The organism is Segatella copri (genome assembly GCF_019127135.1).
Lineage (GTDB): Bacteria > Bacteroidota > Bacteroidia > Bacteroidales > Bacteroidaceae > Prevotella.
Genome location: NZ_JAHOEA010000001.1, coordinates 57672 through 173014, shown reverse-complemented (window position 1 = coordinate 173014; position 115343 = coordinate 57672). Strand labels below are relative to the sequence as shown.

The window sequence follows — 115343 nt, the reverse complement described above, 5'->3', positions numbered from 1 at the left end:
GTTATCAGAACCAACACTACCCAAAGCCTGACGGGTACTTACCTTCTGACCCTTATGAACGCTGACCGATTTCAGATTACAGTAAACAGAGATGTAGGCTCCATGACGGACCAGCACATTCCACATGCCACCATAACCGAAGACGGCACTCACCTCACCATCGTAGATGCTGCGAGCCACACAACCCGGCTTGCCCTGGATGTTGATACCCTTATTGTCGAGCGTTACACCCTTCAAGCCTTCCACATGATACTGACCGAAATGACTCACCACACGGTAACTGCCGCTGATAGGCATCGGCAATCGGCCACGGTTAGCCTCGAATCCACCGCTCAGCATGCGGTCTACCGAACTCAAGGTAGAAGCCTCCTGTGCCACCTTCTTGGCAGCGGCAATCTCACGGGTACTACGTTCCGCATCCATCTTCGCCTTCAACTCGGCAGCCTGTCTTTCAGCCTCTGCCTTTCTAGCAGCCTGTTCGGCAGCAGCCTGACGTGCAGCCTGTTCTGCAGCGGCACGCTGGGCAGCTTCGGCAGCAGCACGCGCCCTAGCCTGCGCTTTTGCCTTCGCCTGAGCAGCAGCCTGGGCAGCAGCCTCCTCCTGAGCCTTTCTTGCAGCCTCGGCAGCCAGTCTTGCTTCTTCAGCCGCCTTTCTGCGGGCAGCTTCGGCAGCAGCCTCACGCGCCTTGGCTTCGGCTATACGACGGGCATTCTCCCTGGCAGCAGCCTCGGCAGCAGCTTTCTTGCGAGCCAGTTCCTCGGCACGTTTCTTGGCGGCAGCAGCGGCAGCAGCCTTTCGCTTAGCCTCGGCAGCAGCACGGGCTCTCGCCTTGGCAACTTCCTGAGCAATCAGACGGTCAATCTGTGCGTTGATTGCCGCATCTTTCTGACGCTGGTCGGCGATGACAGCCTGAATGGTCTTCTGCTGTTTCTGCAGTCCCTGCACCATCTCCTGCTGCTGGGTCTGCTTGCCTTCCAAAACCGTCTTCTCCTGCTTACCCTTATATAATAAGGTGTTCTTATGTCCCTTTACATGCTGCAACTGCTGGTGCTTCTCGTTCACCTGCTTCTGCTTAGCCTTTACAGCCTCGCCCTGCACCTTCTGATAGGAAGAATACTGGCGGATGAAGGAAAGGCGGCGATACATCTGTGTCAGATTCTTGGCGCTGAAGATGAACATCAGCTTGTCCTGAACCGTATGATGACGGCTCATATAGCGCATGGAACGGATATACTTGTTCTTGCGGTCCTGCAACTGTTGCTGAAGCGTTTTCAACTGTGCCTGCAGAATGCCGATATTGCCGTCAATATGATGGATATCCTTCTGGATGCCGTCAATTTTCTTCTGACGCTGGTCTATTTCTCCGTTCAGCGCCATCAGGTCTTCAAGACGTTTCTTCACATCCGCCTTATTCTGGCGCAAAGCCTGCTCCTGTTCCCTAATCTTCTTCTGGATAGAAGCGCGCTGTCCCTGCAAACCTCGGATAGAGGCATTGCTATAGGTTGCAGCCCTGCGTTCTGCTCTGGTTGGCGCAGCTGATTTGGATGTTTTTCTGGCCGCATGACTTCTGCTGTTCGTCTTTCTGGCAGGAGTAGCAGCCTTCTTTTTCGCAGTCACGGCAGTCTTCCTCACCGGCTTCTTCTGGGCAGAATGTTTCTGCGCAAAAGGGGCGAGCGAGAAGGTGATTGCCATGATGAATAATAAGATTCGCTTCATTTCTTATATTAAAAATTCAAGTTTCGCAAGTGAGCTCCACACGCCCTGAAAGGGCAGAAGCTCCTAGCCCAGGGCAGCGCCCTGGGTAATCATGGACGCAAGTTTGTCGCCCTGAAAGGGCAAAAGCTTTCAAGTACCAGGCAATTTACAAAGCTTTTGCCCTTACAGGGCGCCTTGCTGATTGCTATTATACCCAGGGCGATGCCCTGGGCTAGGAGCTTCTGCCCTTTCAGGGCGTGCTGCTTCTGGAGCTTTTGGGCCTTCAGCCCGTACTTGAACCACATGCGAAACTTCAGTTAAAAACTCATATTCTATACTTACAAACTCTTGATGAGCATTTACATACTCAATATCTTGCTGAGCACATCTGTTGGAGAAATCTGCTTGTATTTGCTGGAAATCTCGGTCTGGGTACTCCACTTGCTGTCGGTCTTCACCTGATTCAATTCGAGACTGATCTTCGCCATCTGCTTCTTCCTGGTAGCGGTTGTGATCATCGTCAGATTCAGAGTAGCAGGGAACATCTTGACGCCTACACTCTTGAAGTTGCCGTAGTCGACGTGGAGATTGGATGTGCCATTCTGCGTACTCTTATAGACTACATCAGCTGCTGTGATACGGCCGGTTGTGCGGTTGGCAGACCAGGAATAGGTCATGTTTCCATTCTTGAAACTTACCGGCACATTATCTCCTGCCACATCCAGTCTGGCATCAAACTTCTTGAGGTCTGATTCCTTCACGGTCCGTTCGCCCGGCAGAAGCAGCTGGTTCCAGAAGAGAGCCTGCAGAGAATAGAAAGAGATGCCCTGCTTCTTGAGGAAGTCTACCTGGGTATAATCTGCCTTGATGTATTCCTTGTGCAGACGGTCGATGATAAGTACATGGTCGGGAGTAAACTCCAGACGGCCCACCTCTGTACCCAAGATAGGAATAAAGAGCTGGATGCGGATGATTTCATCCTTGCGCATGCTCAGTTTGCCCGGCACGGTAACATCCTTATCACCAGCCTGGAGACTGAACGACATGTTGCCCACAATATTCTTGGTATAAACCTGATTGTCTGAAACCTTCTGTACGAAAGCCAACTTCTTAAGAGTCCCACTCTGATGAGAGTCAGAAACCTTGGTGGCATTCTCTTTCTGATGACTGGCTGATGAGGAGCCAGAGCCCTGTACATTCTTGCTGGTTCCGCAAGAACCGAGGAGCAGGATGCTGCAGGCTGCGGCAAGCAGCATCATTTTATTCTTCTTCACTGTATATTTCATCTTTCTTGTTTTTTCAACTTTCCTTTTATTTCTTCTTACTGAAGTTTCGCAAGTAAGCCCCACACGCCCTGAAAGGGCAGAAGCTCCTAGCCCAGGGCATCGCCCTGGGTGTTTATGGGCGCAAACCTGTCGCCCTGTAAGGGCAAAAGCTTTCAAATACCTGGCAATATACAAAGCTTTTGCCCTTACAGGGCGCCTTGCTGATTGCTATTATACCCAGGGCGATGCCCTGGGCTAGGAGCTTCTGCCCTTTCAGGGCGTGCTGCTTCTGGAGCTTTTGGGCCTTCAGCCCGTACTTGAACCACATGCGAAAGTTCAGTTCTTACCTCTTCTAACTGACTTCTGCTTAGCGGCAGGTTTCTGCTTTGGCGCATTACGCTTTTTCAGTTCTTCTTCGGTAATATATTGTCTGTTCTTAATCTTCCATGCCAGCACCTCAGTCTGGTTCTCTCCGGTATAGGCTTTCTTCCAGAAATCCACGGATTCATCGGCAATACCATTCATATAATAGATATCTCCGGCATGTTCCAGAACCGTACTGTTATCTGCGGTGGAATCGCGGTTTTTGAGTGCCTGGTCTATATAAGTCTTGGCATCAGCATATCGTTCTTCCATAAAGAGAATCCAAGCATAGGTATCCAGATAAGTACCGTTGTTCGGCTCCGCCTTGATGGTTTTGTAGCTCATCGCCTCAGCCTTATGCAGGTCAACACCCTTCTCGCTCAGATAGTAGGCATAGTTGTTCAGCGCCATCACGTTGTCGTCCTTCCATTGCAGGCAGGAATCGTAAGCCGCAAAGGCTTCCTGCTCTTCACCTTTCTTATGAAGAATATCTCCGGTTACGGCATAGAGGTCGGATACCAGGTCGGCAGGCGACTGTGCATTCACCTGCGCCAATCCGAGACGGAACTCACGGAGCGCCTCGTCTTCCTTATCTTTCTGATAATACGCCATTCCACCGAAGTAATAGAACACCATTTCTTCGGGATTATACTCCTGAGCCGCCTTACATTGCAGGGAAACCTGGTCATATTTCTTCTCGTTCCAGAGCATCTGTACGAGTTGCATTCTGGCATTCACGTTATCCGGCGCTATGGTAAGCACCTTTTCGAAGGCACGGCATACCGAGTCGGCTGGCATTTTCTTCAAACTCATGTAAGCAGCTCTCATCTCTGCCACTTCAGCAGACGGATGAGCCACGTTGAGCGCCTTGTCAAACAGCGCAATCACCTTGGTAGAATCGCCACCTTCGCTCTCGTTTTTCTGAATGAAAGAGCGGTACATCATCACCTTGGTCTCCAGATCTGATTTCGGACTCATCAATATCTTATCGAGCATCTGCTCGGCAAGCTGCTCCTGACGGGTGGCATTATAATAGTCGTAAAGCGACATCTGGGCATAGGAATTGTCAGGCTCTTCCTTCAGCACATCGGTAAAGCACTTGTAGGCTTCCTTCTGGCGGTTGTGCTGTACGAGCCAGTTGCCCAGCATCGTCTTGTACTGCATATCCAGCGGATGCTGGTCTACCAGCGACTTCAGTTCCTGATAGGCAGCCTTCTTGTCGTCCATCAGTTCATAAACTCTCATTTTAGAGAGGGTGAACTGTTCGCTTTCACCTTCTTCCACCTCAAGACGCGAAATGGTTTTGAGTACCGATTTATAATCCTTGTTCTGGGAATAAAGCTGAACCAGAATGCGGAGGGCATCGGTATTATCGTGGTTTTTGGCATACAGATTCTCATAGGCATCGATGGCAAGATCGTATTTCTGGCTACCTATATAATATCTGCCCAACTGCTCTGCATAGGTCTGGTTTTCCGGATTCAGTTCTATTGCCTTCTGCATATAGGCAAGTGCCAGGGAATCCTGTTTGAGCTGAGAATAGAAAAGCGACTCATAGAAATAGGTTTCAGCCGCCTTCGGGTCAATCTTCCTGGCATGTTCAAAGAGGTCGAAAGCCGCCGAATAATTGCCGGCAGCCTGCTGGCGCGCTCCCTCCAGGAAGAAATAGTTGTAGCGCTGGCGGTCGTTCGGAGAGAGAGGGTCCTCCTGAACCGCCGGCTTCTGAACCGGCTGCACCTTCTTTTTACGGGCAAGCGACGGCATGGCTACCGAACCCAGCAAGACCAACCCCATTGCCCAACTGATATTTCTAAGATTCATCTTCACGATTCTAATCCTTTCTATTCTATCTTTCTTTAACAATCTGTTATTTTACACCCGTATGACCGTATCCACCGGCTCCACGTTCGGTCTCATCGAGTTCATTAACCTCGATGAAATCGCATTGTTCGTGCTTAGCCAGCACCATCTGGGCTATACGCTCGCCATCATTGATAACGAAATCCTCTGTAGAGAAATTGATGAGCAGAACCATGATTTCACCGCGATAATCGGCATCGATGGTTCCCGGCGTATTCAATACGGTAATGCCATGCTTCAAAGCCAGACCGCTGCGAGGACGGATCTGCGCTTCATACCCTGCAGGCAAAGCCATATAAAGACCGGTTGGCACCAGTCGGCGCTCCATAGGATGAAGCACGATTGCCTCATCGATGTTTGCACGCAAATCCATGCCGGCACTCTGAGGTGTGGCAAACGCAGGTAGAGGCTGATGCCCCTTGTTGATAATCTGTACTTTTATCATGACTTTTTCTTTTTTATCTGTGTCTGAGTTTAATAATCTGCAAAAATAAGCAATTTTGATGGAATAAATGAATTTTTGAGGATAAAAACATGTAATTTATCATATTTTATTTTGATTTGTGCTTACTTTAGTGTATTTTTGCGCTACAGAATCAAGTAATACAATAATATGGAATGGAAACAACTGATATCCAACAAGCGTTTCGGACAGGAGCATAAGCATGCCGAGCGCCATGATGATCGCTCTGAATTCAAGCGCGATTACGACCGTCTTATCTTTTCATCGGCATTCCGACGTTTGCAGAACAAGACGCAGGTTTTCCCTTTGCCGGGCAGCATCTTCGTTCACAACCGCCTCACCCACAGTCTGGAGGTGGCAAGTGTGGGCATGTCGATTGGCAACGACATTTCCCGACACGTCATCCGGAAGCGGCCTGAGCTGAAGGATACGCTCGTCGAGGAGATAGGTACCATCGTAAGTGCAGCCTGCCTGGCACATGATTTGGGCAATCCGCCTTTCGGTCATTCCGGCGAGAAAGCCATCCAGACTTTCTTCTCTGAAGGACCGGGTCAGAAGATAAAATCAATGGTTTCATCGGAGTTTTGGGATGATATTACGCATTTCGAAGGTAACGCAAATGCCTTCAGAATCCTGACCCACCGGTTCAAGGGGCGCCGTCAGGGAGGCTTCGTTATGACCTATTCCATGCTTGCTTCCATCGTGAAATACCCGTTTGCAAGCAGTCTTGCCGGGAACCACGGCAAGTTCGGTTTCTTTGCTTCCGAAGCGGAATCTTACAGGAAAATTGCCGATGAATTGGGCATTTTTTGCAAATCTGCACCGGGTGAGCCTCTCAAATACGCCCGCCATCCACTTGTATATATGGTAGAAGCAGCCGACGATATCTGCTACGAAATCATGGACATCGAAGACTCCCATAAACTCAAGATTCTTTCCTTTGCCGAGACCGAACACTTGCTGCTGAGTTTCTTTGATGAAGAAATCCAGCAGAAGATACGCCAGCGTATCATCGACGAAGAACTGACAGACGAAAACGAGAAAGTGGTTTACATGAGAGCCAGCGTCATCGGAAAACTGGAGAACGAATGTGTGGCAGCCTTCCTGGCTCACGAAGAGGAAATCCTTGCCGGAACTTTCGAGGGAAGTCTTATCGACCACATTTCCGAGCGCCAGAAAAAGGCATACAAGGAATGTGAGAAGATCTCCTACTCTAAGATTTACCAAAGCAAGCCGGTACTCGACATAGAACTGTCGGGTTATCAAATCATGGCAACCCTGATGGAGGTTTTCATCGAAGCTGCCGTAAACCCATCGCGCTTCTACTCCAAGCAGCTCCTGCGCCGGGTAAGCAGCCAGTATGATATAGAGAACGAGAATCTGGAGGAGCGCATCATGGCGGTAATTGATTATATCAGCGGCATGACCGACATCTATGCGCTCGACATCTATCAGAAGATCAACGGAATCAGTCTGCCTATTGTATAAGGTAGCGCCCTCTTTTTAGCTTACTGAACTTTCGCAAGTGGTTCAGGTACGGGCTGAAGGCCCAAAAGTTCCAGAAGCAGCACGCCCTGAAAGGGCAGAAACTCCTAGCCCAGGGCAACGCCCTGGGTATGATGGCAATCAGCAAGACGCCCTGTAAGGGCAAAAGCTTTATGTTTTGCCTGGAGTTTTAAAGCTTTTGCCCTTACAGGGCGACAGGTTTGTGTCCGTAATTACCCAGGGCGTTGCCCTGGGCTAGGAGCTTCTGCCCTTTCAGGGCGTGTGGGGACATGATGGTGTTCTGATGCCTGGGGCGTGTGAAGCCTACATGCGAAACTTGAATTAAATTTCTTTTTCCTTATAAATCACATTATTGGCTCCGCTCGTAATCTTCAGAGCCTCAGGATGTTCCTTAATAAAACTGTTGATGTGGCGAACTCGCTTCTCTTCGAGAATCTCATCGATGGCGATGAGGATACCGGTCTCCTCTACATCACCAAAGCCATAGTTGATGGCAGTACCGAAAAGCTTCATCGTAGGACTCAGACTCATGTAGGCATTAACAAGAGGAGGGATATTATAACCCAACTTGCGAACCTCACGGTTCAGGATGCGATAGTCTGCCTTGAAGTCATCTTCTGTAAAGATGGCTGCCAAATCACTCTCCGGAGTATCCAATTTCAGCGGTTTCATAGGGATTACGAGATTCTCCTTGTCATCAAAATGCTTCTTGAGGAAATAGAGAATCATGTCGCGGCCACGACGGATGTAAGACGGATACATCGTCATCTTGCCGAAGAAATATTTTATTTCCGGATAGAGAACCGTCAAGGCGCCCAAACCATCCCAGAGATTGTCGAGAGCAAAGATGCTCTTGGTGTTGGTACGCACATTCTGATATTCGAGCGAAACGAAGGAACGGCCCAACTCTACGGTATAAGGCATATACTCCTTGAGAAACTTGTCGGAGAAATGGAACATGTGGCTGGTTGCCAGCTTAGGCTGTCCCTTCTCATCGAGCTGCCAGTCCTTACCCAGGAGATAACGGTAACCGCCGATAATCTCATCGGCTTCAGGATTCCAGACAATCAGCTGCTTGTAACAGTTGTCACCAAAGTCGAACTCATCAAGATCCATAGATTTGCCCGTTCCGCCTCCCGCCTCACGGAAAGCGATTTCACGAAGTCGACCAATCTCTTTCAGCACATTAGGCGAATCTTTTGCCGTAACGATGTAAATCTCGTTATGGCTCTTATTGGTCATTCTCAGTTGTTTGTCGGGTGTAAGCTCGCTCTTCAGGAGCTCACGGTCAATCGGTTGGATGATTTCTTCTTCCATATTACTCTTCTTCTATGCTATGATTCTACGATTTCGTTAATATAAAACAATTCTTCCGGGTTTTGCAAACCATTAAAGTTCATAAACCCTGTCTTCAACATACTGCGCCCATTCGGTAGCCGACTTGCTCTTATCAAACGTCTGCCAAGGAATCGGTTTGCCGATGGAGATGCGGAAATGCTTGCCCACATTCCTGTACATCTCATCAACCAGGAACAGCATGGCGAGATTGAACGGCAGATACTTGTCGCTAAATCGGGCGATGCGGTAGAAACGCTCAGAGTTGCGCCCCCCGAAATGGATAGGCACCACATCGCGCTGATATTCTACACTCTTAGAGATAAACGTTTTCTTCCAAGGCAGGTCGTGGATGGTTCCATCCTTGCGCTTGCGGCTGTTCAAGCCTGCCGGAAACATCAGCATGTGGTTGTCACTCTTGAAGCCCGCCTCCACCATACGTGGGAAATCGCGGCTCTGGCGACCCGTCTTGTTGATGCCGATACTTACAGGTTTCAAACCCGGCAAGTTGAGCAGAAGATCATTCACCAGATAGCGGAACTTGCCATCATAGTGCTTGCCGATGATGGAACCGAGACATACGCCGTCCTGTCCGCCCAGAGGATGATTGGAAACAAAGGTATAGAGTTTGCCGTCGTTCTTGTCAGGCAGGTTTTCCAAGCCTACGATTTCAACATCCATCTTCAGATAGCGCACACATTCGGTGAGCCATTCAGTACCCGAAAGACCACGGCTCTCCCACAAGAACCTGTTCACCTCGTCCTCGTGAATAATCTTCTTGAGCCAGGAAACCAGAAAGCGCGGTACGAATTTCACCTTGCTTCCCATCTTGCTCTTCAGTATCTTGTCTATGTCTATCGTTTTCTCTATTGATTCACTCATGTTTGCTAAAACTTATATAAGTAAGTGCAAAAGTAACTCAACTTTTTCAAATACGTGCCATTTTTTCCAAAAAAATAGCAAAAAACCGAAAATTTATTAGTTTTTTTAAACTATCACGACAAATCGAGCCCATTTTGCACATATTTTTGCAAAAACATCACACTTGATGAGAACAAAAAGGCGATGTCCGAAACCGGAAGGTGAAGTTGACCAAAAACAACTTTTTCATTAAGTTTTATAAATTTTGTGGGAAAATGTAAGGCTATATGGAGATTTTTATGTACCTTTGAACCCAAATTTATACATTAATAAGTACGCACGCAATATTATAATGCGATAAGACAGCAAAAAGATATATGATAAAGACAGCAGAAACATATCACGTACCGGTGCTCCTCAAGGAGAGCGTTGACGGGTTGAACATACAGCCAGGAGGCATCTATGTAGACGTAACCTTCGGTGGCGGCGGACACTCTAAAGAGATTCTGTCGCGCCTGACGGAGGGAGCGCACCTGTACAGCTTCGACCAGGATGCCGATGCAGAACGCAACGTGGTGGCAAACGAGAAGTTCACCTTCGTATGCTCCAACTTCAGATTCCTGAAAAACTGGATGCGCTACTACGGGGTAGACGGACTCGACGGACTGTTAGCCGACCTGGGTGTATCGAGCCATCACTTCGATGACGAGACCCGCGGTTTCTCCTTCCGTTTCGACTCCCCACTCGACATGCGCATGAACAAGCGTGCGGGCAAGACTGCTGCCGACATCGTAAACGAATATGACGAAGGTGCCCTTGCCGACATCTTCTACCTATACGGTGAGCTGAAGAACTCGCGCCGCATCGCCTCGGCACTCGTCAAGGCAAGAGCCGAGAAGCCCATCCTCACCACCAAAGACTTCATGGCAGCCGTAGAGCCCCTCTTCAAGCGGGAACGCGAGAAGAAAGACATGGCAAAACTCTTCCAGGCGCTGCGCATAGAAGTGAACCACGAGATGGACGCCCTGAAAGAGATGCTCCGCTCAGCCACGGAACTCCTGAAACCGGGAGGCAGACTCAGCGTCATCACCTATCACTCGCTGGAAGACAGAATCGTAAAGAACATGATGAAAGCGGGCAATGCAGAAGGCAAGATAGAGCAGGACTTCTTCGGAAGAATAGAAACCCCTTTCAAACTCGTGAACAACAAGGTAATCGTTCCCGATGCCGACGAGCAGGAGAGAAACCCTAGGAGCAGAAGCGCCAAACTAAGAATAGCAGAAAAGAAATGATAAACGATAAAGACATAAAAACAACTGAGAAGCCTATCACAGATGAAAAGGCACAGGCATCACAGGAGCCGCCGAAACAGGAAACTCCGAAGCAGGAAACTCCGAAGCAGGAAACTCCGAAGGAGGAGCCACAGCAGCAGGAAGCCCCACAGGCTTCGCTCAAGGAAGTGATAGCCAAGCAAGCCATCGAGGAAGAGGCTTCAGGATCATCGAGCTTTACGCTGCGGAAGATTCTGGGTGGAGACATTCTTACCGCCCAGATAATACGCCGGCAGATATGGCTCGTTATCCTCATCGTGTTTTTTGTCATCATCTACATATCCAACCGATACAATATCCAGAACGATATCATCGAGTTGGACAAGCTACAGAAAGAACTGCAAGACACCAAATACAAAGCGCTGTCTACAAGCAGTCAGATAACAGAGAAGAGTCGTGAAAGTAATGTGCTCGACATGCTGAAGAACAACAAAGACAGCGTGCTGCACATCGCCACCCAACCTCCATACATCATAAACATACCCGAAGAATGAGCAGCAAATTTGATCACAAGAAAGTAATGCCCCGCTACAGCGCCATCGCCATCATCATGACGATTTTCTCCATAGCCGTAGTGGGTAAAGCGCTCTACATCATGACCGCCAAGCATGATTACTGGATGAAGGTGGCAGAACGGCAGAAGAAAGACTCCGTGACCGTGAAGCCAAACCGAGGAAACATCCTGAGCTGTACAGGACAGCTGATGGCAAGTTCGCTGCCGGAGTTTAAGGTCTTCATGGACTTCAAGGCGCTGAAAGATGCAGAGAACGACTCGCTGTGGGATGCCAAGCAAGACTCCATCTGTCTTTGCCTGCACCAGATATTCCCGAACCTGAGCGCGGCTGATTTCAAGAAACACCTCACCGAAGGTCGCGCCAAAATGAGCCGCCACTGGCCGGTTTATCCGAAGCGTGTAGACTATAACACCTTCACCGAGATAAAGGACATTCCGGTATTCCGCCTGAAACCCTACCAGAGCGGTTTCCACTGGGAAGAATATAATGCCCGAACCAGAACCTACGGTTCGCTGGCAGGCCGTACCATCGGAGCCATGTATGGCGCCAAGGATACTGCCCGGTTCGGTCTGGAGCTGAGTTACGACTCTATCCTGCGAGGTACCAATGGCATCGTGCATCGCCGCAAGGTGCGCAACAAGTTCCTCGACATTACCGATACCCCTCCTATTGACGGAGCTGATATCGTGACCACTATCGATGTGAGCATACAAGACCTTGCCGAACGCTCACTCATCGACGAGCTGAAGGAAATCAACGCCAATGTGGGTGTAGCCATCGTGATGGATGTACCTACGGGCGACATCAAGGCCATCGTGAATATGGAGAAATGTTTCGATGGAGAATACAGAGAAATCCACAACCATGCCGTGAGCGACCTTCTGGAGCCAGGTTCGGTGTTCAAGCCAGCCTCTATCCTCGTAGCACTGGACGACGGAGTGGTAGACACCACCTATCATGTGGAAACCGCAGGTGGTGTATGGCCGATGTACGGCAGAGAAATGAAAGACCATAACTGGCGAAAAGGCGGATACGGAATGCTGACCCTCGCCCAGACCCTGTGGTACAGTTCAAACATCGGTGTGAGCCGCATCATAGACGACCATTACCGCAACAACCCGGAGAAATTCGTAAAGGGTATCTACCGTACCGGTCTGCACGACGACCTGAAGATTCCACTGGTGGGAGCAACGCCAGCCAGAATCCGCATGCCGCACAGAAACAAGAACGGACAGTATGACAACTGGGCAAAGACCAGTTTGCCATGGATGAGTATCGGATATGAGACCCAGATACCGCCTATCTCTACCCTCACCTTCTACAACACCATCGCCAACAACGGCAAGATGATGCGACCAAGATTCGTGAGCAAGGTAGTGAAGAACGGAGAAACCGTCATGGAATTCCCTCCAGAGGTAATGCGCCAGCAGATAGCCAAGGAGAAGAGCATCAAGGAGCTGCAAACCATCCTGGAACAGGTGGTAAGCGTGGGACTGGGAAAGAAAGCCGGTTCGCCTAACTTCAAAGTGGCAGGAAAGACGGGTACAGCCCAGATTTCAAAAGGTGCCGGCGGATATAAGAGTGGCGGTACGAGCTATCTCATCAGTTTCGCAGGCTACTTCCCTGCCGACGCACCACGCTACAGCTGTATCGTCTGCATACAGAAATCCGGTTTGCCAGCTTCGGGTGGTACAATGTGCGGAAAGGTCTTCCATCAGATTTCAGAAGGCATCATGGCGCAGAGTCTGAAGGTTGACGTAAAAGACGCCCGCGACTCAGCATCTGTCTTCGTTCCTGACGTAAAGACAGGCAATATCCTTGCTGCCAACTATGTGCTCAGCCATCTCGGCATCAAGACCAATGCCAACTGGAGCGGCAGCTATGCCGACGGCAACCCTATCTGGGGTAAGGCGGAGCGCGTAGGTAACCACAGCATCAAGCTCATCAGAGAGAAGCCATACGGCAAGAGCATCGTACCTGACATTACCGGAATGGGAGCCCGAGACGCCATCTACAACATGGAGAGCAGGGGCATCAAGACCCAGATTATAGGTAGAGGAAAGGTAGTGAAGCAGAGTCTGGTGCCGGGAACGGTCATCAAGAAAGGTGCCGTATGCAGCATTGTACTCGAATAAAACTCAGAAAAGTTATCTGAAGCCCTATATATAATAAGGTGTAGATAAAGAAATATATAGAATATAAAACAGAAACAGAATATGAAGTTACAAGAATTACTCAAAAACATCGAGCCGGTTCAGATAATCGGCGATGCTGATGTAGAGGTGTCGGGAGTAAACATCGACTCTCGCAAGATTAAGGAAGGTCATCTCTTCGTTGCCATGAAGGGAACGCAGGTTGACGGCCACAAGTTTATTCCAAAGGCATTGGAGCTGGGCGCAAAGTCGGTTTTGTGCGAAGACATGCCTGAAGAGAAAGTGGAGGGCGTAACTTACATTCAGGTCGCATCGACCGAGGATGCTGTCGGCAAGGTAGCAACCCTCTTCTACGGTGACCCTTCAAGAAAGCTCAAACTGGTAGGCGTAACAGGTACCAATGGTAAGACTACCATCGCCACCTTATTATATAATATGTTCCGCAAGTTCGGTCATAAGTGTGGCTTGCTCTCTACCGTCTGCAACTACATTGAAGACGAGGCTATCCCTGCCGACCATACCACCCCAGACCCTATCGAGCTGAACATGCTCCTGGGCAAGATGGTAGAGGCTGGCTGCGAGTATGCCTTCATGGAGTGCTCTTCTCACGCCATCGCACAGAAGCGTATCGGAGGCCTGCTGTTTGCCGGAGGCTTGTTCACCAACCTCACCCGCGACCACCTCGATTACCACAAGACATTCGAGAACTACCGCAACGCCAAGAAGGCATTCTTCGACGGACTGCCTAAGACAGCCTTTGCCATTACCAATGCCGACGACAAGAACGGCATGATCATGGTACAGAACACCAAGGCTACCGTGAAGACCTACTCTACCCGCAGCATGGCAGACTTCAGAGCCAGAATCCTGGAGTGCCACTTCGGCGGCATGTATCTGGAGATTGACGGCAGAGAAGTGGGCGTACAGTTTATCGGCAAGTTCAACGTGAGCAACCTGCTCGCCGTATATGGTGCAGCCATCATGCTCGGCAAGAAGCCAGAAGATGTGCTCGTAGTGATGAGTACCCTTCACAGCGTAAGCGGAAGACTGGAACCAATCCAGTCGCCAGAGGGCTATACCGCCATCGTTGACTATGCCCACACACCAGATGCGCTGGAGAACGTATTGAACGCCATCCACGAAGTGCTCGAAGGCAAGGACGGAGAAGTGATTACCGTTTGCGGAGCCGGCGGCAACCGCGACAAGGGCAAGCGCCCACTGATGGCACAAGAGGCTGTAAAACAAAGCGATAAGGTAATCATCACCAGCGACAACCCTCGTTTCGAGGAGCCACAGGATATCATCAACGATATGCTTGTAGGCCTGAATGCCCAGCAGATGAAGAAGGTAATCAGCATCGTAGACCGCAAGGAAGCCATCCGCACAGCCTGCATGCTGGCTAAGAAGGGCGACGTGATTCTCGTAGCCGGTAAGGGACACGAAGATTACCAGGAGATTAAGGGCGTAAAGCACCACTTCGACGACAAGGAGGTGATTCGCGACATCTTCGGAATTTCACAGAAGTAAAATCAATCAAGAAAAGAAAGAAAAATGTTATACTATCTCTTTAGATTTCTGGAGCAGTGGGGCATCTCAGGTTCTCACATGTGGGGCTACATCTCATTCCGTGCCCTGCTTGCACTGATTTTATCATTGGTAATCTCTGCCTGGTTCGGCGAGAAATTCATCAAGTATCTCAAGAGCAAGCAAATCACAGAGACACAGCGTGATGCCAGCATCGACCCGTTCGGTGTCAAGAAGATTGGCGTTCCTTCTATGGGTGGCGTCATCATCATCCTGGCTATCCTCGTACCGGTACTGTTACTCGGACGTTTGCGCAACATCTATCTTATCCTGATGATCATCACCACCGTATGGCTCGGTTTCCTCGGTGGAATGGACGACTTCATCAAGATCTTCAAGCGCGACAAGGAAGGCTTGAAGGGTAAATACAAGATTGTAGGACAGATTGGCATCGGACTCATCGTGGGACTGGTACTCTGGTCATCACCTGATGTAAAGATGAACGAAAACCTCGCCGTCCAGCGTCAGGGACAGGAAACGGTGATAAAGCATCGTACGGAAGCTAGAAAATCGCTGAAGACCACCATCCCATTCGTCAAGGGACACAACCTCGACTACTCCAGCATTACCAGTTTCTGCGGTAAGTACAAGGTAGCAGCAGGTTGGATTCTCTTCGTCATCATGACCATCTTCGTGGTAACAGCCGTATCAAACGGTGCCAACCTCAACGATGGTATGGACGGAATGTGTGCCGGCAACTCCGCCATCATAGGTGTGGCGCTAGGCATACTTGCGTATGTGTCGTCGCACATCGAGTTTGCCGCCTATCTCAATATCATGTATATTCCTGGTTCTGAGGAACTGGTAGTATTCTTCTGTGCCTTCATCGGAGCCCTCATCGGTTTCCTCTGGTACAACGCCTACCCTGCCCAGGTATTCATGGGCGATACGGGTTCGCTGACCATCGGCGGTATCATCGCGGTAGGTGCCATCATCATCCACAAGGAGCTGATGTTGCCTATCCTCTGCGGTATCTTCTTCGTAGAAAGCCTCAGCGTAATGATGCAGGTTTACTATTACAAGATTGGTAAGCGGAGAGGTGTGAAGCAGCGTATCTTCAAACGCACACCTATCCACGACAACTTCCGCACACAGGACAGTCAGCTGGATCCTGACTGCAAGTACCTGTGGAAGAAGCCTCGCAACTGCTTCCATGAATCTAAGATTACCATCCGTTTCTGGATTGTAACCATCATTCTGGCAGCGTTGACCATCATCACATTGAAGATAAGATAAAATACAGGCTCTTATCAGCCCGACAAGTATAGAAAATAAGACAATGAGCAAAATTGTAATTTTAGGAGCTGGCGAAAGTGGCGCAGGTGCAGCCGTGCTGGCAAAGAAAGAGGGATTCGAGGTCTTTGTTTCAGACATGTCAAAGATCAAGGATAACTACAAGAAATTGATGGATGACCACAACATTGAATGGGAAGAAGGTCACCATACTGAAGAAAAGATTTTAGATGCTGACGAAGTCATCAAGAGCCCTGGTATTCCGAAGGAAGCACCTATGATTCAGAAACTGATGGCTAAGGGTACACCTATCATCAGCGAAATAGAATTTGCGGGCAGATATACTGATGCCAAGATGATCTGTATTACGGGAAGTAACGGTAAGACCACCACTACATCGCTGATTTACCACATCATCAAGTCGGCTGGCTATGATGTAGGTCTGGCTGGAAATATCGGAAAGAGCCTTGCCCTCCAGGTAGCAGAAACTCCTCACAAGTATTATGTCATCGAGTTGAGCAGTTTCCAGCTCGACAATATGTATGAGTTCCGTGCCAATGTGGCCATCCTACTCAATATCACTCCAGACCATCTGGACCGCTATGAGTTTAAGATGCAGAACTATACCGATGCCAAAATGCGCATCACACAGAACCAGACAGAGGAAGACAGCTTCATCTTCTGGAACGATGACCCTATCGTTACAAAGGAGTTGGCTAAGTACAACCTCAAGTCACACCTCTGCCCATTCTCTGAGTTCAAGGAGGAGGGTTGCGTTGGCTTTATCGAGGACGGCAAATACAAGCTCAACTTCCCTTCAGCCTTCGAAATGCCACAGGCAGACATGAGTCTTCGCGGCAAGCACAACATCTATAACAGTCTGGCTGCAGGCCTGGCATGCAACATCGTAGGCATCGACCACGAGACCCTGCACAAAGGCTTGAGCGACTTCCCAGGCGTAGAGCACCGTCTGGAGAAAGTTGGCAAGTTCCAGGGCGTTTACTATGTGAACGATTCAAAGGCAACCAACGTAGATGCCTGCTGGTATGCGCTGGAGAGCATGACTACCCCCACCATCCTCATCATCGGCGGTAAGGACAAGGGAAATGACTATAACCAGATCAAGGACCTGGTAAAGGAGAAATGTGCAGGTATCGTATATCTCGGAGCCGACAACCAGAAGTTGCACGACAACTTTGACGCACTCGGCATCCCAGTACGCGACACCCACAGCATGAAGGATTGCGTGGCAGCCTGCCAGGAATTGGCAAAGCCGGGCGATACCGTACTCCTCAGCCCATGCTGCGCAAGTTTCGACCTCTTCAAGAACATGGAAGATAGAGGCGAACAGTTTAAGGAGCTGGCAAGAGCTATCGGAGAATAACAGTTTTCAACAAATAGAACAGATAGAACTATAAAGAAATGAATAACAAGAGCATAGGTAATATTTTCAAGGGAGACAAGGTGATTTGGATGGTCTTCTTCTTTCTCTGTATGATAAGCATCGTGGAGGTATATTCTGCCTCCAGTTCCTTGTCGTACAAGACAGGAAACTACATGGCACCTGTTATCCGCCACATCATGCTCTTGGGAGGCGGTCTGTTCACCATGATTTGCATGCTCAAGGTGAAATGCAAGTACTTCAAGATTGTTACCCCCATCGTGATGGGAATATCATTACTGTTGCTCGTCCTGGTCCTGGCTACCGGCCAATCTACCAACGGAGCATCCCGATGGTTCTCCCTGATGGGCATACAGTTCCAGCCTTCTGAGATAGCGAAGGGAGCGGTAGTACTGGCTGTAGCTCAGATCCTTAGCGCCATGCAAACACATCAGGGTGCCAACAGGAAGGCTTTCAAGTTCATACTTGTAGCAACCACTCCATTTGTAGGTCTCATCGGACTGGAAAACTTATCCACAGCCATGCTCCTCAGTATTACGATTCTTGCCATGATGCTCATCGGAAGAGTGCCGATGAACCAGATTGGCAAGTTGGTGGGACTGGGCATGATTGTCATCGTCACAGCCTTTGCGGGTATCATGATAGTAGGACAGGACAAGGGCGAAGAAGGCAATAAACCGGAAAATACGCTGACCGAGAAGGTTGAACAGGAACAGGACAAGCCAAACATGGCAGAAAAGATGTTCCACAGAGCCGACACCTGGAAAGCCCGTATTGACAAGTTTATGAACTCCAAGCCTGTAGCACCACAGGATGTCGATCTCGACAAGGATGCCCAAGTGGCACATGCCAACATCGCCATCGCCTCTTCCAACATTGTAGGCAAAGGCCCGGGAAACTCGGTAGAAAGAGACTTCCTCTCACAGGCATTCTCAGACTTCATCTATGCCATCATCATCGAAGAAATGGGTATCTGGGGAGCCGGACTGGTTGCATTCCTCTATATCATCCTCCTGTTCAGAGCTGGCAGAATAGCCAACCGGTGTGAGAACAATTTTCCTGCCTTCCTCTGCATGGGACTCGCTATCATGCTGGTTACCCAGGCACTCTTCAACATGGCTGTGGCAGTAGGTTTGGCTCCTGTTACAGGACAGCCACTACCACTCATCAGTAGAGGTGGTACATCTACCATCATCAACTGTCTGTACCTGGGCATCATCCTGAGCATCAGCAGGACAGCCAAGAAAAAAGAGATACCTCAAAATGAGCTTGATGACAGCAAAATGGTGGCTGCCTGAAAAGAGTTTTATAAATTAAGGTAAAAAATGGCTGTAAAATGCCGTTAAATCGATATTTTTTTATACCTTTGCGTTATAAACATGAACGGATATGAATAATGAATTAAGAATTATCATAAGCGGAGGCGGCACAGGTGGTCACATCTTCCCTGCCGTATCCATTGCAAACGCCATCAAGGCAAAGCGCCCTGATGCTAAGATTTTGTTTGTAGGTGCACTCGGCAGAATGGAAATGCAGCGTGTACCTGCTGCGGGTTATGAGATTAAGGGCTTGCCTATCTGCGGCTTCGACAGAAAGCATCTGCTCAAGAACATCGCCGTACTCTTCAAAATATGGAAGAGCCAGCACATGGCAAAAAGCATCATCAAAAACTTCAAGCCTATGGCGGCTGTGGGCGTAGGTGGCTATGCTAGCGGTCCGACTCTCAATGTTTGTGCCAGCAAAGGAATACCTTGCCTCATCCAGGAGCAGAATTCATACGCTGGTGTAACCAATAAGCTTTTGGCCAAGAAGGCTGAAAAAATCTGTGTGGCTTACGAAGGAATGGAGCGTTTCTTCCCTGCAGACAAGATTATCATGACCGGTAATCCTGTTCGCCAAAACGTATTGGAAACTACCATCACCAAGGAAGAAGCACGCAAGCAGTTCGGTCTCGACCCTGAAAAGAAGACCATCCTGCTCGTAGGTGGCAGCCTCGGCGCAAGAACCATCAACGAGAGTGTGCTCCAGCACCTCGACCTGGTAAAGGAAAGCGGCGTACAATTTATCTGGCAGACAGGTAAATACTATAATGCTGCCATCATGGAGCAGCTGAAAGGTCAGGAGTTGCCAATGCTCAAGGTTACCGATTTCATCAGCGACATGGGGGCAGCTTACAAGGCAGCCGACCTGGTTATCAGCCGCGCAGGTGCCAGCAGTATCAGCGAGTTCTGCCTCATCGGCAAACCGGTTATTCTGGTTCCAAGTCCTAACGTGGCAGAAGACCACCAGACCAAGAACGCCATGGCGTTGGTCAACAAAGATGCTGCCATCTACGTAAAGGATGCCGACGCACCAGAGGTGTTGCTCAAGAAAGCAGTTGACACGGTAAAGGACGAAGCAAAGCTTGATTCGCTCTGTGAGAATATTAAGAAATTAGGATTAAAGAACTCTGCCGACGTCATCGCCGACGAAGTAATCAAATTAGCAACAAAGTAATGGAAATTAAAGATATTAAAGCAGTTTATTTTGTAGGAGCGGGAGGCATCGGAATGAGCGCCATCGCCAGATACTTCCTCAGCAAGAAGTTGGTAGTAGCCGGATATGACAAAACTCCATCTAACCTTACGCACGAACTGGAGAAAGAAGGTATGCTTATCCACTATGAGGAGAATGTAGACCTCATACCAGAAGCCTGCAAGGACGCCAAGACAACATTGGTAGTCTACACACCGGCAATTCCTGCCGAACACAAGGAACTGGTTTTCTTCCATGAGAATGGCTTCACCATCGAGAAGCGTGCTCAGGTTCTGGGTACATTAACCCGTACTCATAAAGGACTATGCGTAGCGGGTACCCACGGAAAGACTTCAACCTCTACCATGTGCGCTCACATCATGCACCAGAGCCATATAGACTGTAATGCCTTCCTGGGAGGTATCTCAAAGAACTATGGCACCAACTATATCCTCTCCGACAAGAGCGACTATGTTGTCATTGAGGCAGATGAGTTTGACCGCAGTTTCCACTGGTTGCGCCCATGGATGAGCGTCATCACGGCTACAGACCCAGACCATCTCGACATCTACGGAACAAAAGAGGCTTATCTGGAGAGTTTCCGTCACTATACAGAACTGATCCAGCCGGGCGGTGCACTCATCATCCACAAAGGTCTGGAGATGAAACAACACGTACAGGACGGCGTCAAGATATACGAATACAGCCAGGACGAGGGCGACTTCCATGCTGAGAACATCAAGATAGAGAATGGAGGAATCACCTTCGATTTCATCTCTCCTATCGAGAACGTAACGGGCGTAGAACTCGGACAGCCTGTGCCTATCAACATCACAAACGGTGTGGCAGCAATGGCAATGGCACAGTTGAATGGCTGTACAGCCGATGAACTCCGTAACGGCATGAAGACCTACGGAGGAGTTGACCGCCGTTTCGACTTTAAGATCAAGAACGACAAACTGGTATTCCTATCTGATTATGCTCATCATCCAAAGGAGATTTATCAGAGTGCAAAGAGTATCAGAGAGTTGTATAAGGACCGTAAGATAACAGCCATCTTCCAGCCTCACTTGTATACTAGAACCCGCGACTTCTATAAAGATTTCGCCAATAGTTTGAGTCTTTTGGACGAGGTAATTCTCTGCGACATCTATCCAGCTCGCGAGCAGCCTATTCCAGGAGTAACCTCCAAGCTTATCTACGACAATCTGAAACCAGGTGTAGAAAAGAGCATGATTCACAAAGAAGACGTTCTTGACCTGGTAAAGAATCGAGACTTCGATGTTCTAGTTATCTTAGGAGCTGGCGATTTGGACAACTATGTTCCACAAATTACCAAAATACTTGAAGAAAAATAAATGCATATCAATTGGAAGAAAACCATCATCATCGCACTGGATTTAGTACTTGGTACTTATCTGGTATTCGCTTTCACCAGGTTTAACAAACCTGATGAAACGAAGTTGGTATGCACCAAAGTGAACATCAACATACAAGATGAGATGACCAATGGCTTTCTGAATGCGAAGGAAATCAAGAAACGACTGGAAACAAGGAAACTCTATCCGCTGGGGGAACCGCTCAAAGAGGTGAACGCCCGCAAGATAGAAGAAACCTTGAAGACCAGTCCTTTCGTCAAGACGGCAGAATGCTCAAAGACTCAGGATGGTCTTGTAGACATCTACCTCACCCAACGCATGCCAATCGTCAGGATCAAAAGCATCAGCAACGAGGACTATTACATTGATGACCACAATCAGATTATGCCCAACACGAACTATACATGCGACATCATCATCGCAACGGGCTACATCAACAAGTGGTATGCTAAAAAATACATCTCATTGCTAAGCAAAGCGCTGATGACAAACGAGCTCTGGCGAAACCAGATAGAACAGATCAATGTTCTGCCTGACAGAGGAATAGAACTGGTACCGCGAGTAGGCAACCACATTATATATATAGGTAACCTGCCAGAGACCAACCTCATCGACAAACGGGAGCAAGCCATCAACGATTTCGTCAACAAGAAGATGAATCGATTAGAGAAATTCTATAAGTATGGACTCTCACAAGCTGGTTGGAACAAGTATTCGTATATCAATATCGAATTCGACAACCAGATTATATGTAAAAAGCATAAAAATAGCTAATTAGAAAATAGAAACAGATTAAGATAACACATAAGAACTATGCCAAAGGAATTTATTGTAGCTATCGAACTTGGCTCATCTAAGATGACAGGTATAGCAGGTCAGAAGAATTTGGACGGCAGCATCACCGTACTTGCCACCGTAGAGGAAGATTCATCTTCTTGCATCAGAAAGGGTGTGATCTATAACATTGACAAAACCTGCCAATGTTTGACCAACATCATCAAGAAGTTGAAAAATATACTGAAACAAGATATCGTCCAGGTCTATGTAGGCGTGGGCGGTCGCTCTATACGCAGTATCAAGAACGTCATTGTCAAAGATCTCCCAGGTAACACCATCATCTCACAAGAGATGATCAATGAACTGATGGATATCAACCGCAACATGACCTATCCGGACCAGGAAATCCTGGATGCTGCAACTCAGGAATACAAGATAGACAACCAATACCAGATAGACCCTGTAGGAATACAGTGTAACCATCTGGAAGGCATCTTCCTGAATATACTTTGGCGCAAGAACTTCTATAACAATATCAATACCTGTTTTGAGAATGCCAACATTCCAATTGCAGAAATGTATCTCGCTCCTTTGGCTATGGCTGACAGCGTATTGACAGACTCTGAAAAGCGTGCCGGATGTATGCTTGTTGACTTGGGTGCCGACACGACAACCGTTTCTGTATATTATAAAGGTATACTCCGTCATCTCTCTGTCATCCCATTGGGCAGCGGCAACGTGACCAAAGACTTAACTTGTCTTCAGATTGAAGAGCCTGATGCAGAAAAGATGAAGCTCAAGTATGCCAAGGCTTATACCGATATCAACAATATCGACCCAACCCTGAACTACCCTATCGACAAGGATAGAGTGGTTGAAAGCAAGAAGTTCATCGAAATCGTAGAAGCACGCGTAGAGGAAATCGTAGAAAACGCATGGTTCCAGATTCCGGTGGAATTCTCAGATAAGCTGTTGGGTGGTATCATCCTTACAGGTGGCGGCAGCAACATGCCTGAAATCGATAAGGTTTTCAAGACACATACCCACATCGACAAGGTACGCATCGCCAAGTTTGTTTCTCAAACTGTCAACTCCAAGGATCCTAAGATTACCAACCACGATGGTACAATGAACACCGTATTGGGACTCTTGGCTAAGGGTGACATGAACTGTGCTGGTGACGAAATCGGCACAGATCTCTTCAGCAATTCAGCAGAGAAACCACTTGCAGCCGAGCAGCACAAGGCTCCAAGAAATCCTAACGAGACAGCCGGCAAGGGCGTGGTTCTGACGGCTGCCGAAAAAGCGGCTGCTGATGAGGCAGCCCGCAAGCAGAAAGAACTGGAAGAAGCTGAGGCAAGACTTCTGGCTGAAAAAGAAGCAGAAGAGGAAGAAAAGAAACGTAAGGAAAACAGTCTCATCCATAAAATGATGAGAGGTTTCAAGAAGTTTGTGAAAGATACCATTTCTGAGGAAGAATAAGATGCCAAAACGGCTATCAGAAAACAGATTTCACAACGAGGCAGATAATAGAATCAGATTGATAAACCCTATAAAGATTATACAACTATGCTAGATAATGGAAACACTCCTCATATCCTTGACTTTGGGGAGCCAGAAAAAGAAAATAGCATCATCAAGGTGATTGGTGTTGGTGGTGGCGGTGGAAATGCCGTCAACCACATGTATCGCGAAGGTATCCACGACGTAAGCTTCGTGCTCTGCAACACCGACAACCAGGCGCTTAACGACTCACCAGTACCAGTACACCTGCAGTTAGGTAAGGAAGGTCTGGGTGCAGGTAACAAACCTGCCAAGGCACGCCAGGCTGCCGAAGAGACCCTTGAGGATATCAAGAATATGCTCAACGATGGAACCAAGATGGCATTCATCACAGCAGGTATGGGTGGTGGTACCGGTACAGGTGCTGCACCTGTCATCGCCAGAGTAAGTAAGGAGTTAGGCATTCTTACCGTTGGTATCGTAACCATTCCTTTCCGTTTCGAAGGTCCTAAGAAGATTGACCAGGCGCTGGATGGTGTAGAGGAAATGTCAAAGCATGTAGATGCCTTGCTGGTAATCAACAACGAACGTCTCCGCCAGATTTATCCAGACCTTGCCGTTCTCGATGCCTTCGGCAAAGCAGACGACACCTTGAGTGTGGCTGCCAAGAGTATCGCTGAAATCATTACAGTACATGGTCTCATCAACCTCGACTTCAATGACGTGAAGACCGTATTGAAGGATGGTGGTGTGGCTATCATGAGTACAGGTTACGGCGAGGGAGAAGGAAGAGTAAAGAAGGCAATAGAAGATGCCTTGAACTCACCACTCCTTAACGATAATGACGTATTCAACTCAAAGAAGATTCTGCTCAGCATCGCATTTGCAAGCGAGAAGAAGGATAATCCAGGCTTGACCATGGACGAGATGAATGATGTCAACGACTTTATGGAGAAATTCGGTGATGACTTCGAATTGAAATGGGGTCTTGCCATTGACCCTGAATTGGGAAGCCGCGTAAAGGTAACCGTTCTTGCAACCGGTTTCGGACTCGAGGATGTAGAGGGCATGAACCGCCATCTCAAGAAGCATACGGAGGAAGAATCTCGCCGTCTCGCTGAAGAAGAGGAGAAACGTGCTGAAAGAGAAGACCGCCGCAAGCGCTATTATGGCAGCGATGGCAATACAACCCAGTACAAGCGTCACCCACACATTTTCCTGTTCCGTCAGGAAGATCTTGACAACGAGGATGTCATCCTACAGGTTGAAAACACGCCTACCTATAAGCGTACCCGACAGACTCTGGAAGAGATCCGCAATATTGCTTCTGGCAACACAGAGCCAAAAGAAGACAATAACGATGATGCTTCTTCTGTACAGGGCGTCATCAGTTTTGCCTAAACAGAGAATACAGGCTAGGTTTATTTCAGGTTTACGCCAAGTAAGCGAGGAAACCAGAAATGACTAAGCAAAAAGTTCCTGAAGGACAGAAAAGCTCTTCATTTCAGGAAAATCCGGTAAATGAAGTTTATAATACTCCAATATCACCTCTACACACCTGTTCCGTTCGATACGGGACATTGTGTAGAGGTGCATTGTTTTATACTCTAAACGAAGCAAAGACACAAGCCGCATAGAATCTTCCTTATTTAAATAATGTACGTGGGAAGGAACATGTGCAACAAAACATCCATCTACCAAATCAAAATAATCGCCAGACATACCGCTTTCTATATTGGGCATAAAGCCTAAATGAAAAGACAGCTGTATCATAAAGACAATATGGAAATTACCAATAGAACCTTTAGCCCGGTCTAACCATTCGATACTGTTCTGTACGAAAAGATAGAGCACGCCATTAGCCTGCTCATGACGGGTGGCATACGAAAGCAGTTCTGCCAAGAACATGGAAATGCCCAGTTTGTATGGAGAAAAAGGGATATCAACAAATGGAATCAGAATCGAGACATCTCTAAGACGCTGCAGATTTGACTTAGGGCGATAATCAAATTCGAGATTCAAGACCATGAGCGGTTGGAAAAGTTGCCGTTTTATCTTTCCCTTCGATGACTTAGGTACACGCACCATAAAAGAGAGTCTTCCCAACTTTTCGGTGAAGAAATCCACGATAAGTTGAGAGTCTCCATACTTGATGGTTTGCAACACGATAGCACTAGTTTTTATCTCCATTTTGCCTAATATTAGTAAAAAACAGGGCAAAAATACAAAAAAATGCGCATTTAGCGAAAATTTTCCGCAAAAAATTTGCTAGATTCAAATAAAAGTAGTAACTTTGCACCCGCAAATAAGCAATGGTCCCTTCGTCTATCGGTTAGGACGAGAGATTTTCATTCTCTAAAGAGCAGTTCGACTCTGCTAGGGACTACAAACATTTAAGAAATAAAAAAAATAACATAAAGAAGATGGCAAATCACAAATCATCAATCAAGAGAATCCGTCAGGACAAGAAGAAGGCTTTGCACAATAAGTATTATGCAAAGACTATGCGCAATGCTGTCCGCAAGTTGCGCAACATGTCTGACAAGGAAGAGGCTGCAAAGCTCTATCCTACAGTTCAGAAGCTTTTAGACAAGTTGGCTAAGATCAACGTTATCCACGACAACAAGGCTGCAAACTTGAAGTCTGGTCTTACAAAGCACATCGCTAAGTTGGCCTAACTTATAAGTCAAAGCAAAGAAATAAATAAGGCTGCAATCCTTTATAGGGGTCGCAGCCTTATTCTTTTTCTATGAACCCGACTACCCATTTCCTGCATCATAAAATCTTCCCATCACAACCAGTTTATACTGCAACATACCCTATAAAAACGCGCAAAACGATTATTAAACAGCTTTTTCAAGACACTTTTGCCGCTAAAGTTCACATTCTACGTTTTTTCTTCACTTTTTGGTGATTTTTCACAAACAAAAGTTCCTGTTTCTCAGCTTTTTTTAGTATCTTTGCACGGAAATAAGACAATACTAAAATGGCAGAAAATCAAAACAACGCAAATAATTACTCTGCGAGTAACATTCAGGTTCTGGAAGGCCTGGAAGCTGTTCGCAAACGTCCGGCGATGTATATTGGTGACATCTCCGAGAAGGGTCTTCATCACTTGGTAAACGAGACAGTAGACAACTCTATTGACGAAGCAATGGCGGGCTACTGTACCGACATCGAAGTTACCATCAACGAAGACAACTCTATCACCGTAGAAGACAATGGTCGTGGTATCCCTGTGGATATGCACGAGAAACTACATAAATCAGCCCTCGAAGTCGTTATGACCGTGCTTCACGCAGGTGGTAAGTTCGACAAGGGTTCTTACAAGGTATCTGGCGGTTTACATGGTGTGGGTGTAAGTTGTGTGAATGCACTTTCTACCCACATGTTGTCACAAGTGTTCCGTGGCGGCAAGATCTACCAGCAGGAATATGAGAAGGGTAAGCCTCTCTATCCGGTTAAGGTGGTAGGTGAAACCAACAAGCGCGGTACACGCCAGCAGTTCTGGCCAGATCCAACCATCTTTACTCACACCGTCTACAAATGGGATATCATCGCCAACCGTATGCGCGAGTTAGCTTTCCTTAATGCAGGCATCAAGATTACCTTGAAAGATTTGCGCCCTGACGAGGAAGGTAAGACCAAGGAGCAGGTTTTCCACGCTAAGGATGGTTTGAAGGAATTCGTCCGTTACGTAGACCGTCACCGCACTCATCTCTTCGATGATGTCATCTATCTGAAGACAGAAAAGCAGGGTATTCCTATCGAGATTGCTGTGATGTACAATACTGATTACTCAGAGAACATTCACTCATACGTTAACAACATCAACACCATTGAGGGTGGTACTCACCTGACAGGTTTCCGTATGGCGTTGACCCGCACATTGAAAGCTTACGCTGAAGCAGACCCAACTATCTCCAAGCAGATAGAGAAGGCAAAAGTAGAGATTGCACCAGAAGACTTCCGCGAGGGTCTTACTGCCGTTATCTCTATTAAGGTAGCTGAACCTCAGTTTGAGGGTCAGACCAAGACCAAGCTCGGCAACAGCGAGGTACAGGGCGCCGTTCAGCAGGCTGTAAACGAGGCTTTGTCTGATTACCTGGAGGAGCATCCAGACGAAGCTAAGCGAATCTGCGAAAAGGTTGTCCTGGCTGCTACTGCCCGCATCGCTGCCCGCAAGGCACGTGAGAGTGTACAGCGCAAGAACTTCATGACAGGTGGTGGTCTTCCTGGTAAACTTGCCGATTGCTCAATGAAGGATCCTAAAGAATGCGAGATCTTCCTCGTCGAGGGTGATTCCGCCGGTGGTTCTGCCAAGCAGGGTCGCGACCGTTTCCGTCAGGCTATTCTCCCATTGCGTGGTAAGATTCTGAACGTAGAAAAGGTACAGTGGCACAAGGTATTCGAAGCAGAGTCTGTCATGAACATCATCCAGAGTATCGGTGTCCGTTTTGGTGTAGACGGCGAAGACAGCAAAGAGGCTAATACAGACAAGTTGCGTTACGATAAGATTATTATCATGACCGATGCCGACGTCGATGGTTCTCACATCGACACATTGATTATGACACTCTTCTATCGTTTCATGCCAAAGGTTATCGAAGAAGGCCATCTGTATATCGCTACCCCACCACTCTACAAGTGTACTTATCGCAGCAAGGTAAGCGAATATTGCTATACAGAACAGCAGCGCCAAGCATTCATCGACAAGTATGGAGATGGATTAGAAGACAAGAACATCCACACCCAGCGATACAAAGGTTTGGGTGAGATGAACCCAGAGCAGCTTTGGGAAACCACTATGGACCCATCTACACGCTTGCTCAAACAGGTTACTATCGAGAACGCAGCCCAGGCTGATGAGATCTTCTCTATGTTGATGGGTGATGATGTGGAACCACGCCGCGAATTTATCGAGCAGAATGCCACATACGCAAACATCGACGCTTAAGACAATTCAACTAATTTACATAAGGGGCTGTGCCATTTACCTACAAATGACACAGCCTCTGCTTGTATAAAACCCAACAAACCAACTTATGAAACATTTACTTATCTCTTGCCTATTACTCTCTGCAGCAGGCACACTTCAGGCTGCCCCGAAGAGTAATATTCCACCGCTGAAGCTTTGGTACAATAAGCCGGCTACAGCCTTTGAAGAATCGCTACCTATCGGTAACGGCAAGTTAGGTGCCTTGATTTATGGTGGAGCCAACAATGACTCTATCTATCTCAACGACATCACCTTGTGGACAGGAAAGCCTGTCAATCGCGAGGAAGGAGGGGATGCCTACAAATGGATACCTAAGATTCGCGAGGCTCTGTTCAAAGAAGATTACAAGGCAGCCGATTCTCTACAACTGCATGTACAAGGACACAATTCAGAATATTATCAGCCACTTGCCATCATCAATATCAAAGATGCAAATAAAGGACAATTCAGCAACTACAAGCGCGAATTGAGCCTTGACAACGCTATGGCGGCATTGAGTTATACAAGAGGGGGAATAAAATACCAGCGAGAGTATTTCGCATCACATCCGGACAAGATGATTGCTATTCGCCTAACAGCTTCCCAGAAGAAAGCCATCAACTGCGATATATCTCTCACCTCTCTGATTCCTCATCAGGTAAAAGCTTCCAATAAGCAGCTCACCATCACGGGGCATGCTATGGGAAAGCCTGAGAACAGTACCCACTTCTGTTCCATCCTCAGCATCAAGAACCAGGACGGAACCATTACAGCCTCAGATTCTACTCTCCATCTGCAGGACGTAAGCGAAGCGGTTATCTATTTAGTGAATGAAACCAGCTACAACGGATTCGACAAGCATCCTGTAAAAGAAGGGGCTCCATATATTGAAAAGGTTAACGACAATGCCTGGCACTTGGTCAACTATACCTACCCAGAGTTAAAACAGCGTCATATAACCGACTATCAGAACATCTTCAACCGTGCCAAGTTTGCACTCAAGGGAGCTAAGTTCGACAACAGACGAACCACCGACCAGCAACTCTTTGATTACACAGAGAAAGAAGAGCAAAACCCTTACCTGGAAATGCTATACTTCCAATATGGAAGATATCTTCTGATCAGCTGTTCGAGAACTCCCGGCATTCCGGCCAATCTTCAGGGTCTTTGGGCTCCGGCACGAAAATCTCCTTGGCGTGGAAACTACACCATCAACATCAACCTGGAAGAAAACTATTGGCCAGCAGAAGTTACCAATATGTCTGAACTAGTAATGCCTGTAGACGGACTGGTGAAAGCCATGTCTGTAACAGGAAAATATACAGCAAAGCACTATTATGGAATTGAGAATGGCTGGTGCGGTGGACACAACACTGATGCATGGGCGATGACAAACCCTGTTGGAACCAAGAAAGAAAGTCCTAAGTGGAGTAACTGGAACATGGGAGGTGCCTGGCTTGTACAAACCTTATGGGATCACTACGATTACACCCGCGATAAGGAATATCTGCGCAAGACAGCCTATCCATTGATGAAAGGTGCAGCAGACTTCATGCTTGACTGGATGATAGAGAACCCAAAGAAGCCGGGCGAACTGATTACTGCCCCTTGCACTTCACCAGAGGCAGAATATATCACCGACAAGGGCTATCAAGGCTGCAGTTTCTATGGAGGTACCGCCGATCTTGCCATCTTGAGAGAATTGTTTAAAAACACACTCAAAGGTGCTCAGATCCTCGGTATTGATCAAGATTATCAGGCAAAGTTACAGGATGCAAGCAATCGTCTCCACCCTTATCAGATAGGAAAGCGAGGCAACCTGCAGGAATGGTATTACGATTGGGAAGACCAGGATTGGCATCATCGCCACCAGTCACACCTTCTCGGTTTACACCCATTCTATCAGATTTCATTAGATAAGACTCCTGATTTAGCTGCAGCTGCTGCCAAGACTCTTGAGATAAAAGGAGACTTCTCTACCGGTTGGAGCACAGGATGGCGCATCAGTTTATGGGCTCGCCTGCACAGAGCAGACAAGTCATATTCTATGATCAGGAAATTGCTTAACTATGTACATCCGGGCAATTACAACAATCCGAAGAATCGCCCTTCAGGAGGAACCTATCCAAATCTCTTCGATGCTCACCCACCATTCCAGATTGATGGCAACTTCGGAGGCACAGCAGGTGTATGTGAGATGCTGATGCAATGCGATGGCGAGACTATGCATCTTCTTCCTGCTCTACCTAAAGAATGGCCAGCAGGCGAAATTAAGGGTATCAAAGCGCGAGGAAACTACGAGATTGATCTCGTATGGAACAATGGAAAAGTCAGCAAAGTTTCCATCACCAGCAAGAATGCCGGTAAGCTGACCGTCAAGTATAATGGTAAGCTGAAAGCATTAAGTTTCAAGGCTGGCGAAACAAAACTCATAAAATAGACAAATCATCATCTATGAGATATTTTACAATTCTCATCTTTACAACTCTCTGGGTACTGAATTCCTATGCACAGGAATTCGGTACCCATTGGGTATCATACCCATTCCCCAACGATTCTTCTGAGATATTATACAGGAAAATCTATCATCTTGACCAAAAGCCTTTAAAGGCTGAGATAAGCATGGCAAGTGGAGGAAATACCCGTCTATACATCAACGAAAGAAATGTTACGCCAAGCATTTTCAACGAAGGAGCCAGAGACAGCATCCTTCTGATGCAATCTACAGATATCTCCAGATATCTGAAAAAGGGAGAGAATATCATCGCAGTCTGGTATGCACCAGGAAGAACAAGAAGCAAAAGCAAACAACTGTCATTGGAATTTTATGGCTGGTATACTGACTCTGTTCCTTTTTATCATAAAGCAGACGAAACATGGTGGTGCAAACCGTTGAAGGGGTGCAGTTACAACGAAAAAGAACACTTTGATAATAGAATATACACTACAGAGTGGAAATCGGCAGAATACCAATCTTCAGGATGGGTTCATCCGACAGGTGCCTTCAATGATACGGTAAACTATATCTTTGTAGACCAGCTGCCATACCTCACCCAGAACAAACTTCAAATGGTATTAGAACCATACGAGGAGGAATTCGATCATCAGGGATGCCGTATAGACTTCGGACGTCCGTTCCGTGGAACCATCCGGCTCACGATACGCAATGCCAGCAAAGGAACAACACTTCATATTAACGGAAACCAATATGTATGCAGTGGCGAAATGGACGAGCAAGCCTATTACCGTTTCCATGCTGAACAACAAAAAGATTTCATGATAACTTGGGATAAAGGCTTCAGAAGAAGTAATATCACAAATATAGAAGGATTAGAGATTTCGGAATAAGCTCAACAGCGTTTCGAAATCTCTTTTTTTATAAAACAAAAAAGACTTCGGAACTATTATCTTCCAAAGTCTCTAACAGAATTTAGTCTTCCAATTCCGCAAGCACTTGCTCTGCCACTTCGCAAAGCTCATCATACCATTCCTTGCCGAATTTCTCTACCAACGGACCCTCCAAGAACTTATAAACCGGAAGATTCAACTCCTCTCCTTTCTTGATGGCATCCTTGCAGATACGCCATTTGTTATAGTTGATGCCATACACCTCGTTGCCGAAATCCTTGGCACGGATAGGATACAAGGCACAGGAGATAGGCTTCTTGAACTTCGACTTACCTTCGCGATAAGCACGTTCTAAGGCACAGAGACAACAGTTAGGAATCGTATGCCCATCGCCTAAATCTTTCAAGTCCTGATAGCAGGTAAACACACAATCCTTACCATTCACAATGCTCGTCACCAAATCGCCTTCAATATCGGTATAAGCCACACCCTGCTTATCAATGATAGCCTGGGCAGATGCCGAGAGATCATCCCAAACTACATCCAGCGCATTCTCAATCTCCATAATCTCATCCAAGGTAACAGGAGCTCCCGCATCCCCTTCGATGCAGCACTCGCCCGTGCAGGCATCAAGGTCGCAACAGAATTTTTCGGTGATAATATCAGGTGAAACCAATACGTTGCCCACCTGCAGAATACGCAGTTCGTCTTTCTTCATAATGTTTTTGAGATGAATAAATTTCTTTGAGTGTATAATAAAAATAAGGATAGCTACCCATGAGTGGATAGCTATATATAAAAATAGGTGTACCTACCATTGGATAGGCGTAATTCCGTTCTGCTGCAGATATGCATTGCAGCGGGAGAAATGATGATTGCCAAACCAGCCGCCTCTGTTGGCTGATAATGGCGAAGGATGCACGCTCTCTAATATCAGGTGCTTGCTCGTATCGATGAGCTTCGCCTTGCTTCGGGCATAACCGCCCCAAAGGATAAACACCAGGTGTTCCTTATCCTTGCTGAGCGCCTTGATGGCAGCATCGGTAAACTCCTCCCAGCCTTTGCGCTGATGACTCGCAGCCTGATGGGCACGAACGGTAAGGGTGGCGTTGAGCAACAATACTCCCTGCTTTGCCCAGCGGGTCAAATCGCCCGTGGCTGGCATCGGAGTGCCGAGATCCATCTGAATCTCCTTGAATATATTAATCAATGATGGTGGGAAAGTGATTCCGTCCGGCACAGAGAAACTCAGTCCCATCGCCTGACCCGGCTCATGGTATGGATCCTGTCCGATAATCACTACCTTTACATCATCAAAAGGACAGAGATTGAAGGCATTGAAAATCAAGCGACCCGGAGGATAACAGGGCGTACGCAGGTATTCCTCTTTCACGAAGTTTGTGAGGTCAACAAAATACTGCTTGTCGAACTCTTCTCCTATATGCTGTCTCCAACTTTCTTCTATCTTTACGTTCATGCTTAATATAAATTCAAAAGTATCTTAAGATACTTATGCAAGTATCCTAAGATACTTGGCCAAGTATCTTAGGATACTTTTTTGAGGTATATAAAATCGTTTTTACTTGTTGTCAGAAATCAAGTTCTCACCTGTCATATCTGCAGGCTTCTCCAAGCCCATGATATGGAGGATAGAAGGAGCAACATCTGCCAAACGACCATCCTTAACGGTAGCTGAGTTGTTGTCAGTTACGTAGATGAATGGAACTGGGTTCAAAGAGTGAGCGGTGTTTGGTGTTCCGTCCTCGTTGATAGCGTGGTCTGCATTACCGTGGTCAGCGATGATGATAGCCTCATAATCGTTAGCCTTGGCAGCCTCGATAACGTCCTTTACACAGTTGTCAACAGCGTGAACAGCCTTAGCGATAGCGTTGTAGATACCAGTGTGACCTACCATATCACCATTAGCGAAGTTTACAACGATGAAGTCGTACTCCTGAGTGTTGATAGCACCAACCAACTTATCCTTTACCTCGTAAGCGCTCATCTCTGGCTTCAAGTCGTATGTAGCTACCTTTGGAGAAGGAACCAGGATACGGTCTTCGCCCTCGTATGGAGTCTCACGACCACCATTGAAGAAGAATGTTACGTGAGCATACTTCTCAGTCTCTGCAGTGTGGAGCTGCTTCTTGCCCTGTGCGCTCAAGTACTCACCGAGGGTATTCATTACGTTCTCCTTAGGGAAGAGGATGTGAACGCCCTGGAAGCTTGCATCGTATGGAGTCATGCAGTAGTACTGCAAGTCCTTGATGGTGTGCATGCCTTCCTCTGGCATATCCTGCTGAGTCAATACCTGTGTCAACTCCTTGGCACGGTCGTTACGGTAGTTGATGAAGATAACAACATCACCCTCCTGGATAGTACCGTCAACCTTTGAGTTATTGATTGGCTTGATGAACTCGTCTGTTACGTCCTCATCGTAGCTCTCCTGCATTGCCTTCACCATATCGTCAGCCTGCTTACCCTTACCCTCAACGAGCAAGTCGTATGCTTCCTTTACACGGTTCCAGCGCTTGTCACGGTCCATAGCATAGAAACGACCCACGATGCTTGCGATGTGTGCACCATTCTTGTCGCAGCAAGCCTGAACCTCCTCGATGAAGCCCTTACCGCTCTTAGGGTCTGTATCACGACCATCCATGAAGCAGTGAACGTATGTTTCCTTCAAACCATATTCCTTACCAATCTCAATCAACTTGAAGAGGTGATCCAAAGAAGAGTGAACACCACCGGTAGAAGTCAAGCCCATCAAATGGAGCTTCTTACCTGTCTTCTGAGCATAGCTGTAAGCGTTGATGATCTCCTGATTCTTCAAGATGTCACCGCTCTCACAAGCCTTGTTGATCTTAACGAGGTCCTGATATACCACACGACCAGCACCAATATTGAGGTGACCTACCTCAGAGTTACCCATCTGACCGTTAGGAAGACCAACGTCCTCTCCACAAGTCTGGAGAGTAGAATGTGCTGAAACTGCTGTCAAATAATCGAGATAAGGAGTTGGAGTCTTGAAGATAACATCACCCTTATCATGCTTACCGATTCCCCATCCGTCGAGAATCATTAAAAGAGCTTTTTTTGCCATAATTACATAAAATAATTTAAATTCGAATTTCAGTGTGCAAAGTTACAACAAAATAGGTGAAGGACAAAATAAATTAAGATAAAAAAACTTCCACCTTTCTAAAAAGATGAGAGTTGATTACAAGATCAACAGGTTCGCAGGATATATCCCTTCTTGATGACAGCTTCGATGCTTACCTTTTCATCCAGGTTCAATGCACGTCGAAGATAGGTAATCTGCACGTTCAGGGCAAGGGAATTGGAGTATGAGTCATCCCCCCAGACTTCATTCAGTATGAAATCCCGCTCTACAAGCTGGTTCTGGTTCTCGGCAAGAAGCTTCAGAATTTCAGCTTGACGAGATGTGATGACTACTCTGGAATTACCACATAGCAGTTCATTCTGCGCATAGTAGAAAGCAATGGAACCGATAAAAACAGCAGATTCTTCACCTTTGTCGTCTTCTTTCGGTTGCTTCAACTCATAAATCATATTCTTCAGGAACTCATGGCGAATGCCATCAATGCGTTTCTGGAAGACTATGGTCTTAACCAGATAATACAGACATCCTATCAATATGAAAAAGAGAAAGATGCTTCCTATCAATTGCCACATCATGGCTTTGAGCGTTCGAGTAACAGGAATGAGCACCTGAAAAGAAATACCTTGGCGAAACATTGGGTTCGTCTGATACTTCACAGTCACCACACGTGACCATCTGCCTTCGACATCATATTTTGTATTCAGGAAGACGGTCTTGTAATCCAGATGTCGAAAAGAGGATATCTTCCCATATCCCTTATCATCCAGTAATCTTTGATAAGAAGCCAACGAGGGATGCTTACCTATATAAGCCAGATATCTGCTAATGATGAGATAAGCATCATCACCCGTAAGATCAGGATCATTCAAACGGACAAGAAAGCGATGATTGTTCCAAAAAGAAAGCGTTGTACGGCTACATCCCTTCTTCATATCATATTCAGATTCTATCTTAAGCATAACCGTATCTCTTCTACCTTTCGTAGATGAATTTTCCTGTAACTTTTTTCTATTCTTCAAATCTTGCGCTAACACCTCATCACAATCCTTTTTGAATTGCTCTACCTGCTGGTCTAAGCTATATTGACATTGAAGATGGAGCCAATATGCCTGCGTGCAGAACAACAATACGATTGCTACCCCACATACCATCCACACTATTTTCAGCTTACTGTTACTTTTCATACATTCCTGATCTTTTGAATTTGACGGCAAAGTTACTGAAAAATCCGTAAACAAAGGCAAGAGTAATAAAATAATAATAGGCGAAAAGAAGCAAAAGTAATAACTCAGTAACAGAAATCATCGATTTCATCGGATAATCTCAGTACTTTTGCATCACAAAAACGAATGAAACAGATAAAATAATGAATAAAAAAGACGAAGATTATGAAAAAGGTATTATTGATGGCATGGCTTGCATTATATGCTTGCATGCTCCAAGCGCAAACAGTAAACCTGTTCGATGAATCAAGCATTGGCATGGGAGATTCCATTGATCAGGTAAAGTATCAGGTAGTATATGATGCCGAGTATATTTACGAAAAGAAATATACCAAGACCGACACCATCATTGGCCGCATCGAAGAGAAAATGCTCTTGCAGATTGGCAATAAGTACTCCGCATTCTACAGTTATCCGATATTCCAAAGAGACTCTACCATCTCTGCGAATATGGCAAAAGGAATACCTGTCAATTTCTCCGGTAATGGCGGACAGATTAATTGGAAAGTATATAAGAACTATCCAGAACCGGGCAAGACTGCCTATCTCGATTTCTTTGCTGCCGACAGATATGTGTGCATAGAGCCGATGGAACCGATAGACTGGCAACTCACAGACAGCATCGACACCATCTGCGGATACGAGTGCCACCAGGCAATTGCCAAGTTTAAGGGTAGAACATGGATAGCTTGGTATACGGAAGACATCCCTATTGACAATGGTCCCTGGAAACTGAGCGGACTGCCGGGATTGATACTCAAGGCTCACGACTCCGAGAACGATTATGGATTTACGGCTGTAGGACTCACTACAGACAAAGGCTCCACACCTATCTATTATAAAGGTAAGACATTCGAGCCTATCGACCGCAAATCATTGACCTCCATTTACAAGAAATACTATGCCGACCCTATCGGCTATCTGCTTCAAGATGCCAAGTATGCTGCAATTGTAAAGATCAAGGATGAAAAAGGAAATATCCTGAAGCATTCCAAGCGTGCTGAGCCATACAATCCGATTGAAAGATAATTAGCAGTTTACTTTTTTGCCAGACAAGCGTCTTAAAGACATCAGCAAGATAAGTGTCTAAGGTAAAATAGAAAAGAGAGAAAAAAGATGAAGAAAATAATAGTTCTTTTCACTATTCTGTTCGTGGCGTACCATGCGTTTGCCCAAGAGAAGATTAGCGGTTATGTGGAAGATTCACTTACACACAACCGCCTGGCCAACGTATCAGTTATTCTGCTGCGCAATGGAAAGCCCTTGAAGTTTACACGCAGCAAGGAAGACGGAACTTTCCTGATTCCCATAGCACAAAAGCAAGCCAGCGATATGCTACAAGCTACCTATATGGGCTATAAAAAGCAAAAAACGGCGGTTTCATCGGGAAAAGAAACCATCATCAGTATGACTTCAACAGCTTTTGTCTTGAAGGAAGTACAAGTAAAAGGCTCTCGCATCACAGGTCGAGACACCATATCTTTCGACCTCACCCGCTTTGCCAACGAACGAGATAACTCACTGAAAGATGTACTGAAAAAACTGCCAGGCGTGGATATAGAGAAGAATGGTCGTATCAACTACAATGGTAAACCCATCAACCGATTCACTGTGGAAGGTCTCGACCTGACCGGTGGCAAATATAACCAACTAGAGGAGAACATCAAGGCAAAAGATGTGAAAAAGGCCGAAGTCATCGAGCATGACCAGCCTATCAAGGCGCTCCAGAACAAGACCTTTACGGATAATGTAGCGATGAACATCGCCCTGAAAGACAGTGCTCGCAACAAACTGATGCCCACCCTCAAGCCTTACATGCTCGTAGGGCATCCGTCCCACGTAGGCGGAAGCATCAATATCATGCAAATTGGCAAGAAGAAACAGATAATGTATGATGCAGAATACGACAGAACAGGCAAAAATCTCGGCTATGCACTTAACCAACTCGCATCTTACAGCAATCGTCTGGCTCCTGCCTCCCTTCCATCATGGATATCAGCACCATCGCTTGACGCTCCTATCGACGAAGAACGCCTGCGCTTTAACACCTCGCAAAAATACTCCATCAACCATATCAAGAAGAACAAGGACGATGCAGAGACTCGCATAGAAGCCAACTATCTTCGTACGGTAACCAGACAAGAGCGAGAGAACATGAGTATCTACGACCTCGGCGGCGAAGCTCCCACAGTTACCACGGAGCACAACCAAAAGACGATGATCAGCGATGCCTTCAATATGCAATGGGAGAACAAGGTAAACAAGGCTGAGCATTATGGCAACGAGAGCATCAGCCTCAGCACAGCACAAAGCGACGGTTTGTCAAACATCAACGACACGCTTACTCAACGTGTCCGCATCCCAAAGCTCGACCTCTCGGCAAGTATCTACCGTCTCTTCGTCTTCAAGAAAAGTCAACTCTCTTGGCGTAGCACTGCCGACTATCACCATGGTGTGGCGGACCTCTACGTTAACGAAGAGCGGAATCGCATCCGCACCAACCTTTGGCATACAGCCCACGCCTTACAGTGGATGAGGAATCGCTTCCACTGGACACAGGAATATAGAATGAGTATCGACCTCAACAACATCTATGCAAAATATCAGAAAAGAAGCGATGAAATCGGAAAAAACAGTCTTAACATCACAGGGAAGTTCACCCCTTACTGGCAATACAAGACCGAGACGTTCCGTATGTCGTTCTCTCCCGATTTCATCTGGGAACGCTTCACCTATCCACAGAAAACTCTACTTACCATATCACCCTACCTTTACTTATATAAGAAATTGGATTTCCGTAGAGAGTTGACTATCTACACAGGATACATTACAGGAACAGGCAATGCCACCAACTACGCCATGAAGCAATATCGTCAAAGTTATCGCTCTTGGTACGCTTCGAGCGACATCATTCCGATAACTCGTTCTCTTTATGGCAAGTTGAGTTACGACTACAAGCGCCCTATCAAGGAAATCTTCTTCAGCGCATCGGTCAATGCCAGCAAAAACTGGATGAACACGGCATCCGATCTACGCATCGAGGATGGCAAATACTATACCTCATTATATAAGCAGGACAGCAAGAGCAACAACCTAGGGGCATCACTCTACATATCGAAGGGCTTCTACGACCTTCATCTTAAGACCCGACTGGAGGGCAGTTACAACTACAGCAAGGGTGAGCAATACAGCAGCGGCAAAGCCATCAGCTACACCGCAGACAACTATACTGTGAAGCCTAGCATCGACTTCTCGCCGTCCTGGTGTGCCTTTAGCTATGAGGGAGAATTCTCTTTTTACAACTCGAAACGTCAAAAAATGGCGAAGTCATCGTTATTTAATTGGCGCCAAAGCGTATCTGCCACCGCTACCATCAGCCATGTGGACCTCTCCTTCTCGCTCGTACATTATCGCAATGAACTGCAAGAGGGCAGCCATCTTAACACCCTCCTTGGCGATGCCTCGGCAGTATGGAGAATGAAAAAGCTCCGCCTTTCAGCAGAGCTTCGAAACCTTTTCAACAAGAAGAACTATATGGAAACCATCTATAGCGGCATCAGTACATTGACCGACAGCTATCATCTTCGCCCTCGCGAACTGATGATTTCCGCCCAGTATTCCTTTTAAACAAGAACTCCCATCTCAAAAAAGAGACGGGAGTTCTTTGCTTTTAAGGATAAAAGACAAGGTTATAAGGGATTTTGACTTTTTAGTTGATTTTTATTTGGAACATAATATTATTTTTTGTATCTTTGCAACTGATAATATCTTGTTATTATCCCCATAATTATGCAAGAAACGAATAATATATTAGCAATATTAGATAACTACCTCCACGACAATCCTGATGAGATTGCAAAGGAGATGGCAAACGACTTCAGAAAACGAAGAATAGAGAAGAATCTGACACGTGAGCAAGTGGCAGACAAGTCAGGCGTTGCCGTCAGCAACATCACCAGATTCGAACAAAAGGGCCTCATCTCCCTCAAAAATCTGATAGGTATCGCCATAGCTTTGGAATACACATCAGAAATCAAGAACGTCTTCTCGCAACCCAAGTACTCCACCATGGAGGAGTTGCAACAGATAAAAAGAAACGCTAACAAGAAAAAGGCTTACAGACAATGAAACATATAGAATCTTTAGCCGTGAAATATCACCAGGAGAAAGTCGGCACACTGTCATTGAGTGCCGATGGAAAGGTATGCACCTTCGAATATGACAATCAGTGGTTGGCATCTGGCTTTAGTATATCTCCGCTGGAATTGCCACTGAAGCCTGGTCTTTTCATTGCCAAAGCCACCCCTTTCAACGGGAACTTTGGCATCTTCGAAGACAGCCTACCCGATGGATATGGTAGATACCTATTGCATAAAGCCTTGCTAAAAGAGGGTATCAACGACTTTGAGCTATCTGCTCTTGACCGACTGAGCATCGTGGGCAATGGAGGTATGGGGGCATTGACCTACGAACCTATAACTTCTATCCAGACTGGACACGAGATTGATGACTTTGACCTTTTACAAGCCAAAGCCTTGGAAGTATTGAAGGAGCAACAGGATAATGACGCAGGATTATTATTATATAATAGTGGTAATAGTGGCGGTTGTCGCCCGAAAGCCATTTTCACAAATGAGGATGGTCATTGGTTGGTCAAGTTTCGCCATACCTATGACCCACAAGATATGGGAAAGCAAGAGTATCATTATAATGAGATAGCCAAGCAATGTGGTATCCAAGTACCCGACTTCAAACTGGTAAACAACAAGTATTTTGCCTGCCGTCGCTTCGACATTTCTCCAACAGGCGAACGCATTCACGTAGCCACAGCTGGAGCCTTGCTCAACGTTTCCCTTACCAACCCCATTCTCGATTACCTTAACCTTTTGGCACTTACAGGTTATCTTACTCAGAGCCAAGAGGATGTAGAAGAGATGTTCCGCCGTATGGTTTTTAATTATATAATGGACAACAAGGACGACCACTGCAAGAACTTCTCTTTCTTGGTTCAGAAAGAGAGCGATGGCAAATGGCACTGGCATTTAGCTCCTGCCTACGACCTCACCCATTGCACCGAGGGATATAATGGTGAACACGCAACATCTGTAAATGGAACTGGGCATCCGACCGTAGAGGATATGATAGCCGTTGGCGTAAAGAATAAAATGAAGGAAAAGAAATGCCGCGAAATCTACGAAGAGGTAAGCGAACTATGCTAGAATAAAAGCGAACTATCTGCGTGCGCTGTGTGGTCTATTCCTTACAACGGAATTACAATAAAAACGCCTCTATCTCTTTTTCTGAGATAGAGGCGTTTCTGTTTAATCTATTTCATTTTGCACAAACCACGAATTATTTATTCTGCTTCAGATAGTTCAACTGAACCTTAGGAGCGCAGGCATTGCTTGTCTTCTCGGTGTATTCAGATACCTTCAATGTAGCAGTACCCTTGATGTTCTCTACGTCACTACCTACCTTAAAGAGATAGTTACCTGCATCTACCTTCCACTGGCTGTTGGCCTCATCGAAGCTGGCAAGATCGCGCTTTTCGAGGGTCATCTTCAATGTCTGGCTCTCACCTGGATTCAGCAACTTGGTCTTGCCGAAGGTCTTGAGCTCCTTGGCTGGCTTCTCGTAAGCGCCCTTTGGAGCGGTGACATAAACCTCAGCAACTTCCTTGCCGGCAACCTTACCGGTATTCTTGATAGTTACGCTAACCTCGATATTGTTGCCTTTAGCCTTGACTGATGGCTTGCCAAACTCGAAGGTAGTGTAGCTCAAACCATAACCGAAAGGATAAGCCACATTTTTCTTGAAGGTATCAAAGTAGCGATAACCTACGTAGATATCCTCCTCGTGGTTGCTATAATCGTAACCCTTGATGTTACCCTTGCTCCAATCCAGCAGATTCTTGTAGGTGTACATATCGTAATCCTTGGCGAAGTTGGCAGTAGATGGATGATCGGTAGCAGCGATAGGCCAAGTCATGGTCAACTTACCCGATGGATTTACCTTACCGGTCAGAATATCAGCTACAGAGTTACCACCCTCGATACCTGGCTGCCAAGCTACGAGAATAGCATCCACACGGTCTCTCCAGCTGGCTGTCTCCATCACAGAACCAGAGTTGATGATGACAATTACCTTCTTGCCCTTGGCATGGAAAGCATCAGATACACGGAAAATCATATCCTGCTCTATCTGACTGAGGTTGAACTCACCATTGATCTGGCGATCCATTCCCTCACCTGCCTGACGGCCGATGGTGATGATGGCAGCGTCTGCCTTTGGCTCCTCGTTAGCAACACAGCGCTCAGTAATCTCGATTTCATCGAGCTTAGGCTGACCCTGATCCAGGAACCACATCATCGGATTCTTGTCTGCCTTTAACTTAGCCTTGGCATACTTCACATAATTCTGATAGATTTCCGTAAGTTGAGGAGTAGTTGCCACACCGATATTCTTCAAACCGGTAACCATATCTACAGAATAGCCTACATTAACGGCTCCACTGCCAAGACCACCCGACATGAAGTCGTAAGAGTTGACACCGAAGAGTGCCACGGTCTTCAAGCCCTGGATAGGAAGAGCAGCATCATTCTTCAGGAGCACCATACCCTCGGTAGAACTCTGACGGGTGATAGCTGCATGAGCCTTCAAGTCTGGCTCACCACTATATTTATATCCCTTGAATCGAGGAGTCTTCACGATATATTCGAGCATACGGCGAACATTGCGGTCCACATCCTTGATATCCAGCTTGCCATTCTTTACTGCATCAACAATATCCTGCACCTGAGCCGGATAACCCGGCATCATCAGGTCGTTGCCAGCCTCAACTTCCTGTTCCAGCGGAAGGTCGGCACGCTTACCAATCCAGTCGGTCTCCACGATTCCCTTATATCCCCAGTCGTTGCGGAGAATATCGGTCAAGAGTCCCTTGTTGCCCTGGGCATAAACACCGTTAATCTTATTATAGGCAGACATGATAGTCCAAGGATTGCTCTTGCGAACCATCATCTCGAAACCCTTCAGATACAGCTCACGGAGAGCACGCTGGCTCAATCGCTCATCCACCTTGGTACGGTCAGTTTCCTGAGAGTTCACGGCAAAGTGCTTGGCACTTACACCCACGCCCTGACTCTGTACACCCTGTACAAAGGCGGTTCCGATAAGACCCGTTACGATTGGGTCTTCAGAATAATACTCAAAGTTACGGCCACAGAGCGGATTGCGATGCAGGTTCATACCCGGTCCGAGCACAACATCACAGCCATACTCCAGGGTTTCGTTACCGATAGCCTCACCCACCTTGCGCACCAGGTCAGTGTTCCAGGTAGAAGCCAGACAGGTTCCGATAGGGAAACCGGTAGCAAAGTAGCTACGGCTGTCACCTTCGCGATGAGCATCGATATGAACACCGGCAGGACCATCACACTGAACGGTAGTAGGAATGCCGAGACGAGGGATGGCTACAGTAGTACCCGCAGCACCCGGCACGAACTTCTTCTGATGTCCGAGCATAGCACCGCTGCCCACGAATCCATCGTTACCACCGCCCACCAGCATCTGGGCTTTTTCTTCCAAGGTCATCGCTTTGATTACTTCGTCGATGTTGTTGGCATTCAGTTTTGGTGCAGATTGCGCCATCATTGTAGTTGCCATCGCTCCTGCCGCAACGGTAAGAGCCAATTTCTTGTAGTTCATCATTTTGTCGTTTATCTAGTTAGTTATTACTTTTCTGTTCTTTTAGTCGTTTCGTCAGTTCCATACAGTCCCTGAGAATACTGCATTTCTTCAAAAACTTGCTGCAAATATAATAAAATAAGGTGGAAACACCAAGCATTTCCACCTTTTTTTCTTGAATTCAACAAGATTATTCCCGGATTTAACAAAAGGTATAGGAAGAACATAACATACTATACATATCCTTAACCTAAGACTAGTCCTGATATTTAATCTGGAAGTAATCAAAAACAAAACATTCCTTCCATTTCAATCTTTCGCAAATTTCATCAAAAAGAAGAACTGAGGAAAAAGATGTAATGGTAAAAGTAGTCGTCAACTTGATTAATAAAGACAATCAATAAGAATTGCCATTAAAAAGCCGCACAACAGCTGTTCTACGCATGCACAACAGCTGAAAGACAAGCGCACAACAGCTGATGTGCGACCGCATATCAACTGTTGTGCGCTTCGAGATACTTACTGTTCCAACAACTTCTATTGTATCTCCGAACAACTTCAGTTACTTCTTTCAGATACTTATGACGCATTCTTCAAACGCCAATAACGCTTGAGGAAAGGCATTCAAAGCATTGCGGAAGCTTATTCAAAGCATTGCGGAAGCTTATTCAAAGCATTGTAGAAATCTACTTCGCTGTATCCTTTGAGCTTCGCTTATCACGGCGATAACTGCGATAATCATCCAGCGGAATCTCAATATCAGGTTCCACCAGCTCACCCTCACGTGGCAAGGCGAACTTCTGATACTTGATGTTCAAGCCACGCTCTATCCACATACTCTCATAATAGGTCTGGATAGAGAGAATCTTACGGGTTTCCTCATCGATACCCTCCTGATGATAGAGGTCCTCGGTGCGGAAGAGCACAGGCAGATGGTTGCCATCCACCATATAAGTAGTATAGGTGAAGAGGAAGTTGGAGTCCGTCTTCAGATGGATGATGCCACCATCCACGAGGAAGTGGCGATAACGGTTCATGAAGTAAGTAGATGTAAGACGCTTGCGAGGGTTCTTCATCTGCGGGTCAGAGAAGGTGAGCCAGATTTCCTGCACCTCATCATCGGCAAAGAAGCGGTCGATAATCTCGATGTTGGTACGGAGGAAAGCCACGTTCTTCTGTCCTTCCTCTATTGCCTTCTTGGCACCGGTCCACATTCGTGCACCCTTAATATCCACACCGATGAAGTTCATCTCAGGATAGAGCTTGGCAAGTTCCACGGTATATTCACCCTTGCCGCATCCCAACTCCAGCACGATAGGATTATCATTGTGGAAATACATCTCACGCCACTTGCCCTTCATATCGAAAGGCACGTCATCTACAACACTATATGGATACTGGAACACGTTCTCGAAACGCTCCATATCCGCAAACTTAGCTAATTTTCCTTTGCTCATTGATTCTTTTTTTCTTCGTTTGGGTACAAAGGTAATCATTTACCTATAATTATACAAATCATATCATCGGATTTGTATAATATTAACGTAAAAAAGAATCGCCAGGAAGCAATTCTGTTGCTTCGCTGGCGATTCTGAGAGAGAGATATTTATCTATGTAATATCGTGTTCTTATTCCGCCTGAATACCGAAGTACTCGTTGAGTTCGGCGATGGCAGCGCCATCAGCATTCGGAAGATCCTTCACCAACTTGCCTTTCTCCAGCAGGAGGATGCGGGTAGAGATGTCGGCAACGAAGTTGAGGTTATGGCTGGAGATGATGACCGTGGTGCCCTGCTCCTTGCAGATGCGCTGAATCATGTGGGCGATAGTCATCTGAGAAGATGGGTCGAGATAGTTGAATGGCTCATCCAGGAGAAGGACCTTCGGATTAATAATCATCGCTCCGATGATGCCAATCTTCTGTCTGTTGCCCTGAGAGAAATCACGGAGATACTTCTTGGTTCCCATGATTTCATCGTGCATAAAGCCCTCAAACTGAGCCAATCGCTCCAGCAAGGTCTCATCGTCGATGTTATAGACATCAGCGATGAAATCGAAGTATTCCTCAGGGGTGAGGAAGTCGATGAGGAATCTGCCGTCGATGTAACTGCCGGTATATTCCTTCCAGGTTTCACTCTCGTTCACCTTCTGTCCATTGCTTTCCACGAAACCGTCATCAGCCTGAATCAGGTCGAGAATCAGACGGAGCAAGGTGGTCTTGCCCGCACCATTATTACCTACGAGTCCTATCAACTCGCCCTTTGCAACACCCAGATTATCAATATCGAGTACGGTATTGCCATTATATATCTTTTTGAGATTCTGAATCTTGATCATTTTACTTTGAACTTTATTGTTACTTTGAACTTTATGATTAGTAAAGCTATTGAATTCTTCACTCTTCGTTCTTCACTCTTCACTTAATTCTCCTAGCTTTCCATGAACTTCTCCATGCGCTTATACTTGTTCTTCTCGAAGATGGCAGCAATCTTGGCGATGAACCATTTATGGATGGCAATGCTGATGACTGCCAGCGCTACGCAGGTGATAAACCATGCCGTCTCACCGAAGAAATAATAGACGGCACAGACACCAGCCAGCGGGAAGAGGAAGGCGATGGCATAAAGATTAATCTTCAGATTAGCTCCCTGCATACTGAACATGGAAGTCTGGAATATCTCCAGACGGGAAGAGAAGAGTGCTGTTGGCAGATTAAAGAGATTGATGAACACCGCCAGACAGAAACCGCTGATGAGCACCTGGATTCCGATTCCTGCATGCAGGAAAAGGAACGGAAGGGTGAGCAACAAGGCGACAGCACTCACTACCATATAATAATAGAAGCAATTCTGCAGCATCTGTTTAACCTTGACAGGCTTGGTCATCAAACCATGAAAGAAGTTTGCCTCAATACCAAAGGTCCACTGCGACAACACCACCGATGGCAGCAGGATGGCACCCGCCACATAGAGGGTAGTCATAGCCACCTTATCCCCTATCTCCTGTCCCGGTTCTGCAGGAAGCAGGGCGAAGAGATAGGCATCGAAAAGGAAGATGGCGGTAATCATAATCACCATCGTACGGACACGCTTTGCTCTCAATGTTCCGATATATTGCAGACTGAAAAGGTTGATATGGCGGAAACCACGGAACTTGGAAACCTTCTGCTTCTGCTCGTTATAAATCTTTTCGTGATAAAGATAGATGGTAAGTCCGGCGAATACCGCTCCAGCAAGGAAGAAGATACCTATCCATCCCATCCATACCGGGAAGAAGGAAGCCACAAACATATACCCTATCAGCACGGCAAACATTCCCATCCATCCCAGTATCAAAGGCCATTTCAGAATCCACTCCGTAGCCTTGCGGTAGCAGGTGATGTAGATGCCGTCAATATAAGAGAACGCCAGAAACAGAAAGAAGCTGGCAATAACCTGACCTACAGGCAGGAAATAGATAAATACAGGAAGCATAAGCACCGGAAGCACATAGTTCCAGAAGCTCACGAGATTGGTAGTGAGCAGGAACTTGTTCCAAATCTTCTCTGGCACAGGGCGCGACTTCACATAATCATCCATTGCCGTAATATCCCGCTTCATCACCATCTTCATGATGATGTCAGGAATCAGCATACCGACAACGATACCAGCTCCCAACAGGGCAGGCATGTCTTCGCCCCCAAGCTCTCCCCCATTCTCGGTGAAGCTGAGAAAAAAGCTCACGCCCATCACCACATACAGGAAGATGATGTAGCACGCCACGAAGGCATCTCTCTTATGGAAGTTACGGCGCTGCTGCAACCACCAAAGCCTTAAAAGTAATCTCAACATAAATTATTCTTTTTATGGTTTACGGGCACAAAGGTAAATAAAAATATCCAAAATCTCCTACAAAATGATAGAAATAACTTAAAAATAACATTAGATGAAAAGCAAAAGAAAACAGAAAGAGAAGAAAAGAAAGAAAAGGCATATATGTAAAAACGGCATCTCCTCACGAAGATGCCGTTCCTTCTAAACTAACATTAACTTATATATCAACTATTCGTCAAAACTATTATAAACCTAAAAGTCAACTAAAACTTATAATACTCTTATTCTGGCTGAACCGGCAAGATGTTATCATTCTCGTCATAGAAAAGAGGAGCCACCTTTACGCTGCGAAGCCAGGTTGTATCATTAGATGGCACGCAGTCGTGATGGAAAAGATACCACTGTCCCTTGTACTCACAGATACTGTGATGGGTTGTCCAACCTACTACAGGCTCCAGGATAACACCCTTATAAGTAAATGGTCCATAAGGATTATCACCTACAGCATAGCAGAGATAATGGGTATCACCTGTAGAGTAACTGAAGTAATACTTGCCCTTATACTTGTGCATCCAGCTAGCCTCGAAGAAGCGATGCGGATCATCGGCTGGCAATACCTTACCCTCCTCGTCAACGATGACAACAGGCTTTGGCATTTCTGCAAACTGCTGCACATCATCAGTCATCAGGGCTACACGAGATGGCAACGGATTCTCCTTGCCCTCTGGAAGATGCTCATCCTTCAGTGCCTTGTTGTCCTTGTACCACTGAAGCTGACCGCCCCAGATACCACCAAAGTAGCAGTAAATCTTGCCATCATCATCCTTGAACACACAAGGGTCGATGCTGTATGACTTGCGGATTGGGTCGGCATTCGGAACGAATGGACCTTCTGGCTTATCAGCCACAGCCACACCAAGATGGAACACGCCATTATAATCCTTGGCAGAGAAGATAAGATAGTACTTGCCATCCTTCTCCACTACATCGTTGTCCCACATCTGCTTCTCAGCCCATGGCACATCCTTCACATCGAGAATTACGCCATGATCGGTTACCTCACCATCCATCACGTCGTCCATAGAGAGAACATGATAGTCTTTCATCTGGAAGTGACCGCCATCATCGTCGAAGCTTTCGCCGCTATCCCAGTCATGAGATGGGTAAACATACAGGCGACCGTTAAACACATTGGCAGATGGATCTGCCATATAATCCTTTGGGAACAAATATCTTGCTTTCATTGTTATTTATTATTTAAAGAGTTTTACGATTTCCTTCACCACTGGCTTCACCTCGTTGTTGCGGTCGATGAGCAGTGGATAGTTGGTTCTGCCAGGGATAGGCCAGCCATTCAACCAAGAGTGACCATCATTGACACCCCAGAAGGTTACACGGCTGATGACATCCTTGTGACGCTCTACAATCTTGAAGAGATCGAGATAACGCTGGTTGAAGAGCTTCTGCGCCTTCTTGTCAAGTCCCTTCACGTATGGATTGTACTTTTTCTGAAGTTCAAACTTCTGGCTGATTTCCGCTCCGCCGAATCCTTCCGGATTAGGAAGCATGTTCATATCCAACTCCGTCAGCATCACCTTCACGCCTTCACCAGCAAAAGCCTCGATGCTCTTCTCATACTCAGCATAGTCAGGATAATCAAAACCATTGTGGCTCTGCATACCTACAGCATCGATGCGGAGACCCTTCGCCTTCAAATCGCGAACCAGTTTGCAGATAGCCTCTCGCTTGGCTGGCTTCGAAGTAGAATAATCATTGTAGTAGAGTTCTACGTTTGGATCAGCCTCATGCGCAAAGCGGAAAGCCAACTCGATGAACTCCGGACCGATAATCTTATAATACAAAGACTTGCGGTAAGAGCCATCATCCTCGAATGCTTCGTTCACAACGTCCCATCCCTTTACTCTACCTTTATAATGAGTAACCACATTCATGATGTGATTATACATTCTGCCGATGAGCACTTCACGGCTTACCAGATTACCCTTAGCATCGGTAAACATCCACTTAGGTGGCTGAGAATGCCAAACCAGACAATGACCTATCAAGGTCTTGCCGTTCTTCTCTGCCCAGTCAGCGAGTTTATCGCCATCAGTGAAATCAAAGCGATTCACCTCCGGATGATTCTTCTCGCCCTTCATACAGTTCTCGGCAACCACCTGGTTAAACTGTTTCTTCACTACTGCCTCACCTGCAGGGTCTTGTCCATTAGGCAAATCGGTATTAATGGCAGCACCTACCAGGAAGTACTTACCCATAGTTTCCTGGAATGTTGGGATTTGAGCTGCTGAGTTCGCTTTTTGAGCGAAAGCTGTTGAAGCAAGCATCAGCCCCAGTGCCAGAGTTGTGATCTTTTTCATATCTTATATCTATTTTTCTCGTTAATAATTATAGTCTCTAGTTTTCTTCCTTGTGTCGGGCTTCAATCTTCTTATTGATGTCGTCGATGACCTCATCTGTCAACTCATATTTAGAGATGATGAACATCGCCAAGCCCAGCAAGATGGCAGGAATCACACATACCAGCCAACGGATACCCTCCTGTGCCAGAGGAGTCTGCTGCTCCAGATCATTCATGAAGTAAGCACCGGCAGCATTACCTACCGACATCATGGCGAAGGCTGTAATGAAGAAGAGTGCCACGATACGGAGAGGACGGTTATGGAAGAATTCTGTCCACAGGTCACTCACCTTAACATTCTTGGTTTCCTTCTCATCCATTACCACACGTTCCTTGGTTTGGGTAAAGCAGAATACCAGAAGGGCGAAACCTACCAGGGCAAAAATCAGCATGGCAACAAACCAAGCATTACTGTTGGTAGGAAGAGAGTTGCTCTCCTGAGCTGCAGCTGCCTGATAACCGGTCCATGCAAGAACTGCACCAGGAATAACACCACCCAGAGCCATACCTGCCTTATAGAAGATACCGGTCAGGGCATTGACGATGCCGGCAATACGCTTGCCGCTGGTATATTCTGCAAAAGAGATAACCTCTGGAATCAGAGCCCACATATATCCTGTTGCTACGATTACGCCTGTTGATTTGATGAACTGAGCGATATAAACCAGCGTGATATGATCCTTTACAGGTCCCATCTTGCTGATGATATAAAGCATCGCCATACCCACGATAGCCACAGTAAGGAAGATGTAGAACATATTCTTCTTGCCCACCTTTTTCTTGATGGCAGGAACCAGTGGCATAAAGATGAAAGATGGCAAAGAGCCCAAACCCATGAAGAGCGCCATCTCAATAGGAAGATCCTTGGCTGCAGCGAGCATGGCTACCAGGATTGGAACACCTGCCGATACACAGAGTCCACCCACATTTGCCATAAACATACGTACAGAGGTGAGAATGGTTATCTCGTCTGTATCGCGAGTCAGCGAAGAGTTCAAGGCTCCGTAAGGTACATTAATCAATGTATAGAGCATAGACAAGCCTACGTATGTTACATAGGCATAGATAAGTTTGATGGTTTCTGTCTGTCCTTCCATACCATTCCAGAAGCAGAGGATGGCAAGAACAGTAAGTGGCAAACCCGCCAAAACGAGATAAGAGCGATACTTACCCCAACGCGGATTATGCTTATCTACATAAGTTCCTACCAACGGGTCCCAAAGTACATCGACCAAGCGAACCACCAAGAACATGGTGGCAGCCACACCCGGATTGAGTCCGTAGATGTCGGTGTAGAAGAATAACAGATACATGCAGATGGTCTGGTAGATGAGGTTTTGTGCCAAGTCGCCAGATCCGAATCCGATGCGTTGTAGCCAATTCAGTTTGTAGAATCCCTTAGATTCCTGTGTTACAGATGTCTGTTTCATATTTTATTCTGTCATTAAGTTTACACCTTATTATATATATAACATAAAAGATGCATATACTATATTTACTTCAATTTCTCTGCGGCAAACTTGCCCATTGCCTCATATCCCTTCGGATTGAGATGCAGCCAGTCGTCAGAATACTCAGCCTTCAGACGCTGAGGGTCTTTCGGATCGCGGGTCAGCTCATCGAAATCGATGACTTCGTCGAAGGCACCACTCTTTCTGATCCATTCGTTCACGGTCTGTCGCATCGCTTCATGCCAGTAAGAATACCATCCGTTGCCCTTAGTTGGGGTGATAGTTCCGCCATACACCTTGATTCCCTTTGCCTTGGCTTTCGCTATCAGCACCTTGTAGCAGGCAATCAGAGTATCTGTCATGTGCTCATAATTTCCGCCACAGCAGCCGATATCGTTGGTTCCCTCAAAGATGATGAGTTTATCCACACCTGTCTGTCCCAGAATGTCACGGTCGAAACGCTTCATGGCTGGTTCGCTCAATCCGCCTTGCACCACGCAGTTGCCACCGATACCAAGATTCAACACACCGTATGGCTTCTCTGCATTCAGGGCATCCGAAAGGAAATCGGTCCAACGGTTCTGATGGTTAGTAGTACTTCCACGGCCATCGGTGATAGAGTTTCCGAGGATAGCTACCACAGGGGTAGTCTTATCGGTCTTCACATCAATGGCAGAAAGATTGTACCAGTGGTCAGCCTTTTCCTGCTTATCGAAAGCTGCATCTGCAGGTTTCACCGCCTTGCCCTTCACATTACTTACTATATAAGAGGTAGTACGCGAACCACGATGGGATGTTGCATTCACTGGAGTCTGCTTGCCATAATCAATGGTAATCGTGAGACGCTGTCCACTCTTCAGGGCATACTTCAAATCATCTGAGAAGATAGCCTTGCCTGGAGCGATGGTTACATTCTTCTTGCCATTGAATTTAAGATACTTCACCGTCTTGGTCTGAATTCCCCAATTGCTTGGAACATCAGTATCTGCAATATACACCGATTTGATTTCTACCGGCTCCTTGCTCTGCTCGTTGCTGAGCTTCACTCTGAGTTTCTCTCCGCCAAAAGATACATGAACTATCTGTCGGCAAGAACGGTTGCTCAAGCTTTCCTTAGGCATATCTCCCTTTCCTGTCCACTCTACCGCTGTGGCCCAAGAACCTTTCCATACATTCTGTGCAAATGTCATCTGATTCTGTGCTGCGAGCAAGAGTACCAAAGAAAAACACTTTATTGTCTGCTTTATCATTGTTACTATTTTATCATTGTTACTATGTTTTGGTTCTATTTTGCTGTTGACGCTGCAAATGTAGCAAAAACTATTGAAACTACATACAATTAATGGTCACCTAATCATTTCTATTTGTTTCATGGTACAAAAAACAAAGAAAAAGATAAAGAAACAAAAGTGAACGAAACATTTTATCTCGTTTTTATTTGTTGCTTTCATGCTTTTTTGTTACTTTTGCAGCCGTAACAACCTATTTTAAACAAGAAAACGGACAGAAAATATGAAGCATATCAGACATTGCCTCACGGCACTCTTCGCTATCATCATCTCGCTCATGGTATGGGCTGACAGTGGTGAACTTTTCACATCGGGCAAACTGTCAAGTTCGCTCATCACCTGCATTGTGCAGGATAAATACGGATATATCTGGGTGGGAACCGAATACGGACTCAGCAAGTTTGACGGCTACCGCTTTACCAACTATCTGCACAACGAAGAAGACACAACCTCCATTACCGACAACATTATCTCCGACCTGCTGGTAGATAAGAAAGGCAACCTGTGGATAGGTTGTGCCAAGGGACTGATGCGCTATAATTATGAGACGAACGATTTCGCCCGTCTCCACTTTCCTGATGGCAGAAAGCCACGTATCTATTCTATGGTAGAAAGTCACAATGGCGATATCCTGCTGGGTACAGCAGGATATGGTCTCTATTCTGTAAAAGACAGAAATACCCAGAAAGGAACAGACAACCTTTTCACTATCAGACAGGAAAGGCAATACGCTGAGCGCGATTCTGATGTATTCTTTACCCATATCTACGAAGATAAGCATCATTATCTCTGGCAGAGTAGCCACCTTTCTATCTTCACCCGTTTCATCAAGAAACAAGGCAAGGTGCAGCGCAAAGACTTCAAATCGCCATGCGGAGCACCAGTGGCTTTCATCCAGCATCGCCCGCAGACCATGCTCATCGCCTGTATGTATGGCATCGTCTATTATGATTACCGGACAGGCCGCATCGCTGATGCCGGCTACGACTTTGGCGGTTATCAGAATAATGTAACCATCAACAATGCTACCTTCGACCACGAAGGCAATCTCTATATCAGTACCTCTGAACATGGTGTTCTCATGATCAGAAAGGGAAGCAACAGGGTAGAACAGTTGGAGAACAGCAACAGCAGTTTCAATCTGGCTACCGCCTTCGTCAACGATATCATCGAAGATAAGGACAACAATCTCTGGATAGGCTGTTACAAGAAAGGTCTGTACCTGATCAACCAGCGCCAGCAGGCTTTCAACAGCTGGAGTTTCTCTGCACAGAACTACATCATCGGCAGCAGCGTTTCATCTATTGCACAAGGCGAAAATGGTGAAACATGGTGTACGGTACAGAACAGTGGTGTGTTCTGTTTTGATGCTTCAGGCAAGATTATCGCCCATCCCCAGTCACCTGCCGGTACTTGCATCATCTATAAAGACCGACGTGGCGATTACTGGATCAGCAATGGCAGCGCACTCTACAGCTACAACCCTCATACAGGTACATACCAGCAGAAACTCACCTTTACCAGTGCCGGCATCTACTGTATGACCGACGATGCACAGGGCAACCTTTACATTTCTGTATACAGCAAAGGCCTATATATATATAATGTGGAAAGCGGCAAGGTTACCGTTCTGAATATGCAGCAAAGAGGCGATAAAGGATTTCTCTGCAACGACTGGGTGCGAAGCATGGCGCTCGACCATACAGGCCATTTATGGATAGGAACCTCTAATGGAGTTTCCTGTCTCAATACCCGAACGCTCAGTTTCAAGGATTTCGGATGGCACATGATTCTGAAAGACAGACAGGCGAATAGTATCTGCGAAGGAAAGAACGGCGATATTATCATCGGTACGGAAGAAGGACTCTATCTGTTTGACAGAAAGAGCAATAAGATTTCAGACTTCCCTCATGCCGAAGCGTTGAAAGGCAAGCAGGTCTGCAGCATCATCAAAGACAGGAAGGGTGACTTGTGGGTTAGTACAACCATGGGCATCTGGCAGTATGAACAGAAGGACAGACAGTTTATCGGGCACATCAACGGCAACGGACTTACTACCCGTGAGTACGTATTGGGCTCTTCCATGCATACTGCCAACGATTTTATCGCCTTCGGAACCAGTGACGGTATCACAACCTTCTATCCAGACATTGTCAGAGCCAAGAAGATGGAACTGGGAGATGTACATCTCACCAACTTCATCATCGACGGGAAGCCAATCAACTGTATGGCTAAAGACTTCAGCATTCCTTACTCCCAGAATTCATTCACTCTGGAGTTCTCGCTGCTCAACTACAGGAACACCGATAATATCAGTTTCCAATACCGCATCAACGACGGCAAATGGAACAGCACCAATGAGGGAGCCAATACCGTAGCATTCAACAAGTTGAAACCAGGCGACTATACGCTGGAAGTGAGAGCTACCAGCAATGGCAGATATTCCAAGAATCCTACCATCATCAACATCAAGGTAGGCGACCCTTGGTATGCATCACCCGAGGCATATCTCCTCTATATCCTGATCATAGCAAGCGTCATCCTGTATGTCATCTACACATACGAGCGCCGCCGCAAGGCAGACCTGGAAGAGACCAAGATGCAGTTTCTCATCAATGCCACCCACGACATCCGCTCGCCGCTGACATTAATCATGGGGCCGCTCAACAAGCTGAAAACAAGGTTAACAGATGCCGAAAGCAAACAGGATATCGATACCATCGACCGCAATGCCCAGCGCCTCCTGCTTCTGGTAAACCAGATACTTGATGAGCGAAAGATAGACAAGAACCAGATGCATCTCCATTGTCAGGAGACTCCGCTCAAGGATTTCCTGCATGGCATCGTATCGCTCTACCGCTTCAATGCACAGGAGCGCAACATCACCCTTTCGCTCAAAGAAGACGAAAGCCTCAGCAGCGACAAAGGCAAGCTGAAGGTTTGGATAGACCGCATCAACTTTGACAAGGTTATCTCCAACCTGCTCTCCAATGCCATGAAGTATACCTTTGATGGCGGCGAGATTACTGTTATCATAGGTAAAGACGAAAAGAATGCCACCATCAGGGTAGAAGATACAGGCATCGGACTGAAAGAAGAGAAGACCGACCGCCTCTTCGAACGTTTCTACCAGGGGAACAACAGCAGCGGTCTCCATATCGAAGGAACCGGTATCGGACTCAACCTCTGTAAGGCATTTGTAGAAATGCACGGAGGCAAGATTAAGGCCTACAACCGTACCGACGGCATCAAGGGTTCCTGCTTCGAAGTAAGCATTCCGCTGGGCAACAGCCATCTGCAGCCAGGCGAGATACTTGAAGAAGAAGACAAGAAGGAGCAGGAGATTACCAAAAAGAAAGTACAGGCCAACCGCAACTTCAATATCCTGATAGTTGACGATGACAACGAGATTGCCCAATACATCAAGACCGAACTGAGCGACTGGTACCGCTTTGAGCATGCCTGCAACGGCAAGGAGGGTTTGAAGATGCTGCTCACCAGCAAGTACGACCTCGTGATAAGCGATGTGATGATGCCGGAGATGGATGGAATCACCATGCTCAAGAACATCAAGAGTAACAGCAACATCAGCGATATTCCTGTCATACTGCTCACCTCGAAGAGCGAGGTGGAACACCGGTTGGAGGGACTTCGCAAAGGTGCCGATGCATTCCTGGCTAAGCCTTTCAATATGGAAGAGCTTCATATCCTTATCGACAACCTGGTAGATAATGTCCGACGCATCCGCGGCAAATACAGCGGAGCACAGGGCCAGAAGGCGAAGATTGAGCAGATTCAGGTAAAGGGCAATAACGATGCCCTGATGGAACGCGTGATGAAATATATCAACGTCCACCTTGCCGATCCCGACCTCAATGTAGAGAAACTTACCGAGGAGGTAGGTATCAGCCGTGCACAGCTCCACCGTAAGCTGAAGGAGATTGCTGGTGTTTCTGCCGGAGAATTTATCCGTAACCTCCGACTGGAACAGGCGGCACGACTCATCGAAGAGGGGCAGATTAATATCACGCAGGTAGCCTACTCTGTAGGTTTCAACAACCAGACACACTTCTCTACCGTGTTCAAAAAACACTATGGCATGTCGCCTAGCGAGTATGCTGAAACAAAGAGAAATGAAAAATAAACGACCGCTATATATATAAAAGGTATTTTTTCGTATCTTTGCAGCAGAAACAATAACAATACAAACTAACAATCTGCAAAGATATGAAGAAATACCTCATTTTATTATTTACAGTACTTACATCACTCCATGTTTCTGCACAGAGTGATGGTTCACAGTTATGGCTCGGAAAGCAGTATGCTAACTCATGCCAAGTTATCTCACAGTTGCCTGATGATGCAACAGCCAAGATTGCCAAGCAGGAGTTGGAAAACAACTGGCGTGGCAAGAATGTTGAGCTCAAGATAGACAAGAGTCTCAACCTGGGCGAGGGCTATAACATCTACGCCCGTCCTGCCCAGCAAGGCGACAACATTCAGTACGAAGCAACCATCACCGCCAGCAATCCTATCGGTTTGCTCTATGGTGCCTACGAGTTAATTCGACTTCAGAACACTGATGCCTACAACACAGGTAGCGGTAATCAGCAGAACTTCAGCAAAGCTATCGATGAGACCGAGAAGCCACAAGTGGGTCTCCGCATTCTCAACCATTGGGATAATCTCGATGGCAGCATCGAACGTGGCTATGCCGGAAAGAGTATCTTCAAATGGGAAGAAATCAAACTCGGAAAGAACGGCAAAGGCGGCAGCATCAGCAAGAGTCTGCACGACCGCCTTATCACCTACGCCCGTGCCAATGCCTCTTTGGGCATCAACGGCAGCGTGCTCAACAATGTGAATGCATCGCCAAAGATGATGACTGCAGAATATATTAATAAGGTGAAGATCATTGCCAACATCCTGCGTCCTTATGGCATCCGGGTATACCTTAGCATCAACTTCGCTTCGCCTATGGCTTTGGGCTACACCAAGACTGCCGACCCACTGGATAAGAAGGTTCAGCAGTGGTGGAAGAAGAAGGCAAAAGAGATCTATGCTACCATCCCTGACTTTGGCGGTTTCCTCGTAAAAGCCAATTCTGAAGGACAGCCTGGTCCTGGCGACTACCACCGCACACATGCCGATGGAGCCAACATGCTTGCCGATGCCGTCAAACCATACGGAGGCATCATCATGTGGCGAAGCTTTGTATATGGTGCCAACCATAAGGGTGAAGACCGTGTGAAACAGGCTGTCAGCGAATTCAAAGGTATGGATGGCAAGTTCCGTGACAACGTAATCCTACAGTCAAAGAATGGTCCGCTCGACTTCCAGCCTCGTGAGCCATACGCTCCTATCTTCGACAACATCAAACAGACTCCACAGATAGCAGAACTTCAGATTACCCAGGAATATCTTGGTCAGTCTAAGCACCTCACCTATCTCGCTCCTATGTGGAAGGAATTCTTTGGCTTTGTTAATCCAGACAGACTGGTTGGAATCTCAGGTGTAGCCAATATCGGTGATGATGCCAACTGGTGCGGTCATCCTTTCTCACAGGCAAACTGGTATGCTTTCGGCAGATTGGCATGGAATCCTTCGCTTACAGCTGAAGAGATTGCTCACGAATGGCTCGTACAGACCTACGGAAACCAGGACGAGAAATTTACCAAGCCGGTAGAGATGATGATGATGACTTCGCGCGAAGCTTGCGTCAACTATATGATGCCTTTGGGTTTGCATCATATCTTCAAGTTCGACCACCACTACGGTCCTGAACCTGATGGTTTCATCGCAAGTTATCCTCTGGAATGGTGCCCGGTATACTACCATAAGGCTGATGCACAGGGCGTAGGTTTCGACCGGTCATCCAAAGGCACAGATGCCGTAGGTCAGTATCCGGAACCATATCGCAGTCTGTATGACAACATCGAGACTTGCCCAGAAGAATATCTCCTCTGGTTCCATCATGTGCCTTGGACTTACAAGATGAAATCAGGAAGCACCCTCTGGCAGGAACTCTGCATGAAGTACAACATGGGGGTGGCGATGGTAGAAGTTTACCGCGACTTTTGGCATACCTCAGCCAAGCAGTATATGAAGGGACATGAACAGGAATGGCAACATACAGACTCTCTGCTCAATGTACAGTTGGAAAACGCCAAGGAATGGCGCAATACCTGCCTCAAATATTTTCAGACTTTCTCTAAAATGAAGATTTATGAATAAGATCGTATTATTTTTTCTAGCATTATTATGCTGCACCAATATACAAGCTGGAGTGAAACTGCAGAAGCAAGGCTCTGCAACCCAGCTTGTTGTCAATGACAAGCCGATGCTTCTCCTGGCTGGTGAGTTGAGCAACTCTGCCGCAACGAGTCCTGCCGACATCAGGAAAGCATTGAAACAGATGAAGAATAGCGGAGTCAACTCTGTCTTCGTTCCTGCATATTGGGAATTTGTAGAACCTAATGAGGGCAAATATGATTTTGCACTTGTAGACAGCGTCATCACAACTGCCCGTAAGCATGACTTGAAGATTGTCTTCCTATGGTTTGGTGCCTGGAAGAACTCCATGAGCTGCTATGCTCCACTATGGGTAAAGGAAAACACCAAACGTTTCCCTCGTTCACTCACAGAGAACAGCAAGCCATTAGAGATATGCACAGCCTTCAGCGATAACCTGCTTCAAGCAGACAAACGAGCATTCTGCGAACTGATGAAGCACATTAAAGCAGTAGACAGTCAGGAGAATACCGTTATCATGATGCAGGTAGAAAACGAAATCGGCATGCTCGAATCTGCCCGCGACCACTCTCCTCTTGCCGAAAAAGCTTACAGACAACCCGTTCCTGCTTCATTGCTCAAGGCACTCAAGCTCAAGAAGAAAGGTACATGGGCTGAAGTTTTCGGAACAGACCGTTATGCAGACGAGAAATTCCAGGCATATTACTATGCTAAATATGTAGAGCAACTAGCCTCAGCAGGCAAAGCCATCTACAATATTCCGATGTATGTAAATGCAGCAATGAACAGTCGTGGCAGAAAACCAGGCGAATACCCTTCTGCCGGACCACTTGCCCATCTGATTGATATCTGGAAATGCGGTGCACCAAGTATCGACATCTTTGCACCAGATATCTATGATACCGGTTACAAGGGATGGGTAGAGAAATACAAGCGTGCCGACAATCCTTTCTTCACTCCAGAAGTGAAATGCGATATCAATAGCGGCGTAAAGGCATATTATACCTTCGGCGAAACAGATGCCATCAGTTTCAGTCCGTTTGCTCTCGATGAAGCTAACTACAAGGTGAAGAACAGTCTCAGACGTTCATATAAGGTTATCGACCAACTCTCTCCTATCCTACTTCAGCATCAGGGAAAGGGAAAAAACTGGGGATTACTCTTCGATCAGGAAGATAAAGAGCGAATCATCGAAGATGGAGATATCACCATGACCTGCCGTCATTTCTTCACGCTACCATGGGATCCACGCGCTACAGATGGAAGTAAATGGCCTGAAGGCGGTGGCTTGATTGTGAAACTAGCCAAGAACGAATACATCATAGCTGGTAATGGTATCGTCGTAGTCTTCCAAAGCAAGACAGAAAAAGCGCAAGCTGAAGAAAAGAAACTCGGTGAGGACGGATTTGTAGACAACGGTGGAACCGAAACAAGGAAACAAACCGCTACTTTCAAAGGCAAGCGTATCGGTATCGGATATGTAGACCAGGTTGAAGTAGACAAAAACGGCAAATTACAGTTTATCCGTCGTGATAATGGCGATCAGGACCACCAGGGGCGCCATGCCCGCATCTCATGTGGAGACAATAAAATACTCCACATCAAGCTATACGAATACTAAATATATATAATAAGGTATAAAGGGGATCTGCAGTTGCAAATCCCCTTTTTTTTTCACCTAAACATGTCTGTTTTATTGTACATGAAACATTTTAAAACACGCAAGATACAAATTTTAACTGCACTTTACGAAAAAGGACATATCTTTGCAGCCGTAAACAATTAACAAAATAGTGAGTAATAAACGTTTAATATACCTACAAACTGTTAAACTATGAAGTTATATTTAAAACAAACAACAATCTTAATGGGTATGTGTTCCGCACTTGGAATGTATGCTCCAGAGGTACAAGCTAGCAATGGAGAAGCAAATTCTCTGATAGCAACTTCAGTACAACAAACCAAAAAGGTTACAGGTAATATCAGCGACTCTATGGGTCCGCTGATTGGTGCAACAATCAAGGAGAAAGGAACAAGTAACGGTGTAGTAACCGACTTGGAAGGTAATTTCTCTATTAATGCAAAGCCTGGTGCTACGCTCGTGATTTCTTATGTTGGTTACAACACCAAAGAAGTCGTAGTCGGCAATCAGACAAACATTAAGATTTCAATGGAGGAAGAAGGTCATAGCCTCAACGACGTTGTCGTTATCGGTTATGGTACCCAGCGTAAGGAAGCCGTTACAGGTTCTGTAGCTAACGTTACTGGTTCATTGGTACGTGAGGTTCCTGGTGCCGACATCACCAACGCCCTCCAGGGTCGTATCGCAGGTGTACAGATGGCACAGACTTCATCAAAGCCAGGTGCATCCATGCAGATTCGTATCCGTGGTACACGTTCCCTGACAGCCAGCAATGACCCATTGATCGTACTCGACGGTATTCCGTTCGCAGGTAGCATCAGCGACATCGATCCTAACAACATCAAGAACATGGACATCTTGAAAGATGCCTCTGCTACCGCTATCTATGGTTCTCGTGGTGCCAACGGTGTCATCATCATCACTACTTATAAAGGTTATCAGGAGCAGCGCCCTACTGTAACTTATAATGGTTACATCGGTGCCAAGACTCTCTTCCACCGTTATCCGATGATGAACGCAGAACAGTTCACTAAACTCCGTCAGTATGCCAACAAGTTCCAGAATGGTCCTGACGAGAAGTATTGGGGCGAAGATGGTGCTGTGGATATGGATTGGCAGGACGAATTGTTCAAGACTGGTATCACCACTAACCATGACATCGGTGTATCTGGCGGCTCTTCCAAGGGAAGCTACAACTTCGGACTCTCATACTATCGTGATGAAGCTGTTATCCCAACACAGAACTTCAACCGTTATGCTATGCATGCAGCCATCGATCAGGAGATAGGTAAATACGTGAAGATTGGTTTCAGTACCAACAGCAACTACAGTATCACCAACAATAGCGACCTCGGTCTCTACAACACATTGAGTGCTACTCCTATCGCTAACCCATATAATGAGGATGGCTCATTGAAGACACGCATCCGCATGTCTAGTGATGATCAGTGGGTTTATACCAAGAATACCATCGAGAGTCTTGGTGACAGCCACAAAGATCAGACCAAGGCATACGGTACCTATAACAACTTCTATGGCGAAGTGAAGATTCCTCACGTAGACGGATTGAAATATCGCATCAATCTCGGTTTGAACTATCGTTCCAGCGAATATGGTAACTTTGTAGGTCAGGGTGTATTCTCTGACAAGGATAATGCAGACTCTCATGCCACTTCCCGCTATCAGCGCACAACCAACTGGGCTATCGAGAACATGCTGACATACGACAAGACATGGGGCAAACATACAATCAATGCGGTAGCTCTTTACTCTGCTGAGCAGACCAACTATCGCCAGACCTATATGTATGGACTCGATATTCCTAACGACAAGTTCCAGTTCTATAACATCGGTTATGCCAAGACTGTAACAGTAGATCCTGCTAACCAGGCATACTACAAGAGTGGTCTGGAGTCTGTAATGGGTCGTGTGATGTACAACTACGACAACAAGTATATGGCAAGCGTAGCCTTCCGTTCAGATGGTTCTTCCCGTCTGGCAAAGGGACACCAGTGGCATACTTATCCTGCCGTATCTCTCGGTTGGAACATCTCTCGTGAAAACTTCTTGAAGGATATCAGCTGGTTGGAAAGCCTGAAACTCCGTGTTGGTTATGGCGAGACCTCTAACCAGTCAGTAAACCCATATTCTACCCTCGGTGCTTTGAGCACACGTGCTTACAATTTCGGTAGCGACCCTAATGGTTATGCGATAGGTATGTACGTTTCTTCTCTTCCTAACTCAGAACTTGGCTGGGAATATTCCAAGACTTGGAACTATGGTATCGATTTTTCTCTCTTCGGTGGTCGTTTGAGCGGTACTGCAGAGTACTATGTTCAGAATACAGAAGACTTGCTGATGAGCGTTAACCTACCATCAACTTCCGGTGTAAACAGCTATATGGCAAACGTAGGCAAGACCCGCAACAAGGGTTTCGAGCTTTCTTTGAACGGAACCATTATCGACAACAAGAATGGATGGACATGGGATGCCGGTGTAAACTTCTATACCAATAAGAACGAATTGGTAGAATTGGCTTCAGGGGCAACACGTGACGAAAGTAACTGGTGGTTCGTTGGCAAACCAATCAACGTCATCTACGACTATGAGAAGATTGGTATCTGGCAGACCGACGAGGAAGACATCCGCAAGGTTGCAGAACCTGGTGGTAACGCTGGTATGATCAAGATTAAGTACAATGGTGACTATAACGCAGATGGCACTCCTACCCGTCCATATGGTGAGGCTGACCGTCAGATCATGAAGGTAGACCCAGACTGGGAAGGTGGTTTCAATACCCGTGTAGCTTACAAGAACTGGGATCTCTCAGTAGTAGCTTCATACCGTCATGGTGGTACATTGATTAGCACCATCTATGGTTCACAGGGTTACCTGAACATGCTGACCGGTCGTCGTAACAACATTGATGTAAACTACTGGACAGAGGATAATCCAACAAATGATTATCCAAAGCCAGGTGGCATCGAGAGCAGTAACAACCCTAAATATGGTAACTCTCTGGGTTACTTCAGTGGTTCTTATCTCAAGATTCGTACTATTACATTGGGTTACAACTTCAATCAGCCATGGCTCAAGAAGTGTGGAATCAGCAAGGCTCGCGTTTATGCAACCGTACAGAATCCGTTTGTTCTCTTCTCTCCATATCATGACGAATCAGGCATGGATCCAGAGACCAACTCATACGGTAACGAGAATCAGGCTGTAACCTCATTCTACAAGTCAAACTTGCTCGTAGTAGGTTTCAACACTCCTTCTACCCGCAACTGGTTGCTCGGATTAAACATAACCTTCTAAAAATTGACAACAATGAAAATTCGCAGTTATATATTAGCAGCAGGACTTCTTGCATCTGGCCTTGCTTTTACAGGTTGCTCTAGTGTGCTCGAAGAAACCGACCGTCAGGGATATACCCCTGAATATTTTAAGACAGAAAAAGGTGTACAGGCAGGTATCACATCACTCTATGCCAACCTTCGCTATTATTGGGGCAATGGTTATTGGCTCATAGCTACAGAGGAAGGCACCGATGAGTATACCTACGGACATGGTGGTAACGGAAACGATTACCCTATCGATATGACAGAGCAGATTCTGAATCCAAGCAACTGTCGTGCAGACGTTTTGTGGAACGTAGCATTCTCTGACATCAATACAGCAAGTGGTGTGATTGAGAATGGTTCTGCTGCAGGCATTGCTGAAAGTCTTTTGTCAGAAGCTCGCTTCTTCCGTGCATTCGACTACTTCGAGTTGGTTCAGACCTTCGGTGGTGTTCCATTGAATTTAGGTGCCGGTGAGTTGAAGTTCAACATCAATGCCACCCGTACTTCTAACCGTAACACAGTACCAGAAGTTTATACCAAGGCGGTATTTCCTGACTTGAAGACAGCCATCGAGCAGCTTCCAGATGCAGGTCGAGTAACTGGTGGAGTCACCAAGACAGCAGCTCGTCTGGTACTGGCTAAGGCTTATCTGACATATGGATGGTGGTTGCAGAATCCAAACAACATTCCGACCTATCCTACCTGCGACCGTCAGGATCCAGACGGACATGATGCAGCATGGTACTTCCAGCAGGCATACAATATCGCAGTAGAAGCCATCAACAATCCTGCAGGATTTGGTTTGCAGAAATCATTCTATATGGTTAACGTGGGTACAAACGACCGCAACAACGAGATTTTGCTCTATGCAGACCACAACGAGTCTAACAACTACTATGATGGTGGTACCAACTTCGATTGGGCAAATGGTAATGCGCCTGGCAACTTTGCGCGTTGGATGTGCCGTTGGGACTATACCTTCCTGGAGACATCCAAGAATGCAACAACATGGGATGCATTCCGTTCTGTACAGCGTGAAGCCGTTCAGGGAAAGGACCGTCCTTGGAAGCAGATGGCTACTCCTATCGAGGTCATGACCAAGACCTTCGCAGAGAAGAAGATGGACTCTCGTTTCGACGGAACATTTGCTTATCAGTTCCGCAGCAACTGGGATAAGTCTGGTGCTATTTCAGGCACAGCATATAATGCCAACAACCTGCCTGTAAATGCACAGGATTCTATCCTTACCTTCATCGATGACAGTGAAGCTGCAGGCATCGTTTATCCACAGGAAGGTGTAAAGAATGCAGCTGGTGATGGTACAAAGGGAGCTGGCTACAGCAATGTAGGCGCAGGTGTGCTCCCAGGTCGTGCAGACTGGGTGATTGCAGCAAGTGGTATCAGCCGCTATGCATGGTTGAACAACTGGAAGAATGGTATCTACCGTTCAGACAATGGCAACACATTGGGTAAGCCTAATGGTGACAGCCCACGTCCATACCCAGTATTGAAGTTCTCTGAACTCTACTTCATCGCTGCCGAGGCAGCAGTAAAGGGTGCAACGACAACTGGGAACTGGACCGCTCGCAACCTAATCAATGAGATTCGTGGTCGTGCAGGTGTCTGGACATACGACAACAACCGTCAGCGCGAGAAGGTGGCAGACTACAGTCAGCAGATGAAGGATGCTACACCTCAGAATATTACCATCGAGTATATTCTGGCAGAGCGTTCACGCGAGTTCTTCGGTGAAGGTTACCGTTGGTGGGATCTCGTCCGCACCCAGACATGGAAGCAGATTGCAGGAACCTATACCATCTGCGGTCTTACAGCAGGCGATCATACTCCTAAGACTTGGGAACGTGTGCTCATCACTCCAGAGAAGTATCTCCGCCCTATTCCACAGGGTCAGATTGATGCTCTCCAAATGTCAGCAGAGGAAAAGGCTGCTTATCAGAACCCAAGCTATACAGAATAAGAGAAGCTATGATGATAAAATAACATATTTTCGACAAATATACTAAAATATAAAGAATAGATGTCGAAATACACTTAATTAACAAAAGAAGGGGATATATTGTTTCATATTCCCTTCTGAAGAATACAAAGCTTTCTATGAGAAGAACAATGTTTCTTCTACCGTAGACAAGTAATTAAAGAGAAAAATCATGAAAATCTGTCGTAATCTCACTTTTTTATCGAGATTACGACAGATTTCTCGTTTAAAAGTTGTCGTAATCTTGCTTTTTTTCTGAGATTACGACAGAATTCTCGAGTTAAGCCCCTAAAAGTCCTTAGGAAAATGTGATGATTTAACAGAAAAGTCCTTAGGAAAATGTGATAAATACACTTAAAAGTCCTTAGGAAAATGTGATTTTCCTTGCGTAATTCACTGTTTATTAGTATCTTTGCCAAAACATATTTTTTAGCGTATGGAAAGACTACTTATATCCCAATTGTTAAAATGGAAAGACAGTCACGGAAGGAAGCCACTCATACTGGAAGGTGCAAGACAAGTTGGTTCGCACCAGTCTCTTGCCATACGAGAGAAACAACAGTTCAAAAACCATCAACATCCCCCTCTATATGCTCTTTGTTCTAGACAAAGAATTAAAGGCAGAAAGTTAGTATTTCAGCGAAAGCGGCAGTTTTTGACAAAACTGCCGCTTTCTCTTGTTTTTCATAAGCAAAAGTGTATAAAAACCGCATATTTATAATAAAATGTCGGGTAAAGTGCAACTTTTCTAGAAAAAAGTTTGGTGATTTCCTAAAAAATGCTTATTTTTGCAGCCGATTAAAAATATTATTAAAATTTAGTGAAGCTTGAGATACTTCCCTATATATAATAAGGTATGGCAACATACCCACCCCACCAGTTCGAGATAAGAGCTGGAGACGAGAAATGAGTCCCCACGCTCAATAAAAGTTGGGAGGATATGTAGTGAGAAAGAAATATAAAACATTATATATTTATTAATTAATTAAACGAGAGAGATTTATGGAAAAAAGACTCATGACGTTTATTGCCTGCCTCTTCCTTAGTTTAGGAATGGCGTTGGCGCAAACTCAAGTTTCCGGTAAAGTAACCTCTGCAGAGGATGGTGAACCAATCATTGGTGCATCTATCAAAGTAGTGGGTACAAAGACCGGTGCGGTTACCGACATTGAAGGTAACTTCTCATTAACCGCTCCAGAAGGAGCAAAACTGGAGATTTCATATATTGGTATGAATTCCCAAACTGTTAAGGCAGGTTCTAACATGAAGATTGTTTTGAATCCTGACAATAAGACTTTGGACGAAGTCGTTGTTACAGGTTATGGTAACTTTAAGAAGTCTTCATTCACAGGTTCTGCTTCAACATTGAATACTCAGGGCTTGGAAGATATCCCTGTTGTATCTCTTACCGATAAACTTTCTGGTGGTGTTCCTGGTGTTTCTGTATCAGGCTCATCTAGTGCGCCTGGTGCTGTTAGCAGCATCCGTGTACGTGGTATGGGTTCAATCAACGCAGGAAATGAGCCATTGTATGTAATTGATGGTACTCCAATGAACGCAGGTAATGCAAGTGCTTTCAATTCAGAACCAGGCAGTGGTTATAACGATGCAGGTACAAGTCTCTTGGCAACTCTGAACAGTAACGATATCGAGTCTATTACTGTCATTAAGGATGCCGCAGCTGCTTCACTTTATGGTTCTCGTGCTGCCAATGGTGTAGTTGTCATTACAACAAAGAGCGGTAAGGCTGGTAAAACAAACGTAGAATTCCGTAGCGATTGGGGTTTTTCAAACATGGCAATTGACTACCGCCCACAGTTGAGCGGTGCTGATCGTCGTGAACTGCTTTATACTGGTTTGAAGAATTATGCATTATACAATGCTGGTTATGATGATGCTGCAGCAACAACTTTTGCAAAAGAAAATATCGAAGATTTTGCAGCAGTACCAGAGAATGGCTATACAGACTGGAAAGACTTGTTGTTCCGCACAGGTAATCATGCGAACTATCAGGTAAGTGTATCTGGTGGTAGCGAAAAGACCAAGTTCTATTCTTCTGTTTCATACATGAAACAGGAAGGTATCTTATATAAACAAGGGTTAGAGCGTTTTACAGGTAATGCTAGTGTAAGTCACGACTTTGGAAAATTCAACTTACGAGTAAATTCTCAGTTCTCTAAGATGAACCAGAGTTTGGTAAATGAAGGAACTTCATATTCTGGTGCCATTGCAAACTATGCTTTGTTCCAGAGTCCATCTTCAGTTCCTTACGATTCTGAAGGAAACTTGACACAGTGCGGTATGTTTGGTGTAAACCCACTTTACGAGCAGGAGCATAGTTCTGACAAGAACGTCATCAACCGTGCTTTGAACAGTATGCAGTTGACATACAACGTATGGGACAACTTGAAGATAAGCGAGAAGGTTTCATACGATTACATCAACTCTACTGAAACTGTTCTTTGGGACCGTTTCTCTAATGATGGTGCACCAGGTGGTGTTGCTCAGCGTATTATCAATGAATTCAACACATTGAATACTCAGACACAGGCTTCTTATAACAAGTCATTTGGCGAGCATAACGTAGATGCTTTACTTGGCTTTGAGACAGAGGATTATCACTACACTCAGACATATCTCAGTGGTGATTCTTATCCAGGCGATAAGTATGAGTTTGAAAATGCGAATAACACAAGTACTCAAACAGACAAGCAAGGTTATCGCTTAACATCATTCTTAGGCCGTGTTAATTACAATTATGCTGATAAGTATTACTTTGGTGTTAGCTATCGTCGTGATGGTAGTTCTCGCTTGGCTCGCGAAAACAGATGGGGCGACTTCTGGTCTTTGTCTGGTTCTTGGAGATTCACAAGTGAGAAATTCATGGATCCTATCAAAGATGTATTGACTGATGGTAAGATTCGTGTATCTTATGGTGTAAATGGTACTCAGCCATCAGTTTACTATGGTTACAAATCATGGTATAAGTGGGGCTTCTTCTATAACGGCACCAATGGTTCTGCCATCTCAGGTATCGCAAACGAGAACTTGAAGTGGGAAAAGAACAAGGCTCTGAATATCGGTATCGACTTGAATTTCTGGAATCGTCTGTCTTTGACATTTGATTACTATACTCGTACAACAAGTGATTTGATCTTCGATTTGCCAGTATCTGCTGTACCTGGCTATTTCTCTTCTCCTGGTTATGCACTCACTTCTCCTCAGAATGTTGGCGAGTTGAAGAATACCGGATATGAAGTTACTATCACATCGAATAACTTTAACACAAAGGATTTCACTTGGACTACAACTCTGAACCTTGCTCATAATAGCAACAAGGTATCTAAGCTTTATGGTGGTCAGAATCAAATCATCAGTGGAATATTAATCCATAAGGAAGGTGAGCCATACTACTCTTACTATACATACGAATATGCTGGTGTTGACCCTGAAACCGGTAATGAATTGTACTATAAGAATGATGGTACTGGTGAGACTACAACAAACTATGCTGAAGCTAACAAGACAATCGTTGGCAAGCATGATCCAGCTATTGAAGGTGGTTTGACAAATACTTTGCGCTATAAGTTTATCGACTTTGGTATGACCTTGACATTCTCTTTAGGCGGTGACGCTATGGATTATGCAACATGGCAGCATTCCAATGGTGGTTCATTCCTCTATTCTGGTGCAGTACCTGCTTACTATAAGATCGAGGATATGTGGCAGAAGCCAGGCGACAATGCAAAATTGCCTAAGTTCCAGTATGGTTCTACCACACCAATGTCTTCACGTTGGATGATGTCTACAGACTACTTGCGTATCAAGAGTTTGTCTATTGGTTTCAACGCTCCTAAGAGTTTCATCTCACAATTGGGTCTTAGCAAGGCACGTGCATACTTTGCAGCATCTAACTTGCTGACCTGGAAATCTAAGGATCTCACAGTAGACCCAGAGGTTCCAGTAGATGGTCTTTGCACTTTTGAGACTCCTGCATTGAGAACATTCACATTCGGTATCGAACTCGGTTTCTAAACAAAAATGATTAGACAAATGAAAGTATTTAAATTTATATATAAAGCAACACTTTGCGCAACTTTGTCAGCAACAGTCCTGACTTCCTGCGTAAACAACTGGCTTGACCTTGAACCATCAGATGGTGTAGAGGAAAAGGAAGGTATCACAAATAGCGACAACATGGGAACTGCTGTTGCGGGTTTGTATGCTGGTTTAAAGGGCAATAGCACTTTGATTGATTATTATGGAGCCAATATGTTCCTGTATGGTGATGTTCATGCAGATGATATGCAAAGTAACGAATTGGCAGGTACTAACAGTAACCGTGCTTCATTCTACTATCTCATGCAATACACTACAGGTACAGCATTCTCTGGCAATGCAATTTGGCAGTCACCTTATATTGTTATGGGACGTGCTAATCGCATCATCGCTGCAGCAGATGGTCAACTAGAAGATAAGGACGAAGCAGCAGCAACTATAGCAAATTACAAGAGCCAAGCTTTGGTTCTTCGTGCAATGGCCCTCTTTGATATGGCACGCATTTATGGTAAAACATATACAGAAGACAATGGTGCATCATTGGGTGTTCCATTTACTGAGAATGTTGTTTCAGCAGCAGACATTGCAACTTGCCAGTTGCCACGTTTGACAGTTAAAGAGAACTATGAACAAGTTCTCAAAGATTTAACTGCGGCCATCAACTCTAATGCATTAACAGAGGATAAAGACCAGGGCTATATCAATGTTTGGGCAGCTAAGACGCTCCTTGCTCGTGTTTATCTGACAATGGGTGAATGGGAAAAGGCTCTGAATGTTTCTGAGGATATCATCAACAACTCTCCATATCAGTTGTGGACAAAGGACCAGTATGCTGGAGCTTGGTATGAAACAAGTGCAGCTCATGAAAATGAGATGATCTTTGAAATTCTGATTAATGACAATAAAGACTGGACTGACCGAAATGGTATTGGATATCTGTACAACGAGCAGAGTGATGACCATGTAGGATATAGTGATGTTGTTGCTACTAAGAGTTTCGTAGATATGTTATCTTCAGATCCAAAGGATGTTCGTAATAACGTATTCTTGGCATCTCTGAATTCAAAAAACAAGAAAGTTTATGGCGACAACAAAGTTTGGTTGAACAAAATTCCTGCAGTAAATGGTGATCCACGTTACTCTAATGTACCTATGATGCGCCTTTCTGAGGTATATTTAACTGCTGCCGAGTGTGCTTTTAATCTTGGTAACAAGACAAAGGCAGCTGAGTATCTCAATGCAATTATTGAGAATCGTACCTCTGATGAATCTAAGCTTGTAACAGCAGAAAACATCACTGCAGAACGAATCTCTATCGAGCGTCGTAAGGAATTGGTTGGTGAAGGCCACCGTTACTTCGATTGTCTCCGTCGCAATGAAAAGATTGTTCGTTATACCAGCGAAGCAGACAAAGGTTGGCACCAGATTTTGAACTCAGAGGAAATGTCTTTCGATCGTGACTATTACAAAGCAATCTCTGCTATTCCTCAGAGCGAAATCAATGCAAACCCTAATATCAAGCAGAATGACAAATATGGTGAGTAATCTCTTACTCTCATAAGAATATATAATTAAGGTGTATCCTTATTGCCCAATACAATGGGCAAAGGGATACACCTTTTTCTTTTTATTTATCTCCCTCTCTCTCAGACATTTCCCCAAGAAGAAACGATGGCAATAAATAGTATTTATACCTATCGGATTTTGAAGGAATGTTTGAGAATCAAAGATCCTCAATACATGACAACATTTCTTATCCCGAACAGAGGTAAATACTGGCTCAGGGGAGATTGTCTTATCCACGGACAATCTCCCCTGAGCCTTTTTCTTTCCATTCTTGATAATCGCTTTTTGATTTATATACTTTCGTTCTTGCGACTATCCTGTAGAACAATCGTAATACAAAATCAGCCACAAGAATTTTTCTCACAGCAGACTTTGTGTACCACCTTCTTTTGCAGAGATATGGTGACGATGGCGCTGTATCGGTACCATGCTATCACTGCAATCGGTACCGCTTGTATCGCTGCAAACGGTACCAAGATTTCAGTTCTGCTGTCGAGTAAGTGGAGGGAATTTCACCCACCCTTCTCTCGGAACCATGCTTGACAGCCTCCCATCACAAGGCTCTTCGCACTTAACTCTTTTGTTCATAAGTTTATATTCTTTATTAACCTAGACGTGGATAGGGTACAAATCCCTTTACCCAGGGTAAAAACTCATTTCTGTTGTGTGCCGCATACTCCACAAGCCATTCATACGCTTTGCTAAACTTCTTACCCTTGGAGAAGCGCTTGTACTTACGCATCACCCATCGGATCAGTCGCTCATTGATGTACTTTAACACCTTGCGGAACTCAGACGGCAATAGTAACATCCGATTTCGTACTCCTAAATGCCTCTACTTAAAATTTATGGCACATGTGCCACTTTTTAAAAGTAGAAGCCTATTCTAATATGTTTCGTTGCAAAAGAAAATCAAACAAGCTTATGAACAAGATGCCTGCTTCATTGTGATGAGAAACAATATTGTCCTTTACTATGATTATCTTCTGGAAGTTATCTGAGATATGTTTTAGTGATGCAGATTCTTGTTCTATCTTTTCCTTATCTGGAAGAGCAAGGGCAGACTGGATGTAATAACGCTTAGAGCCATTGTTGACTACAAAATCTACCTCCAATTGCTTGCGCATCATTCCTTGTTGCGGTGTTCGGGTACGAGTTTCTACCATACCAACATCCACAAGATAGCCACGGCATCGTAATTCATTGTATATCACATTTTCCATGAGATGGGTTTCTTCTATTTGACGGAAATCCAGAAGGCTATTGCGCAGTCCTAAGTCTACGAAATAGTATTTAGACAATGTACCGATGTACTTTTTCCCCTTAATGTCATACCGCATCGCTTTCTCTATCAGGAAGGCTTCTTGCAAGAATCCTAAGTAATTGTCGATTGTTAACGGAGACAGGTCTGCATTGCTTACGCTCTTGAAAGTGTTGCTCAATTTATTCGGATTGCATGGTGAGCCTACCGATGATGCCATTACTTTAACAAGAGAGTCGAACTCCGTGTTTTTCTTGACATTATTTCTGTCTATCAAGTCTTTTAGATACACCGTAGTATAGAGATTACGCAGATAACTCATCTTCTTTTGCTGGGTATCCAAAGACAAGATTAAAGGCAAACTGCCATACGTAATATAATCTCGCCATGCATCTTCTTTGTTGCCATCGTAAGCCGATACATATTCAGAAAAAGACAGAGGGTAAATACGTATTTCATCACCTCTTCCTCTGAACTCTGTGGCAATGTCGGAAGATAGAAACTTAGAATTGCTTCCTGTTACGTAGACATCCACATTGTCTATATGAAGAAGACTGTTCAAGGCTCCAACAAAGTTGTTTACCATTTGAACTTCATCCAATAGGACATAATGAATTTCAGAATCTTTGATGTTACCTTTAATATAGTGTAGCAGTTTCTTGGGGTCACAGTATTCATCGTTCAGTATATCATCCAAAGCCAGAGATATAATATGGTCTGGAGAAATGCCATCTGCCAGGAGATGATCTCTAAACAACTTGAATAGAAGATATGATTTGCCACATCTTCTGATACCTGTAACTATCTTTATCAAGCCATTTTGTTTGCTTGATATGAGTTGGTTGAGATAATATTCGCGCTTAATTTCCTTCATGCTACTTAAAATTTCTGGCACATGTGCCATTTTTTTTAAGTGCAAAGATATGCGAAAGTAGAGTTCTAACCAAAAATTTTTAGATTTATTATACTAAAAAGGTGTGCGCACTAGCCGCTCTATCCTTAGATTATAGGGCATTCTTGCTATTGGACAGGTAACAAACCTGACCTCCCAGTTATCCCTTGCTAAAACTTTTCTTCTCATTTCCTTGCATCTTTCAGAAGAAAAGCGTATCTTTGCATAAGATTAGCGAGGGTGATTTACAAGCAAAAAGTGGTAGTTTTACCACTTTTCGTCACTTTCCCATTTTCTCGTTCCCCAAAAATGACATAAATGGGCTCAGGAGAGATTGTCTATACACGGACAATCTCCCCTGAACCGAAATACTACAAATGAATTGTGACTTTGTAATCACTGTATGTAGATCGAAAGGCCAAACAATAGATGTCGTCGAAAATTTTCTTTTTATCTCTCTCAAACATTTTCGACCTGTATGGTTGAAATAGTTTTATATCTCCTCGCAAGCCACCATTTCCGCTCCGCGGTAGATAACCACCAGCTTGTGGAGCTTTGTAGTCTTTACTGCCTCTCTGACCATATCACTGTCCGCATAGCGAGAGATTTGAGCTGAAGCCTCCTCGAAGAGCTTTTTCACTTGCTCATCTGTGGTTTGGCTCTTGCAATATTTCAACTCGATGATATATGAATCTACCATGTCCTTGTAGATGTCACAGAGCGGAGAGAGGAAGATGTCGGCATAGCCGCCGTCATTGTCCAGCTCAGAGATAGGGCGATAGAACTTGTTCTGGCTCGTCATCGCCAAGGTGAAGCCATGCACGAAAGCCTCTCCCTTCTGCTTGTCTCGCTGGGAGGAGTACTTCTTCAGGCAGTCGGCGATATACTCAAAGTATGGCTTGAATTGTCCATCGTATGCCAGTTTACTCTCCAGTTTACCCTTGCTATATCTATCATATACCAAGTCGTTCTCCTTGTAGGTGTCGAGCAGGTAGGTGTACATCTGGTCACGCACCACCTCATTCGGGATGATGAACTTGGTCTCACCCTTGTATGTTCCGTCTATCGTCACCATGCCGAAATAAAACAGCAGGCTGAGGAAGTTGTCTGGGTCATTGATTCGCTCGGCAGGGAAGTTCTCGTTGAGCGTGCCTATCACGAATCCCTGGGTCACCAACTGCTGGATGACGCTAGCGTCGTGGGCGAACTCCTTGTCGTGGCGGATGAGCATTCGCAACTTGTCATAGTCGATACGGATGTTGGTCTCCACCATCTTTTTAGGGATTTGGTAATTGCTTCGGATGTAATTATCTACGAAGTTGAGCACCATTACCGAGTTGTACATGGTGGTCTCACCATATCTATCCTCTGCAAAGCAATAGTTGTCGTACCAAGGCTTCATCACCTTGATCAGCTCATCGGTAGTGTGATTGAATGGCAGGACGCTGCCGTAATAATCCAGCATCTCTCTCACTTCTTCCTCGGTAAATCCCGTCATCTCATTGAAGTCAGATGAGAGCGAATAGTTGGTTCCGATGTTGAATCCGCTGGTAAGGTCATCCATGGTCACAGGGCTTACTCCCGTAACGAACACTCTGCCCAGGGTATTGCCAGCCGCACCCTTGATGGTGTTGAAGAACTGGCGCAAATATCCCTCTCCGTGGGTCTGGTTGCGATACCTCATAAGATGCTCCTCATGGGCGAGAATCATATTGGTGAAGTTGTCGTACTCATCGATGAAGAGATAAATCTTCTTTCCCACCTCCTGGCATTTCTGGCAAAGAAACCTCAGTTGAGACACTGCATCTGTTAACTTTTCCATTCCTTCCTTGGTATTGGCAGGAAGAATATGTGCATAGATGTCACAAAAGAAATTGAATACAAGGCGACAATGGTTGTCCAATCCATCCTTATAATCATCCAATCCAGCTGCCACCTCGGCAAAATTGAGGTGGATGATGAGATATGTATTATGCTCTGGTGTAGGATTCTGCCCGATGTATAGCTTGCCAAAGATTTCCTCAAACTTGTCTTTCTTATTGATGTCATAGTAATTCTCAAGCATGGAGAGGGTAAGTGTCTTGCCGAAACGGCGAGGGCGAATGAAGAAGAAATACTTGTTGGATTCTTCTATTTGCTCTATGAAAGGAGTCTTGTCCACATAGTAACAATCCTCTTTTATGACATCCTCAAAATTCTGCATACCGTATGGTATGCGCTTGCGATAAATGCGCTTTGGTCTTACTATCATAACTCAGTTTGATTATTCGTTTTTGAATCTGATGGCAAAGATAATACTTTATCTCCTAATCTCCAAAACTTTTCCCGAAAAACTTCTACCATTACAGCTAGAACATTTTCCCAAGAAGAAACGAGGGCAATAGTATTTATACAAATCGGATTTTGATGGAATGTTTGAGAAACAAAGATTCTTTACGCACATGAATATGATTTCTCAAATCTAATGCCACATTTGCCACGCTTATTATAAGTAACTGATAATAAGAGCATAACGGGTGGCAATAAGGGGCTTTTTTATTGCCACCTTATTGCCACCTATTGCCACATTTTGCAAAAAACAGCGATTTTCGGGCGTTTTAGAGGTGTTTTTGGAGCTAAAAGGTTGAAAACATTGAGCAAAAACGCTTATTTTCTATTCATTTTTTAGTGCTTTTCTATGCTCTTTATCGAAAAACCTCCCACGATGCAGCAAAAATTACGTCCCGACGTAGCATTTCCTACGTCCCGATGTAGCAACAGACGCGTCCCGACGTAGCAACAGATACGTCGGGACGTAATTTTTCGAAAAGATCTTTGGCATATTCCATTTTAATTATTATCTTTGCAGCGCTGTCCCGGTAAAGCCCTCTCCCAGATTATTCGATGCTGGTGATGACCCGTTTTTTTTGTTTTTCTTTTTATTTCCCTCATCCTCAAACATTTTTCAATAATTCTTTGCATCTTTCAGAAGAAAAGCGTATCTTTGCAGAAGATTAGCGGCGCTCGGCAATCTGAAAGTAAACTTTCATTGCACTCGCTGGCATAATCTTTGCAGAAGATTAGCGGCGCTCGGCAATCTGTAAGCAAGCTTACATTGCGCTCGTTTGCATAATCTTTGCAGAAGAAATGTTCAACTTTTAAAACAAGGAGGTAGAATATGGATTTATTTGATAGCAAAAGACAAGAAAGATTAGAGGCTGCAAGAAAGGCTTCTACTGCCAGTAAAGAAGCAGCACGTGCCTTTTTAATTAGGGCAGGAATTCTTTTACCTAATGGAGAAGTTGCACCACATTTGAGATAAAGGTATGCAAAAGCAAAACGTTTAAGGTCGCAAATTGAGACCTTAAACGAAAAACATGGTCAACAAGGCGGCTGAGCAAGTATAACAATGCGGCTGAATAAACGTAACGAGACGGCTCATCTGGCACAAGGATACGCCTGAGCTGGGGCAAAGATATAGATTAGGAGGTTCAAAGAGTCAGTATCTGAGGTTCTAGGAGACTATATCTGAGGTTCAAGCAGACTGCTTCTTGAAGATTTCCACTAGGCTCGGCAGCTCTGCTGAGCCTAGTCAGCAGCTCTGCCGACTGCAGTCAGCAGGTCTGCCGAGCCTAATGACAACACCCCATTAACATACAAATATATACTTTAAAAATACAACAAGGTGAAAAGATTTATAATGATACTATGCTTCATCTGCACATACACACTACAGATGGCGGCACAAACATGGATTGGAACTTGGGCTACGGCACCGCAGACTGTGGTGAAAGCGTTTATGCCCTATAATAACAACATGACAAACCGTTCGGTTCGCCAGATAGTAAAGGTAAGCGTAGGAGGCGACGTGATAAGACTGAAACTGAGCAATATCTACTCGATGCAACCCGTAGTGATACGCTCCATCTATATCGCCCACGCCAAAGACTCCTTCAAGATTGATGCCAAATCGGCTCAATACTTCAAGTTCGGCAACAGCTACAAGGCTACCATCCCTGCCGGCAGGCAGATAGTGAGCGATGCGCTGAAGTTCAATCTCAAGAACCTGGAGCGCGTAGCCATCACCATCAACTACACCTCGGCTCCCGATGTGCCTACCGTCCACATGGGCTCACGTACCACCTCTTATATCATGAAGGGAGTAACCAATGCCCACTCCAACTTCGAAAAGGCTTTCCGTGAGAACCACTGGTACAACATCAGCGGCATCGATGTGTATACGATGAGCACCAACATGAGTGCCATCGCCATCATGGGCAACTCCATCACCGACGGCAAATGTTCTACGGATAATGCCCAGAACCGGTGGCCCGATGTTATGTCGGAGATGCTGCAGCTGAAACATAAGATAACCAACCAGGGTGTACTGAACCTGGGCATCGGCAACAACCGCGTAACCGTGCCGGGCGGTTTCGGGGCACTCGCCAAGGAACGCTTCGACCGAGACATTCTGATGCAGAGCGGTGTAAAGAAGGTAATTATCTTTGAAGGCATCAACGACATAGGTGCTGCCAAGAGCGGAAACAGCGAGACGGTAGCCCGCCAGATTATAGAGAGCATACAGGGAATGATGAGAAAGGCGAAGGCCCGGAAGATGAAAGTTTACCTGGGCACCATCACGCCTTTCAAGGGTGCCGGCTACTACAGCCACTTCCACGAAGCAGCCCGACTCTATGTAAACGATTGGATTCGAAGTCAGGCAAAGAAAGCAGATGGCATTCTAGACTTCGCCAAGCTGCTTCAAGATCCGAATGATGACAGAAGGATGAAGCGGGAATATGCCAGCGGCGACTGGCTCCACCCGAATCCGAACGGATACAAAGTAATGGGCATCTATGCCGCAGACATTATCAAATAAAAAAGCCGCCCTATTACAGGCGGCTTTTAATATATATAAAAGATTTTACTTCAAGACAATCTTGCAATCATCCAGGCTCTCTACGGTAGCGAGCGCCTCATAACGGATTCCCTCCTTACGCAGGAAGTCACCACCATGCTGGAAAGCCTTCTCGATGATGAAACCCATCGCCTCAATCTTGGCACCAGCCTTCTCGCAAAGGTCCATCACACCCTTAGACGCATTACCGTTGGCAAGGAAGTCATCGATAAAGATAACATGGTCCTCAGGAGTAAGATAACTGTTGCTCACACAAACCGTATAATCGCGGTCCTTTGTAAAAGAGTGAACCACAGAGGTAATCATACCCTCCATAGTCTTAGGCTGCTTTTTCTTGACGAACACAACAGGAAGATTGGTCAGATAACCTACCATGATGGCAGGCGCGATGCCCGAAGCCTCGATAGTAATAATCTTGTTGTACTTGATGTCCTTGAAAAGGCGCACGAATTCCTTAGCTAAGTCCATCATCAGAATAGGGTCCATCTGATGGTTTACAAAGCTGTCTACTTTTAAGATTCCACCAGGAAAGCATCTGCCCTCCTGCATAATTCTTTCTTTCAGTAAATCCATTATGACTTGAACTTTAATATGGTTATTGGGTGCAAAATTACTACTTTTTTCGCAAACAAGGAAGTTTATCGCCCAATAATTTTGTTTTGTCTGCAATTTAGCGTAATTTTGCAGCAGAAATGAATAAGATGTTCAGGGAGCATGATATGATGCCCCCTATAAAACTATAAGAATATGAATCCATATATCAAACAATTCCCCGACCTCATGGCGGGCAAGAAAATCATGTATGTTCATGGTTTCCTCTCTTCTGCACAGAGCGGCACCGTAAAGATGTTGCAGGAACTGATGCCGAATGCCACCCTCGTGGCTGAAGACATCCCGGTACATCCGGAAGAGGGCATAGAGATGCTGCAGAAGATGGCGGAGACTGAGAAGCCCGACCTCATCATCGGTACCTCGATGGGAGGCATGTATACCGAACTGCTGAAAGGATTCGACCGCATCCTCGTAAACCCTGCCTTCAAGATGGGCGATACAATGAGCAGCATGACCGGCAAGCAGGAATTCCAGAACCCTAGAAAGGACGGAGTGAACGAACTGATGGTTAACAAAGGCCTCATCAAGGAATACCGTGACTTTACCGAGCGTTGCTTCCAGGACATTACTCCCGAGGAGCAGCAACGTGTTTACGGTCTCTTCGGCGATGCTGATCCGCTGGTCCACACCTTCGACCTCTTCCATGAGCACTATCCGCTCGCCATCCCATTCCATGGCGAGCACCGACTTATCGACAAGGTAGCATTCCACTATCTCTGTCCGGTAATCCGCTGGATTGACGACAAGCAGAACGGCAAGGAGCGCCCTATCGTATACATCGACTTCGATGCCCTGCACGACAGTTACATGAAGGCAACCAGCTCGATGCACAAGGCTTACGAGATGCTGATAGAGCATTATAATGTATACATCGTAGCCCCAGCGCCAACCAACGACCATGAATACATGGCGAAGGTACAGACCTGGGTGGAGGAATATCTCTCTACCCCAGCCTACAACCACATCATCTTCTGCAACCAGAAGAACCTGCTCTACGGCGATTACTTCATCGACCCTCGCCCATGCGATGGTTTCATGGGTACGACGATAGAATACGGCAGCGATGAATTCAAGACCTTCGAAGAAATCATCACCTTCTTCGAAAGACTGGGAGGACAATAAAGTGAAGAGGGAAGAGTGAAGAATTCTCTTCTTCTTCGCCACACGCCCTGAAAGGGCAGAAGCTCCTAGCCCAGGGTAACACCCTGGGTTAACATACAAACAAAAATGTCGCCCTGTAAGGGCAAAAGCTTCACATAATCAAAGCTTTTGCCCTTACAGGGCGAGGTTGTTAAAATCATCATACCCCCAGGGTGTTACCCTGGGCTAGGAGCTTCTGCCCTTTCAGGGCGTGTGGCGATTTACCTTTTCTTTCTGGGCGAGCTGCGATTATGCCTTATCCAGATTCTTCGGCAACACGAGGTTCAGGATAACGGCGAGCAGGAAGACTACTGCCACACAGTTATCTGCAAAAACGGTGCGCACAATCTCTGGGAAGATGTTGAACATACCTGTTGCAGATGTGAATCCGAGACCTACGCTGAGCGAGAGGCTCACGATGACCATGTTGCGCTGAGAGAAGCCTGTACGCGCCATCATGCCGAAACCGGCAAAGAGGATGCTACCGAACATCATGATGGTACAGCCGCCCAATACAGCCTGAGGAATCGTAGTCAATACATAACCGATAGCTGGGAAGATACCACCGATAATCATGATGATGGCACCCATGGCAATAGTAAAGCGGTTCACTACTCCCGACATCGCTGCCAAACCTACGTTCTGACTGAAAGAAGTGATAGGAGTACAACCGAAAAGACCGGAAACCGAACTTACGAAACCATCGCAGCAGACTGCCGCTCCCATCTCCTTGGTCTTAGGATCACGCTTCAACGCACTGTTGCAGAGCGCAGAAGTATCACCAATCGTCTCTGTGGCAGAAACCAGATATACAGCTACCACCGAGAGAATAGCACCGATATTGAATTCAGGAGTGAATGGCAAAATCTTTGGCAAAGCTACGATAGAGAGACCAGAAAGTCCGCTGAAATCTATCATTCCCATAAACAGCGCCAGGATGTAACCTACCAGCAGTCCAACCAATACAGAGAGAGAACGCAAGAAACCCTTGGCGAAGATCTGACAAAGCAGACAAGCCAGCAAAGTGACAGAACCCACAACCCAGTTGTTCATGCTACCGAAATCAGCTGCACCTTGACCACCCGCAAAAGAGTTGGCACCAACAGGAAGGAGCGAGAAACCGATGGCTGTTACCACGGTAGCGGCTACTACAGGCGGAATGAGTTTGATCCAATACTTGGCGAAAAGTCCGAGTGTTCCTTCTACCAGACCACCAATGATGACAGCGCCTATCAAAGTACCCATACCATGAGCACCGGCAATGGCGATGGCGAGCGAAAGGAAGGTGAAGGAGATACCCATCACGATAGGAAGGCGAGAACCGATACGCCATACCGGATAAAGCTGCACCAAGGTACCGATACCGGCGATGACCATACAGTTCTGGATAAGCACGGCGCTCATCGAACTGTCCAGACCTATCGCACCAGCGAGAATCATGATTGGCGCAATATTGCTGACGAACATCGCCAGCACATGCTGAAGACCAAATGGGAGTGCTTTACCTACGGGCACTCTGCCGTCTAATTTGTAGAGATTTTCTATTGACTGTTCCATTGTCGTTATAATAATTAGAGAATTTCCATTGTCCATCAATTCAGGGTCTTTTCTGAATTTGGCGGCAAAATTACAAAGAAAATCTGAGAAATCGTTCCTTTTCTCCATTTTTCTCTATCCCGCATGATAGAATACAAGAAGAATCTACGAAAAAAGGAAGGCTGCAGTTCATATTCCGTGCAACCTTCCCTTTTTATCTTATCTCATTAATACTCCGTCTTTTCCGCATTTTCCTCCCACATGCGGAAGGCACCGAGCGCCTCATCGCGCATCAGGGCAATCATCGGCTTGTGGCGGTCTTCTATCTTGCGGTCTATCTCCTCATAGATAAACTCATCATCGAAACCTATCTTTGCCGCATCCTTCCGGTCGTTGGCATAATAGATACGGTCGAGATGTGCCCAATAGATGGCACCCAGGCACATCGGACAAGGCTCGCAGGAGGTATAGATCTCGCAACCTTCCAGATTGAAGGTCTTCAACTTGCGGGTAGCCTGTCGGATACAGTTCACTTCGGCATGAGCCGTAGGATCGAGGTCGATGGTTACACTGTTGGAAGCCTCAGCGATGATGATACCGTCCTTGGCTATCACAGCACCAAAAGGTCCGCCACCTGTCTTCACGCTATTCTTTGAGAGCTCAATGGCTCTATGCATCAATTCTTCTTTTGTCATTGTTTAATACTTTTAGATTAATAATACCCCTTCTTTTCAATTGGGGGCTACAAATATACAAAAAAGAAATGATACGGCAAGCATTTCTTGCATTATTTTTTAGTACTTTTGCTGCAAAGATACACTTTTTGGCACGAACGCCCTAAATTTCCTTAAATACGCATTCCTGTTCAACAGTTAATTATCAATAATTATAAATACCTTTATTATAAGAGTAGTTATAATTTTCGTAACTTTGTAGTCTATGAATCAAAACAATATCAGCGCCGCTGAACTTTTCCAGCGGGTAAGGGAACTACTGACGCTCCCCGAACTGGAGCCGAAGACACGCAACAAGATGATGCACGATACGCTCATCCTCTGCTGCCACGAAGGAGTGAAGGATACCAAACAGGCTTTCGGTAACCTTTTCTCCCAGGTGGATTATCTCTGCAAGGCTCACGGCATCAAGGTGGCAGACAAGATTGCCATCCAGACCATGCGCCGGCACAGTAATTCGCAGGAACCGCTTTCAAGCGAAGATTTGAAATATGATGCCCGTGCCCTTGCCATCTTCATCTCCGCCGTATTCGGAGTGGATGTACCTCACGAGCTAAACGTGCTCATTCCCCATACCAACCGCCCTTATCAGAAGGGACTGGAAATCAACAACCGCCGCATCCGCTGCATCGTGAAGAACTGGGACAGCGACTTTATCCGTGTAGACATCGACCAGGATGCTGACGAAGAGGAATATCTCGTTCAACTGAAAGATGAAGAGAACCATATCGACCATACCTATCTCTGGGATATCCTGAAGGAAGGTATGCAGCTCAACCTGCTCGACTGTCAGGTAAAGCAGCCCATCATCACTCCCCGGCTCATCGTGGTAGAACCCGATTATCTGGTAGATATCAGTAGTATCGCCACCTGCTTCACGGCTTTCGGTCATCATCCCCTGCTCTATCTGCTGAACCAGATGAAACCCCGTGCCAACACCCAGGCTACCCTGCTCGGTAACTTTGCCGGTGCTGCGCTGGATGACATCATCAATACAAACGGCAAATACCAGATGAACGAAACCATAAAGACGAATTTCAGGGAGAAAGCACTGGAGTTCTGCACCTGTCCCTGGTTTGATGCCAAGAAATTCTATACCGATGCCAGTCTGCAGGCATTCAATCTGCAGCAGGTAGTGGATATTCTCTTTCCCCGCACCGCATCGCAGGCACAGATGTCAGCCTTCCGTGGCGAAAGTCTTTACGACAGGAAGAAAGCCATCCTCGAACCTTCGTTCGTCTGCGAAGCACTCGGCATACAGGGACGTGTGGACCTGATGACCACTGACTGCAAACTGCTGGTGGAGCAGAAATCGGGACGCAACATGAATATCGAAACCCATCAGGTTGATCCGGGGTATCACAGTTATCAGCTGGAGCCACACTATGTGCAGCTGCTGCTCTACTATGGCGTATTGCAGCACAACTTCAAGCTGAGCAACGACCGCGTGAATATCCGTCTGCTCTACTCCAAGTATCAGCCGCAAGATGGATTGATGGTGGTAGCCTATTACCGCAAGCTCTTCCAGGAAGCCATCACCTACAGAAACCAACTGGTAGCCGCCTCCTTCGAGATAGCCAAGGAAGGCTTTGAGCATGCGCTGAACGAGTTTACCCCCGAAGTTCTCAATGTAGCCGGCACCCAGGACTTCTTCTACAACAAGTACCTGAAGCCTCAGCTCAGTGCCATCACCGACCCACTCCATGCCCTATCGCCACTGGAGGAAGCCTACTTCTGCCGCATGATGACCTTTGTGCTCAGAGAGCAGATGATCAGCAAGGTGGGCGCACAGGAAGGAACGAACACATCCAGTTCCGACCTCTGGACCATGCCACTCGCCGAAAAGAAAGATGCGGGCAACATCTATACCGACCTGCACATCATCCGGAAGGAACAGAGCAGCGCAGGAAGCGGATATGATACCATCACCCTCAGCGTGCCCGACCAGGGAAAAGACTTCCTGCCCAACTTCCGCATCGGCGACATGGTATATCTCTATACCTACAAGCTGAAGGAAGAACCCGATGTGAGAAAGGCTATATTATATAAAGGTGTACTGCAGGAGATTCACAGCGACGAGATTGTGGTGCATCTCACCGACGGACAGCAGAATGCCGATATCTTCGAGATGAATCTGCCTTACGCCATAGAACATGGAACGAGCGATGCATCAACAGGCGGAAGCATCCGCAACCTGCACCAGTTTATCTGTGCACCCAAGGAGAAGCGCGACCTGCTGTTAGGACAGCGTGCTCCGCAAAGAGATGCCTCGCTTACATTAACCAGACATTACGATGATGTACTGGACGACATCATTCTCCGTGCCAAGCAGGCACAGGATTACTTCCTGCTCGTGGGACCTCCGGGAACAGGAAAGACCAGCCGTGCCCTGAAGTTTATGGTAGAAGAAGCATTGAACGATGGAACGGGAATGCCGACAGCAGAAAGCATCGCCTCGGGAGGCAAGACGGCTCAGCAGCCTGCATCCTCCATCCTCCTGATGAGTTATACCAACCGTGCCGTGGATGAAATCTGCGAGATGCTGGTAGATTCCGGCATCCCATTCCTTCGCCTCGGCAGCGAGTACTCCTGCGATGAGCGGTTCCGCCCTTATCTGATAGAGAAAGCCATCAGCGACTGTCCGAAGCTCGAAGCCATCAAACAATATATAATAGGTACGCGTGTAATCGTGGGCACCACTTCGATGATGACCTCCAAGCCGTTCATCTTCTCGCTGAAGCACTTCAAGCTTGCCATCATCGACGAGTCGAGCCAGATACTGGAGCCAAATCTCATCGGTCTCCTGTCTGCCGTGGATAAGTTCATCCTCATCGGCGACTACAAGCAGTTGCCAGCCGTGGTGCAGCAGAGCGAGCAGGATTCAGGCATTCCTACCATCAACGACAGTCAGAAAGGTGGAGTCATCGACATGAGCATCCTGCAGGACATCTGTCTTACCAACTGCCGCAACTCCCTCTTCGAACGTCTGATTCATTGGGAAGATCACGAAGAGCGCAGCGAATTCATCGGCATTCTGCGCCGCCAGGGAAGAATGCATCCCGAGATTGCAGAGTTTCCTAATCGGATGTTCTACCGCCGGGAGAAGCTGGAACCCGTGCCATGTCCACACCAGTTGGAGACAGAACTGTCATACACCCTTCCATCAGAAGATGCGCTCGACGATTTGCTGAAGGAGCACCGCATGATATTCCTCCCATCCAAATTCTGCAAGGAACCGAATGTATCCGATAAGATCAATGCCAACGAGGCAGCAATCGTGGTAGACCTGCTTCGCCGCATCCACCGCTTCTATGGAGAGCGTTTCGATGCCAAGAAGACGGTAGGCGTCATCGTTCCTTACCGCAACCAGATAGCCATGGTACGCAAAGGCATCGAAAAGCTCGGCATTCCGGAACTGGAGAAAATCAGCATCGATACCGTAGAACGGTACCAGGGCAGCCAGCGCGATGTCATCATCTACAGCTTTACCATCCAGAACATCTGGCAGCTCGACTTCCTTGCCGGCAACAGTTTCGTAGAAGACGGTGCCATCATCGACCGCAAGCTGAACGTAGCCATCACCCGTGCCCGAAAGCAGATGATTATGACAGGCAACCCGGAGATATTGCGCAATAATCAGATTTTTAGCGAATTAATGAACTATGTGAAGGAAAAAGGAGGATATTTTTAAAATTTCCCCCAAAAAATTTGGTGATACGGAAATAAAGTTCTATCTTTGCATTCGAATTATACACAAAAGGATAAACAAGAGACACATATAAGATATAGGATTCCGGTGCTTCACTGGCACTGGAATTCTTTATTTTTTATGCTACTTGCCAACCGATTATTAATAACATTAAAACAACAAGAAAATTATGGCTTACATGTCACAAGAAGGCTACGACAAACTCGTAGCTGAGCTGAAACAGCTCGTATCTGTAGAGCGCCCTAAGGCATCAGCCGCAATTGCTGAAGCCCGCGACAAGGGTGATTTAAGTGAGAATTCTGAGTATGATGCCGCTAAAGAGGCACAGGCTCATCTGGAAGATAAGATCAATCGCCTGAAGCTCACCATTGCCGAGGCCAAGATTATCGATACCAAGCAGCTCAGCACCGACAGCGTGCAGATTATGTCGAAGGTAGAGATGACCAACATGGCTAACAAGGCAAAGATGACTTATACCATCGTGAGCGAGAGCGAGGCAAACTTGAAGGAAGGCAAGATTTCCATCAAGACTCCTATTGCACAGGGATTGCTCAACAAGAAGGTAGGTGAAGTTGCAGAGATCAAGATTCCTCGCGGCACCATCAATCTTCGCATCGACAAGATTTCATTTGAATAAAACGGAATAAAAGGAACTATCATATCGGCAGCGATGCCCGTATGACGGTTCCTTTTTATGTTATATGTAAGCCACCCCGATATACTCTATAGAAAATGAAAGTTGCCGATGCAACGACTTCAAAAAGAGAATCATATAATATGAATTGTAAATTATAAATTATTAATTATAAATTGATTAGCGATTATGGCAAGCATTTTTTCAAAGATTGCAGCAGGAGAGATTCCTAGCTACAAGTGTGCAGAAAGCGACAAGTTCTATGCTTTCCTCGACATTAGCCCTATCGGCAAAGGTCATACTCTGGTAATTCCTCGCAAAGAAGTGGACTACATCTTCGATATGGAGGATGCAGACCTGGCTGAGTTTGAGGTTTTCGCCAAGAAGGTAGCCAAGGCTATCAAGGCAGCCTTCCCATGCAAGAAGGTAGCTCAGGTAGTATTGGGTCTGGAGGTTCCTCATGCCCATATCCACCTCATCCCAATGAACAGCGAGGCTGATGTAAACTTCCGCAAGGAGCATCTCAAGCTCACAGAGGAAGAATTCAAGGAAATTGCTGATAAGATTTATACGGAATTCAAGAAACTTTAAATGCAAGAAGTTTCAAACAGAAAAAGAGCTGCGAATATGCTTCGCAGCTCTTTTTCTATCTATATTCCATAAATTCTTGCTTAAACAAACTCTTCGCCTTTCTTCATCTGTACCTCGTTCACATATTTGCGAACCAGGGCAGAAGAATCTTCTTTCTTGCATACCAGCAATACATTGTCTTTCTCTGCCACGATGAATCCATCCAGTCCGTTCAATACAGCCAGTTTTCCTTTAGGCAACTTGATCACATTATTGTGACAATTCTCCATCATCACATCGCTGTCAATCACCACGTTGTCATCGCTGCTCTTCTGCATCGCCTCGTAGATACTGTGCCAGGTACCCAAATCAGCCCAACCGAAGTCACACTTCATCATATAGACATTGCTAGGCTTGTCAAGGATGCCGAAATCTACTGAGATATTCGGATAAGAAGAGAAACTCTCCTTCATGTAAGCGTTCTCAGTCTCCACACTGAATTCCGGATACTGTTTATCGTAATCACGGAGTACAGGAGGCAGAATCTTGCAGAAGCACTCACGCAGATACTTCACATTAGAAAGGAATAAACCCGTATTCCAATAGAATTCTCCGCTCTCTACAAAAATCTTGGCAAACTCTCTTTCCGGCTTTTCTGTAAACGACTGTACCTTATATAATCCGTTGCCGATAGCTTCGCCCATCTGAATATATCCATATCCAGGTTCAGGACGGGTTGGCTTCACACCCATCGTCAGGAAACGGTCATGTTCAGCCACAAAAGCCAGGCCTTCCAATACGTTCTCCCGGAAAGCATCTTCATTGAAGATAGCCTGATCCGAAGGAGTTGCGATGATGCAGGCATCAGGATTGAGCATCGAGATGCGATGATTGGCCCATGCCATGCTAGGTGCCGTGTTGCGATGAATAGGTTCCGCCAATATTCGTTCTGCAGGAACCTCAGGCAACTGTTCCTTTACCAACTGAACAAATTCTTCATTTGTGTTGATGTATATATGGTCGGCAGGCACAATCTTTGCCATACGGTCAAAGGTTTGCTGAAGCTGGGTGCGCCCTACTCCAAAGAAGTCGACAAACTGCTTCGGATAGTTGCTGCGGCTGCAAGGCCATAGTCTGCGTCCCTTACCTCCTGCCAATATCACACAATAATTATTTCCGTTACTCTTCATATCTTGAGTCTAATATTTTGTTGGTTTTCTAAATTCATCTGTAAAGTTAGTGATTATCCGTGAAAGTGCCAAAGATTTTCTTGAAATTTAATAAAGTGGACTATAAAAACAACAAAAATTTAATGTTTCTGCATCAAAAATGCATTTTTCGAAAAAAAAGTTCCCAAAAAGTTTGTCAGTTCAAAAATTATTAGTACCTTTGCAACCGCAAATAAGCAAAGTGGTATTTGCCCAGATGGCGGAATCGGTAGACGCGCTGGTCTCAAACACCAGTGGAGCAATCCATCCCGGTTCGATCCCGGGTCTGGGTACCAAGATGGAGAGAAGTTCACTTCTCTCCTTTTTTCGTTTATATACCTTATTATATATATATGCACTTATAACATCATTATATATCCGCTTATATCTTATCATATCCCCCACTTCACGAAAACGTTTACAGCGATTTATTTAGAATAAGCCTTTCTATTTTTGGCTTTTCAAAAGATAATATTTATCTTTGCAGAAGAAATAACTTATATATAATAACCCAACAAACCGAAAAAATAGATGAAGAAATTTTTTAGCATGGTATGTGCTTGCTTGTTGGCGCTAAGTGCCCAGGCAACCGACATCAAAAAGTATGATGCTCTATATGAGAATCTGCCATTCCAGATGGAGAAGGTGACCCGTCCGCAATTCCCAGCCAACGAGGTAAATCTCAAGGACTTTGGTGCCATTGGCGATGGCTCTTCTCTCTGTACCACAGCCTTTGCCAAGGCTATCGATGCGCTGACTCAGAAAGGCGGCGGTAAGCTCATCGTTCCACAGGGCGTATGGTTCACAGGTCCTATCGTATTGAAGAGCAACATCAACCTGCATCTCGAAAAAGGTGCTGTCATCCTTTTCTCACCAGATGATGCTCTCTACCCTTTCATAGATACATCATTCGAGGGTCTGGATACACGCCGCTGCCAGTCGCCTATTTCTGGCCATAATCTTACCAACGTGGCAATTACCGGTCAGGGATGCATCGACGGAAACGGAGAATACTGGCGTCCTTTGAAGAAGCAGAAGGTTACAGATGCACAGTGGAAGCAGATTACTTCACGTGGCGGTGCGTTCAAGAGAGCTGACTACTGGTTCCCAACAGAGGGTGCATTGAAGGCTGACAACAGTGCCAACATGAATGTGCCTAAGACTCCTGCTTCAGAAGAAGAGTGGAACGAGATCAAGCGTTTCCTCCGTCCGGTAATGATCAGTCTCGTAAGCTGCAAGAACGTTTGGCTCAATGGTGTCATCTTCCAGAACTCTCCTGCATGGAACATTCATCCGCTGATGTGCGAGAACGTTCTTATAGAAGATGTATTGGTTCGCAACCCTTCATACGCTCAGAATGGTGACGGCCTTGACCTGGAGAGCTGCAAGAATGCACTCATCGTCAACTCTACTTTCGATGTAGGCGATGACGGTATCTGTATCAAGAGCGGTAAGGATGCTGACGGAAGAAAGCGCGGCATTCCTTGCGAGAATGTCATCGTAAACGGCTGTACCGTATTCAAGGGTCATGGCGGTTTCGTTGTTGGTAGCGAGATGAGCGGTGGTGTGAAGAATATCAAGGTGAGCGACTGCCAGTTCCTCGGCACCGATGTAGGTCTCCGTTTCAAGAGTACCCGCGGTCGTGGTGGCGTAGTAGAGAATATTTACATCGACAACATGTCAATGTTTGATATCCAGACAGATGTCATCACCTTCGATCTCTATTACGGTGGCAAGTCTGCCGTAGAAGTTCTCAACGATGGCGATGAGACTAAGAGCCAGAAGGTACAGAAGTTCAAGGTAGATGAAACAACTCCTTGCTTCCGCAATATCGACATCAACCATGTCATCTGCCGTACAGCCCGTCGAGCAGCTTACTTTAACGGCCTTCCAGAGATGCCGGTAAGCAATATCCACATCAAGGATATGGAGGTAAACAATGCAGAGCATGGTATTGTCATCAACCGTACCGATGGCGTGAAGCTTGAGAACATCAAGGTAAGTGCAAAGACCCACACCTTCGATGCCAAGAACTCAAAGAATGTAACTGTCAACGACAAGACATATAAGAAGATTGACGAGAAGGGTATTACCCTCGATTTCTAAAGAACTCATATAAAGTTTTTGCAAGTCCTTCCTTACTTAAATAAAGGGCTTGCAAAAGCTTATCAAACTCCTTAGTAATGATAAAAAATAACTTGGTACAAAATGCTAAGCAGATTTGCACCAAGTTTTTTACTGTTACTTAGCATTATCATCCTTATCAAATAACACGGACAAATCGAATTTGTCTTACACTTTATAGAAGGTGATTTATTGATGATTACAATTAGCAAGACTGGCGAACGAGACAAATTCATACACATAGAAGATAGCAAATACCCATTTTCTTGACATAGCACTTCAGCAAGTATTTGCAAGGTCACACCAACAAATCTACCATTACTTGGTTAGCCTCAAAAAAAGAATTTTGAAAGCTAACCAAATAACGTTTTTCCAAAGCCGAGCTACAAAGTTCGGTTATATTTAAAGCTTCAAACTGCCTCATTATTATTACTATTTATCATATTCCAAAACACCAGAACGTTCCTTTTTATCTAATTCCACATCTTGGAAATTGTGTTTCTTTCCATACGAAATGCGATAACTACAACCTAAAGTAAACATATTCGTAGAAATACGTGGGCTATATTGGTGTGAATTCTTATAATACCTGTCCCTATTGTACTCTATAGTTGTTTTATTATTCATAAAAGGATTCTTTGCATTTATCGTAAAGTGCCAATTCCTATAATTATATCCCAGTGCTATTTTTAATGACATCGGATTTTTAATTCTCGTTCCCATAGAAAGGACAGAAGTCGGAGAATACAACTCAACTTTAGCATTTGCATTCTTACATATATACGTAAATATAGTTCCAAACATCACTTGACTATTAGTAAGCGAAGGGAATATTCTCTCAATACTATAAGTGTACTCAACTGTCCCCAACCAGCTCAATCTTTTTGGTATCAGATTATACTGAATGGCACCATTCATAAGAAGTCGCTCATAAAGTCCCCCATTTTCATACCGATGAACAAACAAATCCCTTTCTTGATCATAATACACATTTTCAAACAAGAGTTTGCTTGTATTTTCATATTGCGCAAACAGCTCTATCATACCCCATTTATGAAGACTATTGTATGTTATATTCGACAGGAAAGTACTACTCGTCTTAATATCTGTATTACCTTTCAAAACTTGGTATTTATCCAAAGTCTGCTCCGAGTCATTATAATATTTTATCTGTGGGTCATACACACCGCCTCCTATGTTACCACTTAACGTCTTACGAGAAGCCAAATTCGCTTGCCAAAACATAGATGGCACCAAATAAAATTTAGTATAAGACGGATTTTTCCCATCATCTATCGTCATTATTCTTTCCGACAACTGGGGAGTTATCTTTAGTTTATGAGATACCAGTTGTATATTATCTCCAATGGTAATGATAGCTTGGTCATAATTCAATTTATTCGTAGACAGTTTGCCGTTTTCATTATAAATACTCTTCGTTTGATCGTAGGAGTAATTGACATCCACAAATGCTAATTGCTTACCTATAAGTAATCCATAAAGCACGCTTGGACTAACATGATAAAACTTTTCATTTGTAACCGCGTTTATATTAGTTAACGAGTTATACTTTCTTGTCAAATCCGTCTCACTATAACTACCGTTTAACTTAACCTTGAAAATTGACTGTTTTGTTTTTCGTTGATAATACAACTGCAACGCATAAGAAGAATAATCTTTATGCTTTACATCTGTTGAAGTTCTATCAACTCCATCAAAAATTTCTTGAATGTTTTTTTGATACCACTCATGATTCTTACTAAGATACCCAGCTATTTGAAACATATCTTTTTTCCATTGCTTCAAGTAAGAAAGCTTACCTGTCAAAGCATTATTGTGCTTAGGTGATGCTAGTATTTTATCATCCTTCAATACTGTACGATCATTAAGTTGCATTCCAACCAAGGAGTTGTCGCCCTCCTTTGGCTTAAAATGGAAATAGTTATCGGAAAACTGCACATTAAATTCTTGTCCCTTTCGGTAGTGCTTCCAATCCAACAGATCATTACCTTTCAGTAGATTCAAGTTTTGATTCCCGTTTAAATATAATTGTCCACCATGATTTCTATCTTTCATGATAAAATCTATTACAGAGCTAGCCGTTGGATGGGCTGGCGAAAAATCTTTATAATAATCAATTCGTTTAATATCCTGAGGATTTAGAGTTGCGATTTCGTCTGATTTCACCTCACGACCATTAATGCATATCAAGGTTCCATTTCCTCTAGTTGACACGGTCTTATCTACAACATCAACATATAATCCAGGAATGGACATTAGTGACAGCATACTATACCCATCATGGGCGTTTCGTTTTTGCAATGAAGTAGGAAGAATCACCATCTTATCGTCTTTTAAGAAAACATTATCAGCATCTACAGTAACCTCATTGAGCATGTTTTCCGATGGTCTTAGTTTGATTTGAACGCTTTTACTATCTACATTTCTTATGATTAGGCTTTCTGTTTCATACCCCATACAAGACACTTTTAGCCAAATTGGCACATCTATATCCAGCTTAAAATTTCCTTGATTATCAGCAGACAAGATGTTACTAGGAATCGAATCTTTTAGACTTTTAAAAACCATCACATTAGCAAATGGTATTGGATTTCCTTGAGTATTCAATACCACACAATGAATTCTATTTTCATTCATTGCATCAGCTTTTATCCACCCTATAGATAATAGTAATACTATTAGCAAAGCAGTTTGTTTCATCTTAAATTTCATCATTAACCTCATTAATTAAATTTCATAAATACTTAAATGTGTAAAGAGCATTGATACTTTTCATGGCATCCATTATCGCCATCACAATGCAGTACACTAATACACCAGTTATCAGGACTTTGTTCTGCAAGATTTAGCAGACCTCCTATAGTCAGTGGGTCTGTCTCTAAACGCTGCTCCAATGACTCCAAGAAGGAATCTGGAAGTTCATTGTTTAGTGATTTGATTTTTTTACTCATAATTCTTTGTTTTAATAAATTTCTGTTTATATATCTTTCGTATGGCATTTTCAACAAAGCCTTTCATTTGCGTGCAATGAATTTTGCTTTTTGCGAGACAACCACCTCCACAAAATAAAGCACACTCACACAATAGACATTCGTCAAAAAAGGTATGTCGCTCCAAATCTAATACCATATTTTTGTCAACAATATCCATAGCTCCACTATATCCATGGAGCATAACATACTTATCTGTATCTACTTGTGCAGAAATCACATAAGAAGATTTACGATATTGTTTACTAGTCATTGCTTTCTTTTTTTAAATATTTGCAAAATTAATAAAATATACCAAACATCAAAATTAAAAAGAAATATTCTTTGTTTATTTAACTTTTTTCTTTATTTTTGCATAAAAATTAAAAGATTTATGAAGATTAATAAAAAGAAAGCCCAAATTGCTGTATGAAAACTGCAACTAAAGGCTCTATAACCTTTGACAACATCCCTACCAACGCCTTACTATTGCTCAAAGATATTAGCAAAGGCGAAGAATGCAGACCATTTACTTTCGTCAATGGAAAACAAACATGGTGGTAGAAGAGACACATCTCCTTGGAGCCAATGCCTCCAAGGAGAACGACAAATACTCTTTGAGATTCTAATCTTCTTTATTTTTTGCACACATTTTAACCAAAAACATAAAAAATTACGTTTTTCTTAAAATAATTCATTTTTTTCTTGGAAGTCTTAAATCTTTTTTGTACTTTTGTAGGCGATAAAAAAATGACGCAACCTAGAAATATAAAATAATAAAAACTTTCCTCTTGGATTCTTTTATATAGATTCAGCCGAAGTTTTTTTCAGATGTTAGATGACGAAGAAAGTAATTTTTGAAAATTCTGGTAATAGGCTCCTATATATTATATAATAATGTGTAGCATGCTTAAAGGCCTAATTTACATAAACAAAAACAAATAGTAAAATTTTAAAAGTTAGTTACATGGTGAACGCAATCAAAAAATTGTGTAAAGTCTGCCTAGTAACGACAATGGTATTAACACCATCTTCTGTCCTCGCACAGAATGTCGTGAAAGGTACCGTGCTGGACGCAAACAACGAGCCAGTGATCGGAGCATCTGTCATTGAAAAGGGAAACCCTAAGAATGGCACAGTTACTGACCTCGATGGTAATTTTACGCTTAACCTGAAAGCCGGCAAGACTGCCGTTATCTCTTACATCGGTATGGTGGCACAAGAGGTAAAAGTGGGGGGGCAAGCCCAAACCATCGTATTGAAGGATGACAACAGTCAGCTCAACGAAGTTGTCGTTGTCGGTTATACAAGTAAAGCCCGCAAGGACCTCACCGGTTCTGTAGGTTCTATTTCTGGCCAAAAGCTTGCTGTTGTTCCAGTGGCTTCTGCTGCTGAGGCTTTGGCTGGTAAAATTGCCGGTGTGCAGGTTACCACAGTCGATGGTGCTCCTGGTGCCGACATCAACATCCGTATTCGTGGTGGTTCAGCCATCTCTAGTTCCCAGGACTCTAAACCTTTGTTTATCGTCGATGGATTCCAGGCTGACAACATCAACGACATCCCTCCTACCGATATCCAGAGTATCGATGTATTGAAGGATGCTTCCCTCACCGCTGTTTATGGTGCACGAGGTGGTAATGGTGTAGTTATCGTTACTACTAAATCTGCACAGGCTGGTAAGGTGAAGGTTGATTTCAATGCATACGGTCAGCTCTCTTGGCTGGCAGGCAAGCAGGAAATGCTGGATACTTACGAATTCGTCAAGTATCAGTTGGACGGAACCTATGACAGCAACAGCAAGAAGTACGCATTCCGCCGTGACTTCGGTAACCCTAACGACCTTGACATCTACAAGACAAAGACTACCCACGACTGGCAAGATGAGCTGATGGGCGACCCAGCCTTGACCCAGATGTACAATGTTACCGTAAATGGTGGTAACGAGAAGTTGCGCTTCAGCACCTCTCTCACCCAGCACAACCAGGATGGTATCATCTCAAACTCTGGTGTTCGCCGTACCAACATGAATACCAAGATCAATGTCAAGTTGGCTAAGAACGTTAACCTCCTGGTAAACCCTCGTTTTACTTATCGTCGTGACCTCGGTGCAGGTGCCAGCGGCATCGGTACAGGTGGTTTGGTGGGCGTATTGAACTACAAGCCAACCAATGGTCTCCGTGAGTTTACCAGCTATGATGATGAGTGGCAGGACTTCTCTGTAGAGCGTTACTGGAAGCTGGCTAGTCCTTTGGACGACATCAATCAGAATTATCTGCTGAAGCATTCTTACAGTTTCACCAACCAGGCTAGTCTCACATGGGAAATCATTCCTAACCTGACCTTCCGTTCAGACATTGCCCAGTTCTGGTCCTTCTCAGACAACAACCGTTTCTACGGCTATCTGACAGATGAGGCTGCCAAGAACGAGAACATGCCTGTGGCTCAGATTACAAACACCCGTGGTTTCAAGTATACATGGACAAATACCCTGAACTATAGCTTAACCCTGAAGGAGAAGCACAACCTCTCTTTCTTGCTCGGTCAGGAGGTTCAGCATACACAAACCACAACCAACTATCAGGCATCCCGCTATTTCCCACAGAGCACATCTCCAAGATATGCTTTCAACAACATGGGTCTGGGTTCTGCATACGCCAGCACATCAAGCGTAACAACTCCTAACCGTATTGCATCTTACTTCGGTCAGATCAACTACAACTATATGCACAAGTACCTGCTTTCAGGTACCATGCGTGCCGATGGTTCTACCCGATTCGCCCCAGGTAACCAGTGGGGTTACTTCCCTTCTATCTCTGGTGCATGGGTTATCTCTGAAGAGTCTTGGTGGAACAAGGACGTTGTTGATCAGTTGAAGATCCGTGCAGCTTTCGGTCTTTCAGGTAACAACAATATCGGTGATGACCGTTGGCGCTATCAGTATAACATCAATGCCCAGGGTGGTCCTAGCTGGGGCGAGAACTCAACAACCCAGAATGGTGACAAGTATTATGCATCAGACGGTTTGTTCCCTAACAACAAGATTAAGTGGGAGACTACCGTAACACGCAACCTGGCTGCTGATATTTCTCTCTTCAAGGGTCGCATTACGCTTACTCCTGAAGTTTACTGGAACACCACACGCGACTTGCTCTACAAGTGCCAGATTCCTACCACAACCGGTTACTCACAGCAGTGGCAGAACGTAGGTCGTGTATCTAATAAGGGTTTCGAGCTTTCTATCAATGGCGATATCCTCCGCGGTAAGGACTATGTTCTCTCTGCTAACTTCAACATGGGTATGAACAAGACCAAGGTAGAGAAGATTAACGGTACAGATGCCTACATCCCTGGCAAGTCTTGGGATTCAGAGGATAACTTCCGCCTTGTAGAGGGTAAGGAAGTTGGTCTTATCTATGGTTATGTATACGAAGGCCTATATGGTTTCAATGAATTCCACAGAAATGGCTTCAGCTATGCAGCCAATGATGAGGAATACCTGGCAGAAAACCCTGGCGTACAGGAGAAGCCAACCGTTACAGGTCTGTTTGGTACAGCTCCTGGCCGTATCAAGCTGAAGGATATCAACGGTGATGGCAAGATCGACATCAACGACCGTACTGTAGTTGGTAATACCAACCCTAAGGTACAGGGTGGTTTCGGTTTGTCAGGAAAGTGGAAGAACTTCGACTTCACAGCCAACTTCACCTACATGCTCGACTTCGACGTGATCAACGCTACCGCATACCAGCTTTCATCAGCAAAGGGTGCCAGCCAGATCAATCCTCGCAACGTATTGAAGAAGTTTGACTATAACAACCGTTGGGTTTATCATGGAGATATCTACATCGAGAATGCAGATGGAACCAAGAGTATCTACAACCTCAACGAGTGCCTGTTGGGCAATTCACAGCACATCGATTACCTCGATATTTACGAAGAGCTCAATGCCGGCAAGACCTTGTGGAACCCACAGGATGTAACCAAGAACTACACCCTTTCCAACTTCGTAGAAGATGGTTCATTCCTCCGTCTCAACGACTTGACAATCGGTTACACATTGCCTACAACCCTTACAAAGAAGTGGGGTATCTCTCGCCTCCGTTTGTATGTTACAGGCTCTAACATCTTCTGCATCACAGGCTACTCTGGCTATGACCCAGAAGTTGACATTCAGAATGGCTTGACACCAAACGTTGACTGGAACCGCTACCCACGTAGCCACAGCTACCTCTTCGGTGTGAACCTTTCATTCTAAACTAGGTATATAATATATAATAAGGAAATACAATATGAAAATTAAAAATATATTGATGTGCAGTCTGTTGCTGGCAGGCTTGTCTTCCTGCAACGACTACTTGGATGTAGACGCTCCTTCTAAGGTGACCGACAAACAAGTGTTCAGCAGTACAGAAGAAGCCGACCGCTTGTTGAATGCGGTTTACCAGTCTACTTGTAGCGGTAGCACATACGGCAATGCATACCTCACAACCTTCAATTTCAGCAGCGATGTAGAATTCTCTACTTCTTCTGCCGAAGAGCAAAGCGTAAGCCACAACGACTGGAAGCAGTTTGACGGTGAGGCTGACGGTAGTAGCATCAAGAGCACCTGGGATGCGGCTTACCAGACTATCGAGCGTGCCAACAACTTTATAAATGCAGCAGAGAAGTCATCACTCTACGGCAATGCAGACCTCGACCAGATGATTGGTGAGGCAAAGTGTATCCGTGCTATGAACTATCTCGACCTGGTGATTCTCTGGGGAGATATCCCTTTCACCTTCACCCGTACTTACGATCAGGAATCTCTGATCATGCCTATGGGAAACCGTGATGAGATTCTTACAGCTCTTATCAACGACCTGAAGCAGGCTGCGCCAAAGATGAAGAAGGCTAAGGAAATCACAGAAGGCGTAGAGCGCTGCTCTAAGGAGTTTGCATGGTCTCTCATTGCCCGCATCTCCATGTTCCGTGCCGGTTATTCCCTCCGCCATGGCGAAGATACAAAGGCTGCAGGTACCATGGAGCGTGCTGCTGACTATGAGGAGTATTACAAGATTGCCCGTACATACGCAGATTCTGTCATCCAGGAAGGTACTCATGCGTTGACCAACGACTACATGAAGGTATTCAACGATGAGTGTAACTATGCAGTTGTAAGCAACGACGATGTCATCTTCGAAATCCCATTCGTACAGAATGTAAACGGAAACATCGGATATATCCAAGGTCCTAAGGCAGACTTCTCAAGTGCCGGTGATACCGATCACCCTTGGGGTAAGATGAGTGGTAGCGTAGGTTTGAATGCTTTCTATCGCTTCACATTTGACAAGGAAGATGTACGCCGCAATACTGTAGGCTACTGGTCTTACGGATACAATGGTATTGCTGCATTGCAGAATTCATATACCAACTACTGTCTGAAGTGGTCTAAGCTTTGGGACAGAAGTCATACCCAGGGTAATACCTCTGAAGGCAATACCGGTATCAACTTCCCATACATGCGCTATGCTGACGTTCTCCTGATGTATGCAGAGGCAGAAAACGAATTGAACGGTCCTACCGATGCAGCCAAGAATGCATTGAAGCAGGTTCGTGAGCGTGCGTTCCGTGGTGCAGCCAACAAGGCTGAAAAGGTAGACGGCTATGTAAGTGCACTCGGTACCAAGGATGAGTTCTTTAAGGCTATCGTTGACGAACGTGCCTGGGAATTTGGCGGTGAGAATATCCGCTGGAAGGATCTTGTTCGCTGGAACCTCTACAGCCAGGTGCTCTACAAGAACTTCTGGAAGTATTATGGTATGGGTTGCGACCGTGACGACAGCTACGACGTAGATGGTAACTTCAATGATTTACCAAATGACTTCTTCTACAGAACCCGTACAAGAGCTCAGTGGAACCAGCAGGTAGCAGAAAACCCAGAGAAGTATAATGCTGCCAACTATCCTGAGGTATTCAACTTCGCCAATACAGATGCCAGCCTCGGTATCATTGAGGTTTACAAGACTCAGGGCGATGACTTCAGCATCGATAATCTTTGGGAGAACTGGGGACTCAACGGTAAGCTGATGCCTCAGGAAGGTGGAGAAGCCGACTGGAAGAAAGCATATCTTTTCGACTGGCTCGATGAGAACACAGGTATAGCTAAGGCTCAGTGCAGATGCTCTATCAGAGGTTACATCTACATTGACCAGCTGGGAGTTATGCAGACGACCAATATTCCTGAGTATAACAGCGAAGTAAACTTGTCTACTCTCCCATCCGTAAGATACATCCTGCCAATTCCAAAAGATGTAATCAGCCGCAGCCTGGGACAGTACAAGAATTATTATGGTTATTAATCAATGACTTAGAATCATAAAAGATATGAAGAAATTATTTATATTTTCAATGATATTAGCTGCAACCATGTCGTTCTTTGCTTCATGTAAAGACGACGATGGTTACAACGATGCAGACGCTGACCGTCTGCCTATGCCTATGTTCCGCAGTACACAGAACACGGCATCATCAACCACTCCCTATTATTGTGACATTGCTTCAAGAGTAGATCCAAACATCGCACTCTACCTGCAGCAGCACGGCTATAAGTCAAGTACACACGTCAATGATATGCGCCTGTTCTGGTATGGTGTAGATGGTGCAGATGCATACGAATTGAAAGGAAAAGTAATGGGAACCTCATGGGACAAGGAGGAAAATCCAAATCTTCTGGATACCATATTGACTGCAGATCAGCTTTCTTTCCTGCACGAAGACTTGCAGTATAGCACAGGTTATCTGTATGCCATCCGTGCCCTCGTTGACAAAAACGATTTGAACAATCCTCACAACTCCAAGTGGTTTGGTATGGGTGATGGTTCTCATCAGGTTGACCAGTCACGTGATGACAGCCGTAACCAGACAGGTTCATTAACAACAGGTATGCGCTACGATGTACCAAGCGTATTCTGGACTGAGAACGTAACCAAGACTTCTATGGATGTGTGCTTCATGCCACAGACAGAAGGCAATTACGAGAAGGATTACAAGGATTTCTTCAAGGCTGGTGCCGAGGTAAAGGATGGAGAGTGGGTATTCGATGAAATCCGCGTGGTTCCATCTGCCGATAATGCGCAGCTTCCAGAACACATCATCAAGCCTACTGCTGAACAGCGTGCCGCTGGCCGTGTTCATATTGAAGGTCTGGAATCTAACGCTGCTTATATCGTAAGCGGACAGAACAACAACATCAAGCGCTACTACGACCGCCAGTACAACTCTACCATGGTACGTATGGAAGGTGACCCAGGCGAGCCTATCCTCATCAAGGCAAATACAGCAGAAGAGGCTAAGCGCGATACCTTGTTGCAGAACATGGGCTTGCAGAAGGGTAAGATCTTCGGTTGCGAGAACCTTGTTGCTACCCGTATCGATACCATCCTGACCAACTATATGTCTGACAATAAGATTGCAGAAGGTCAGGTATTCTATCTGGAAGGCGGCAAGACATACTACTGCTCTTCAACAGTTGAAATGACCAAGGGCTTTACCATTGCAACCAATCCTGCGGATATTGCTGCTGGTAAGGGTCGTGCAACCATTCTCCAGGGAATCGGTTACAACAGCGAGGCTAAGACCGCAGCAAATGCAGTGAACTGGGGATTGTGCCGCAATGCACGTTCTGGTGCAGAGAATGGTGTGACATTGGCTATCCAGCCTATCATCATGCAGGACATCAACTTCCACCCAATGGCTTGGTTCAACTACTTCGACCAGAAGGGAGAAAACGGTAATCCACAATGTACTATTACCCAGAACTACTTCATGAATATGTACAGCCAGGGATTGTCATTCTCACTCGCTGAACTTCGTATCGAAAGATGTACATTCAGTGGCCATGTTCGTGGTTTCATCCGTTTCCAGGGTCCTAACCGTCAGCTCATTGAAAAGTTGACCGTCAACGATTGTGTATTCTACGATGAAGGTGGCTATGATACCAACGGCCGTGGTTACTCATGGTTCGCAGGTCCAGGTAACAACCGCAAGTCAAACTTCTACAAGAATTTGACCTTCACCAATAACACCATCATCAACAGTCCACGCCACGCCTTGATTTCAGAGGCAAAGAACCTGGCTTGGCCTGATGGTACAAAATGGAACATCAATGTATCTAACAATACATTCGTCAACTTCTCACCACGCTCTAACAACAAGAGCCACGGTTTGATGTTCGAAATCCAATATGCTCCAGGTGGTTCTAAGATTACCTGCAAGAAGAACCTCTTCGTATTTGCCGGTAACAAGAATGATGGTGCCCGTGACTACTTCCAGAAGGGTATGATCATCAATACCAAGGATATTACTTACGACTTCGCAGACAACTACTCTACCGTAGTTCCTGCTTACGACAAGTATAAGACATCTACAGACCCTAAGTCAAACCTCCTGGATGGTATGTTCATGCAGAACGCATTCTCTAACTCTAAGACTGGTGCCGGCTACAACAAGGGAGCTCTCAACATCGGTGGTGAAGGTGAAACCCAAATTAAGTTTGGTGACAACCATAACGGGAATGAGGCAGACGCTGTAGGCTACCAGCTTGAGGCTGGCGAGCTCTTCAAGAGTCCTTGGACTATCGGTACAGTAAATGCCAAGGAGAAGTTCCAGAAGGATGCTTACCGTTACTCAGACATCAGTGGTTTCTACTACAATGCTTCTGACAAGGTGAAGAGACATCCTATCTATACCAAGGAAATCGGTGACCCACGCTGGCGCACTGGTAAGTCTTGGGATGGTGGCAAGAACCACACAGTAAAGAGTGGTGATCTGACTTACTAAATTATATTATCAGATATACATATTTAATAAAAAACAAAGAGGGCGAGCCTGTGAAGGTTCGTCCTCTTATTTTTTTATCAATACTGCCCTAAAAAATGAAACAGGCTTCGATGGCAAACGAAGCCTGTTTCATTGAGCATCGAAGCCTGTTTCATAAAAAGGGGCATAACAGGGGGTCTCTAATCCTTGAAATCAATACTCAATTCGCCAGTGCCTAAAAGATTATAGCTCATACGATGATAAGGCGTAACACCAAATTCCCTGATGGCAGCACGATGCTTCTTGGTAGGATAACCCTTGTTGCCTTTCCAATCGTACTGCGGATATTCTTCTGCCAGCGCATCCATGTAATCATCACGATAGGTCTTGGCAAGGATGCTGGCAGCTGCAATAGACAGATACTTGCCGTCACCCTTTACGATGGTTGTATAAGGCAAATCCTTGTAGGGTTTGAAGCGGTTACCATCCACGATAACTGCCTCCGGACGAACCTTGAGCTGGTCCAGGGCACGGTGCATAGCCAGGATACTGGCGTTGAGGATATTGATTTTATCGATTTCTTCGGGAGTAACAATGCCCACAGCCCAAGCTACGGCATCACGCTCTATCTGCACGCGGAGCGCCTTGCGCTTCTTATCCGTGAGCTTCTTACTATCGTTCAAATCGGCATTCTGATAACCGGGAGGAAGAATGACGGCTGCAGCATATACGCTGCCAGCCAAACATCCTCTGCCAGCCTCATCGCAGCCAGCCTCTACCATATCCTTATAATAATGACTTTCTAACATAATTATGATGAATTTTACGTTTATCTCTTCACTCTTCACCTCTATTTTGTAACCGCTTAATTATAGGGCAGTTACAAAGATAAGAGCATTTTAACTCTTCACCCACTCTTCACCCACTCTTCACCTACTCTTCACCCTCATAGCACCAGGCGGTGAAGAGAGGGTGAAGAGTGGGTGAAGAGCCAGAACGTCTCTTCAGCGCGTAAGTATCAGTATAACAACACGTTACGACAAAATGGTGAAGAGTGAAGAGTATTTGGGCATTCCAACCTCAACTTTCTGATAACTGCCAAACGCAAACAGCCAACTGTCCGCAGTAGCGCCAGTTGGCTGTTCTTTGCTTGCCAGTGGGTTGTCTTTCGCTCGCCAGTTGGCTAAATAAGGCTTTTACGTGCGCTGTAAACGGCTTAAATGATTTTTCCTTAGAACATCATAGCCACTCGTTTAACGCCCGCTACAAGCGCATCTATTTCTTCCTTTGTATTATATAGGGCAAAGCTGGCACGAACGGTGCCGAGAATACCATAGCGGTCCATCAAAGGCTGAGCGCAATGATGACCGGTACGTACAGCGATGCCCAGACGGTCGAGCAAGGTGCCCATATCCATGTGATGAATATCACCAACCAAGAAGCTGACAACGGCATCTTTGCCATCCTGTTCACCAAAAAGTCTGATTCCATCGATGGTTCGCATCTGCTCCATGCAGTAACGGGTCAATTCCTGCTCATGCTTGGCAATGTTATCCATGCCGAGTGCAGAGACATAATCGATGGCCTTTGCCAGACCGTGGGTAGCTACATAATCAGGAGTACCAGCCTCAAACTTGAATGGCAACTTCTCGAAAGTAGTCTTCTCGAAACTTACGCTCTCAATCATTTCACCACCTCCCTGATAAGGAGGCAACTTGTCGAGCCATTCTTCCTTGCCGTAAAGCACACCGATACCGGTAGGACCATAAATCTTATGTCCGCTGAAAGCGAAGAAATCGCAATCCATATCCTGTACATCCACAGCGAAGTGAGGAGTACTCTGAGCGCCATCCACCATGACAGGTACATCGTGCTCATGAGCTATCTTAATCATCTCTTTTACCGGATTCACCGTACCGAGCACGTTGCTCACCTGGGCAATGCTCACGATTTTGGTGCGTTCGGTAAATAAATTGGCGAATTCATCGAGGTTAATCTCACCTTTATCGTTGATTGGGATGACACGGATGGCAATTCCCTTCTTGGCTGCCTGCAACTGCCAAGGCACGATATTGGAGTGATGCTCCATGGTAGAGATAATCACCTCATCACCCTCGCTCATAAAGGCATCGCAGAACGATGAAACCACGAGATTCAGACTCTCGGTAGTACCACGGGTAAAGATGACTTCCTCAACCTTTGGCGCATTGATAAACTTGCGCACGGTTTCGCGGGCTGCCTCATGAAGGTCGGTAGCCTGCTGAGAGAGATAGTGAACGCCACGATGCACATTGGCATTTACATTGAGATACTCGTCGCGCATGGCATCGAGCACGCACAATGGCTTCTGCGTGGTTGCCGCATTATCCAGATACACCAATGGCTTATCATAGACCTTTCTCGATAAAATCGGGAAATCTGCTCTTACTTGATTGATATCATACATAATTTTAAGAAGTTAAGAAGTTAAGGAGTTAAAGAAGTTAAGACATCGGTAAATCTGTCTTCAAAAGGAATCTCAAACAATATAACAATTGTCTTAACTCCTTTAACTTCTTAACTCCTTTAACCACATAATTATCTACTTGCAAAGCTTGCAGCCCTCGCACTTATTGAGTTCACCACGGAATCGCTTCTCTACGAGATGATGCAGGCGATCGCGCAATGGCTCCAGCTCCATCTTGTCGATGACTTCGTTGATAAATGCAAACTGAAGGAGCAACTTAGCCTCCTCACGGCTCACACCACGCTGCTGCATATAGAACAATGCCGCATCGTTGAGCTGACCTACAGTACTACCGTGTGCACACTTCACATCGTCAGCATAGATCTCCAGCATCGGCTGGGTGAACATGCGGGCTGTCTTCGTAGCACAGAGGTTCTGGTTGGTTTCCTGAGAAATAGTCTTCTGGGCACCATGACGAACCAATACTCTGCCGGCGAAAGCACCACGTGCCTCACCATCGAGTACATACTTATAAAGCTCGTTGCTGGTACAATGACCCACCTGATGATCGATGAGCGTATTGTTATCTACCACCTGGTTCTTGTCGGCAATCACACAACCATTGCAGAAACACTCAGCTCCCTCGCCCTTGAATACGAGGTCGAGGCGGTTGCGGGTGATACCGTTATGAAGGGTAATGACGTTATGGTTTACACGGCTGTTAGCCTGCTGCTCGATATAAACGTTGCTGACACGGCGGTTCTTGTAATGAGTCTCCTCCAGACAATAGAGGTCGAGACTGGCATTCTCGCCAACATAAGCCTCGATAACCTGGGTTGCGAGGAAGTTCTTGTCATCGGCTGCATGGTCGCAGAAGAGGAACTTAGCCTCAGCACCCTGTTCCATGACGATGAGAACACGACGGTTCACCATCAAATCAACATCCGAACGGAGAATATTGATGACCTGAATGGTTCGCTCCACCTTCACGTTCTTTGGTACGTAGATAAGCAAGCCATCCTGCGCCAGGAATGTATTCAATGCCGTGATGCCATCTTCATCGGTTTTGGCAATCTTAGCGTAGTATTTCCCGATGAATTCAGGGTTTTCTGCAGCAATCTTGTTCAAAGAGTCCACGATAACACCCTCTGGCAACTCTACCTTTGGCAATGCCTTGCAATAGAAAGCATCGTTCACCACGAAGTAGAGCGAAGTGCTCAGGTTAGGCACATCGCAGCGGAAAGCCTCGTATGGATCCACCGGAATTTCCAGGCGATTCAAGTTCAAGCCATAGTCTGGCTCGAAGATGGCGTTCATATCTGTATACTTGTATCTTTCTACCTTACGGGAAGGAAAGCCCAGACGACGGAAGTCCTCGAATGCTGCATCGCGCACCGCATTGAGCACCTCAGCACTGTTCTTCTTGATGATTCTCGAAGAAGACTGATACAAGTCTAAATATTGTTTTTCTGAAAGCATAGCCATCCTCCTTATTATTTCTCATCTACTTCAGCCTTGATCCAGTCGTAGCCACGAGCCTCAATCTCCTTGGCAAGTTCAGGACCGGCAGTCTTCACGATTCTACCTTTATAGAGTACGTGAACCACACTTGGCTTAATCATATCGAGCAGACGCTCGTAGTGAGTGATGACGATGGCAGATGTCTTGTCGGTATGCATCTTGTTCACACCGTCAGCCACGATACGCATCGCATCCACATCGAGACCAGAGTCGGTTTCATCGAGGATAGAGAGCTTTGGCTCCAGCATAGCCATCTGGAAAATCTCGTTGCGCTTCTTCTCACCACCCGAGAAACCTTCGTTTACAGAACGGCGAGCCAACTTGCTATCCAATTCCACCAACTCGCGCTTCTCACGCATCAGCTTCATGAATTCGCTTGTGTTCAATGGTTCCAAACCCTGATACTCACGCTTGGCATTGATAGCCGCACGCATGAAGTTGGTCATGGATACACCAGGAATCTCTACTGGATACTGGAAAGAGAGGAACAAGCCTTCACGGGCACGGTCCTCTGGCTTCATATCCAGAAGGTTCTTGCCGTTGAAGATAGCCTCACCCTCGGTTACGGTATAAAGAGGGTTACCTGTAAGCACAGCGCTCAAGGTTGACTTACCGGAACCATTAGGTCCCATGATAGCATGTATCTCACCGTCGTTGATAGTCAGGTTGATACCTTTCAATATTTCTTTGCCTGCAATAGTAGCATGCAGATTCTTAACCTCTAACATAATTTTAGTCAATTTTTATCGATTTCATCGAGAATTATGATGATTATCCTACGGTTCCTTCGAGTGAAACACTCAGGAGTTTCTGTGCCTCAACGGCAAACTCCATAGGCAACTTGTTGAGCACATCCTTGGCATAACCGTTTACGATCAGGCCGACAGCCTCCTCGGTAGGAATGCCTCGCTGATTGCAATAGAAGAGCTGGTCTTCTGAAATCTTCGAGGTAGTTGCCTCATGCTCGAACACGGCTGTGTCGTTATGGGCATCCATATATGGGAAGGTATGCGCTCCACAATCGCTGCCCAGCAACAAGGAGTCGCAGGAACTGTAGTTGCGTGCATTGTCGGCATTGGATGTTGCACGAACCAGACCACGATAGGAGTTCTGGCTATGACCTGCCGAGATACCCTTCGAAATGATGGTGCTCTTGGTGTTCTTACCCATGTGAATCATCTTGGTACCCGTATCAGCCTCCTGATAGTTGTTGGTAACAGCCACACTGTAGAACTCAGCTACAGAGTTGTCGCCACGCAAGATGCAGGAAGGATACTTCCAGGTAATCGCAGAACCCGTCTCTACCTGAGTCCAGCTCAACTTAGAGTTCACACCGCGCAAGTCGCCTCGCTTGGTTACCAGGTTCAGCACACCACCCTTACCATGCTCATCACCAGGATACCAGTTCTGAACGGTAGAGTACTTCACCTCAGCATTATCCTTGACAATAATCTCTACGATAGCCGCATGGAGCTGGTTCTCATCACGCATTGGCGCTGTACATCCCTCCAGGTAAGAAACGTAAGCATCATCATCAGCGATAATCAATGTACGCTCAAACTGACCGGTGTTACGGGCATTGATGCGGAAGTAACTGCTCAACTCCATCGGACAGCGGACGCCCTTAGGAATATAAACGAATGAGCCATCACTGAATACGCAACTGTTCAAGGCTGCATAAAAGTTATCACGATAAGGAACTACGGTTCCCAGATACTCTCTTACCAAATCAGGATGCTCCTTCACAGCCTCACCAATACTGCAGAAGATGACGCCCTTCTCACGGAGTTTCTCCTTGAAAGTAGTCTTTACCGACACAGAGTCCATGATGGCATCTACGGCGGTACCGCTCAAAGCCAGACGCTCCTCCAGAGGAATACCGAGTTTATCGAATGTCTTCTCCAACTCAGGATCAATCTCCTTGTTCTTCGGCTTCTTTGCCAAAGGGTCGGCATAGTATGAAATCTCCTGGTAGTCAATAGGTGGCACGTGAACATGTCCCCATTTTGGCTCCTTGAGCGTCTTCCAGTAATTGTAGGCTTTCAGACGAAATTCGAGCATCCAATCCGGCTCTCCTTTCTTCTGCGAGATCAGGCGCACAACATCCTCGTTGAGACCCTTTTCTATGATTTCAGTATGCACATCCGTGGTAAAACCATACTCGTATTTCTGGTCTATCACATCCTTGACAACCTGATTCTGTTCTTTCTCTATTTCTGCCATTGTTATTTAGAATAACCTTTCGTTATTTTAACCCTAAATAGGGATAAGCCGCTGAGGACTCATCCCTACCTTATTATATATATGATAGAGCGAAAAACAAATGAATTCTTCACTTTTCGTTCTTCACTCTTCACTTTATTAAAGCTTCTGCTCTACCTCGATCTCAGTGAAAGTCTCGATAACGTCGCCCTCCTGGATATCGTTGTAGTTGACGAGGCTCAAACCGCATTCCATACCGGTAACCACCTCCTTGACATCGTCCTTGTAACGCTTCAAGGCACCGATTTCAGCAGTACGGATCACGATACCGTCACGGATGACGCGAGCCTTATCCTTAGCATGTACCTTACCCTCGGTAACGAGACCACCGGCAATAGTACCCACCTTAGAAATCTTGAAGGTCTGCTTAACCTCAACCTGACCGGTAACGATTTCCTTCTTCACCTTGTCGAGCATACCTACCATCGCGCTCTTGATATCATCGATAGCATCGTAGATGATAGAGTATGTGTTGATTTCAACACCCTCACGGTCGGCAGCCTTGCGAGCATCGGCAGATGGACGAACCTGGAAACCAACGATGACTGCATCTGAAGCAGATGCCAGCATCACGTCGTTCTCTGAAATCTGACCTACTGCCTTGTTGACTACGTTCACCTGAACCTTCTCGGTAGAAAGTTTGATGAATGAGTCGCTCAATGCCTCAACAGAACCGTCGGTATCACCCTTCACGATGACGTTCAACTCATGGAACTCACCACGTGCGATACGGTGAGAAATATCACCCAAGGTCAAGCGCTTCTGAGTACGCAAGCCCTGCTCACGCTGCAACTGCTCACGCTTGTTGGCAATTTCGCGAGCCTCCTGCTCAGTCTCGATTACGTGGAACTGGTCACCTGCAGTAGGCGCACCGTTCAAACCGAGGATGATAGCTGGCTCAGCTGGAGCAGCCGACTTGATATTGGCATTACGCTCATTGAACATTGCCTTTACACGACCCCAAGAAGTACCGGCGAGAACGATGTCGCCTACCTTCAAGGTACCGTTGGCAACCAATACGGTAGAAACATATCCACGACCCTTGTCGAGAGAAGACTCGATGATGGTACCTGTTGCGCGACGGTTAGGGTTAGCCTTCAAGTCGAGCATATCAGCCTCGAGGAGCACCTTGTCGAGCAGATCGTGAACACCGATACCCTTCTTGGCACTGATTTCCTGGCACTGATACTTACCACCCCACTCCTCGACGAGCAGGTTCATGTTAGCCAAGTCTTCACGGATACGGTCTGGGTTAGCACCTGGCTTATCAATCTTGTTGATTGCGAATACCATTGGCACACCGGCAGCCTGCGCATGAGCGATAGCCTCCTTGGTAGTTGGCATCACAGAGTCATCGGCTGCGATGATGATGATGGCGATATCGGTAGCCTGGGCACCACGGGCACGCATGGCGGTGAACGCCTCGTGACCTGGAGTATCAAGGAAGGTTACCTTGCGACCGCTTTTCAGGGTCACACTGTAGGCACCGATATGCTGGGTAATACCACCCGCCTCACCGGCAATCACATTGGTATTGCGGATATAGTCGAGCAAAGAGGTCTTACCATGGTCTACGTGACCCATCACGGTTACGATTGGAGCACGTGGAACCAAGTCGTTCTCATCATCCTCTTCCTCGCTCACGGCCTCCTGAACCTCGGCACTTACGTATTCGGTCTTGAAACCGAACTCCTCAGCCACCATGTTGATGGTTTCAGCATCCAGACGCTGGTTGATAGAAACCATGATACCTACACCCATCAGGGTAGAGATAACCTGAGTAACGCTGATATCCATCATCGTAGCCAACTCGCTAACGGTAACGAACTCTGTAAGCTTCAGGGTCTTGCTTTCCTTCTGCTCCTGACGAGCCTGATCCTGCAACTTCTCCTGAACAGCCTCACGCTTCTCCTTACGATACTTAGCACCCTTCTTGTTCTGGCTCTTGCTGGTCAAACGTGCAAGCGTCTCCTTAACCTGGCGTGCTACAGCCTCGTCATCCACCTCGATCTGACGCTGGTTGCCGCGGTTGTTGTTATTGCCGCGATTGTTGTTATTGTTATTATTTCTGTTGCGGTTTTTGTTCTTCTTGTTATTACCGCCGTTGTTACCATTACCTCCGCCATTATTCTTAGCTTCGGCATTGATGTCAACACGTTCTTTGTTGATACGAACACGCTTTTTGCGCTCATTGTGCTGTTGAGCCATTTTCTCCTCACGTTCCTTTCGGCGCTCCTCCTTGGTTTTCTTCTTAGGACGAGTGCTCTGGTTGAGGGAAGACAAATCTATCTTGCCCAACACCTTAGGCTCATTTGCAGTAAACTTCTTCTCACTCTTGAGAGTAAACACGCTGTTGTCAGCTGCTCCAGCAGAATGCTGTGCAGCTTCATTCTTAGCATGATGATGCTCTCTCTTTCCCTGAGGAGCATTCTGCTTATTCGTCTGAGCGTTTGACTGCTGTGATTTCTGATGATTTTCCTGTTTCATTTGCTGTTTATGCTGAGAAGCCTGTTGTGGCTTCTGTTCTTTCTTATGCTCAGCCTTAGGAGCGTCTTTCTTCTGCTCAGGACTGACGGCAGCAGTCTCAGGCTTTTTTGCAACAGACTCTGCAGCAGGCTTCTTACCGATATTGTCCAAGTCAATCTTTCCCAGCGGCTTGTACTGCTGCTGTCCATTAGACTCCAACAAACTTTCAGCGCGATTGTCCTTCTGCTCTGGCGCACGCTTCTTATCTTTTGCTTTTTTGGTAAAGAGTTTCTCAGCCTGATCACGAACCTCTCTGTCCTGACTGAAGGCATCATTCAATGCCTTGTATTGCTGGTCGGTGAGTTTGAAGCTCGGCTCTGCCTTGACATCTCCCAGGTCTTTTCTTTTCTCTAGGAATTCAACTGCCGTCTGAAGTCCTATATTTAATTCACGTAGTGCTTTATTTAATCTGATGCTCATAAATTATTTTATTCTCCTATTTTTAAAGTTAGATTCCCTGCAAGCACTCGCTGGCAAGGGAATTATTGTTCGAATTCGGCGCGCAACACGCTGAGTACATGATCAACGGTCTCCTCTTCAAGGTCGGCCTTTTCAATCAGCAAGTTGCGAGGTGCATTGAGTACCTGCTTGGCAGTATCAAGACCGATGCCCTTGATAGCATCGATAACCCACTGGTCAATCTCATCAGAGAACTCATCCAAGTAGATATCCTCGTCGGCCTCATTCTCGTCTACCTCACGGAATACGTCGATGGTATATTCTGTAAGCATAGAAGCCAGCTTGATGTTCATACCGCCACGGCCGATAGCCAGGCTAACCTCCTCTGGCTGCAAGTAAACCTCAGCCTTCTTGTTCTCATCATCAACATTGATTGAAGAAACCTTAGCAGGAGCCAACGCACGCTGGATGAAGAGCTTGGTATTGCTAGAGTAGTTGATGACATCGAGATTCTCGTTGCAAAGTTCGCGAACGATACCATGAACGCGGCTACCCTTAACACCTACACATGCGCCAACAGGGTCGATACGCTCATCGAATGTTTCAACAGCAATCTTGGCACGTTCTCCCGGAAGACGGGCGATACGGCGGATTGCAATCAGACCGTCTGCAATCTCAGGAACCTCAGCCTCCAACAGGCGCTGCAGGAAGATAGGAGCAGTACGGCTCAGGATAATCTTCGGATTATTGTTCTCATTGTCTACACGGAGGATGACCGCACGAACTGTCTCACCCTTGCGGTAAGTATCACCAGGAATCTGCTCGGTCTTAGGCAACATGAGCTCGTTGTTCTCATCGTCTACAATCAGAACCTCGCGCTTCCAAACCTGATAAACCTCACCAGAGATAACCTGACCTACACGATCCTTGTACTTGTTGTAGAGTGAATCATGCTCCAACTCAAGAATCTTGGAAGCCAAAGTCTGACGAAGAGTCAAGATGGCACGACGACCAAACTTATTGAAGTCAACCGTCTCACTTACATCCTCACCAACCTCGTAATCCGGCTCAATCTTACGAGCCTCAGAAAGTGTAATTTCCTTATTTTCATCTTCAACTTCGCCATCAGCAACAACTACACGATTGCGATAAATCTCGAAGTCACCCTTGTCAGGGTTCACGATGACATCAAAGTTTTCGTCACTACCAAAAATCTTGGCAAGTACATTACGGAAGCTCTCCTCCAATACACTTACCAATGTAGTACGGTCGATATTCTTTGTTTCTTTAAACTCGCGGAATGTATCAATCATACTCGCTGTCAATTCTTGCTCTTTTTTAGCCATAACTTAATTGAAACTGATTATGTATTTTGTATATTTTACTTTATCCATCTGGTAAACGTGGTCAACCTCCTGCTTAACCGGGCGTTTCTTACCTTCAATCTTTACCTTTTCTTCAACGCCAACTGTGAAGTCATTTCCTTCAACAGCTTTCAAGATACCCTTCACCTTCTTGCCGTCGGCATCAAGTACCTCAACCTCCTTGCCAATGAAATTGATATACTGCTGTGGAACTTTGAACGGCTGACCCAAACCTGCAGAGCCAACTTCGAGCTCATAGTCTTCCTCGTCACGGTTCAAATGATCCTCAATATACTTACTCAAGGCAACACAATCCTCAATCCATACTCCATCGGCATGGTCAATCTCAACAACGATTCTATCGTCGGGACTGATTTCAATGCTTACCAAGAAATATTCCTTATCTTGGAGCCATTCTTCAACTAAATTTTTTACGACGTTTTTATCAATCATATATACCTTATTAAAATAAAATGAGGAACTCTTGTGAGCCCCTCATTCCACTGAACGTTGCAAAATTACAAATATTTTTGTGATTGACCAAAAAAAATGCAACTTTTTATTCGCAACGTGCACATTTTTAATCGATTGTGCACGTTTTTGTACTTATTTCTTCACAGGATGCAGTATTTTTTCGTATTCTGTAGGAGAATTCAGTAATTTTACTGCTTCCTTAATCTGCTTGTCATAGCGCATGGAATTCTGGATGGCACCGCGCTGGAAATAATAGGCAGAAACGATGTCATTTTCCAACAGATGCTTGATGTAATCCTTGTTATAATCCAGATCCTTTGCCACATTGTGACTCAGTTTTTTCTTCAAAGCTTCAAACTCTGCCTTGGCATCATCGTAGTAACCTTCAAACTTAGCGAGTTTCTCCAGGTCTTTGAGATACTTTTCTGTTTCGCGGTCATACTGGAAGTTAGCCTTCAATACGCGTGCCTTGAATTCATCATAGTCGGCATCGGTCAGCGAGAATTCCTTCGCTGGAGCGATAGTAGGATGTTTGGCAATATAATCAATCTCATAATTGAGCATCACCTCATTACTGTCGCGGGCACCAGCCAGATAGAAGGCGATATTTGGCAAAGAATCAGGCTTTACCTCTACATCCGGCTTCACACCACCGCCATCTCTCACTTCTCTGCCGCCAGCGGTATAGAACACCTTGGTAAGAGAGTCAGGAACATGCTCCACATAACCGCCCTTATCGTGCTTATAGTTGAGCGCCTGAACGCATCGGCCGCTAGGAATGAAATATTTAGCAGTAGTGAGTTTTACCTGTCCGTTATAAGGCAAGTCCATGGTAGCCTGCACCAATCCCTTTCCATACGTGCGCGTACCTAATATTACAGCACGGTCATAATCCTGCAGACTGCCGCTCATGATTTCACTGGCACTGGCAGAATTCTCGTTGACCAACACTACCATCGGCATGACGGAATCAATCGGTTCAACCGTGGTCTTATAAACATGATTAGAACGCTGCAACTTTCCCTTCATCTCCAAGACAGTCTTACCTTTAGGCAAGAACATATTGATGATGCTGACCGCTTCGGTAACAGAACCGCCACCATTATTACGCAGATCGAAGACAAGACTCTTGGCTCCCTGCTTTCTCAAATCGATGAAAGCACGGCGCACATCCTTGGCACACTGCTCGGTAAAAGAATTGAAGTTGATGTAACCGATGCTCCCCTCCAACATGCCATAATAAGGCAAGAACGGCAACTGGATGGTACGGCGGGTTACCTTCACCTTCATCGTCTTGCCTGTACTTGGACGTTTAACTTTCAGC

76 protein-coding genes and 1 tRNA gene (2 of these 77 cut by a window edge) are annotated in these 115343 nt (G+C 45.7%); 39 read left to right on the top strand and 38 right to left on the bottom strand.

The genetic code is table 11. From position 1 onward, the window contains the following. From KSW37_RS00595 to dut, 4 genes are all read right to left on the bottom strand, one after another. Positions 1-1716, bottom strand: the 5' portion of a protein-coding gene (locus KSW37_RS00595) for a murein hydrolase activator EnvC family protein (protein ID WP_217313018.1). It extends 66 nt beyond the left edge of the window; 1716 of the gene's 1782 nt are visible here — the first part of the coding sequence; its start codon is at positions 1714-1716; its stop codon lies beyond the left edge, outside the window. A 338-nt stretch (positions 1717-2054) separates the two neighbouring features. Beyond that, positions 2055-2981 carry a DUF4292 domain-containing protein gene (locus KSW37_RS00590; protein ID WP_217313017.1) on the bottom strand — a complete coding sequence of 309 codons (927 nt, stop codon included), beginning with the start codon at positions 2979-2981 and terminating at the stop codon, positions 2055-2057. A 315-nt stretch (positions 2982-3296) separates the two neighbouring features. After that, complete coding sequence (locus KSW37_RS00585) at positions 3297-5144, bottom strand: tetratricopeptide repeat protein (RefSeq protein WP_217313016.1); 1848 nt, start codon at positions 5142-5144, stop codon at positions 3297-3299. Positions 5145-5190: 46 nt separating this feature from the next. Next, on the bottom strand, positions 5191-5628 hold the full coding sequence (gene dut, locus KSW37_RS00580; RefSeq protein WP_117692971.1) for a dUTP diphosphatase: 438 nt from the start codon (positions 5626-5628) through the stop codon (positions 5191-5193). A gap of 168 nt (positions 5629-5796) precedes the next feature. Here dut and KSW37_RS00575 point away from each other — a divergent pair, with 168 nt between their 5' ends. After that, positions 5797-7134, top strand: coding sequence for a deoxyguanosinetriphosphate triphosphohydrolase (locus tag KSW37_RS00575; RefSeq protein ID WP_217313015.1), 1338 nt, complete (start codon positions 5797-5799; stop codon positions 7132-7134). A 339-nt stretch (positions 7135-7473) separates the two neighbouring features. Here the strand turns inward: KSW37_RS00575 and KSW37_RS00570 are convergent, their stop codons facing one another. Then, positions 7474-8469 carry a GNAT family N-acetyltransferase gene (locus KSW37_RS00570; RefSeq protein WP_217313014.1) on the bottom strand — a complete coding sequence of 332 codons (996 nt, stop codon included), beginning with the start codon at positions 8467-8469 and terminating at the stop codon, positions 7474-7476. A gap of 72 nt (positions 8470-8541) precedes the next feature. Beyond that, positions 8542-9369, bottom strand: coding sequence for a glycerol acyltransferase (locus KSW37_RS00565; protein WP_118416213.1), 828 nt, complete (start codon positions 9367-9369; stop codon positions 8542-8544). Positions 9370-9725: 356 nt separating this feature from the next. Here KSW37_RS00565 and rsmH point away from each other — a divergent pair, with 356 nt between their 5' ends. The 12 genes from rsmH to ftsZ all read left to right on the top strand — a co-directional run bounded on the left by rsmH (position 9726) and on the right by ftsZ (position 25140). Further along, complete coding sequence (rsmH, locus tag KSW37_RS00560; RefSeq protein WP_217313013.1) at positions 9726-10640, top strand: 16S rRNA (cytosine(1402)-N(4))-methyltransferase RsmH; 915 nt, start codon at positions 9726-9728, stop codon at positions 10638-10640. Continuing rightward, positions 10637-11173 carry an FtsL-like putative cell division protein gene (locus KSW37_RS00555; protein WP_217313012.1) on the top strand — a complete coding sequence of 179 codons (537 nt, stop codon included), beginning with the start codon at positions 10637-10639 and terminating at the stop codon, positions 11171-11173. The genes rsmH and KSW37_RS00555 overlap by 4 nt, the downstream gene beginning before the upstream one ends. Then, positions 11170-13329: a penicillin-binding protein gene (locus KSW37_RS00550; RefSeq protein WP_217313011.1), complete on the top strand. Its 2160-nt coding sequence runs from the start codon at positions 11170-11172 to the stop codon at positions 13327-13329. Before KSW37_RS00555 ends, KSW37_RS00550 begins: the two co-directional genes overlap by 4 nt. Before the next feature lie 81 nt (positions 13330-13410). Further along, the gene (locus tag KSW37_RS00545) at positions 13411-14874 is read left to right on the top strand and encodes a UDP-N-acetylmuramoyl-L-alanyl-D-glutamate--2,6-diaminopimelate ligase (protein ID WP_217313010.1); all 1464 of its coding nucleotides are present in this window, start codon (positions 13411-13413) and stop codon (positions 14872-14874) included. A 24-nt stretch (positions 14875-14898) separates the two neighbouring features. Then, positions 14899-16167 carry a phospho-N-acetylmuramoyl-pentapeptide-transferase gene (mraY, locus tag KSW37_RS00540; protein WP_217313009.1) on the top strand — a complete coding sequence of 423 codons (1269 nt, stop codon included), beginning with the start codon at positions 14899-14901 and terminating at the stop codon, positions 16165-16167. Between the two features lie 43 nt (positions 16168-16210). Continuing rightward, the gene (gene murD, locus KSW37_RS00535) at positions 16211-17548 is read left to right on the top strand and encodes a UDP-N-acetylmuramoyl-L-alanine--D-glutamate ligase (RefSeq protein WP_217313008.1); all 1338 of its coding nucleotides are present in this window, start codon (positions 16211-16213) and stop codon (positions 17546-17548) included. Positions 17549-17586: 38 nt separating this feature from the next. Then, entirely contained in the window at positions 17587-18864 is a 1278-nt protein-coding gene (locus tag KSW37_RS00530) for an FtsW/RodA/SpoVE family cell cycle protein (protein ID WP_217313007.1), read from the top strand. A gap of 91 nt (positions 18865-18955) precedes the next feature. Continuing rightward, on the top strand, positions 18956-20062 hold the full coding sequence (murG, locus tag KSW37_RS00525) for an undecaprenyldiphospho-muramoylpentapeptide beta-N-acetylglucosaminyltransferase (protein ID WP_217313006.1): 1107 nt from the start codon (positions 18956-18958) through the stop codon (positions 20060-20062). Continuing rightward, entirely contained in the window at positions 20062-21438 is a 1377-nt protein-coding gene (gene murC, locus KSW37_RS00520; protein ID WP_153085233.1) for a UDP-N-acetylmuramate--L-alanine ligase, read from the top strand. The genes murG and murC overlap by 1 nt, the downstream gene beginning before the upstream one ends. Beyond that, positions 21439-22233, top strand: coding sequence for a cell division protein FtsQ (locus tag KSW37_RS00515; protein WP_217313005.1), 795 nt, complete (start codon positions 21439-21441; stop codon positions 22231-22233). Between the two features lie 39 nt (positions 22234-22272). Then, a complete protein-coding gene (gene ftsA, locus KSW37_RS00510; protein WP_217313004.1) occupies positions 22273-23718 on the top strand; it encodes a cell division protein FtsA in 1446 nt (481 codons plus the stop codon). A gap of 87 nt (positions 23719-23805) precedes the next feature. Beyond that, positions 23806-25140, top strand: coding sequence for a cell division protein FtsZ (gene ftsZ, locus KSW37_RS00505; protein ID WP_217313003.1), 1335 nt, complete (start codon positions 23806-23808; stop codon positions 25138-25140). 63 nt (positions 25141-25203) lie between these two features. Here the strand turns inward: ftsZ and recO are convergent, their stop codons facing one another. Beyond that, entirely contained in the window at positions 25204-25929 is a 726-nt protein-coding gene (gene recO / locus KSW37_RS00500; RefSeq protein WP_217313002.1) for a DNA repair protein RecO, read from the bottom strand. A 233-nt stretch (positions 25930-26162) separates the two neighbouring features. Here recO and rpsT point away from each other — a divergent pair, with 233 nt between their 5' ends. The 4 genes from rpsT to KSW37_RS00480 all read left to right on the top strand — a co-directional run bounded on the left by rpsT (position 26163) and on the right by KSW37_RS00480 (position 32065). Beyond that, positions 26163-26417: a 30S ribosomal protein S20 gene (gene rpsT / locus KSW37_RS00495; protein ID WP_006847644.1), complete on the top strand. Its 255-nt coding sequence runs from the start codon at positions 26163-26165 to the stop codon at positions 26415-26417. A 308-nt stretch (positions 26418-26725) separates the two neighbouring features. After that, entirely contained in the window at positions 26726-28696 is a 1971-nt protein-coding gene (gene gyrB / locus KSW37_RS00490; protein ID WP_118063411.1) for a DNA topoisomerase (ATP-hydrolyzing) subunit B, read from the top strand. 88 nt (positions 28697-28784) lie between these two features. Further along, positions 28785-31157, top strand: a complete 2373-nt coding sequence (locus tag KSW37_RS00485) for a glycoside hydrolase family 95 protein (RefSeq protein WP_217313001.1) — start codon at positions 28785-28787, stop codon at positions 31155-31157. A 14-nt stretch (positions 31158-31171) separates the two neighbouring features. Continuing rightward, entirely contained in the window at positions 31172-32065 is an 894-nt protein-coding gene (locus KSW37_RS00480; protein WP_217313000.1) for an alpha-L-rhamnosidase N-terminal domain-containing protein, read from the top strand. A gap of 82 nt (positions 32066-32147) precedes the next feature. On the opposite strand, the gene KSW37_RS00475 is transcribed toward KSW37_RS00480, so the two are convergent. The 4 genes from KSW37_RS00475 to KSW37_RS15945 form a co-directional block, all read right to left on the bottom strand. Beyond that, entirely contained in the window at positions 32148-32783 is a 636-nt protein-coding gene (locus KSW37_RS00475; RefSeq protein WP_217312999.1) for a DUF3109 family protein, read from the bottom strand. Positions 32784-32876: 93 nt separating this feature from the next. Then, positions 32877-33542: a uracil-DNA glycosylase gene (locus KSW37_RS00470; RefSeq protein ID WP_118253897.1), complete on the bottom strand. Its 666-nt coding sequence runs from the start codon at positions 33540-33542 to the stop codon at positions 32877-32879. 102 nt (positions 33543-33644) lie between these two features. Continuing rightward, positions 33645-35168: a 2,3-bisphosphoglycerate-independent phosphoglycerate mutase gene (gpmI, locus tag KSW37_RS00465; RefSeq protein ID WP_117692940.1), complete on the bottom strand. Its 1524-nt coding sequence runs from the start codon at positions 35166-35168 to the stop codon at positions 33645-33647. Positions 35169-35293: 125 nt separating this feature from the next. Further along, positions 35294-36148: a winged helix-turn-helix domain-containing protein gene (locus KSW37_RS15945; protein WP_254368520.1), complete on the bottom strand. Its 855-nt coding sequence runs from the start codon at positions 36146-36148 to the stop codon at positions 35294-35296. Between the two features lie 429 nt (positions 36149-36577). Between KSW37_RS15945 and KSW37_RS00455 the strand changes: the two genes are divergently transcribed. The 4 genes from KSW37_RS00455 (at position 36578) to KSW37_RS00440 (ending at position 41631) form a co-directional block, all read left to right on the top strand. After that, a complete protein-coding gene (locus KSW37_RS00455) occupies positions 36578-37441 on the top strand; it encodes a GLPGLI family protein (protein ID WP_217312998.1) in 864 nt (287 codons plus the stop codon). Between the two features lie 87 nt (positions 37442-37528). Next, positions 37529-40039 (top strand): hypothetical protein, encoded by a 2511-nt coding sequence (locus KSW37_RS00450; RefSeq protein ID WP_217312997.1) that lies wholly within the window; start codon positions 37529-37531, stop codon positions 40037-40039. 162 nt (positions 40040-40201) lie between these two features. Next, complete coding sequence (locus tag KSW37_RS00445) at positions 40202-40540, top strand: helix-turn-helix domain-containing protein (protein ID WP_117587082.1); 339 nt, start codon at positions 40202-40204, stop codon at positions 40538-40540. Beyond that, positions 40537-41631, top strand: coding sequence for a type II toxin-antitoxin system HipA family toxin (locus tag KSW37_RS00440; RefSeq protein WP_217312996.1), 1095 nt, complete (start codon positions 40537-40539; stop codon positions 41629-41631). Before KSW37_RS00445 ends, KSW37_RS00440 begins: the two co-directional genes overlap by 4 nt. Positions 41632-41764: 133 nt before the next feature. Here the strand turns inward: KSW37_RS00440 and KSW37_RS00435 are convergent, their stop codons facing one another. The 8 genes from KSW37_RS00435 to KSW37_RS00400 form a co-directional block, all read right to left on the bottom strand. Next, complete coding sequence (locus KSW37_RS00435; RefSeq protein ID WP_217312995.1) at positions 41765-44119, bottom strand: beta-glucosidase; 2355 nt, start codon at positions 44117-44119, stop codon at positions 41765-41767. 665 nt (positions 44120-44784) lie between these two features. Continuing rightward, positions 44785-45555 (bottom strand): tRNA (guanosine(46)-N7)-methyltransferase TrmB, encoded by a 771-nt coding sequence (trmB, locus tag KSW37_RS00430; RefSeq protein ID WP_217312994.1) that lies wholly within the window; start codon positions 45553-45555, stop codon positions 44785-44787. A gap of 171 nt (positions 45556-45726) precedes the next feature. Beyond that, positions 45727-46434 carry an ABC transporter ATP-binding protein gene (locus tag KSW37_RS00425; RefSeq protein ID WP_217312993.1) on the bottom strand — a complete coding sequence of 236 codons (708 nt, stop codon included), beginning with the start codon at positions 46432-46434 and terminating at the stop codon, positions 45727-45729. 92 nt (positions 46435-46526) lie between these two features. Further along, positions 46527-47927, bottom strand: a complete 1401-nt coding sequence (locus tag KSW37_RS00420; RefSeq protein WP_217312992.1) for a DUF5687 family protein — start codon at positions 47925-47927, stop codon at positions 46527-46529. Between the two features lie 263 nt (positions 47928-48190). Continuing rightward, the gene (locus KSW37_RS00415; RefSeq protein WP_217312991.1) at positions 48191-49153 is read right to left on the bottom strand and encodes a glycoside hydrolase family 43 protein; all 963 of its coding nucleotides are present in this window, start codon (positions 49151-49153) and stop codon (positions 48191-48193) included. Positions 49154-49162: 9 nt separating this feature from the next. Beyond that, entirely contained in the window at positions 49163-50287 is a 1125-nt protein-coding gene (locus KSW37_RS00410) for an endo-1,4-beta-xylanase (protein ID WP_254368519.1), read from the bottom strand. A gap of 37 nt (positions 50288-50324) precedes the next feature. Further along, complete coding sequence (locus KSW37_RS00405; protein WP_217312990.1) at positions 50325-51758, bottom strand: MFS transporter; 1434 nt, start codon at positions 51756-51758, stop codon at positions 50325-50327. Positions 51759-51823: 65 nt separating this feature from the next. Continuing rightward, positions 51824-53029 (bottom strand): SGNH/GDSL hydrolase family protein, encoded by a 1206-nt coding sequence (locus tag KSW37_RS00400; protein WP_437183101.1) that lies wholly within the window; start codon positions 53027-53029, stop codon positions 51824-51826. Positions 53030-53291: 262 nt separating this feature from the next. On the opposite strand from KSW37_RS00400, the gene KSW37_RS00395 reads away from it, so the two are divergent. The 7 genes from KSW37_RS00395 to KSW37_RS00365 all read left to right on the top strand — a co-directional run bounded on the left by KSW37_RS00395 (position 53292) and on the right by KSW37_RS00365 (position 71903). Further along, positions 53292-57212 (top strand): two-component regulator propeller domain-containing protein, encoded by a 3921-nt coding sequence (locus KSW37_RS00395; RefSeq protein WP_217312989.1) that lies wholly within the window; start codon positions 53292-53294, stop codon positions 57210-57212. Between the two features lie 83 nt (positions 57213-57295). Beyond that, entirely contained in the window at positions 57296-59302 is a 2007-nt protein-coding gene (locus KSW37_RS00390; protein WP_217312988.1) for an alpha-glucuronidase, read from the top strand. After that, the gene (locus KSW37_RS00385; protein WP_217743411.1) at positions 59295-60941 is read left to right on the top strand and encodes a DUF5597 domain-containing protein; all 1647 of its coding nucleotides are present in this window, start codon (positions 59295-59297) and stop codon (positions 60939-60941) included. Before KSW37_RS00390 ends, KSW37_RS00385 begins: the two co-directional genes overlap by 8 nt. 213 nt (positions 60942-61154) lie before the next feature. Next, positions 61155-64277 (top strand): SusC/RagA family TonB-linked outer membrane protein, encoded by a 3123-nt coding sequence (locus tag KSW37_RS00380; protein WP_217743410.1) that lies wholly within the window; start codon positions 61155-61157, stop codon positions 64275-64277. Between the two features lie 12 nt (positions 64278-64289). Continuing rightward, complete coding sequence (locus tag KSW37_RS00375; protein ID WP_153139629.1) at positions 64290-66281, top strand: RagB/SusD family nutrient uptake outer membrane protein; 1992 nt, start codon at positions 64290-64292, stop codon at positions 66279-66281. A gap of 1020 nt (positions 66282-67301) precedes the next feature. Then, entirely contained in the window at positions 67302-70334 is a 3033-nt protein-coding gene (locus KSW37_RS00370; RefSeq protein ID WP_217312984.1) for a SusC/RagA family TonB-linked outer membrane protein, read from the top strand. 18 nt (positions 70335-70352) lie between these two features. Further along, on the top strand, positions 70353-71903 hold the full coding sequence (locus KSW37_RS00365; protein WP_217312983.1) for a RagB/SusD family nutrient uptake outer membrane protein: 1551 nt from the start codon (positions 70353-70355) through the stop codon (positions 71901-71903). 625 nt (positions 71904-72528) lie between these two features. Here KSW37_RS00365 and KSW37_RS00360 read toward each other — a convergent pair. From KSW37_RS00360 to KSW37_RS00350, 3 genes are all read right to left on the bottom strand, one after another. Further along, a complete protein-coding gene (locus tag KSW37_RS00360) occupies positions 72529-72735 on the bottom strand; it encodes a group II intron maturase-specific domain-containing protein (protein ID WP_118416843.1) in 207 nt (68 codons plus the stop codon). 70 nt (positions 72736-72805) lie between these two features. Further along, entirely contained in the window at positions 72806-74059 is a 1254-nt protein-coding gene (locus KSW37_RS00355) for an ATP-binding protein (RefSeq protein WP_217312982.1), read from the bottom strand. Between the two features lie 511 nt (positions 74060-74570). After that, positions 74571-76328: an ATP-binding protein gene (locus KSW37_RS00350; protein ID WP_217312981.1), complete on the bottom strand. Its 1758-nt coding sequence runs from the start codon at positions 76326-76328 to the stop codon at positions 74571-74573. 906 nt (positions 76329-77234) lie between these two features. On the opposite strand from KSW37_RS00350, the gene KSW37_RS00345 reads away from it, so the two are divergent. Further along, positions 77235-77378 carry a hypothetical protein gene (locus KSW37_RS00345; RefSeq protein WP_006847677.1) on the top strand — a complete coding sequence of 48 codons (144 nt, stop codon included), beginning with the start codon at positions 77235-77237 and terminating at the stop codon, positions 77376-77378. A gap of 363 nt (positions 77379-77741) precedes the next feature. Then, entirely contained in the window at positions 77742-78935 is a 1194-nt protein-coding gene (locus KSW37_RS00340; RefSeq protein ID WP_437181778.1) for an SGNH/GDSL hydrolase family protein, read from the top strand. A gap of 45 nt (positions 78936-78980) precedes the next feature. On the opposite strand, the gene xpt is transcribed toward KSW37_RS00340, so the two are convergent. Beyond that, positions 78981-79547 (bottom strand): xanthine phosphoribosyltransferase, encoded by a 567-nt coding sequence (xpt, locus tag KSW37_RS00335; protein WP_022120760.1) that lies wholly within the window; start codon positions 79545-79547, stop codon positions 78981-78983. A 174-nt stretch (positions 79548-79721) separates the two neighbouring features. Here xpt and KSW37_RS00330 point away from each other — a divergent pair, with 174 nt between their 5' ends. Beyond that, positions 79722-80708 carry a YqiA/YcfP family alpha/beta fold hydrolase gene (locus tag KSW37_RS00330; RefSeq protein ID WP_089544845.1) on the top strand — a complete coding sequence of 329 codons (987 nt, stop codon included), beginning with the start codon at positions 79722-79724 and terminating at the stop codon, positions 80706-80708. A 267-nt stretch (positions 80709-80975) separates the two neighbouring features. Here the strand turns inward: KSW37_RS00330 and KSW37_RS00325 are convergent, their stop codons facing one another. Both KSW37_RS00325 and KSW37_RS00320 read right to left on the bottom strand, forming a co-directional pair. Further along, entirely contained in the window at positions 80976-82283 is a 1308-nt protein-coding gene (locus KSW37_RS00325) for a nucleobase:cation symporter-2 family protein (protein ID WP_254368518.1), read from the bottom strand. A gap of 206 nt (positions 82284-82489) precedes the next feature. Further along, complete coding sequence (locus tag KSW37_RS00320) at positions 82490-82957, bottom strand: nucleoside deaminase (RefSeq protein ID WP_006847694.1); 468 nt, start codon at positions 82955-82957, stop codon at positions 82490-82492. Between the two features lie 244 nt (positions 82958-83201). On the opposite strand from KSW37_RS00320, the gene KSW37_RS00315 reads away from it, so the two are divergent. The 3 genes from KSW37_RS00315 to KSW37_RS00305 all read left to right on the top strand — a co-directional run bounded on the left by KSW37_RS00315 (position 83202) and on the right by KSW37_RS00305 (position 87930). Then, positions 83202-86687, top strand: coding sequence for a DEAD/DEAH box helicase (locus KSW37_RS00315; protein WP_217743409.1), 3486 nt, complete (start codon positions 83202-83204; stop codon positions 86685-86687). Positions 86688-86874: 187 nt separating this feature from the next. Further along, a complete protein-coding gene (gene greA / locus KSW37_RS00310) occupies positions 86875-87342 on the top strand; it encodes a transcription elongation factor GreA (RefSeq protein ID WP_006847697.1) in 468 nt (155 codons plus the stop codon). Positions 87343-87528: 186 nt separating this feature from the next. Continuing rightward, entirely contained in the window at positions 87529-87930 is a 402-nt protein-coding gene (locus tag KSW37_RS00305) for an HIT family protein (protein WP_217312978.1), read from the top strand. 80 nt (positions 87931-88010) lie between these two features. On the opposite strand, the gene KSW37_RS00300 is transcribed toward KSW37_RS00305, so the two are convergent. After that, the gene (locus KSW37_RS00300; protein WP_217743408.1) at positions 88011-89099 is read right to left on the bottom strand and encodes a mannose-1-phosphate guanylyltransferase; all 1089 of its coding nucleotides are present in this window, start codon (positions 89097-89099) and stop codon (positions 88011-88013) included. A gap of 229 nt (positions 89100-89328) precedes the next feature. On the opposite strand from KSW37_RS00300, the gene KSW37_RS00295 reads away from it, so the two are divergent. Together KSW37_RS00295 and KSW37_RS00290 are read left to right on the top strand one after the other, a co-directional pair. Further along, positions 89329-89413, top strand: a tRNA-Leu gene (locus tag KSW37_RS00295). Between the two features lie 235 nt (positions 89414-89648). Beyond that, on the top strand, positions 89649-91223 hold the full coding sequence (locus KSW37_RS00290) for a glycoside hydrolase family 28 protein (protein ID WP_217743407.1): 1575 nt from the start codon (positions 89649-89651) through the stop codon (positions 91221-91223). A gap of 450 nt (positions 91224-91673) precedes the next feature. Here the strand turns inward: KSW37_RS00290 and KSW37_RS00285 are convergent, their stop codons facing one another. The 3 genes from KSW37_RS00285 to KSW37_RS00275 are packed head-to-tail and all read right to left on the bottom strand — an operon-like array spanning position 91674 to position 94505. After that, positions 91674-93977 carry a carboxypeptidase-like regulatory domain-containing protein gene (locus KSW37_RS00285; protein ID WP_217743406.1) on the bottom strand — a complete coding sequence of 768 codons (2304 nt, stop codon included), beginning with the start codon at positions 93975-93977 and terminating at the stop codon, positions 91674-91676. 29 nt (positions 93978-94006) lie between these two features. Beyond that, positions 94007-94213, bottom strand: coding sequence for a hypothetical protein (locus KSW37_RS00280; protein ID WP_217312974.1), 207 nt, complete (start codon positions 94211-94213; stop codon positions 94007-94009). Further along, positions 94206-94505: a hypothetical protein gene (locus tag KSW37_RS00275; protein ID WP_217312973.1), complete on the bottom strand. Its 300-nt coding sequence runs from the start codon at positions 94503-94505 to the stop codon at positions 94206-94208. Before KSW37_RS00275 ends, KSW37_RS00280 begins: the two co-directional genes overlap by 8 nt. 693 nt (positions 94506-95198) lie before the next feature. Between KSW37_RS00275 and KSW37_RS00270 the strand changes: the two genes are divergently transcribed. Genes KSW37_RS00270 through KSW37_RS00260 form a run of 3 tightly spaced genes read left to right on the top strand, consistent with a single transcriptional unit; the run spans position 95199 to position 103048 of the window. Then, positions 95199-98486 (top strand): SusC/RagA family TonB-linked outer membrane protein, encoded by a 3288-nt coding sequence (locus KSW37_RS00270; protein WP_217312972.1) that lies wholly within the window; start codon positions 95199-95201, stop codon positions 98484-98486. A gap of 34 nt (positions 98487-98520) precedes the next feature. Continuing rightward, positions 98521-100569, top strand: a complete 2049-nt coding sequence (locus KSW37_RS00265; protein WP_217312971.1) for a RagB/SusD family nutrient uptake outer membrane protein — start codon at positions 98521-98523, stop codon at positions 100567-100569. A gap of 25 nt (positions 100570-100594) precedes the next feature. After that, on the top strand, positions 100595-103048 hold the full coding sequence (locus KSW37_RS00260) for a hypothetical protein (protein WP_217312970.1): 2454 nt from the start codon (positions 100595-100597) through the stop codon (positions 103046-103048). Positions 103049-103227: 179 nt separating this feature from the next. Here the strand turns inward: KSW37_RS00260 and KSW37_RS00255 are convergent, their stop codons facing one another. The 9 genes from KSW37_RS00255 to KSW37_RS00215 all read right to left on the bottom strand — a co-directional run. Beyond that, positions 103228-103836 carry a ribonuclease HII gene (locus tag KSW37_RS00255; RefSeq protein WP_217312969.1) on the bottom strand — a complete coding sequence of 203 codons (609 nt, stop codon included), beginning with the start codon at positions 103834-103836 and terminating at the stop codon, positions 103228-103230. Between the two features lie 422 nt (positions 103837-104258). Then, positions 104259-105473 (bottom strand): aminotransferase class V-fold PLP-dependent enzyme, encoded by a 1215-nt coding sequence (locus KSW37_RS00250; RefSeq protein WP_217312968.1) that lies wholly within the window; start codon positions 105471-105473, stop codon positions 104259-104261. Between the two features lie 135 nt (positions 105474-105608). Beyond that, on the bottom strand, positions 105609-106952 hold the full coding sequence (gene sufD, locus KSW37_RS00245) for a Fe-S cluster assembly protein SufD (protein ID WP_217312967.1): 1344 nt from the start codon (positions 106950-106952) through the stop codon (positions 105609-105611). 14 nt (positions 106953-106966) lie between these two features. Then, positions 106967-107722: a Fe-S cluster assembly ATPase SufC gene (sufC, locus tag KSW37_RS00240; RefSeq protein ID WP_022120772.1), complete on the bottom strand. Its 756-nt coding sequence runs from the start codon at positions 107720-107722 to the stop codon at positions 106967-106969. Between the two features lie 43 nt (positions 107723-107765). Continuing rightward, positions 107766-109217: a Fe-S cluster assembly protein SufB gene (sufB, locus tag KSW37_RS00235; RefSeq protein ID WP_022120773.1), complete on the bottom strand. Its 1452-nt coding sequence runs from the start codon at positions 109215-109217 to the stop codon at positions 107766-107768. Between the two features lie 138 nt (positions 109218-109355). Then, the gene (infB, locus tag KSW37_RS00230) at positions 109356-112202 is read right to left on the bottom strand and encodes a translation initiation factor IF-2 (RefSeq protein WP_217312966.1); all 2847 of its coding nucleotides are present in this window, start codon (positions 112200-112202) and stop codon (positions 109356-109358) included. A 62-nt stretch (positions 112203-112264) separates the two neighbouring features. Continuing rightward, positions 112265-113527: a transcription termination factor NusA gene (gene nusA / locus KSW37_RS00225; protein WP_217312965.1), complete on the bottom strand. Its 1263-nt coding sequence runs from the start codon at positions 113525-113527 to the stop codon at positions 112265-112267. A 3-nt stretch (positions 113528-113530) separates the two neighbouring features. Beyond that, positions 113531-113998: a ribosome assembly cofactor RimP gene (gene rimP / locus KSW37_RS00220; protein ID WP_217312964.1), complete on the bottom strand. Its 468-nt coding sequence runs from the start codon at positions 113996-113998 to the stop codon at positions 113531-113533. Between the two features lie 153 nt (positions 113999-114151). Further along, positions 114152-115343, bottom strand: partial view of a S41 family peptidase gene (locus KSW37_RS00215; protein ID WP_217312963.1) — the 3' portion only. The gene runs 473 nt beyond the window's last position; only the last 1192 of its 1665 coding nucleotides appear in the window; the start codon falls outside the window, past its right edge; the stop codon is at positions 114152-114154.

Bases quoted from the DNA above. Each gene is read 5' to 3' on its own strand.
- xpt (WP_022120760.1), bottom strand. From the start codon at position 79,547: ATGGATTTACTGAAAGAAAGAATTATGCAGGAGGGCAGATGCTTTCCT.
- KSW37_RS00370 (WP_217312984.1), top strand. From the start codon at position 67,302: ATGGAAAAAAGACTCATGACGTTTATTGCCTGCCTCTTCCTTAGTTTA.
- KSW37_RS00275 (WP_217312973.1), bottom strand. From the start codon at position 94,505: ATGACTAGTAAACAATATCGTAAATCTTCTTATGTGATTTCTGCACAA.
- KSW37_RS00435 (WP_217312995.1), bottom strand. From the start codon at position 44,119: ATGAACTACAAGAAATTGGCTCTTACCGTTGCGGCAGGAGCGATGGCA.
- murG (WP_217313006.1), top strand. From the start codon at position 18,956: ATGAATAATGAATTAAGAATTATCATAAGCGGAGGCGGCACAGGTGGT.
- greA (WP_006847697.1), top strand. From the start codon at position 86,875: ATGGCTTACATGTCACAAGAAGGCTACGACAAACTCGTAGCTGAGCTG.
- KSW37_RS00390 (WP_217312988.1), top strand. From the start codon at position 57,296: ATGAAGAAATACCTCATTTTATTATTTACAGTACTTACATCACTCCAT.
- recO (WP_217313002.1), bottom strand. From the start codon at position 25,929: ATGGAGATAAAAACTAGTGCTATCGTGTTGCAAACCATCAAGTATGGA.
- KSW37_RS00395 (WP_217312989.1), top strand. From the start codon at position 53,292: ATGAAGCATATCAGACATTGCCTCACGGCACTCTTCGCTATCATCATC.
- KSW37_RS00400 (WP_437183101.1), bottom strand. From the start codon at position 53,029: ATGATAAAGCAGACAATAAAGTGTTTTTCTTTGGTACTCTTGCTCGCA.
- KSW37_RS00445 (WP_117587082.1), top strand. From the start codon at position 40,202: ATGCAAGAAACGAATAATATATTAGCAATATTAGATAACTACCTCCAC.
- dut (WP_117692971.1), bottom strand. From the start codon at position 5,628: ATGATAAAAGTACAGATTATCAACAAGGGGCATCAGCCTCTACCTGCG.
- KSW37_RS00410 (WP_254368519.1), bottom strand. From the start codon at position 50,287: ATGAAAAAGATCACAACTCTGGCACTGGGGCTGATGCTTGCTTCAACA.
- KSW37_RS00450 (WP_217312997.1), top strand. From the start codon at position 37,529: ATGAAGAAAATAATAGTTCTTTTCACTATTCTGTTCGTGGCGTACCAT.
- KSW37_RS00545 (WP_217313010.1), top strand. From the start codon at position 13,411: ATGAAGTTACAAGAATTACTCAAAAACATCGAGCCGGTTCAGATAATC.
- KSW37_RS00350 (WP_217312981.1), bottom strand. From the start codon at position 76,328: ATGATAGTAAGACCAAAGCGCATTTATCGCAAGCGCATACCATACGGT.
- KSW37_RS00515 (WP_217313005.1), top strand. From the start codon at position 21,439: ATGCATATCAATTGGAAGAAAACCATCATCATCGCACTGGATTTAGTA.
- KSW37_RS00345 (WP_006847677.1), top strand. From the start codon at position 77,235: ATGGATTTATTTGATAGCAAAAGACAAGAAAGATTAGAGGCTGCAAGA.
- rsmH (WP_217313013.1), top strand. From the start codon at position 9,726: ATGATAAAGACAGCAGAAACATATCACGTACCGGTGCTCCTCAAGGAG.
- infB (WP_217312966.1), bottom strand. From the start codon at position 112,202: ATGAGCATCAGATTAAATAAAGCACTACGTGAATTAAATATAGGACTT.
- KSW37_RS00575 (WP_217313015.1), top strand. From the start codon at position 5,797: ATGGAATGGAAACAACTGATATCCAACAAGCGTTTCGGACAGGAGCAT.
- KSW37_RS00550 (WP_217313011.1), top strand. From the start codon at position 11,170: ATGAGCAGCAAATTTGATCACAAGAAAGTAATGCCCCGCTACAGCGCC.
- sufB (WP_022120773.1), bottom strand. From the start codon at position 109,217: ATGGCAGAAATAGAGAAAGAACAGAATCAGGTTGTCAAGGATGTGATA.
- KSW37_RS00380 (WP_217743410.1), top strand. From the start codon at position 61,155: ATGAAGTTATATTTAAAACAAACAACAATCTTAATGGGTATGTGTTCC.
- trmB (WP_217312994.1), bottom strand. From the start codon at position 45,555: ATGAGCAAAGGAAAATTAGCTAAGTTTGCGGATATGGAGCGTTTCGAG.
- sufC (WP_022120772.1), bottom strand. From the start codon at position 107,722: ATGTTAGAGGTTAAGAATCTGCATGCTACTATTGCAGGCAAAGAAATA.
- KSW37_RS00585 (WP_217313016.1), bottom strand. From the start codon at position 5,144: ATGAATCTTAGAAATATCAGTTGGGCAATGGGGTTGGTCTTGCTGGGT.
- KSW37_RS00480 (WP_217313000.1), top strand. From the start codon at position 31,172: ATGAGATATTTTACAATTCTCATCTTTACAACTCTCTGGGTACTGAAT.
- KSW37_RS00355 (WP_217312982.1), bottom strand. From the start codon at position 74,059: ATGAAGGAAATTAAGCGCGAATATTATCTCAACCAACTCATATCAAGC.
- murC (WP_153085233.1), top strand. From the start codon at position 20,062: ATGGAAATTAAAGATATTAAAGCAGTTTATTTTGTAGGAGCGGGAGGC.
- KSW37_RS00475 (WP_217312999.1), bottom strand. From the start codon at position 32,783: ATGAAGAAAGACGAACTGCGTATTCTGCAGGTGGGCAACGTATTGGTT.
- KSW37_RS00570 (WP_217313014.1), bottom strand. From the start codon at position 8,469: ATGGAAGAAGAAATCATCCAACCGATTGACCGTGAGCTCCTGAAGAGC.
- KSW37_RS00305 (WP_217312978.1), top strand. From the start codon at position 87,529: ATGGCAAGCATTTTTTCAAAGATTGCAGCAGGAGAGATTCCTAGCTAC.
- KSW37_RS00325 (WP_254368518.1), bottom strand. From the start codon at position 82,283: ATGGAACAGTCAATAGAAAATCTCTACAAATTAGACGGCAGAGTGCCC.
- KSW37_RS00590 (WP_217313017.1), bottom strand. From the start codon at position 2,981: ATGAAATATACAGTGAAGAAGAATAAAATGATGCTGCTTGCCGCAGCC.
- KSW37_RS00255 (WP_217312969.1), bottom strand. From the start codon at position 103,836: ATGTTAGAAAGTCATTATTATAAGGATATGGTAGAGGCTGGCTGCGAT.
- KSW37_RS00405 (WP_217312990.1), bottom strand. From the start codon at position 51,758: ATGAAACAGACATCTGTAACACAGGAATCTAAGGGATTCTACAAACTG.
- KSW37_RS00300 (WP_217743408.1), bottom strand. From the start codon at position 89,099: ATGAAGAGTAACGGAAATAATTATTGTGTGATATTGGCAGGAGGTAAG.
- KSW37_RS15945 (WP_254368520.1), bottom strand. From the start codon at position 36,148: ATGCTTAAGATAGAATCTGAATATGATATGAAGAAGGGATGTAGCCGT.
- KSW37_RS00415 (WP_217312991.1), bottom strand. From the start codon at position 49,153: ATGAAAGCAAGATATTTGTTCCCAAAGGATTATATGGCAGATCCATCT.
- KSW37_RS00555 (WP_217313012.1), top strand. From the start codon at position 10,637: ATGATAAACGATAAAGACATAAAAACAACTGAGAAGCCTATCACAGAT.
- gyrB (WP_118063411.1), top strand. From the start codon at position 26,726: ATGGCAGAAAATCAAAACAACGCAAATAATTACTCTGCGAGTAACATT.
- KSW37_RS00420 (WP_217312992.1), bottom strand. From the start codon at position 47,927: ATGTTGAGATTACTTTTAAGGCTTTGGTGGTTGCAGCAGCGCCGTAAC.
- KSW37_RS00485 (WP_217313001.1), top strand. From the start codon at position 28,785: ATGAAACATTTACTTATCTCTTGCCTATTACTCTCTGCAGCAGGCACA.
- KSW37_RS00530 (WP_217313007.1), top strand. From the start codon at position 17,587: ATGAATAACAAGAGCATAGGTAATATTTTCAAGGGAGACAAGGTGATT.
- KSW37_RS00315 (WP_217743409.1), top strand. From the start codon at position 83,202: ATGAATCAAAACAATATCAGCGCCGCTGAACTTTTCCAGCGGGTAAGG.
- KSW37_RS00320 (WP_006847694.1), bottom strand. From the start codon at position 82,957: ATGACAAAAGAAGAATTGATGCATAGAGCCATTGAGCTCTCAAAGAAT.
- KSW37_RS00280 (WP_217312974.1), bottom strand. From the start codon at position 94,213: ATGAGTAAAAAAATCAAATCACTAAACAATGAACTTCCAGATTCCTTC.
- ftsA (WP_217313004.1), top strand. From the start codon at position 22,273: ATGCCAAAGGAATTTATTGTAGCTATCGAACTTGGCTCATCTAAGATG.
- KSW37_RS00360 (WP_118416843.1), bottom strand. From the start codon at position 72,735: ATGTTACTATTGCCGTCTGAGTTCCGCAAGGTGTTAAAGTACATCAAT.
- KSW37_RS00470 (WP_118253897.1), bottom strand. From the start codon at position 33,542: ATGAACGTAAAGATAGAAGAAAGTTGGAGACAGCATATAGGAGAAGAG.
- murD (WP_217313008.1), top strand. From the start codon at position 16,211: ATGAGCAAAATTGTAATTTTAGGAGCTGGCGAAAGTGGCGCAGGTGCA.
- KSW37_RS00250 (WP_217312968.1), bottom strand. From the start codon at position 105,473: ATGTATGATATCAATCAAGTAAGAGCAGATTTCCCGATTTTATCGAGA.
- KSW37_RS00425 (WP_217312993.1), bottom strand. From the start codon at position 46,434: ATGATCAAGATTCAGAATCTCAAAAAGATATATAATGGCAATACCGTA.
- KSW37_RS00330 (WP_089544845.1), top strand. From the start codon at position 79,722: ATGAATCCATATATCAAACAATTCCCCGACCTCATGGCGGGCAAGAAA.
- KSW37_RS00265 (WP_217312971.1), top strand. From the start codon at position 98,521: ATGAAAATTAAAAATATATTGATGTGCAGTCTGTTGCTGGCAGGCTTG.
- KSW37_RS00285 (WP_217743406.1), bottom strand. From the start codon at position 93,977: ATGATGAAATTTAAGATGAAACAAACTGCTTTGCTAATAGTATTACTA.
- KSW37_RS00365 (WP_217312983.1), top strand. From the start codon at position 70,353: ATGAAAGTATTTAAATTTATATATAAAGCAACACTTTGCGCAACTTTG.
- KSW37_RS00290 (WP_217743407.1), top strand. From the start codon at position 89,649: ATGAAGAAATTTTTTAGCATGGTATGTGCTTGCTTGTTGGCGCTAAGT.
- sufD (WP_217312967.1), bottom strand. From the start codon at position 106,952: ATGCTTTCAGAAAAACAATATTTAGACTTGTATCAGTCTTCTTCGAGA.
- KSW37_RS00565 (WP_118416213.1), bottom strand. From the start codon at position 9,369: ATGAGTGAATCAATAGAGAAAACGATAGACATAGACAAGATACTGAAG.
- nusA (WP_217312965.1), bottom strand. From the start codon at position 113,527: ATGGCTAAAAAAGAGCAAGAATTGACAGCGAGTATGATTGATACATTC.
- rpsT (WP_006847644.1), top strand. From the start codon at position 26,163: ATGGCAAATCACAAATCATCAATCAAGAGAATCCGTCAGGACAAGAAG.
- rimP (WP_217312964.1), bottom strand. From the start codon at position 113,998: ATGATTGATAAAAACGTCGTAAAAAATTTAGTTGAAGAATGGCTCCAA.
- KSW37_RS00385 (WP_217743411.1), top strand. From the start codon at position 59,295: ATGAATAAGATCGTATTATTTTTTCTAGCATTATTATGCTGCACCAAT.
- KSW37_RS00440 (WP_217312996.1), top strand. From the start codon at position 40,537: ATGAAACATATAGAATCTTTAGCCGTGAAATATCACCAGGAGAAAGTC.
- ftsZ (WP_217313003.1), top strand. From the start codon at position 23,806: ATGCTAGATAATGGAAACACTCCTCATATCCTTGACTTTGGGGAGCCA.
- KSW37_RS00270 (WP_217312972.1), top strand. From the start codon at position 95,199: ATGGTGAACGCAATCAAAAAATTGTGTAAAGTCTGCCTAGTAACGACA.
- KSW37_RS00375 (WP_153139629.1), top strand. From the start codon at position 64,290: ATGAAAATTCGCAGTTATATATTAGCAGCAGGACTTCTTGCATCTGGC.
- KSW37_RS00455 (WP_217312998.1), top strand. From the start codon at position 36,578: ATGAAAAAGGTATTATTGATGGCATGGCTTGCATTATATGCTTGCATG.
- gpmI (WP_117692940.1), bottom strand. From the start codon at position 35,168: ATGGCAAAAAAAGCTCTTTTAATGATTCTCGACGGATGGGGAATCGGT.
- KSW37_RS00260 (WP_217312970.1), top strand. From the start codon at position 100,595: ATGAAGAAATTATTTATATTTTCAATGATATTAGCTGCAACCATGTCG.
- mraY (WP_217313009.1), top strand. From the start codon at position 14,899: ATGTTATACTATCTCTTTAGATTTCTGGAGCAGTGGGGCATCTCAGGT.